This is a genomic window from Stutzerimonas kirkiae (assembly GCF_004327335.1).
Classification (GTDB): Bacteria; Pseudomonadota; Gammaproteobacteria; order Pseudomonadales; family Pseudomonadaceae; genus Stutzerimonas; species Stutzerimonas kirkiae.
In genome coordinates, this window is the sequence record NZ_QJUO01000015.1 from 1 (window position 1) to 99,071 (window position 99,071).

Below are 99,071 nucleotides of genomic sequence, written 5' to 3' on the forward strand. Positions count from 1 at the left end.
GCCTGGTTCGACCGCTTGGGACTGCCCCGGCTCTCATGATCTCAATCTCTCGAACCGCCCGGTGCGGACCCGCATGCCGGGTGGTGTGGCAGGGGCGCAGTCCATGAGGACTGTCCCCTATGCCGATGTCCGGGAAATGGGGGCGGCGAGCCTTCAGAACCTGTTCATGATCTTTTTACGGTAGTTCTTTGCAGGTCGCTTCAGTTTTCTTGACGATACCGATTGCCAGGTTGGGCAGGTTGTTACGGCGTCATGCTGGCCAGCAGGTCCTGGTGGCGGGCGACGGCACCGAAGATGCCGCCCTCGTTCAGGGTGATGTCCACTGTCGCCTGGTGCAGCCAGGGGTCGCCCGCGGCGCAGCAATCCTCGAGCATCAGGCAGTCGTAGCCGCGATCGTTGGCCTCGCGCATGGTCGAGTGGACGCAGACGTCGGTGGTGACGCCGGTCAGTATCAACTGGCGTATGCCCCTGCTGCGCAGTATCTGGTCGAGGTCGGTGGCGTGGAAGGCGCTGTTGCCGGGCTTGTCGAGGAGTATCTCGCCCGCGATGGGAGAGAGCTCGGGGACGATGTCCCAGCCCCGCTCGCCACGGACCAGGAAGCGTCCCAGCGGCCCTTGTGTGCCTATGGGGGTACCGCTCAGTTCGCCACGCCTGCGTTTTATCGGGCTCAGGTCGCTGAGGTCGGGCCGGTGCCCCTCGCGCGTGAAGATGATCGTCAGGCCGGCGTTGCGCAAGGCCTCCAGCAGTCTGGCGGTCGGTTCGATGGCGGCCCTGCCCGCCGTCACGCTATAGCCCATGCTGGCGAAGTAGCCCTCGGGGTCGAGGAAGTCGGCCTGCATATCGATGATGATCAGCGCTGTATCCGTGGCCGACCAGTGCCCCGACAGCGGCCAGCGATAGGGGCGTGAGGCGACCGGGATCATTGCCCGGCCTCCTGCATGTATTGGCTCGGGAAGCGCAGGCCTGTTCGCTGGGTATTGCCGACGATGCTGCCCTGGTAGTCGATGCCAATCGCATCGGGGCTGTCGGCGCCTTCGCCGAGCAGGCCGTGCTTGAAGCTGAATTCGGTGATTCGCGCCAGGCCCTGGCGGAATTCCTGGCTGGCGACGAAGGCGGCGCCTTCCGCTGGCCCATAGAAGTGTGTGGTCTGCAGCTGTTTTTCAAAACCCGGCGCATCCGTGCCGGCCGCCTCGGCCATTTGCGCGACGGCCTCGTCACGCCGCTCGCCCGGAGTGGCGAGGATTTCCATGACTTCATGCCAGGCGCCGGCCAGGGCCTTGGCGACCCCGGGGTTGTCCTTGAGCAGCGTGGTATGCAGTAGCAGGCCATCGCTGATTTCACCGGGAATGTCGGCGGAGCTGAAGGCCAGGTGGCTGTCGGGGTTGCCGTCGAGGATGGCGGCGAGTTGCGGCTGCCAGGTCGCCATGGCCTTGACGCTGCGGTCGGGGAATACCGCGATCATGTCCGCGTCTGAGGTGTTCACCACCTGCAGGTCGCGCTCCGACAGGCCGGCCCGCTCGAGTGCCCGTGCCAGCAGGTAGTGGGAGCCGGAGAACTGTACCAGGTTGACGTTCTGCCCCTTGAGCGAGGCGATGTCCTGGCTGCCCTTGACGATGAGCCCGTCGTTGCCCATGGAGGTGCTGAGCAGCAGCGGAACGCTGGTGTCCACGCCCGCGGCGGCGGGAATGGTAAGGGCATCGAGGAGCATGGCGATGACACCGTCGAACTCGCCCAGCGAGTACTGGTTGATGGCCTCGATATAGTCGTTGACCTGCACCGCCTGGAGGTCGACGCCATAGCGTTCGCCCCATTTCTTCAGGATGCCGGTGTCCTGGGCATAGCCAAGTGGCATGGAGCCGACATACAGGGTCCAGGCGATGCGCACCGGCGGGTAGGGTTTGTCGTTTGCCTGCGCCAGGGTGCTGGCGAACAGGGCGGCGAACAGGCAGGGGATCAGGCGTTTCATGGCGAACCTCGTGCGTTGGAATGCTGGGGCGCGTCACAGATCGGATGCCGGTGGGCCGCATAGGCGCGTGCTTGTCCGCTGAGCGGTTGCGGGCACCGCGTTCACGGCCAAGGCCGCCCTGCAGGGCGGCCCGACATGGGATCGTTGTCACGACCCTGTGGATTCTGTCGGCAGGGCGGAATGGGTGAAATGTCGATGAATGCAGGTATAGCGGGGACTATTTGCAACTGTCGCGGCTGGCGCATGCCTCGCGCAGGTCATCCAGCAGGGCTTGCAGTGGGGGGCGGGGCCGTCGCTTGTTCTGCCGTGTGACAGCCTTGATCTGGGAGGTACGCTGGTAGCGCTCGGGGGCTATGGCGACCAGTTGCCCCTGCTCCACCCAGTGTCGGGCATAGTGCGCGGGGAGGAAGCCGACGTGCCCACCCGCGAGGATGAGCATGGCCGCCGCCTCCACATTGCCGACCCAGGCATTGGCGGTGGCGGTGGCGATATCCAGCGGGACCAGGTCGGACTGTTCGAGGAAATCGCGCACGACCTTGCGGCTTTCATGCAGCGCCGTTTTCTGCCGCTCGCCGCTCAGGCTGGCTGCCGGGTGGCTGCTGGACGCGTAGAGCAGGTCCTGTTCCCGGTACAGCGGCAGGTAGTCCAGCTCTTGCAGTTCATGCAGGAAAATGCCGATGCCCAGGTCCGCCTGCTGGTCCAGCACGGCCTGTTCGATGCGTGCGGGAGCGGTGATATCGAGGAACAGCTCGACCTGGTTGTGTTCGCGCCGGGAGAAGCGCTCCAGGGTGGCGACCAGCGGGCAGCCTGGATCGGTGATCAGGTTGTCGATCATGGCGATGCGGATCGGCCCGCTGAGTTGGTTGCTCAGCGCCCGCGCATCCTGCTCGAAGCGTCGGGTCGCCGCGAACAGCTCCTGGGCCCGGCGATGGATGGAGGCGCCTTCCTCGGTCAGGGTGAAGCCGGAGCGCCCCCGTTCGCAGAGACGGAAGCCGAGGCGCGTTTCCAACTGGGAGATCTGTTTGCTGATGGTCGATGCATCGCGCCCCAGTATGGCCTGGGCATTGCTGATGCCCCGTGCTTCGACGACGGCCAGGAATACCCGCAGCAGGCGCAGGTCCAGGTCGGTGAGGTTCATGTGGGTGGCAGCCGATCCGCGGACGAGGGCCTACCTTACTACATGACGGGTGCCGACGGTTCAGTCGGGCTGGCGCCAGTCACAGAAGCAGCCCACCGCCAGCGAGCGCGTGGCCTGGACATCGCGGCCCTGTAGCAGGGCATTGATGATCGGTTCGATGAAGCTGTTGCCGGCATTGCAGACGGCGCCTTCGCTGTAGGGGCCGAAATAGCCGAGCTGGCCAGCGCTGTTCCAGATGGCCACGGCCGGGCTGGCTGGCAGATCTGCCGAGCCGGGCAGGCCCGGCAGCGGTCGCAGGTCGGCCAGTTGCGGCGGCAGGTTGCCCTGGGTACCCGGTTTTTGCACGATGTAGAAGTCGACGCCCTGGTCCTGGTAATGCGCCAGTAGTTCGGCCAGGTGCTGCTGGTTGCCGACGTTGCACGGGCAGGCCGGGTCCCAGAAATGCACGACGCGGATAGTGCCGGGGCCGGCGATGGCATCGGGCAGCGCCAGGGTTTCGCCGGAAAATACCTCGGCGCGCTGGTCGAAGGGGCGCAGATAGCGTGCCTGGTACCACTGGTAGGCGAGCAGCATGACCACGGCCCAGGCCAGGCAGATCAGGCCGATGACAAGGTATCTGTTGCGTATGCTCATGGATTATCCGCAGACGTGCTGGTGTTCTTCGAAATGGCGGCGGCCCGCCGGGTGCGCCGTGCGCAGAACAGGTCGTCCTGGTTGGCGAGGACGCGCCAGCTTGCCATGGCATGGCTTAAAGCTGAATATCGGGCCGCCCGTATCGGAAAGAAACCCCCCATGCCTGAACGAATCAAGCCCGATTTCCTGCGAGAGAGCCTGCCTGCATTGCAGCAGTCGACCGAATTGACGCCACTGGCGCGCCAGTACCAGGCCTACTACGGGCTGGAGCGGCCGGCGGTGCAGAGCCGCCTGTGGCGTTTCGCCGTTGCGGATTATCAACTGGTCGCCCAGGCCTGGTGGCCGGAACAGCCCTTGGGCACGCTGGTGATCCTGCATGGTTATTACGACCATATGGGGCTTTATCGCCATGTCCTCGACTGGGGCCTGGAGATGGGCTTTGCGGTGCTGGCCTGCGACTTGCCGGGGCACGGCCTTTCCAGCGGCCCCAGGGCCAGCATCAACGAGTTCGAGGAGTACCAGGCGGTGCTGGATGGCTTGTTGGAGCAGGCGGCTCTGCTGGATTTGCCGCAACCCTGGCACCTGCTCGGGCAGAGTACGGGCGGGGCGATCGTGCTGGATCGCCTGCTCAGCCGCCCAGGGCAACCGGTGCCCGGGGAAAGCATCCTGCTGGCGCCGCTGGTCAGGCCGCGTTCCTGGCGCTGGTCGCGCCTGAGCTACGCCATGTTGCGGCACTTCGTGGAAAAGATTCCGCGTACTTTCACCGACAATTCTGGCGACGCGGCCTTCCTCGAGTTCGTGCAACGCAGCGATCCGCTACAGCCGGATATCCTGCCCACGGCCTGGGTCGGTGCGCTGGCCCGCTGGATTCCGCGCATCGAGGCGGCTGCTGCGAGCAGCCACAGCCCGATCATCGTCCAGGGCGAGGCGGACATGACCGTGGACTGGCGGCACAACCTGTCGGTATTGCAGCGCAAGTTCAGTGATCCGCAGGTGTTCAGCCTGCCCGAGGCCCGCCATCATCTGGCCAATGAGGAGGAAGCGTTGCGTCGCCGGTATTTCGCGTTCCTGAGCGAGCGGCTGGGGCGCTAGCAGCACCAACTTGCATATTGGCAACCCAGGCGCGAGGCATTTCCTCGGCAGCCATGGCGCGATCGCCCCGGGCAGGGCAATCGCATGAAATCCCGGCCCATGGCCGTGGAAGCCGGGTAATCGTGTGCTGGCTCGTTGTGACCGGATTGGCAATCAGGTGTGCGTTTCATCGTACGCCGCTGGCGGTGTCCTTGCGCCCGTGGACTCGCGAACCAGGCCAGCCCCGCTACGAAACACCCATGAACCCGTCGCCCATATGAACAAGGGGCACTTTTCGTCGACATCTCTGGCGGCGAAGGTTTCGTAGCGGGCTGGCCAGGCTTGCAGCGAATACCGCAGTGACGATGGAAAGAGCCGTCGGTGCAATGCTGGATCACTTGGAGGGCTTTTAGTTTCGCCTGCTCTTTCCCTCAGGCACCGCCGAGAGTGGCTGTGCGGATGCCAGGTGGAGGGGCGGGGCCTTCGCCGCCAGGGATGGCGGCGAAGAGCTACAGGGAGGTATTCACGCGTGCCCCGTCCCTCCACCTGGCATTCGCACAGGAACGATGACCCCAAGATCGCGCTGTACGATCCTGAAGCCAGACACACTATTGCCAATCCGGGCGCACTGTCTCGCCCCCTAGAAACAGGGCATATACCTGCCTGGGAGCGGAGGTGGGCGTTCATGCGATCGCCCGGGGGCTCGGAGGTGTCGGCCCCGGGTGTTTTGCAGTAGATTGGCCCGTTCGCTTCGTTGCCACGGGCTCTCCATGTCTTCGGTCTTCAATGTCGTATTGCCGGTTTTCGCACTGATTCTGCTTGGTTTCGTCTGCAGCCGGAGCGGCCGGCTCGGGCCGGCCGCCGCTTCGGAGCTGAACCGTTTCGTGGTCTGGCTCGGGTTGCCGGCGCTGTTGTTCAGCATCACCGCCAACACCCGCTGGGAAGAGGTGTGGCAGCCAGGTTTCATCGCCGCGTTCAGCATCGGTTGCCTGGGTGTGTTCGCCTTTACCCTGGCCTACCGCCTGTTGCAGCGCCAACCCCTGGCGGATGCGAGCCTCGATGGCCTGGGGGCGGCCTATGCCAACACCGGGTACGTCGGTTTTCCGCTGTGCCTGCTGATCCTTGGGCAGGATGCGCTGCTGCCGGCATTGGTGGCTTCGCTGGTGGTGGTCTGCGTGTTGTTCGCGATTGCCCTGGCTTGCGTCGAGATCGGCCTGCATAGCGGCGGACGCATACGCGATGTACTGTCGAAGGTCATGGGGTCGCTGCTGCGTAATCCCCTGGTCATCGCGCCCGTGCTGGGCAGTGCCTGGGCTGCCGGCGGCCTGGCATTGCCCACCGGCGTCAACACGTCGCTGGAGCTGCTCGGTGCCGCCGCGGCGCCTTGCGCCCTGGTCTCGCTGGGGCTTTTCCTGGCGCGCCCGCAGCCTTCGGTTCGGGTGACGGGCGTATGGCCGCTGGTGTTTCTGAAACTCATCGGCCAACCTGTGCTGACCTGGTACCTGGCTGCCCGGGTTTTCGTGCTGCCCGATCTCTGGGTGCAGGCGGCGCTGCTGTTGAGCGCCCTGCCGACCGGTACGGGGCCATTCATGCTGGCCGAGCTGCATGGCCGGGAAGCGGCCCGGGTGTCGCGTGTGGTGCTGTTCTCCACGCTGGGCTCGCTGGTTACCCTGTCGCTCTGGTTACTGTTGCTGGGGTTGTAGGAGCGGCGCCGGGTCGAAGACTCGCTCCCACGGCCAGCCTCGCTCATGTATCAGGGTGCGGTTTTCAGTGCCGCGCGCAGGGCTTGCAGGGTGGCCTGGTAGTAGGCCTGTCCGGCCTCTGACTGGGCAAAGTCGACATATTCCTGCAACTCGGCGTCCGACAGTTCGCGATAGACGTACAGCAGTGTGTTGTCGATATCGGCTTCCACCTGTTGCGTCAGGCGTTGTCGCTGGCTTTCCAGCAGCCCTTGTGTCTGGCCGCCGCCCAGAAGGCCCGGCATCATCTGGCTCAAGCTGTCGGCGGCGACGCCCGCCAGCGCCAGGCTGACCTCCGCGGCACCCTGGCTGGCGGGTATCGCCTGGGCCAGATGACGTATCAGCAATTGCCGGTTGCTGCCGGCCTGCATGCGCGGCAGGCCATTGGCGTGCTGGTTCAACTGGTCACGACGGGTCGCCAGCACCTCGGCCTGGACGATCTTGCGGCCAAGCTCCGATTCGAAGAACGCCAGGGCGGGTTGTGCATCGCCCAGGTTCTGGCGCAGCGCAGCCTGCGCCCTGCTGTCCATGGCCGAAGACTCGAAGCGCTGGTTGCTGTTGTTGACCAGTGCCTGGAAGACCGCCGGCGGCAGTGTGTCCTTGTAGCGCTGCTGCACGCTGTTGAGCGTTTCGCTGAAGTGCTGGCGCTGCTCGGGCCAACCGGCCGCCTCATAGAGTGCGGCGTGGGTATCGGCGAGGGAAGACAGGCTGAAGGTCAGCAGGAGGAATGTGAAGAGCGTGCGCATGACGAATCCTGTATGGGGGGTGGGTTATTTTCGTTGTGTGGGTGCTTGCTTGTCGATATGGGCAGGTTAGACTCCGGGACTATTCTCGACCTGCTGCGCGTCGGCCCCGCTGCGTTGAAAACAGGCTCACAGCCAAAGGCTGAACGTGCTCCAGCACGGCCCCGAAGGGGGGAGCGAATCAAATGCTCATTTACTGCTTTTTTGACTCACTGCGTTCGCCCTGCGGGCCAGCCTGCGGCCGTTACTCCACTGATGCCACGTTTCGCCTGTTTTGCCTTGCAGGGCTCTAGCTCGCGAGATCGTGAACAGGTCCTCAGGAGCGACTTTCTTGTCATTCACCCCGATCATCGATGAGCTGGCTAATCGAGGCTTTGCACTGCACAAAGACTTCCTTTCCGAGGATATGACCCATGATCTTGTCCTTGAGTGCCGCCGCCGGGAACGCGAAGGCTCGCTCACGCCGGCCGGCATCGGCCGGGGCGGCGCAGTGGCCGTCAAGGAAGGGATTCGCGGGGATCGGATCGACTGGCTCGAGCCTGGCCAGTCGGCCGCCAGCGACCGTTACCTGGCGATCATGGATGAGTTGCGCCTGGCGTTGAACCAGGTGTTCTTCCTCGGCCTGGAAGAGTTCGAATGCCATTTCGCGCTGTATCCGCCGGGCGCTTTCTACAAGACCCATCTGGACCGCTTTCGCGATGATGACAGCCGTACCGTCACCGCGCTGCTCTACCTGAATCATGACTGGCAGCCGGGGCATGGTGGGGAGATGCGCATGTACCTGGCGCAGGGGGCTCTGGATGTGGCGCCGGTGGCGGGCAGCCTGGTGGTGTTCATGTCCGCCGACATCCCCCATGAAGTGTTGCCGACGGCTACCGAGCGCCTGGCCCTGACCGGCTGGTTCAGGCGGCGCGCCGTCCAGCCGTTCTGATTTTCGCCTGCGCGGATGGCCAGCCGGTAAATGAAAAGACCCGGCGCGAGGCCGGGTCCTTTCATTCCTGTGTCGCGTCCTACATGCCCAGCCAGTTCGGCAGGGCCATGGAAACGAACGGCACGTAGGTGACCAGTATCAGGAACGCCAGCATCACCATTATCCACGGTGCCACTGCGACGATGGTGCGGGTCAGTGGCATGCCGGTGACCGCCGAGGTGACGAACAGGTTGAGCCCGGTCGGTGGCGTGATCAGGCCGATCTCCATGTTCACCACCATGATGATGCCCAGGTGGATCGGGTCGATGCCCAGTTGCATGGCGATCGGGAACAGGATCGGCGCCAGGATCAGGATGATCGCCGACGGCTCCATGAAGGTACCGGCGATCAGCAGCACGATGTTCACCACGATCAGGAACTCGATGGGCGAGAAGCCCTGCTCGACCACCCAGGCGGTGATGGACTGCGGGATCTGCTCGGTGGTCAGGACGTGGGCGAACAGCATGGCGTTGGCGATGATGAACATCAGCACCACGCTCAGCTTGCCGGCCTCGACGAACACCTTCGGGCACTCGCGGATGGTCATGTCCTTGTACACGAAGATCGCCACGAAGGCCGCGTAGACGGCGGCCACGGCGGCGGCTTCGGTGGGGGTGAACATGCCCGAGTAGATACCGCCGAGGATGATCACGATCAGCAGCAGGCCCCAGATCGCCTTGCGCCCGGCGGCCAGCACTTCCTTCATGGAGGCGCGCGGCAGCGATGGCATGTTCTTGATACGGGCGATGATGTAGATGGTCACCATCAGTACCAGGCACAGCAGCAGGCCCGGGACAACGCCAGCCATGAACAGCTTGCCGACCGAGGTCTCGGTGGCAGTGGCATAGACCACCATGACGATCGACGGCGGGATCAGGATGCCCAGGGTACCGGCGTTGCAGACGATACCGGCGGCGAAGTCCTGCTTGTAGCCGGAGCGCACCATGCCGGCGATGACGATCGAGCCGACCGCGGCCACGGTGGCCGGAGAGGAGCCGCACAGCGCGGCGAACAGCGTACAGGCGAGGATCGCGGCGATCGCCAGGCCGCCCTTGATGTGGCCGACGCAGGCGTTGGCGAAGTCGATCAGGCGCCGGGCCACGCCACCGGTGGTCATGAAGGCGCCGGACAACAGGAAGAACGGGATCGCCAGCAGCGTGTAGTGCTCGCTGGTCTCGAACAGCTTGATCGCCAGCGAGCGCACCGAGTCGTTGCTGAAGAACAGGATGGTCATGGCCCCGGACAGACCCAGGGAGATCGCCACCGGGATGCCGATGAACATCAGCACGAACAGGGCGATGAAGAGGAACGCGATGGTCATTGTTTTTGCTCCGCGGCGGTGTCGTGCTCAGCCAGTTTCAGTGCCTCTTCGGCTTCGCTGTGCAGGCCCAGGCCATATTGTTTGCCTTGCAGCACGCGGATGAATATCTGCAGGAAGCGCACGAACATCAGGGCGAAGCCGATGGGCACGATCATCACGATATGCCACTGCTGGATGCCGAAACGGTCCAGGTCCTCGGCGCCGATGCCGGCGGAGAACAGCGTGGCCACCCATTGCTCGCTGGAATAGGCCATCAGCGCGGAATAGCCCAGGCAGACGACCAGGGCGACGATGGCGATGAGGCGTTGTACGTCGCGGCTGAACATGCGTACCAGCAGGTCCACGCCGATGTGTGCACCGATGCGCACACCCCAGGCCAGGCCGACGAAGATCAGCCAGCCGAACATGGCCTTGGTCAGTGCCACGCTCCAGGTCATTTCCTGGGCGAGGTACAGGATGCCGTCGCCGATGGTGAAGAACAGGTCTTCGCCGAACGGCATGGAGTCGCCCAGGGAATAGAAAACGGTATAGAGGTTGTTGAACACCACATAGGAGAAGGTGATCAGCGTCATGCTCGCCAGCAGGAAGGCGACCAGCCATTCCTCCAGGTTGTTCCAGACGCGGGAGATAGCATGCATGGATAATCTCCAGTGAAGCCGGGTTGGGATTTGTACGAAAAGCCGCCAGGTTCGTTCGAACGTAGACGCTTTTCGTACAGATCCGAGGGAAAAGACCCGTTATCCGGGGGTTGATGGAAGCGACGACCAGCCGATGCCATCGAGGACATCGGCTGGTTAGTAGCCGTCAGCCTACTACGTGCTCAGTTGGCCTGGTTGCTCGCTTCGGCAGCCTTGATCAGGTCGGCACCGATTTCCTTCTCGAACTTCTTCCATACCGGGCGCATGGCTTCGCGCCACAGTTCACGCTGCTCGGGAGTCAGGGTGATGATCTCGGTGCTGCCGGCTTCCAGGATGCGCTTCTTGTCGGCCTGGTTCAGTTCCTCGGCCTGACGGTTCACTTCCTCCGAAACCTCGGCGAGGATGGCGGTCAGCTCGGTGCGGATGTCTTCCGGCAGGCCGTTCCAGAACTTGGTGTTGGTGATGACCATGTAGTCCAGCAGGCCATGGTTGGACTCGGTGATGAACTTCTGCACTTCGTGCATCTTCTGGCTGTAGATGTTCGAGTAGGGGTTCTCGGCACCGTTCACCACGCCAGTCTGCAGGCCCTGGTAGACCTCGGCGAAGCTCATCTTGCGCGGCGCGGCGCGCAGCGCCTTGAACTGCTCGTCGAGTACCGCGGAAGCCTGTACGCGGAACTTCAGGCCACGGGCGTCCTTCGGCTCACGCAGGGCCTTGTTGGCGGACAGTTGCTTGAGGCCGTTGTGCCAGTAGCCCAGGCCGGTGATGCCTTTGCTTTCCATGGAGGTCAGCAGCGACTGGCCTTCGGGGCTCTTCTGGAAACGGTCGACGGCCTGGATGTCATCGAACAGGAACGGCAGGTCGAAGATCTGGATACCCTTGGAGTAATGCTCGAACTTGGCCAGCGAGGGGGCGATGAACTGTACGTCGCCCAGCAGCAGCGCTTCCATTTCCTTGCCGTCGCCGAACAGCGAGGAGTTCGGGTAGACCTGAACGTTCACTTTGCCGGCCAGACGCTCTTCGACGAGCTTCTTGAACAGCACGGCACCCTGGCCTTTTGGCGTGTGTTCGGCGACCACGTGGGAGAACTTGATGGTGATCGGCTCGGCCGCCTGGGCAATGCCGGCGATGCTCAGCGATAGGGCGCAAGCGAGCGCCTTGGCAGTCATTTTGAACATTGTCGTGTTCCTCTTGTTGGGTGTGAGGCGCTTTCGAGGCGACTCGGCAGTGAACGGATAGCTGACCCCGATATCGGAATGATGGCCGCCATGCTCCGGTCAGGCTGATCCCTAGAGCAATGCCTATGCCAAATGACGGGGGCTTAGACTTTCGTCGAAGGCGATAGGTAGTGTTTTTGAGTATGGGCTACAAAAACGCCCTGGAACGGTACTTCATGACCTGGCAGAGCCAGGACCGAGCCGATTTTTCGGAGGGCGATGTGGCGGAAATCCGCCAATCAGTCGTTTTCCGGCGGCGAGCTTCCGCCAGTTTCGTTGAAGCTGAGTCCGTGCTTGCGCAGCTTGTCGTGCAGTGTCTTGCGCGGCAGCCCCAGGGATTCGGCGACACTGCGCAGCGAGCCATGGGGTCTGGCCAGTTCGGCGGCGATCAGGCTGCGCTCGAAGGCCTCGACCTGCCTGGCCAGGTTGCCGGCATTCTCTTGTAGCGCCTCGGCAGGTTCCCCTACCGCTTCGTCCAGGCCGAGATCCAGCCCGAGGGCGAAGCGCTCCGCGGTGTTCTGCAGTTCGCGGACGTTGCCCGGCCAGTTGTGCAACAGCAACTGGGCGCGGTGTTCCGGACGCAGCTCGCGGTTCGGCAGGCCGTGGCGCTCCGCCGCCGCCTCGCTGAAATGCTGGAACAGCATGAGGATGTCCTCGCTGCGCTCGCGCAGCGGCGGGATGCGCAGCGGTGCGACGTTCAGCCGGTAATAGAGGTCGGCACGGAAGCGGCCCTGGTCCGCCGCCTGGCGCAGGTCTTCCTTGGTCGCCGCGATCACGCGGATATCCAGCGGGATCAGCAGGTTACCGCCAAGCCGTTCGACCACCCGCTCCTGCAGCATGCGCAGCAGCTTGACCTGCACTTCCAGGGTCATGCTCTCGATCTCGTCGAGGAACAGGGTGCCGCCATTGGCGAACTCGAACTTGCCGATACGGCGCTTCTGCGCCCCGGTGAAAGCCCCCGGTTCATGCCCGAACAGTTCGCTTTCCACCACGGATTCGGCCAGGGCGCCGGCATTGATGGCGACGAAGGGGCCGTTGCGGCGGTTCGACAGGTCGTGCAGCGCACGCGCCACCACTTCCTTGCCGGCGCCGGTCTCGCCGAGGATCAGTACGTCGGCCTGGGTGCCGGCCAGTGCGCCGATCTGTTCGCGCAGGCGCTGCATGCCGCTGGACTGGCCCAGCAGGCGTGCGGACAACTGCTGGCGGTCGGCCAGCGCCATGCGCAGGCTGCGGTTGTCCAGCACCAGTTTGCGCAGGGCCAGGGCACGGCGCACGCTGTCGAGCAGGGCATCGCTGGGGAAGGGTTTTTCCAGGAAGTCGTAGGCGCCGGCGCGCATGGCCTGCACCGCCAACTGGATATCGCCATGGCCGGTGATCAGCAGTACCGGCAGTTCGGCATCGCGCGCCTGCAACTGTTCCAGCAGGCGCATGCCGTCGATGCCGGCCATGCGGATATCGCTGACCACCACGCCCGGCCAGTCCACCGGCAGGCTGCTGTCCAGGCCACGCGCATCGTCCAGGCTGACGACTTTCAGCCCGGCGAGGTCGAGGGTCTGGCCCAGGGCCTTGCGCAGGTGAGGATCATCGTCGATCAACACGACCTGGGTCTGGTTGTCGATCAGGCTGTCGCTCATTGCAGATAATCCTCGGTGGGAAAGGCCGTTGCCGGTTCCGCCGAACGCAGGAACAGGGTCAGTAGCGCGCCGCCTTCGGCGTGGTTGTCGATATTCAGTTCGCCATCCAGGGCGCGCACCAGGGTATCGCAGATCGCCAGGCCGAGGCCGAGGCCCTGGGCGCTGGTCTTGGTGGTGAAGAACGGCTCGCGGGCGCGTGCCAGGGCTTCGGCGCTGAAACCGGGACCGTTGTCGCGCAGGATCAGTCGCACGCCGTTTTCCAGGCGTTCGGCGCTGAGCCAGATGCGCCGTGGCAGTGGGCGCTCGCCAAGGGCGTCGAGGGCGTTGGCCAGCAGGTTGGCGAGAATCTGCCGCAGGCGGGTTTCCCCGGCCTGTACCCAGAGGGTGGCCTCGGGCAGGTCGCGGATCAGTTCGACACCCATCGACTGGCGCCGCTTGGCCAGCAGCGCCAGGGCGTCATCGAGGGCCGGTTGCAGCGCCACCCGTTCCGGTGCGTAGCGGTCGCGGCGGGCGAAGGCGCGCAGGTGGGCGATGATCGACGCCATGCGCGCGGTCAGTTCGCTGATGCGTTGCAGGTTGTCGCGGGCCTCGTCGTTGCGCTGGTGGTCGAGCAGCACGCCGGCGTTGTCGGCGTAGCTGCGAATCGCCGCCAGCGGCTGGTTCAACTCGTGGCTGATGCTGGCGGACATGGTACCCAGCGCCGAGAGCTTGCCGGTCTGCAACAGCTCGTCCTGGGCGCGCACCAGTTCCTGCTGGGTGTGTTCGCGTTCCAGCACTTCCTTTTTCAGGCGGCTGTTGAGGGATTCCAGGTCGCGGGTACGCTCCTGTACCCGCTGTTCCAGTTGCTGGCGCGCCTGGGCGTCGAGGTTCAGGCGTTCGATGAAATGCCGGCGGCGCTGCATCAACAGCCCCAGCCACAGTAGCAGCGCCAGCAGGGTGGCGCCGCCGATGGCGACTGCCGTGCGCACGGGTCTTTCGACCATGGCCAGCGGCGCGAGGATGCGCACGGTCCAGTCGATTTCGCGCAGTTCGTGGCTCTGGATCAACCAGCGGTTGATATCCAGTGTCAGGTCCCGGGGTTCCAGGGTCGGGTAGGGCCGGTTGAAGGCGATCTGCTCGCGCTCGTCGAAGTCCAGTGCGCGGCTGGCGCGGAAGCGCCACTCGGCCTGGGAGGTGAGGATCACCACGCCGAAGTTGTCGGTCACCAGCAGTTGTTCCGGGGTATTGCCCCAGAGGCGTTCGGTGTGATCCAGGTCGACCTTGACCACCAGCACGCCGAGGTTCCGCTCGCCATCGCGGACCGCCGAACCAAAGTAGTAGCCACGCTTGCCGGAAGTGTTGCCAAGGCCGAAGAAACGCCCCAGCTTCCCCTCCATTGCCTCGATGAAATAAGGGCGGAAGGAGAAATTGCGGCCCACGAAACTGTCGTGTTCGGCCCAGTTGGACGAGGCCAGCGCATTGCCTTCGATGTCCATCAGGTAGATGACATCGGCACCGGTTTCCCTGCGCAGTTCGTTCAGCCGGCGGTTGGCCTGGTCCAGGGCGTCCGGGTCGTCGGCCTGGTAAAGCGCGTTCCTGACCACCGGCAGTTCGCCCAGGATGCCGGGCATGACTTCGTAACGGCGCAGGGTGCCGAGCAGGTTGGCGACATAGAGGTCGAGGGTCTGGCGGTTCTGTTCGGTCAGTTCGTTGACGTAATAACGCTCGGCCAGCCGTTGTACGGGCCAGAGCAACGGTGCCAGCAGCAGCGCGAGCAACGCCAGGTTGCGCCAGCGGGGCCGTCGGGGAATGGGGTCGTGCGTTACGGTCATACGAATGTGCCTGTGGGACTGCGCCATTATGCACGTTGGAGGCGCAAGAGCCGAAAAGAGCGCTAATGCGATCCGCTTGGCAACATATGGATCTGCCTTGCTGTCTATAAGACCAAATGCGAGTATTTTGCAGTCCCGGGTGCTGGCGAATGAAATGGAAACGGCTCCGCAGGGCAGGGAACTTTTGCTCCGGCAATTGGTTACGATTGATGTACTTACCAAAATATTGGCGGGAAACGCCGGGATATCATGAAAAAAATCATTAAAGCCTTGCTTGGTATAAGCGTGTCACTGGCGGTGGCACTTACACTCTTCCTCTACTGGCCGCTCTACCAGCGTGGCGCACCTCCGGCGGAAAACGAGCAGCCGGTGGATGTGGTGCTGATTGGCGGCGGCATCATGAGCGTGACCCTGGCGACCTATCTGCAGGAGCTGGAGCCAAGCTGGAATCTCCATCTGTTCGAGCGCCAGGACGGCGTTGCGCAGGAAAGCTCCAACGGCTGGAACAACGCCGGTACCGGGCATTCCGGTTTCGCCGAGCTGAACTACACGCCGGAACTGGCGGATGGCTCGATCGAGACCAAGCGCGCGGTCGGCATCGCCGAGCAGTTCGAGATATCGCGCCAGTTCTGGGCGCATCAGGTCGAGCAAGGCCGCCTGCCCAAGCCGTCCGACTTCATCAACCCGACGCCGCACATGAGCTTCGTCTGGGGCGACGAGAACATCGAGTACCTGCGCAAGCGCCATGCCGCGTTGATCCAGAACCCGCTGTTCTACGGCATGCAGTTCTCCGAGGACGCCGAGCAGATCCGCCAGTGGGCGCCGCTGCTGATGGAAGGGCGCGACCCGGCGCAGAAGGTGGCCGCCACCTTCATGCCGCTGGGCACCGACGTCAACTTCGGCGTCATCACCAGCCAGCTCACCCAGGCGTTGCAGAAGAGCGATAATTTCCACCTGGAACTGAGCCATGAAGTGACTGCGCTGCAACAGAACGAGGACAAGACCTGGAACGTCACCGTCCACGACCTCGGGACCGACAAGGAGCGCACCATCAAGTCGCGCTTCGTCTTCATCGGTGCCGGCGGCGCCTCGCTGAAACTGCTGCAACTGTCCGGCATCCCCGAGTCCCGCGACTATGCGGGTTTCCCGGTCGGCGGCCAGTTCCTCGCCTTCGAGGCATCGGCAATCACCGGGCGCCATGATGTGAAAGCCTACGGCAAGGCCGAGGCCGGTTCGCCGCCGATGTCCGTGCCGCACCTGGATGCGCGCAAGCTGGATGGCAAGCCGGTGGTGCTGTTCGGGCCGTTCGCGCTGCAGAGCACCAAGTTCCTCAAGGATGGCTCCTGGTTCGACCTGTTCTCCTCGGTCACCCACAACAACTTCGCCGGCATGCTGCGTGTTGGCAGCGAGAACCTGGACCTGGTCAAGTACCTGGTCGAGCAGGCCCAGTTGGGTGATGCCGAGCGCCATGCCGAGTTGCTCAAGTATTTCCCCAACGCCAAGCCGGAAGACTGGAAGCTGGTTACCGCCGGGCAGCGTGTCCAGGTGATCAAGCGTGATCCGCAGAAAGGCGCGATCCTGCAGTTCGGCACCGAGATCGTCAGCGACGCGGACGGCACCATCGCCGCCCTGCTGGGCGCCTCGCCCGGTGCTTCCACCTCGCCGCCGATCATGCTCAGCGTGCTGGCCAAGGTCTTCCCGCAGCAGATGGCCGCTGGCTGGGAAACGCGCCTGAAGGAAATCGTCCCGTCCTACGGACGCAACCTCAACGACAGCCCGGCATTGACCAATGAAATCCGCTGGAAGACCAGCCAGGCCCTGCAACTGCCCTACCTGAACGTGCCGGATGCCGGCGGCGAGCAGGCCATACCGACCCCCGCCGCCACCAATGAGCAAGATGCCGAAGGCGATGGCAGCAACAAGGAATTGCAGGCGTTGTAGGAGAGAAGCCGCTGGAGGCTTGAAGCCGGGAGCTGTAAGTAGGCGAGGTGTCTGGGATTGCGATCCTGGGTCATGGCGGGATGCTTGGCCTCCAGCCTCCAGCCTCCAGCCTCCAGCTCACTCAGCCAGCCATTTGCATGACCCCGTAGCGAGTTATACCATTCGTTATAACTCGCTACGGAGGCTGCAATGAAACTCAAGATCAGCGCCATCGGCAATTCTGCCGGCGTCATCCTGCCCAAGGAAATCCTCGCTCGCCTGCGCCTGGAAAAAGGCGACGAGCTGTATGTGCTGGAAACCCCTGACGGCATCAAGCTCACGCCATTCGACCCGACCCTGGCCGAACAGATGGCCGTGGCCGACAAGGTCATGCGCAAGCGCCGTACTCTGCTGCACAAACTGGCACAGTGAGGGCAGGCCATGATCGTCTGGATCGGCAAGCCACTGGCATTGGCCATTCATGAGCGCCAATTGGCCGAGCATGGCGGCGCCAATGGTGTGCGTGATGAAGGGTTGCTGGATTCCGCTCTGGCTCGTCAACAGCAGCTCCATGCCTATGGTGAACCACCGCCTGATCTGGGCGATCTGGCAGCCAATCTGGCTTATGGGGTGGCGCGCAACCATCCATTCGTCGATGGCAACAAGCGTACTGCCGCAGTCGTATGCGAGGTATTCATCGAACTCAACAGTGGCTCGCTGATTGCCGATGACCTTGAGCTTTACTCGCAATACATCGGCCTGGCCGAAGGCTCGATCGACGAGGCCGGCTTCGCCCAGTGGCTGCGCAGCCGCATCGTCATCGCCCCACCGGCTTCCGTGCAGGAGCCGGCGGGGCGCTATGGGTAGAAGCGATGCTGGTCAGCGTGCAGGATGGGTCGAGGAGCATCGCGACGATACCCATCGGCCATCGCTGATGGCCGATGGAGAGCGGCCAATCATCCGGGCAATTCCCCGCTGGCTGAAACCTTGGGCTAGACCGTGTTGAAGGGTCGCGCGTTCAGGGATACTGAGTTCGTGATAGGACATAGGGGCAGCACCGAAACGGCAAGGCCAGGTGTTGCACTCAGTTTTGCGACCGACTGGTTTAATAGCGGTACTTCAGCGAAAACATGAAATTGCGTGGCGCCCCATAGAATCCGTAGTTGCTGCTTACGGAAGAGAAGTATTCCTTGTCGAACAGATTGTTCAGGTTGACTGAGCCGGACAGATTCCCGGTGATTTCATAACGAGCCATCAGATTGACCAGCATATAGCTCCCTTGCCAATACAGATCCTCACCAATTCTGCTCTGCCAGTTCACCCCGCCGCCTACGGTGAGCTTGTCCAGCGCGCCAAGCAAACGATAGGTCGTGAAGGTCTTCAGATTATGCCGCGGCAGGCGTGTGAGGATCCGGTCGTTATCCTTGTCGCTGGTGATGCTATAGGAGTAGCCGCTGGTGAATTGCCAACCTTCGGCGAGTTCGCCGTTGAACTCCAGCTCCACGCCTTTGGTCGTGGCGGAGTCCGCAACGTCGTACAGGAAAGTATCGTTATTCCAGATGGCCAGATTTTCCTGTTCGTTTTTGAACACGGACAGACTGGAAGTAAGGCGCCCATCCTTGAAACTGGCCTTGATGCCGGCTTCGTAGCTGGTACCTTCTTCCGGCTCCAGCGGTGTGCCATTGTTTTCGATGATGTAGTCTTCCTGCGGCTGGAATATCTTGGTGTAACTGGCGTATAGCGACCAAGTGTCATCCAGGGCCTGCACGATGCCCACATAGGGAATGAATATTCCGCTTTCCCGGCTGCGAACGTCGTCAGCGCTCGGGTATTCCATGATTCGCTTCCAGTCGATGACACGGCTCCCCAACAGGAGGTTGGTACTGTCAGTCAGTTGGAGGCGGGAGCTCAGATAGGCACTGTACTGATATTCGTTGCGCACGCTGTTTCCGTAATCGATGAATTCGGGTTTGGGCATGCCGTCAACTTGATAGAAGTTGGGTATGTTCCTGTTGTAGCTGGGGGACAGGCCATATTGAGGGCCCTTGGCCCAAAGGTCGGACAGGGTGACCCCGGTGATCAGTTCATGTTCACGTCCGAAGAGAGAGTACGAACCCGTGGCATAGGCATCCAGGCCGATTTGCTCGGCATTGCTTATCCACAGGGAGGGCCAGAGCGTTGCCCCGGTACCGGTGGCCTGATCTATAGAACCTCTTACATTGGTGACGATTGCATCGTATTCATTCTGGGTATAGTTGAGTTCGACTTTCCCACTCCAGCCTGAGTCGAACTGCTGCTCGAGCGAGACGAAGGCATTGTTCAGCTCCTGATCGTAGTGGAGCCACTTTGGCCATTTATAGTCGGATGCGCTGAAGTCGATCCGCTGCCCGTTACTGAAAAACAGCGGCGTGGCCCGGAACTGCGAGTTGCTGTCTCTCGTCAGATTGCTGAAGCCCAGGGTGAGCAGGCTACTGTCGCTCAGATCGAATTCGCTGATGCCGTACAGAACGAAGTGATCCTGTTCGTAACGATCGACCCAGGCATGCTGGTGCTTGTAGTCGGCAACCAGGCGGCCTCGCACGTTGCCGCTTTCGTTGAGTGGGCCGGAGATGTCCATTCCACTCCCGTAGCGATCCCAACTGCCCGCCTCGGCAGTGAGGCCGCCCTGCGGTTCGTGAGTCGGGCGTTTGCGAATCAGGTTGACCGTTGCCGACGGGGTTCCCAGCCCGCTCATCATGCCCGTCGCGCCACGTACGACCTCGACCCGATCATAGATGGCGGTGCTATGCAGGTCATTGCTCAACAGGGAAGAGGTTGGTACCCCGTCGACCTGGAAATTGTTGATTCTGGAACCACGCGCCATGAAGTCGGGGCTGTCGGCGCCTATGTTGGAGTTCTGGACGATAACGCCTGCGGTAGCGTTCAGCGCATCGATCATGTTGTCGAGCCGCTGATCGTCCATACGCTGCCGGGTCAGCACAGTGACCGACTGCGGCGTTTCCTGCGGCGACAGGTTGAGGCGCGTGGCGCTGCTGGCGGACCAGGTCGTGTAGGAGCCCGTACCTTCGGTAGTGGAGCCGGGTGCCTTGCCAGAAATGGTGACGGATGAAAGCTCCAGCGTGCTGACCGCCTGCACGGCAGGCGACAGGCTGAAGTTGCCGCCACTCCCGGCAACCAGTTGTAATCCACTCCCCGCCAGCAACTGCGCGAAGCCCTGCTCCACGCTGTAACGCCCCTGTAATCCCCCACTGCGCTTGCCGTTGGTCAGCGCCGCATCGAAGGACAGCACCAGCCCCGCTTCATTGGCGAAACGACCGAGTACCGCACCCAGCGGGCCGGCGGGTATCGCGTAGGTCCGGGCGCGCTCTTCGGCGTGCGCCTGGCCAGCGCTACCCGGCAGCGGCGGGACAAGGCCGAGCGGCAGCGTCAGGGTGGCGCCGAGGATGGCCGCGGCCAGGGGGTTTCTGGTATGGGGGGTGCGTTTCATGGTTGGCTCCTGCGAATGCCTGGTTGGCTGTTTTCAGGAGAGGTCGAGCGAGCGCATGGAAATCGACAATCGATAATGGAAAATATTTTCAACTGCGAGCAAGCACCCGTACCCAATAGCGTGTACGGGTCTCGATACGTATCGGCAGCGCCTGGGCGATGGCGGCCAGGGCGCGCTCGGTATCGTCCAGCGGGTAGGCGCCGGACAGGCGCAGGCCGGCAACCTCGTCAGCGCATTCGATGAAACCTGGACGGTAGCGTTGCAGCTCGGCCAGGGTGCGGTCCAGGCGCCAGTCGTCGATCACCAGGCGGCCCTGGCTCCACGCGCTATGGCTCGGGTCGGCGGGGCGTGGCGCGGGCAGGGGGCCGTGAGCGAAGTCGAGACGCATGCCGGCTTCCACTCGGATCTCCTCGGCATTCGCCGCGTTGCGCACGGCGACCGTGTGTTCCAGCACGCTGAGTTCGGTGCGATCGTCGTATTGGCGCACGTTGAAGCGCGTGCCGAGGGCGCGCATCTCGCCATGGGCGCTGCGCACCCTGAACGGGCGCGGGTCGCGGGCGGTTTTTTCCACGAGGATTTCCCCGACGTGCAGGACGATCAGGCGCTGGGCGTCGTCATAGCGGATATCCACCGCGCTGGCGGTGTTCAGGGTCAGCCGGGTGCCGTCCGCGAGGTCCAGGCTGCGGCGTTCGCCGGTGGCGGTGCGCTGGTCCGCGAGCCACATCGGCGCCTGCCGATAGCCACTCCAGGCCAGGCTGGAAACGCCCAGGCCAAGCACCAGCCCCTTGAGCAGCGTGCGCCGCCCCGGCGGTGTCACCCCGTCCGCCAGGGCGCGTCGAGCCAGCGGGGCGGGCAGGCGGCGCAACTCGTCCTGCAACTGCTCGAGGCGCTGCCACGCCCATTGGTGAATCTCCGCTTGCCCGTGCCAGGCCTGCCATCGCTCGCGGGTCCGGGCGCAATCCGGCGCGGCACCGAGGCGTGCGTGCCACTGGGCGGCATCGCGCAGGGCCTGGCGCTGTGCCGCGAGGTTCATGCTTGCGCGTCCAGGGCGAACAGCAGGCATTGCTCGGTGGCCTTGGCCATGTACTTGGTCACCGAACTGACCGATACACCGAGGCGCCGGGCGATCTCGGCATAGCCCAGGCCGTCCAACTGGGCGAGCAGGAAGGCCTGGCGCACCTTGGGGCCGAGGCCGTCGAGCATCGCATCGAATTGCAGCAGAGCTTCGAGCATCAGCAGGCGCTCTTCCGGCGAGCAGGCCCGCAGTTCCGGCTCTCGCGCCACGGCTTCCAGGTAGGTCTGTTCCAGGCTGCGCCGACGCAGATGGTCGACCATCACCCGCTTGGCCACCGTGGCGAGGAAACTGCGCGGTTCGCGCAGGGGCTGGGCCAGGGTTCCGGCGATCAGCCGGACGAAGGTGTCGTGGCTGATGTCGGCCGCCTGTTCGCGGTCGCCCAGGCGCCTGCGCAGCCAGCCCTGCAGCCAGGCATGGTGGTCGCGGTAGAGGGTATCGACGGTTTGCCGCGATGACGGGGGCGGAGTGCTGGACACCCGAATCTCCCAGGCCTGGGCCGGTACGGATAGGAATTGATCGCGATTGTAGGCGGGAGGGAGGGTTTTGCAAACAGCCGCGCCGGCAGGGGGCGGGTGCGGCGTCCTTGCCGATGGCGAGTGCCGGGATCAGTGATTTTCGCCGTGGTGAGTCGTGAGGCAGTTCACGGCACTGGCGGCTTCAGAATCGCGCCTTCCTACCGCTCCACCATGGCATCCGCATAGCCACTGTTGGTGGCGTCTGAAGGAAAATCCCGCCGCCCCATGGTCCGTCCCGGTTTCTCTCACGGACGTTTGGAGGCTTCTCCCCCATGGGTCCGCAGCCAGGTTGAAAAAGCCGGTGATGCCGCCGCTAGCGGAATGCTGGCCTGATGCACCGAACCGTCCTTGCCTTCCACCGTCAGCCACAGCTCATCGTCGGCACGGGTGTTGCGGGGCAGGTTGATTTCCACTTCGCGGTTCCAGTGCGAACCGTCGAAGACGATCCCCGCGCCGCGCCGCGAGCGCGGCTTGCGCAGGCGCAGGTAGGCGTTGCGGATTTCCTGGTCGCAGGCATCGCAGAAACGTACCTGGTAGAGCTTCATGTGGGTACCGAACGCCGCCAGGGTGGGCAGCTTGTCGTCCGCCTCGGCAAAGGTGAAGTCCCACGGGCCGACCTTGCCGCGTACGGCATCGGCGCGTAGCAGAGGCTTTTCCGGTGTACTGGCGATGAGCGCCAGTGTGGCCAGCGGCAGCCCCACCAGGGCCACGCTGGTGGCCAGGCGTATTACGCTGCGCAACCCGCCGCGAGCCGGCGCGGCGGGGCCGGTCGCGACTGGCTTGACCCGGGCATTTGCGCCCTTGCGCGATACCGCCGCTGCCGGGGGCTGCCACGGCCACCACGGAAAATAGAACGCCAGGCCCGCTGCGGCCAGGCTCAGCCAGCCCAGCCAGACCACCAGGCCCATGCTCCAGCGCCAGGGCGGCGCCAGCAGCGCCAGCGCCAGCGCCACGGCCAGCAGTGCCCAGCCGCTCCAGTACAGCAGTGCGGGCCAGGGCGGTGGCAGGCTGCGCCGCAGCAGATGCTTGCAATGGCGCTCCATCGCCAGCGCGAGCGCGGCGAAACCCGCCAGACTGAAGAGGAAAATGCCCAGATGCCAGATCATGCAGTCCCCCCCGGCAGCAACAGCCAGCACGCCCCGTCCAGCAACAGGGTGGGCACCGCCAGCCCGACCCAGGCGCGCGTTGCGCTGCGTACGCTGAACACCCAGAGCACGATCAGGCCATACAGCAGAAAACTCGGCAGGCTGGCCGCCAACACGGCCTGCGCACGCGGCAGCGGCCAGACCAGCGCCAGCAGCAGGGTGATGGCCGAGGTCAGCGCATAGCCGCCGAAAACGGCGGCGAACACACGTGAGGCCACCGACCAGCGATAACGAGTAAGTGTCTTCATGATGCGCTGGCCTCCGACTGCCGCTGCCGCGTCGCGCCGCCGACAGCGGCACCCTGGCCGCCGGGTTGTTCGCTGTACTGCCATTTTCGCTTGAGCTTCAGCGCCAGGCCGGCGAACAGCGCGGCGAAGGCCAGCATGCTCAGGTCCACCCCGGCCAGCGCCCAGTCACCGTGGGGGATACTGACGCCCAGGTGACGGTCGCTGGTCAGCAGATTGAGCGGCGGTATCAGTACACAGGCCGCCGCGGCCATCCACAAACTCTCCACCCAGGCTTTCTTCAACGGGCGCAGCGTGGCATACAGGAATACCCAGCCCCAGGCGATGAACAGGCAATGCACCTCCCACTCGGCGCGCGCCGCCATGTTCAGCGGCAACAGCCGGTTGGCCCAGAAGTACATGACCACGGCGAACGGCAGCCCGGCGATGGTGCCCACATTGAGCACCTCCACCAGGCGCAGGCCGAAGGCATCGAAGCGCGAAGACTCCTCGCCCCGTTTCAGGTGCCGATTGCGCCGCTTCACCGTCCACAGCACCAGCCCGGTGGCGATCATCGCGCAGCCCAGCAGGCCGGAGAGGAAATACAGCCAGCGCAGCCACGCGTCGGCGAACAGGCCCAAGTGCAGGGCGATTAGCACGCTACGGGCCTTCAGCGCGGGCTTCGCGATCTCCTCAATCTCCAGCGCCTCGCCGCTATGGGCATGGTAGCGCAGCACCTGCGGGTCGTAGAAGTCCACCTGCCCGCCGCGCACTCGCCGCACGTCCACCGAGAGCGGCTGGCCCTGCTCGTGCCTCAGGCTGATGCCGGCCACCATGCCCTCTCCCCACAGCCGTTCGCCGTGCGCGACGAGCGCGTCCAGGTTGGTAGTGGGGGCCGTTACCGCCTGGTACAGCTTGTCACTGTCGAACAGTTCGTCGTAGAAGCGGTTGGTCTGGCCCTGATAGACCTGCTGGAATGCCACCGGTAGGTACTGCATGGGGAAGAACACTAGGCCGGTATAGGTGATCATCACGAAGAACGGTAGTGCCATCACGCTGCTGATGTTGTGCGCGTCCAGCCAACTGCGTTGCCCCTTGCCCGGGCGGAATGTGAAGAAATCCTTGAAGATCTTCTTGTGCGTGATTACCCCGGTGAAGATGGCCAGCAGCATCAGCATGGTGCAGATGCCCACCAGCCGGATCGCGGTGGTGTAGTCGAGGTAATGCAGCCGGTAGTGCATCACGTACAGTTGCCAGCCGCCGCCGGTGGCACGCGGCTCCACTTCGGCGCGGAGCGCGCCGCTGTGGGGGGCGAGCTGTTCCCCGCCGCGCAGGCCGAGGCCCCGCCCGCGCTCGGGCAGGTCTTCCCAGTCGATCGACAGGCCGAGCGGCTCGCGCGGTGCCATGCTCTGGTGCGGCAGGGTGATGCGCCATTCCTTGGCATTCGGGGCGACTTGCGCCAGCCGTGCCAGCGAGCGCGCCAGCATGCCATCCCGGTCGATGGCCCCGACCCGTTCCGGCAGCGGCAGTTCCGGTCGCATCCAGCGGTCGATCTCATTGTCGAAGTAACCGGCGGTGCCGGTGACGAAGACGAAGAACAATACCCAGCCGACCACCAGGCCGGACCAGGTGTGCAGCCAGGCCATGCTCTGGCGGAAACCATCCTTCATTGTTCACTCCACGCCCGCACCGCAGCGGGAAAACGAAAACCGGCCGCCCCGGCCCATGCTGCGCCGGCTGGGCGGCGCAGTGCCCAGCCGGACGATTGCATGCCCGGGCACGGATGCGCGCCGCCGCTGGGCACGGTGCCGTTCCGGCGGCGGGGAATGGCGAGGAGAGCGGTCATTGTCGCTCGTGCATGCGGCGGCATCAGAAGTCGATCTGCATCGACAGGCGATAGATACGCGGCACACCCACGGTCGCCGCTCCGGTGGTGTTGTAGACGCCTTCCCAGTAGCGCTTGTCGAAGGCGTTCATCACGTCGGCGCGCCACACGGTGGCGTGGCCTGCCAGCTTCGTCGCGTAGCGCATGCCCAGGTCGACGCGCGTCCAGCTCGGCAGTTCCTGGGTGTTGGCGCTGTCGGCGTACTGGTTGCCGGCATAGGTGCCGCGGCCGGTCAGGGTCAGGCCGGGCAGCCAGGGCAGGTCCCATTCGACGCCCAGGGTTCCGCTCCGGCGTGGCACGCCGATGGCGTCGTTGTCGTCGTATTGGCCGTTCAGGGTTTTCAGCATGATCGGGCGCAGGTACATGGCGCCACCCTGCAGACGCACGTCCTTTGCGACCTTCCCGGCGAATGTCCATTCGATACCGCGGTTGCGCTGCTCGCCATCCTGGCCATACGTGTTGATTGCGCTGTCTTTTATGACGGTGGGTTTCTCGATCTGGAAGACGCTCAAGGTCGTCAGCAGCTCGCCCATGTCCCATTTCACCCCGGCTTCCACCTGCTTGCTCTTGATCGGGCTGAACACTTTGCCGTAGTCGCTGGCCGAAGCATCGGTGACCTGGCCGCCCTCGGACAGCCCCTCGATGTAGTTGGCATAGAGCGAAACGGGAATCGACCAGGGCTTGAGCACTAGCCCTGCGGCGGGGGTCAGGGCCTTCTCGTCATAGTGGCTGGTTTCCGCGCCGGAGGAGTCGAAGCCCTTGGTTTCGACCCGCTGCTGGCGCACGCCCAGGGTCAGCAGGTAGCGGTCCTCGGCGAACGACAGGGTGTCGGCCAGGGCAAGGCTGCTCAACGTCGTCTCGGCGGTCTTGTAGCTATTCGGCTTTGCAGCCAGGACCGGGGTTCCCGGTCTGTAGAGGTTAGACGGCCAGGTGATCAGGCTGGCCACGGCGCCGCTTTCCTGAACGATGAGGTTGGCGCTCGCCACCAGGCTGTGGCCGATGCCGCCCGTGCTGAAACTACCGCGAACGCCGGTTTCGGTCGAGCGAACGTCGAAATAGTTGTTGACGACGAACGAGCGCGCAGTGAAGTCCCCCGAAGCCTGGGCATTGGCGCCGAAGGCGTTGGTCAGGTAACCCGAGCCGTCCTGCTCCTTGATGCCCGCCTTGAGATAGCCCAGCCATTGATCGTTGAAGTCGACCTCGAGCGAACCGATCGCCGCCTTGCTGCGGGAGTTGATGTAGGCGCCCGGCAACGGGTTGATGGTCGGGTCCGGGGCCTTGGGGATGTCCGCGCTGGCGAAGCTGGTCAGCAGCGGCACGCCGCCGCGCTGCTGCTCCTTGATGCTGTAGAAATCCGCCGAGGCGCGCACCCGCTCACCGCGGAAATCCAGTGCCACGGAACCGAGCGTGCGGTTTTCCTCCTGCCCGTCGATGGACAGGTCGCCATGCGCTCTGAGGGCATTGACGCGGATGCCGAATGCATTGTCCTGGCCGAAGCGGCGGCCCACGTCGAGATGCCCGCCCAGATTGGCATCGGACACATAGGAGGTCGTCAGCCGGGTCAGCGGCACATCTTCGGCGCGCTTGGGAACCAGGTTCACCGTGCCGCCTACCGCGCCGCCCAGCGACATGCCGTAGAGCAACGCCCCAGGTCCCTTCAACACCTCGACCCGCTCCATGAATTCCGATGGCGTGCGGTTGTGGGGCACCAGGCCGTACAGGCCATCCCAGGCCAACTCGTGGCTTTGTGTGTAGAAGCCTCGCATGTAGAAATACTCGCCCAGCCCTCCCACCGGCATGGAGCTGTGTACCGCGGGATCGTTGCGGATCACCGACATGACCGAGTAGGCCTGCTGGTCTTCCATGGCCTTGGCCGTGTAGCTGGTGATGTTGAAAGGCGCATCCATCACATCGGTATTGCCCAGCAGGCCGAGCCGCCCGCCGCGCGCCACCTGACCGCCAGCGTAGGCTTCCGGCAGATCGCCGGAACGGGTCGCCCCCACCATCACTGGCGCCATCTCCAGCGCCATCCCGTCCTGCGATACGGGGCGTACGCTGAGTGTGCCGCTATCGCTGACGAACACCACCAGCCCGCTGCAGGGCTTGCTGTGCACTCAGCTCGCCGCGCACCGCCGGCGCCAGCTTGCCCTGCACCAGCGCCGGGTCGAGGGAGATGACCCGGCCGCTCTGGCGGGCGATGGTGTTGAGGGTGTTGGCCAGGCTGCCGGCGGGCAAGTCGAAGGCGACAAGCCGCTGCTGCGTGGCGGGTGCTTCAGCGGCATGGCTGACCGGGCCGAGGATGGCCAGGGAAATGGCGATGGCGAGAGGCCAGGGCTGGTACATGGAGCACTCCTGTTTTGTGTGTTGTCAGGAGATAGGTGGGATGAGAAATGAAAACCGGACACGGATGGGAATGTTTTTCCCGGAAGAGGCCTGGCACGGTCTATCGCCACAAGCCACAAGCCACAAGCCACAAGCCACAAGCCACAAGCCGGAAGTGGAGTTGCCGGGGGCGTCGTTCCTGATGTGCCCTGCGCTAGCTGTGATCTCTCGGTAGATTGTTCATCCGGGGCCGACCAGGGTCAGCCAGGGGCCGTAGCGTTCGATGCTGATCGGCAGGGTTTCCCCCAGGGCGCTGAGGGCGCGGTCGCTGTCGTCCAGCGGGAACACACCCTGAACGCGCAACTGGCGCACCTGCGGGGCGACGCGGATCAGGCCGCTCCGATAGGGGCGCAGGGCGTCGATGACGGCTTCCAGTGGCTCGTCCAGCACGCTCAGGCGGCCCTGCAGCCAGTCGGCACGGTGCTGCTGGTCGTCCAGCGGCTCGATGCTGTCCGCGTGCAACAGGGCGGCCTGGCCCTCCCCCAGCTTCAGCGCGCCGCCTCCGTCCAGGCTGACGCGCACCGCATGTTCCAGCACCACCACGCGGGTGGCCCGTGGTTCCTGGCGGACCAGGAAGCGCGTACCCAGGGCGCGGGCCTCGCCCTGGGCTGTGAGCACCCGCAGCGGGCGGGCCGGGTCGGCGGCGGCCTGGATCACCAGTTCGCCGTGGCGCAGCCGCAGGAGCCGCTGGTTGGCGCTGAAATCCACGTCGACGGCGCTGTCGGCATTGAGGAACAGCCGGCTGCCGTCGTTCAGTGCGACATCACGGCGTTCGCCCGTGCCGCTGTGGTAGTCGGCCAGCAGCGCCTGGCCGGGGCGGCTGCCCGCTGCGAGCCAGAGGCCGCCGCCGAGCAGGCCGAGGCCGGCACAGGCGCGCAGCAAGTCGCGGCGCGAGGTGCCGGGTTGCAGCAGCAGGTCGCGCGCGCTGTCGCTACGGTCGAGACGGCGCAGCGTTTCATAGGGGGCGCCCAGGCGTTGCTGCAGGTGCTGCCAGGCCCTGGCATGGGCGGGGTCGGCCTCCAGCCAGCGCTCGAACGCCGCCTGCTGGCCGGCGTCGGGCTGGCCGGCGCGCAGGCGGACCATCCACGCGATGGCCTGTTCGGCGGCCGTATCCAGGCTCATGGTGCCGGCTCGGCCAGGTAGCACTGGCGCAGGGCCTGGGTCATGTAGCGGCCCACGGTGCGTTCGGAGACACCGAGGCGCCGGGCGATCTCCACATGGCTGAGGCCGTCGAGCTGGCTGTAGAGGAAGGCTTTTTTCACCGCCAGCGGCAGGCCTGCCAGGCTGCGGTCGATGGCGACCAGGGCTTCGAGCAGCAGGCTGGTGTCTTCCGGCGACGGGGCGAACCGCTCCGGCAGGGCGGCCAGTCGCTCGAGATAGGCCAGCTCCAGCCGGCGCCGCCGCTGGCGGTCGAAGATCAGGCGGCGGGCGATGGTGGAGAGGTAGGCGCGCGGCTGCTCGAGGGTGTCGGGGTCGGTGCGCGAAGCCAGGAGCTGGCAGAAGGTTTCCGCTGCCATGTCTTCGGCGTCGGCCCGGTTGTTCAGGCGGCGCTGCACGTGCTGCAACAGCCACCGATGGTGATCGCTGAAGAAGAATCCCAGCTTGCTGGAGGGAGAGTCGGGCACGGAGAATACCGCTCGTTTCGAATCGTTCTCATTCTATAGAGCTTTGCCGCCGTCCAGCAAATGCGCATGGCCGATGAACGAGGGCGGGCCGTCATGGAATCGTCATGCCTGGCTCCTAAGGTCAGCGGCTTGCAGCTTTGGAGCACCGCCATGCACGATCAAGAACCGACCGATCTCGAACGTATCACCTGCCTTTCCCGTCGCGGCTTCATCGGCATGGGTGCCCTGGGCGCCGCCGCCTTCTTTCTCGGCGGGCTGCCGCTGGCTGGCGCCCATGCCGGCCCGGCGCGCGGCAGCCGGCTGCTCGGCTTCGACAATATTGCCGCCTCCACCCTCGATGCCATCAGCCTGCCGCCCGGCTATCGCTCCCGGGTGCTTATCAGTTGGGGTCAGCCGTTGGCCGAGGATGGCCCGGCATTTCGCCATGACGGCGGTAACAGTGCCGCCGAGCAGTTGCAGCAGTTCGGCGACAACAACGATGGCATGAGTTTCTTCCCCTGGCCGGACGATGCGGACCGGGCGCTGATGGCGATCAACAACGAATACGTCAACTACCAGTACCTGCTGGCCCATGGCGGCCTGCCGCAATCGGCGGAGGATGTGCTCAAGGCGCAGTCCGCCGAGGGGGTGACGGTCATCGAGGTGCGGCGCCAGCAGGGTGAGTGGCGTTTCGTATCCGGCTCGCCCTACAACCGGCGCATCCATGGCAACACGCCGATCGGTGTCAGCGGGCCCGCGCGTGGGCACGCGTTGCTGCGGACCGCCGTCGATCCGCAGGGTATCGAGGTGCTGGGCACCTTCCAGAACTGTTCCAGCGGCCAGACGCCCTGGGGCACCTACCTGACCTGCGAAGAGAACTTCACCGACTGTTTCGGCAGCAGCGATCCGCAACAGGTGCTGGATGCCGACCAGAAGTGCTACAGCGTCACCCATGCCAGCGTGAATAACGACTGGCATCGCTTCGACCCGCGCTTCGATATCGCGCGCAACCCGAACGAACTCCACCGGCATGGCTGGATCGTCGAGATCGACCCCTTCGATCCGCAGTCCCGGCCGCTCAAGCGCACCGCCCTGGGCCGCTTCAAACACGAGAACGCGGCGCTCGCCAGCACTCGCGACGGGCGGGTGGTGGTCTATATGGGCGACGACGAGCGAGGCGAGTTCATCTACAAGTTCGTCAGCCGCGACCGCCTGCAACCCGGCGCTGCCCGCGCCAACCGCGATATCCTCGATCACGGCACGCTCTATGTGGCCAGCTTCGATGCTGGCGATGGCGACCGCGACCAGCCCAGGGGGCGCGGGCGCTGGATCGAACTGAGCCATGGGCGCAACGGGCTGACCGAGGCCAATGGCTTCGCCAGCCAGGCCGAGGTGCTGATCCGCGCCCGCCAGGCTGGCCGGCAGGTCGGTGCGACACGCATGGACCGCCCGGAGTGGATCGCGGTCAGTCCGCATGACGGGCAGGTCTACTGCACCCTGACCAACAACAGCAAGCGTGGCGAGGACGGCCAGCCGGTCGCCGGGCCCAACCCGCGCGCCAACAACCTCTACGGGCAGATCCTGCGCTGGCGTGAGGATGGCGACGATGCTGCCGCGCATAGGTTCGACTGGGACCTGTTCATCATCGCTGGCAACCCTGTGGCGCATCCCGATAGCCCGAATGCGGGGTCGCGCCAGATCGATGCCGACAATATGTTCAACAGCCCGGACGGCCTGGGTTTCGACCGCGATGGGCGGCTCTGGGTGCTGACCGACGGCAAGTACAGCAACAGTGGCGACTACGTGGGCATGGGCAACAACCAGATGCTCTGCGCCGACCCGCAGAGCGGCGAGATTCGTCGCTTCATGGTCGGCCCGGTGGGTTGCGAGGTCACCGGCCTGGCCTTCGCCGCGGACTACCGGACGTTGTTCGTCGGCATCCAGCACCCTGGCGAGGAAGGTGGTTCCGGCTTCCCCGACCATGTGCCTGGCGGGCGCCCACGCTCCTCGGTGCTGGCGATCACGCGGACGGACGGTGGTGTGATCGGGGCTTGAGTGGCTGTAGGCGGTACAGGGCAATCGCGCTATGCACGGCAAAGCGCCGAAAAGAGCGCTGGAGGCTTGAGGCTTGCCCACCCACACAAGCCGGCGAAAGGGTAATAGAATAACGGCCTTCTCCTTCGGAGCGCGCTGTCATGCTCAAACCCTACAAAGCCAGGATGCCGTTGGCCTGTACGCCGCACGACCATTCCCATTGCGTCAACGATGCGCTGGCCAATGCCGAAACCCTGTGTTCCCGCCAGGGGGTGCGCCTGACCGCCTTGCGCAAGCGCGTGCTGGAGCTGGTCTGGGATAGCCACAAGCCGCTCGGTGCCTACGATATCCTGGCGGTCCTGAGCGAACAGGACGGGCGCCGCGCGGCGCCGCCGACGGTCTACCGGGCGCTGGATTTCCTGCAGGAGAACGGCCTGGTGCACCGCATCGCCTCGCTCAACGCCTTTATCGGCTGCAGCCACCCGGAACATCCGCACCAGGGGCAGTTCCTGATCTGCCGCCACTGCCATACCGCCATCGAACTGGAGCAGCCGGTGATCGCCGAGACCATCGTCGCGGCGGCCCAGGCGGTAGGGTTCAGCGTCGAGGGGCAGACGGTCGAGGTGGTTGGGCTCTGCACTTCCTGCCAGGGCGCGGCATGAGCGAAATCCTGATCCGCCTCGATGATGTCGGCGTGCGCTTCGGCACCCAGGCGGTCCTCGATGGTGTGCGGTTGCGTGTCGAGCGTGGCGAAATCGTCACCCTGATCGGCCCCAATGGCGCCGGCAAGACCACCCTGGTGCGCAGTGTGCTCGGGCTGCTCAAGCCGGACAGCGGCGAAGTGTGGCGCAAGCCCAGGCTGCGCATCGGCTATATGCCGCAGAAGTTGCACGTGGATGCCACCCTGCCGTTGTCGGTACTGCGCTTTCTGCGCCTGGTGCCGAAGGTGGACCGGGCGCGGGCGTTGGCGGCGCTGGCCGAGGTCGGCGCGGCGCATGTGATCGACAGCCCGTTGCAGCGTGTCTCCGGTGGCGAGCTGCAGCGCGTACTGCTGGCCCGCGCCCTGCTGCGCGAGCCGGAGTTGCTGGTGCTGGACGAACCGGTGCAGGGGGTCGATGTCGCCGGCCAGGCCGAGCTGTACCGGCTGATCGGGCAGTTGCGCGAGCGCTACGGTTGCGGTGTGCTGATGGTTTCCCACGACCTGCACCTGGTGATGAGCTCCACTGACCAGGTGGTCTGCCTGAACCGCCATGTCTGCTGTTCCGGCCACCCCGAGCAGGTCAGCGCCGATCCGGCCTTCATCGAGCTGTTCGGCCAGGATGCACGCAGCCTGGCCATCTATCACCACCACCATGACCATAGCCACGATCTGCAGGGCGGGGTCGTTCCGGGCCTGAGCATCCACGGCCCGGTCAAGCCGCACGTCCATGGAGATGGCTGCAAGCATGCCTGATTTTCTGTTCAACGCGCTGCTCGCCGGGCTCGCCCTGGCGCTGGTGGCCGGGCCGCTCGGCTCCTTCGTGGTATGGCGGCGCATGGCCTATTTCGGCGACACCCTGTCCCATGCCGCGCTGTTCGGCGTCGCCCTCGGATTGATGCTGGACATCAGCCCGACCCTGGCGGTGACGGTCGGCTGCGTACTGCTGGCGGTGCTGCTGGTGACCCTGCAACAGCGCCAGCCGCTGGCGTCTGACACGCTGCTCGGTATCCTCGCCCACAGCACCCTGTCGCTGGGCCTGGTGACCCTGAGCTTCATGCACGAGGTACGTATCGACCTGATGGGTTATCTGTTCGGCGACCTGCTGGCCGTGGGGCCGGTCGACCTGGCGTGGATTCTTGGCGGCAGCGCGCTGGTGCTGCTGATCCTCGTGCTGCTGTGGCGGCCGTTGCTGGCGATCACCGTGCATGAAGAACTGGCACGGGTCGAGGGCTTGCCGGTGGGCGCCATCCGCCTGGCACTGATGCTGCTGATCGCGGTGGTGATCGCGGTGGCGATGAAGATCGTCGGCGTGCTGCTGATCACCTCCTTGTTGATCATTCCGGCGGCGGCGGCCCAGCGTCATGCGCGCACCCCCGAGCAGATGGCGCTGGGCGCCAGCCTGCTGGGGATCGTCGCGGTGTGCACCGGGCTGGCGCTGTCCTGGTACCAGGACACGCCGGCCGGGCCGTCCATCGTGGTCAGTGCGGCGACGCTGTTCCTGCTCAGCTTCGCCGCGCCGCGCCGCAACGCCTGATCAGGCCGGCACCGCCCTGGCCTGCGGCTCGCGGGCCCAGATGCGGTGCTGTGCCAGGGCCTTGGTGAAGGGGGCGAAGACCTTGGCCACGGCGCCATCGTCGCCGCCCAGCAGGCCATCGTCCGCCGGCAGGCCGAGCCGTTCGAGCAACTCGCGGGCATCGCCGAGCACGGCGATCGGCTTGAGGTGCTTGTAGGCTTCCAGCAGGTAATGCTTGGCCACCCCGGATTGCCCCAGCGTCTCGACGCTTTTCGCTCCGCCCGGCACGAACACCGCGTCGAAGGCGATCGACGGCAACCCCTCCAGCGAGGCATCCACCTCCAGGGTCTTGCCGGCGGCGGTTCGCACCGGCGCCGAGGTCGGCCCGAGCACCTTGGCCGTGGCGCCCTTGGCATGCAGCTTTTTCTGGAACGCCGCCACTGCCTTGGCATCGACGCCGTCGGCCACCAGGATCGCCACCTTGCGCGTCCTGATATCGCCCGAGAGCAGGTTGCGCTGGCTCAGCGCCGGCGAAGGCTGCTGCTTGGCGGGTGGCTTTACGGTGCCGCTGTGCGGCGCCGGCAGGCCGAGGTTGGCGGCCACCTGCGCCGCCAGTTCCAGGTCGATATTGGCGAGGATTTCGTTGACCTGGCGTTCACGGATCCACGCACGCTCGACCTTGCCCAGCTCGAAGCTGTAGGCGTCGATCACATGTCGCTGCTCCGGCTGGCTGAGGCTGTGGAAAAACAGCGCCGGCTGGCTGAAGTGGTCGGCGAAGGACGGGCTGCGCTCACGTACCTTGTGTGCGTCGATACGCTCGGGGTAGCTCTCGAAACCGCCGCCGCTGGCCGCCGGCGGGGTTTCCCTGGGCCAGCCGCCGTCGATCGAGTTCGGCTCGTAGGAGGCGCGGCCCTTGTGCACGCTGCCCTGGTGGTGGGCGTCGCGCTGGTTGTTGTGGAACGGGCAGACCGGCCGGTTGATCGGGATCTGGTGGAAGTTCGGTCCGCCCAGGCGGCTGAGCTGGGTGTCGGTATAGGAGAACAGCCGGCCCTGCAGCAGTGGGTCGTCGCTGAAGTCGATGCCGGGTACCACATGCCCCGGGCAGAAAGCCACCTGCTCGGTCTCGGCGAAGAAATTGTCCGGGTTGCGGTCGAGCACCAGCCGGCCCAGCGGCGTCACCGGCACCTGTTCCTCGGGGATCAGCTTGGTCGGGTCGAGCAGGTCGAAGTCGAACTTATGCTCGTCCTCTTCCTCGACGATCTGCACGCCGAACTCCCATTCCGGGTAGTTGCCCTGCTCGATGTTCTCCCACAGGTCGCGGCGATGGAAGTCGGGGTCCTTGCCGGCGAGTTTCTGCGCTTCGTCCCAGACCAGCGAGAACACGCCCTGCCTGGGCTTCCAGTGGAATTTCACGAAGCGCGACTTGCCCTCGGCAGTGACCAGCCGGAAGGTATGCACGCCGAAGCCCTGTATTGCGCGCAGGCTGCGCGGGATGGCGCGGTCGGACATGGCCCAGATCACCGCATGCGCCGACTCGGGGACCAGCGAGACGAAATCCCAGAAGGTATCGTGGGCGCTGGCGCCTGTGGGCACCTCGTTGTGCGGCTCGGGTTTGACCGCATGCACGAAGTCCGGGAACTTGATGGCGTCCTGGATGAAGAACACCGGCACATTGTTGCCGACCAGGTCGAAGTTGCCCTCATCGGTATAGAACTTGATCGCGAAACCACGGATATCGCGCACCGTATCGGCCGAGCCGCGCGGCCCCTGCACCGTGGAGAAACGTATGAAAACCGGCGTCTTCTTGCCCTTGCCGGCGAGGAAACCGGCCTTGCTCAGGGCGCTGTGATCGGCGTAGCTCTCGAAGTAGCCGTGTGCCGCCACGCCACGGGCATGCACGATACGCTCGGGAATGCGCTCGTGGTCGAAGTGGGTGATCTTCTCGCGCATGATGAAATCTTCCAGCAGCGAGGGCCCACGGTTGCCTGCCTTCAGGGTGTTCTGGTTATCGGCGATCTTCACGCCCTGGTTGGTCGTCAGGGCTTGGCCGCTGGCGTCGGAGCGATAGGTCGCCAGGCTGTCCAGCTTGGCGTTGTGGTTGCTGCGATCGAGCGTATCGGTGCCGGCCAGATCGCTCTGGCTGGGTGCGTTCTTCTTGGTCATTTCAGGCCTCACGGGGGCGGGTTCACAGGGCGAGAAGCGACCTCTACGGCAGGTGCTTTCTTCATTCTTCCCATTCAGTGACCCTGGCCTGCGCTTATGGGTTGCAGCCGTACGTCGGCACATCAAGCATTCGGCGAAAACGGTTAGAATGGCCGCCTTGCACCCACAAGGTTCGCCCGTGATCGAATTCCAGCAAGTCCACAAGACCTACCGTGCCGATGGCCGGGAAATACCTGCACTGCATGCCACCGATCTGCGCATCGAAGAGGGCGAAGTGTTCGGCCTGATCGGCCATTCAGGCGCCGGCAAGAGTACTTTGCTGCGCCTGATCAATCGCCTCGAAGAGCCTTCCGGAGGGCGCATCCTGGTCAACGACGAGGATGTAACCGCCCTCGATGCCACTGGCCTGCGGCGTTTTCGCCAGCGGGTCGGCATGATTTTCCAGCACTTCAACCTGCTGTCCTCGAAGACCGTCGCCGACAATATCGCCATGCCGCTGCGCCTGTCCGGCGCCTGGAATCGGGTTTCGCTCGATCGACGGGTCGCCGAGCTACTGGAGCGGGTCGGGTTGCGTGAGCAGGCACACAAGTACCCGGCGCAACTGTCCGGTGGGCAGAAGCAGCGGGTCGGTATCGCCCGCGCCCTGGCCACCGGGCCGGACCTGCTGCTGTGCGACGAGGCGACCAGCGCCCTCGACCCGCAGACCACCGCCCAGGTATTGCGCCTGCTGGCCGAGATCAACCGCGAACTGAAGCTGACCATCGTACTGATCACCCATGAGATGGACGTGATCCGCCGTGTCTGCGACCGGGTGGCGGTGATGGATGGCGGGCGCATCGTCGAGCAGGGCACGGTGGCCGATGTATTCCTGCACCCACGGCACCCGACCACCCAGCGCTTCGTGCTGGAGGACGAGCAGGTCGACGAGCATGAGCAACTGGCGGACTTCGCCCAGGTGCCGGGGCGCATCCTGCGCCTGACCTTCCGTGGCGAGGCCACCTACGCGCCACTGCTGGGCCGCGTGGCCCGCGAGACGGGTGTCGACTACAGCATCCTTGCCGGACGCATCGACCGGATCAAGGACACGCCCTATGGCCAGCTCACCCTGTCGCTGGTGGGCGGCGACCTGATCGCCGCCGTGGCGCGCCTGGAAGCCGCCAATGTTCATATCGAGGTGTTGCGCTGATGGGTGCCTTCTTCATCAATGTCGACTGGTACGAAATCTGGTTGGCGACCCTGGATACCCTGCTGATGCTCGGTGGCTCGCTACTGTTCACCATGCTGCTGGGGCTGCCGCTGGGTGTGCTGCTGTTTCTCTGCGGCCCGCGCCAGTTGTTCGAGAACCGGGCGCTCCATGGCGCGCTGTCGCTGTTGGTCAATGTGCTGCGCTCGCTGCCGTTCATCATCCTGCTGATCGTGATGATCCCGCTGACGGTGCAACTGGTGGGCACTTCCCTGGGGGTGGCTGGCGCCATCCCGCCACTGGTGGCCGGTGCGGCACCGTTCTTCGCACGGCTGGTGGAGACCGCCCTGCGCGAAGTGGATCGCGGCATCATCGAGGCGACCCAGGCGATGGGCGCCAGTACCCGGCAGATTATTTTCAACGCCCTGCTGCCTGAGTCCCGCCCCGGGATCATTGCCGCCGTCACGGTGACGGCCATCACCCTGGTGTCCTACACCGCGATGGCGGGCGTGGTGGGTGCCGGCGGCCTGGGCGACCTGGCGATCCGCTTCGGCTACCAGCGCTTCCAGACCGACGTGATGGTGGTCACGGTGGTCCTGCTGCTGGTGCTGGTGCAGATTCTGCAAACCCTGGGCGACAAGTTGGTGGTACATTTTTCGCGCAAGTGACATACCAAGGGCGAGCGTACGATCGCACCCCGCTCAACCTTCAAGGAATCGAACGATGAAAAAGATCTTTGCGGCCCTCGCCGTAGCCGTTGCATTCAATGCCCAGGCGGCGGAAACCGTGACCGTCGCGGCCACCGCCGTGCCCCATGCGGAAATCCTCGAGTTCATCAAGCCGGCGCTGGCCGAGCAGGGCGTCGACCTGCAGGTGAAAGTCTTCACCGACTACGTGCAGCCCAACGTGCAGGTGTCCGAGAAGCGCCTGGACGCCAACTACTTCCAGCACCAGCCCTACCTGGATGAGTTCAACCGTACGCGCAACACCGGGCTGGTCAGCGTCACCGGCGTGCATGTCGAGCCGTTCGGCGCTTATTCCACCAAGCACAAGAGCCTCGATGCGCTGCCTGACGGTGCCAGCGTTGCGATCCCCAACGATGCCACCAACGGCGGTCGCGCCCTGCTGCTGTTGCAGAAGGCCGGCCTGATCACCCTGAAGCCGGAAGCCGGCATCACCGCCACGCCCCGGGACATCGCGGAAAACCCGAAAGGCCTGAAGATCCGCGAACTGGAAGCCGCCACCCTGCCGCGTGTGGTGAACCAGGTGGACCTGGCGCTGATCAACACCAACTATGCGCTGGAAGCCAAGCTCAATCCGACCGAGGATGCGCTGATCCTCGAAGGCAGCGACTCGCCCTATGTCAACATCCTGGTGGCGCGCCCGGACAACAAGGACTCCGAAGCCCTGCAGAAAGTCGCCAAGGCGCTGCACAGCGATGCGCTGGTGCAGTTCATCGAAGAGAAGTACAAAGGTTCGGTGGTGCCGGTGCAGTAAGCCGCTGCGCGTAGGTCAGGCTCTACGGGCCAGCCTGGGAGCCCGCGTTCATCGCGGGCTTTTGCTATCCGCTGTTCAGGTGGGCCGTCCGCAGGGCTGCGGCTCAACCCACCCTTGCGGTCCATTCGGCGAACACCTGCTCCAGCGAATCGACGGACAGGATCCGCTCGGCCCAGCGCACCTGCTCGGTCTCGCTGGCCGTTACCAGGCGTTGCTCGATCGCCACGGGCAGGGCACCGAACTTGAGTTGCAGCAATTGGCGCAGGATATCGCTGCGGCCTTCTCGTTTGCCCTTTGCTTCAGTTGCCCCCATGACGATCGTCTCGTTGAGCAAGGCGCGCTCACGGACGAAAGCCAGGTAACGGGCCTGTTCGTCGTCGGACAGCGCCTGCAACTGCTGGCGGGCCTTGCGGATGGCGGGGCGTTCGATCTCTTGCATGACACTTTCCTCCTGCCAGTGCTTGAGGTACGCGATCCAGTCTGCCACAGCACCCCCGCTTGGGAATGAAGGCGGTCGGCCTTGGGCAGTTCGAGCAGGTGGAGTTGCAGGCGGCGGTCGCGCAGTTCGAACTGCCAGAAGGCCTGCTCGTCGTCGAACAGGTCGAAGTCCATCAGGTGAATGCCGATCACCGGTTGCAACTGGTTGTAGTCATCCCCCGGCTTTAGCTGGCGGCTCAGGTTGCGTGCCAGGTAATAAACGGTGCGTGATGGCCAGCCCTGGTGATTACGCGCCTGCATCTCGATATTGAACAGTTGCCCGTTCACATCGCGGGCAAGGGTATCGAGGACGATGAATTTGCCGGTCAGATCCTCAGGCAGGATCTGCGGGTTGAGTACCTGCAGCTCGACGATGGGTGGTTCGTCGCTGCGCACGGCATTGATCAGGTCGGCCAGCAGGTCAGGGGCCTCGGCGAACAATCGCTTGAAGACCACATCGAGCTTGGGGTCGAGCAGGGGCAGTCCGGGCATGGTAGACATCCTTGTCGGTGAGGGATGCCGGACTGTATCGATTAGCGTCAGGAAAGACTGTGAAGCAGTCCACGGATCGAGCAAGTCCGCAGGATGGGTCGAGCGAAGCGATAGCCATCGGTTCGCAAGATGATGGGTATCACCTGGCGGTTCAACCCATCCTGCATGCTGTTACCAGTTATAGGTTATGTCGGCGGTCAGGGTCCGGCTTGCACCGTAGTAGCAGTCCAGCGTGCCGCCGCAGTTGGCCACGTATTTCTTGTCGGCGATGTTTTCCAGGTTCAGCTTCACAGCCAATCCCTTGAGCTGCAGTGGGGATTTTTCCAGATCGTAGCGCAACATGGCGTCGTACACGGTGTAGGAGGGAATCTGGAAAGAGCTCGGCTGATAGTCCGAGCCGTAGCTGCTGCGGACGTAACGTACCCCCATGCCGGCGCCCAGACCGGCCAGCGGGGTGGCGTCGAACGTATAGTCGATCCACGTGGAAGCCGTCAGTGGTGCGATCTTGGCCATGTTGCGATCTTCACGACCATCGTTGACGCTACGCCATTTGCTCTGGTTGCGCGACACTGCGGCCAAGGCCCGCAGGTTCTGCGTGACGTTGAGCTTGCCTTCGAGCTCAACGCCGCGGGAGCGTACGGCTCCGCTCTGGGTGCTGAAACCCGGATTGGCCAGATCGTCGGTCAGCATGTTCAGTTGGTCGATCTGATACATCGACAACTGGATGAAACCGTCGATGCCCCTGGGCTCGTACTTGACGCCCACTTCGTATTGCTCACCGGCGGTGGGCTCGAAGGGACTGCCCGCCACATTCGTACCGGTTTGCGGCAGGAACGACTCGGCATAGCTCAGGTAGGGTGTCATACCGTTGCCGAACTGGTATGCCAGGCCCGCCCGGACGGTGAGTTTCTCATCCTCGATGTTGGCGTGGGTGCCGCTCAACGGTACTTTGTTATCGGTCTCGGCGAAGTCATAGCGGCCACCCAGGGTCAGGATCCAGTGGTTCCAGCGCAACTGATCCTGAACGTACAGGCCGGTCTGTCTGATGGTGTTGTCCCAGCGGTAAGGCGAGGTGAAGCTGAACGTGCTGCCATAGACCGGGTTGTACAGGTCGATGGCAGGGCCGCTGCGGTCATACAGGCCGAGGAATTTCGAGTTGAAGTGGTAGTAGTCCACCCCCAGCAGCAGGGTGTGATCCAGTTCACCGGTCTTGAACTTCGCCTGAGCGATGTTATCGATGCCGAAGACCTTGTTGGTCTGTGACCAATCCACCCCAAAACGGGTCTGATAGCTCCTGTCGTTCAGGCCGGTGACGGGATTGGTCGGGAACGAATAGCCGTGCAGTGGCGCGACATAGCGGTCGTCGACGTAGGCATAGCGGGCATTTTGCTTGAGAGTCCAGATGTTGTTGAGCTCATGGACAACCTCATAGCCGACTACGAACTGCTCGCGATCATAAGCGTTCAGGTCCGGCTCTCCGATGTACAGCGAACGGCTGATCCGGCCATTGGTTGTGCTGAAGACCGTGCCATAGGCCGGCAGCCCCTGAGCCTCCGGGGTGTCACGATCCTTCTGATACTGGGCGAACAGAGTGAGGGTGGTGCGGTCGTTGGGTAGCCAGGTCAGGCTCGGCGCCAGCGTCATGCGATTCTGATCGGCATAGTCGATCTGCGAGCCGCTGTCGTTGACCACTCCGGTCAGGCGGTAGAGGAACCGGCCCTGCTCGTCGAGTGGACCGCCGAAGTCGAAGGCACCGTACTTGCGATCCCAACTGCCGCCGCCGATGACGATTTCACGCAGTGGCGTTGCGGTCGGGCGCTTGCTGGCCATGTTGACGATGCCGCCGGGCTGGTTCTGGCCGTACAGTACCGAGGCTGGGCCTTTGAGCACTTCGATACGCTCCAGCAGATATGGATCGATCTGCAGTGCGCCGCCGGTGCTGCCGCCGCCATAAGGCAGGTGTAGGCCGTCGAGGTACAGCGGTGCCGGGGAGAAGCCTCGGGAGGTGGGTTCGTCGAAAATCTTGACGCGATCCGAGAAGCCGCCAAACGTCATGCCGGGAGTGTAACGCAGGGCTTCGGTGACCGATTTGGCGCCGCGCAGCGTGATCTCGTCCCGGGTGATGACGTTGATGGTCTGTGGGATTTCGCTCAAGGCCGCATCTGTCTTGGTTCCCGTGCCGCTACGCCTGGCAACTATCCCATCGACCGGGCCGTAGGCCGACTCGGCATAGTGGGCTGCCCGGCCCGTCACACGGGTCGCATCCAGCTCCACCGGTTCGCTGCCTTGCGCCAGCTTGCGCAGGGTCAGGGTCTTTTCATCGACGAACTGGAAGCCGTATCCACTGCCTTGCAGCAGCCGCTGCAGGGCCTGGCTGGGCGGGTAGTCGCCGTTCAGGGCGTTGCCGTCGAGGCCGGCGACGTCGTCGGAGGTGAACAGGATGCGCAGCCCGGCCTGGTCGGCGAAGCGGGTCAGGGCGCCGTCCAGCGGCTGGGCGGGGATATCGAAGCGCGCCGGCTGTTCCGCCGCCAGGGCGTACAGGGGGCTGGCGCAGCCGAGCAGGGTGGCGAAGGCGATGGCTCGGCGCAATGAACGGGTGGGTTGGTCGTGCATGGTTGGCCCTTTCTGGTGCGGGTTGGCGGTGGCGCGATAAATACGAATACTTCGCGCTTCATGCCTACGACGAAACAGCCTCGCCGACCTTGCCGTGGCGGGTGGAAAATTTTTCCAACGCCGGATCGCCAGGGGTGCGCCAACGATCGAGTGTCGCGGACGGCGGCCTTGCGCCGGGCGCACCAGGGCGATTGGCGCCGCTATTCCTGGTGCATATGGCGCACCCTACTCCTTGGCGACATTTCAGGGCTTCGGGCGGATCAGCGTCAGCAGCGGCAGGCGGGTGATGCGTAGCGGCTGGGTCTGCTCCAGGGTGCGTAGCGCGGCTTGAGGGTCGTCCAGCTCGAACACGCCGCTGATGCGCAGCTCGCGCAATGCGCCGTCGGTGAGGTGGAGCTTGCCGGGCAGGTGGCGTCCCAGTTTGGCCAGCACCTCGCCCAGCGGGCGGCGGTTGAAGATCAGCTTGCCGCGCTGCCAGGCGCTGCTGGCCTGGGCATCCTCCTGGCGCAACGGCCCAGGGGGCTGGCCTGCCTGGTAGGTCACGCCTTGTCCGGCCTCCAGTCGCAATGCCGCCTGCTGGCCGGAGGCCACTTCGACGATCCCTTCGCTCACCACCACGTCGGTTTTCCGGCCTTGCAGGTCCACGTCGAAGCGCGTGCCCACGGCCCGCACGGTGCCGCCCCCTGCATGCACGATAAAGGGCCGGTCGGCGTCCCTGGCCACCTCGAACAGCGCCTCTCCCTTGTAGAGATGGATAGTGCGGCTGCCTGGCGAATAGTCGATGGACACGGCCGAAGCGCTGTTCAGCCAGAGCTGGCTACCGTCCTGCAACTGTAGCTGGCGGCGCTCGCCAACGGCGGTGACGTGGTCGGCCCGTAGCGCTGGCAACGGGTCGAGCAGTGTGCCGCCCACTACCAGGATGGCCAGGGATGCCGCCAGGGCGGCGGCGAGCCGGCGGCGAGGTTTGCGGCGTGGCGCCGGGGGCACGAAGTGCCTGGCCGTTTCGGTTTGTGGAATGTCGTCCCACAGTGCCTGGGCGCTCCGGGCCGCTGCCCGGTGGGCATCGCTGCGCTGGCTCCAGTGTTCGAAAGCCTGCCGGTCGGCCACCGAGGCACGACCTGAATGCAGATGCACCAGTCGCTCGATGGCCTGTTCCTCGAGCTGCGCCAGGTCTTGCGTGGAATGCTCGCTCACTGGCTGTCCCTCTGGCGCCGCCAGGCACGGCAATGGCGCATGGCCTGGACGATATATTTACCCACCATGCTCTCGGAGACGCCCAGGCGGGCGGCGATCTGGGCATGGGTCAGCCCTTCCAGCCGATTGAGCAGCAGCGCCAGGCGGGCATTGGCGGGCAACTGGTCGAGCGCCGCATCCAACTGAGCCAGGCTCTGGCCTGCGGCCAGGGTGTCTTCGGGGCCCGAGCCCGGATCATGGATATCCGCCGCTTCCAACTCCTCGGCATGCAGGCTGGCCAGGCGCCGTACCCGGCGCAGGTGGTCGATGGCCAGGTTGCCGGCAACGCGGAAGACAAAGGCGCGCGGCTCGTCGATCGGCAGGCCGGGCTGCAGCCTGGCCAGGCGCAGGTAGGCATCCTGGGCGACATCCGCCGCACACTCCACATCGCCCAGGCGGCGGGCGAGGAAGCGCAGGAGATCATCGTAATGCTCCTGGAAGCTTGCCAGCAGATCGGCTGAGTCGCTACGGGACATGATCCTGCCTTGTCGTGCCTGCCCGCTCGGGCGATAGGCGCGCAAGACTACATCAATCGAGAAGCGTTATCAGCAGGAGCGGTTACAGGTGTGGTGATCGCGTTATGCACGGTAAAGCGCTGAAAAGAGCGCTGGAAGGCTGGACGAAAGCGCGTGGAAACCGGTGTTTTTCGTCCAGCTTTCCAGCCTCCAGCGCTTTTAATCGAAGGCTTTGTGCCGCTATCTAAAGCTCATATTCCACATCGTCCCGGTCGCTGAGCACCGACAGGTCCAGCGGGCGTATGCTGCCCATCCACATCGGGTAGTCGCGGTGGTCGCGCAGGTCGTTGCCGGTGATCGGGTGGACCAGGATGGTCAGGCCCTGGCGGTTGAGCATCAGCCAGGGGATCACCTGGGCGAACAGTTCGGCGCGCAAGGCCAGTTGGCAGCTCCAGTCGGGGTGCGGCCCGACCGGCTGCTGATGGACGCGGCCCATGCGCAGCGGGAACCGACGCGCCGCTTCCTCGCACAGGCTGCGTGCCTGCTCGAGGCTGTCGGCATCGAAGTAGACATGGGCATGGTAGCCCCGCACACGCACGCTCATGTTCATCCCTCCATCAGTTGCCGGCGCAGCTCGGCCAGTACCGGCGCGCTATCCGGGCGCACGCCGCGCCAGAGCAGGAAGGCCTCGGCGGCCTGGCCGACCAGCATGCCCAGGCCGTCCAGGGTCTTGGCCGCGCCCTGTCCGGCGGCCCAGCGGTTGAACGGTGTCGCTGCCTTGCCGTACATCATGTCGTAGCAGACGCTGTGCCCGGGCCGGATTACCTCGTTGGCGATGGCCGGCAGCTCGCCGCCGAGGCTGGCCGAGGTGCCGTTGATGATCAGCTCGAACGGCGCTCGCAGCTCATCGAAACCGCTGGCCGACACCTCGCCCAGCGCGGCGAAGGCCTCGGCCAGTTGCTCGGCCCTGGCTCGGGTGCGGTTGGCGATCACCAGCCGTGCCGGGCGCTGCGCCAGCAAGGGCTCCAGCACGCCGCGCACCGCGCCGCCGGCGCCGAGCAGCAGGATGCTGCGGCCCTCGATGGCGACCCGGTTATCCAGCAGGTCGGCGACCAGTCCGGCGCCATCGGTGTTGTCGCCGAGCAGGCTGCCGTCGTCGAGTTGCTTCAGGGTGTTCACCGCGCCGGCACGGCGGGCGCGTTCGCTCAACTGGTCGGCCAGGCGATAGGCCTGCTCCTTGAACGGCACCGTGACGTTGGCGCCCCGGCCCTGGCGGAAGAAATCGCGGGCGAAGCCTTCGAAGTCGTCCAGCGGCGCCAGCAGCGCCTCGTAGCTGAGCGCCTGGCCGGTCTGCTCGGCGAACAAACGGTGGATCTGCGGGGACTTGCTGTGGCCGATGGGGTTGCCGAAGACGCCGTAACGATCCATCACCGGTTCGCCTCGCCGAGCCAGTCGCGCTCCTGCAGGAAGTACTCGGTCAGCCGCGCCTCGGGCGTGCCCGGCTGCGCCTTCCAGTCGTAGCCCCAGCGCACGACGGGCGGCAGCGACATCAGGATGGACTCGGTGCGCCCGCCCGATTGCAGGCCGAACAGCGTGCCACGGTCGTAGACCAGGTTGTATTCCACGTAGCGCCCACGGCGGAACGCCTGGAACTCGCGCTGCGCCTCGCTGAACGGCGTGCCCTTGCGCCGCTGGACGATCGGCAGGTAGGCGGCCAGGTAGGCGTCGCCGATGGCGCGCAGGAAGGCGAAGCTGGTGTCGAAGTCCCACTGGTTGAGGTCGTCGAAGAACAGCCCGCCGACCCCGCGCGGCTCGTTGCGGTGCCTGAGGTGGAAGTAGCGGTCGCACCATTCCTTGAAGCGCGGATAGACCTCGGCGCCGAAGGGCGCACAGGCATCGCGGGCGACCTGGTGCCAGTGCACGCAGTCTTCCTCGACGCCGTAGTAGGGGGTCAGGTCGAAGCCACCGCCGAACCACCAGGCCGGCTCCTCGCCTTCCTTCTCGGCGCTGAAGAAGCGCACGTTGGCGTGGGAGGTGGGTACGTGCGGGTTCTCCGGGTGGATCACCAGCGACACGCCGAGCGCCTGGAAGCCGCGCCCGGCCAGTTCTGGCCGGTGGGCGCTGGCCGAAGGCGGCAGGCCGGTACCGAACACATGGGAGAAGTTCACCCCGCCTTTCTCGATCAGCGCGCCGTTCTCGATCACCCGGGTCCGCCCGCCGCCACCGCCCGGGCGCTGCCAGGCATCCTCGATGAAGCGCGCGTGGCCATCCTCGGCTTCCAGGGCGGCACAGATGCGGTCCTGCAGGTCGAGCAGGTAGGTCTTGATGGATTCGATACGGTCGTTCACTCAGGTCACCTTGGTCGGCAGGCGGGTGCGATTTTCAGGCGGCAAGCATAACATCCGGGTTCGTTTCGCCGGCCTGGCCGGGCCAAGAGCCGACAAAAGCGCTGGAAGCTGGACGAAAAGCTGTTCGTGTTTTCCCCATAACCAAGGCAGCTACGTTCAGCTGTCCAGCCAGCGCTTTTGTCGGCTCTTGGGGTAATAGGCTAGCGATGGGTATCTTGGCTATGCTCCTCGGCCCATCCTGCGGGAACATTCTTGATAAGGAGTCGATATGGCAACGCGTATCCAGTTCAGCCGGCATGGCGGTCCCGAGGTGCTCGAACAGGTCGATGTGGAGCCGCTGGCGCCCGCGCCGGGGGAGGTGCTGGTGCGCAACCATGCGGTCGGCCTCAATTTCATCGACACCTATTTCCGTGACGGCCTGTATACGCCGCCCAGCCTGCCGTCGGGTCTGGGGACAGAAGGTGCCGGGGTGATCGAGGCGATCGGTGAGGGTGTCAGCGGCTGGCAACCCGGCGACCGTGTCGCTTATGCCACCGGCCCGCTGGGCGCCTATGCCGAGTACCATAACCTGCCGGCGCGGCATTTGGTCCGGCTACCCGAGGCTATCGGTTTCGAACAGGCGGCGGCGGTGCTGCTCAAGGGCCTCACCGTGCAATACCTGTTGCGCCAGACCCATCGGCTGGAGGCCGGCCAGACCGTACTCTTCCATGCCGCCGCCGGTGGCGTCGGCTCTATCGCCTGCCAGTGGGCGAGGGCGCTCGGGGCTCGGTTGATTGGTGTGGTCGGTTCGGCGGAAAAGGCCGAGCGAGCGCAGGCGCTGGGTGCCTGGGCGACCATCGACAGCAGCCGCGAGGACGTGGTGCAACGCGTGCTGGAGCTGACCGAAGGGCGCAAATGCCCGGTGGTCTACGACTCGGTGGGCAAGAACACCTGGGAAACCTCGCTGGATTGCGTGGCGCCGCGCGGGCTGCTGGTCAGCTTCGGCAATGCCTCGGGGGCGGTCACCGGTGTCAACCTCGGCATCCTGGCGCAGAAGGGCTCGCTGTTCGTCACCCGACCGACCCTGGCCAGCTACGCCGACAGCCCCGCGCGCCTGCAAGGAATGGCTGACGAACTGTTCGAGCTGATCGCCAGCGGCGCCATCGAAGTCGAGATCGGCCAGCGTTTCGCCCTGGCCGAGGCCGCCGAGGCCCAGCGCCGCCTGGCGGCACGGCAGACCACCAGCTCGACGGTGTTGTTGCCGTAGCCCCAGCAGGCGCGGCCCTGGTCAAGGCCAGGGCCCTCCATGCCAAAGGCTTCGATAAACGCGCTGGAGCCTGGACGAAAAGCCGTTCGTATCCTGCACGAAACCAGGACTTCTACGTCCACCTGTCCAGCCTTCAGCGTTTTTGTCGGCCCCTTGAATGCAGAGCGCATAAGGCTGTTGCACTTTCCGGCTGTTTGGGGGACTTTTATCAGGCAATTAACTAATAGAGGGATTTTTTATGTCTAATAGTCATATCTATAGAAAAATCGAGATCGTCGGTTCTTCACCCAACAGTGTCGATGAGGCGATCCAGAACGCTATTACCGAAGCCAGCCGTACCCAGCAGAACCTCGACTGGTTCGAGGTCGGGGAAATCCGCGGTCATATCGAGAATGGCCAGGTCGCGCATTTCCAGGTCACCGTGAAGATCGGCTTTCGCCTGAGCGATGCTTGAGTTCACGGCGACGGCAAATCCCGGACTGCCTGGCGGCAGTCCCTCTCCCCGACCCTCTCCCGCGAGGGGCTACTGTATGCACGCCTCTTCGCCCCTCGGGATCAGCGCTCCTGGCATCCGCACAGCCACTTTCGGCGGCGCCTGTGGGATTCAAGAGCCAGGTCTTTCCACCTCTCCATTCCGAAGTGTTCTCAACCCATCCTACGAATTCACTCAGGATTTGAACGAACACTGGCTTCGACAGCATGAGCAATGAAGGAGCCTGGCCTTTCCACGTGTTTATGCGACTGGGTGGGAAATTCCGCTGCCGGCTGGGTCAAGCCTATGGCCCGGGTGTGGCGCACTACGGCTCCCTTCTCCCCTTGCGGACTACGGTATGCACACCTCTTCGTGCTTACCGCCGCAGCCCGGCGATGATCTCGAAGGCGCGGTGGCGGTCGGTGGTTTCATAGAAGTCGCAGGTGAAGATCAACTCGTCGGCGCCGGTCTGCTCCAGCAGTATCTCCAGGCGCGCACGGATCTTCTCCGGGCCGCCGATCAATGCCATGCCGAGGAAGCCACCCACCGCATCCTGCTCATGGGGCAGCCACAGGCCCTGCATGCTTTTCACCGGCGGGCGCAGCAGCAGGCTCTGCCCGCGTACCAGCGCGAGGATGCGCTGGTACGCGGAGGTGGCCAGGTATTCGGCGCGTTCGTCGCTGTCGGCGGCCAGCAGCGGTACGCCAAGCATCACGTAGGGCTTGTCCAGCACGGCGGAAGGCTGGAAGTTCTCCCGGTACAGGCGGATCGCGTCATGCATGAAGCGTGGCGCGAAGTGCGAGGCGAAGGCATAGGGCAGGCCCTTGGCCGCCGCCAGTTGCGCGCTGAACAGGCTTGAACCCAGCAGCCAGATCGGCACCTGGCTGCCGACGCCGGGCATGGCGATCACCTGTTGCTGTGCCTGGCGCGGCCCGAGCAGCGCCTGCAGTTCCTCGACATCCGCCGGAAAATCATCGGCGCTGCCCAGACGGTCGCGGCGCAGGGCGCGGGCGGTGAACTGGTCGGTGCCCGGCGCGCGCCCCAGGCCCAGGTCGATGCGTCCCGGATACAGCGCCTCCAGGGTGCCGAACTGCTCGGCGATCACCAGCGGCGCATGGTTGGGCAGCATGATGCCGCCCGAACCGAGGCGGATACGCTCGGTGCCAGCGGCCAGGTAGCCGATCAGCACGGCGGTGGCCGAGCTGGCGATGCCGTCCATATTGTGGTGTTCCGCCACCCACAGGCGTTCGAAGCCGAGCGCCTCGACGTGCCGCGCCAGGGCCAGGGCATTGTGCAGGGCCTGGCGCGCATTGCCGTCATCGCGTACCGGCGCCAGTTCCAGCGCCGAAAAGCGGACCTGTTCGAGACTGCTCATGCTCTCCTCCTCGGAAGATTTTGCGGGTGCGCCGTGCGCAGCGCTTTCTCCTGCGGGTGCGTATGGCCTAGATGCAGCGGGTGGCCTCGGCTCTTGCCAGCGTCTTGCCTTGTTCGTCACGCAGCCAGCCCTGTGGCTGGAAGCCGAGCGAGCGGGCTTCGAACACATAGCGCTGGCCCGCCTGGAATGCGTCGTAGCGTACCAGCAGTGTGCAGCGCAGGTGCTGGCTGTCGCCGAACAGGCCCGTGCCGCCGCCGCTGATTTCGAAATCGTAGCGGGCTTCCAGGCGGTGGGCGCCGGGCGTGACCTGGAAATAACGGCCATCGGCCGTGCGCACGCCGTCCAGCCGGTCGGCCATGAAGATATCCGAGACCTGGCCGCGCAACTCGACCCAGGCCATGGCGGGATCGGCCTCGGGCAGCGGGCTGGCACAAGCGCTCAGCAGCAGGCAGGCGAGCAAGGCACGCAACATGGTTTACCCTCGCAGGGCGTTTTCCGTCGGACCGACACAATGCCATATTTGCTGCCATATCCGTCCATTACCCTGGCACGCCCCCCAGGGCGAGCGCGCTATGCCGTTAGCGCTTCGATAAAGGCGCGGGAACGCTGGAGGCGGAACGAAAGAACCTGGCCTTCCGCGTTTTTCGTTCGGTTTTCCTGCCTCCAGCGCTCTTTTCGACGCGTTACCGCGTATAGCGCAATCCTCCTGGCGCCGATCCTGCTGGCCGGCTGCTCCAGCTATTACGGCCAGCTCGCCACGGGGCAGCTCGAGCTGCTGCGCCAGCGCCAGCCGGTCGCCGCGCTGGTGGACGACCCGGGTACCGCCCCGGCGTTGCGCGAACGCCTGGCCAATGCGCAAGAGGCACGCCGCTTCGCCAGCGAGCGGCTGGCACTGCCGGACAACGGCAGCTACCGCCAGTACGCCGACCTCGGTCGGCCCTATGTGGTGTGGAACCTGTTCGCCACCCCGGAGTTCTCGGTGGAGCCGCTGACGCGCTGCTTTCCGATCGCCGGTTGCGTCGCCTACCAGGGCTACTACCGCCAGGGTGCGGCGCGTGGCCAGGCCGCGGTCCTGCGGCGACAGGGCTTCGATACCCATGTGGCCGGGGTCGAGGCCTATTCGACCCTGGGCTGGTTCGACGACCCGCTGCTCAACACCATGCTGCGGCGCAACGACGAGCAACTGGCCGGGCTGATCTTCCACGAGTTGGCGCACCAGCGCCTGTACGTCCGTGACGACACCACCTTCAACGAATCCTATGCCAGCTTCGTCGAGCGCCAGGGGCTGCGCGAATGGCGGCGGCAACAAGGGCTGCCGGAGCATGGCCAGCCCGCACGCGAGGCCTACCGCGAGGTGGTCGAGCTGCTGCTGGACAGCCGCGAACGCCTGCGTGCGCTCTATGCGCAGCCCCATGACGAAGCCGTCATGCGCCGCTTGAAACAGGCCGAATTCGACCGCCTGCGCACCGCCTATCGGCTGTTGCGCGAGCGGCCGGGGCAGCCGCCGCTGCCGGGATTCGAGCGCTGGTTCCAGCAGCCGCTGAACAATGCCACGCTGCTGCCCTTCGGTCTTTATGATCGCTGGGTGGCGGCGTTCTCCCGACTGTTCGAGCAGTCGCAGGGTGATTGGCAGGAATTTCACCAACGGGTTGAATCCCTGGCGGCAATGCCACTCGAACAAAGGAACGGGCGGCTACAGGAACTGCTCGATAGCGACCTGCAAGGAGAAATACCATGAAACGCTGGACATTCGGCCTGCTGCTCAGCCTGGCCACTACTTGTGTTTTCGCGGCGCCCAAGCCCTGCGAGGAACTCAAAGAGGAAATCGAAGCGAAGATCCAGGCCAACGGCGTACCCAGCTACACCCTGGAAATCGTCGACAACGATGAAGTCGGCGACCAGGGCATGGTGGTCGGCAGTTGCGACGGCGGTACGCGCAAGATCATCTACCAGCGCAACGATTGAAGGCTGTAACGGCCAATGCTATGGGCGCATTCTGTTTGCCGAGCGGTTGGACGATATCCTCTCCGGTACGGGAGAGCCGCATGGGCAATATGGAAGGGAGTCGCTGTGGGCTACACGCAGCAATCGGCGGATGGATCGGCGATCCTCTCGATGACTGTACTTCACTGAAACCATGAGGTTTCGTGGAGCCCATAGAACCCCAGTTGCTACTGACGGAAGTGAAGCCGGAACAGCCTGTTCCGGCTGATGGGGGAATATTTCCGGGCCTTCTTTCTCCACCGGGCAGGTGCCCGAGCCACGCTACTGCGGCGAATACCTTCGCTGTATCGGCGGGGTTATGGTCCCCTGCTGGGGTCATCGCTGTAATTGTCTGTACCGATCGGTATAGTCTACCTTGTCATCGGATATCCGGGAGTATCGTGCCCGGGCGTTACTCCAACGCTCGGAGGTCTGGCCGCGGCCGCTTCCGGAGGTTATGCCCCTGGCGCTTTCCCGGCTTTCTCTCCGCTTCTACAGGAGACTTCAATGAGATTTCCACCGAGTTGTTTCCCTTCGCGCTCCACGTCCACTGTACGGTTGTATTCCCCTGCCGTGTCCCATGGCGGACGGCTGTTGGCCGGCCTGCTGGTGGCGCTGGCGGCAGTTACTGCCACGGCCCCGGTCAGCGCACAATCCCCTGGCCCGACGGCCAGCCCGCAGGCCCTGACGCTGGCTCGCGCCGATATCGCCCAGGCCGGAGCACAGCGTGCGATTGCCGCGGCACTGGCGGAGGCCGAGAAGAATGGCTGGGTCATCGCCGTGGCCGTGGTTGATTCGGGCGGGGAACTGGTGGCTTTCCACAAGGCCGATGGCGCCATCGGCATCAGCCCTTCAGTGGCGATTGGCAAGGCCCGTACAGCGGCGTTGCTACGCCAGCCTTCGAAGAACTTCGAGGATTACATCAATGATGGACGCCCCAGTTTCCTGTCGACACCGGGGACGACACCTCTGGAGGGTGGAATTCCCATCATCGTCGATGGGCAGGTTGTGGGTGCTGTCGGTGTGAGTGGCGCACATGGTCCCAACGATTCACAAGTGGCTCAGGCTGGTGTGGGTGCCGTGCGCTGACATGGGGTGAAACGTCAGGCCGCCTTGCCGGTAATGGTCACCCGACAGCGGCCGCGGTGCCGAATACTGCCCCGCAGGCGGCGTTGCGGCATGGCGAGGGTCCGCTCGGTATCGTCCAGCGGGGTAGGCCCGGTAATGCGCAACTTCGCGATGGCGGAATCGTAGCGCCGACGGGTCGTGATACTCGGGCGAGGTGCTCTTCGATGACCGCGCCCTTTGGTGCGCGCGGCAGTGCTATGGCCCGCTGCGATATTTCTGCCGAAGCTGGCTGGGATGGAATGCGATAACCTTGTCCAGCCCTTCGACAATGACAAGAGCCGGGCTTCCATGACCACTCCCCTGAAAACCTCGCAATGCCTGTCGCTGACGGCGCTGGCCATGCTCGCATTCGCCGGCAACTCCCTGTTGTGCCGGGCCGCCCTGGACACCACCTCGATAGATGCCGCGACTTTCACCCTGGTACGCTTGCTGGCCGGGGCGCTGATGCTCGAAGCCATTCTGCGGCTGGGCCGCAAGGCACGGCCCGCAGGGGCTGGCGACTGGCGCTCGGCGCTGGCGCTGTTCGCCTATGCCGCGGGGTTTTCCTGGGCCTATATCGGGCTTGCCACCGCGACCGGGGCCCTGTTGCTGTTCGGCGCGGTACAACTGAGCATGGTCGGCTGGGCGATATGGCGCGGGGAGCGGCTGCGGGCCTGGCAGTGGGGCGGCTTCGCGCTGGCTGTCGCCGGGCTGGTGATCATGCTGCTGCCGGGCATCGAGGCGCCATCCTGGCAGGATGCTTCCCTGATGCTGCTGGCGGGCGTGGCCTGGGCGGTCTATTCGGTCCGTGGCCGTTCTCAGCCGGCACCGTTGGTGGCCACGACGCGCAATTTCTGGCGCGCCGGACTGCTGGCTGCGCTGATGTGCCTGCCTTTCGTATCCCGCCTGACACTGGACACGACCGGGCTGGTCTACGCGGTGCTGGCGGGCGCATTGGCATCCGGCGTGGGCTATACGATCTGGTATGGCGTCATGCAGCAACTGAGCACGGCCAGCGCGGCCAGCGTGCAATTGAGCGTGCCGGTCATCAGTGCACTGGGGGCGGTGGGGTTGCTGGATGAGGCGCTGACCGCGCGTCTGCTGCTGAGCTCGCTGGCGATCCTGGGGGGTGTGGCGCTGGTGATCCTGGCCGGGCGCCACAGCATTCCGGTCATAAGGTGAGGGGCTGGCAGTTCAGTTTCCGTTCAGCATCGCTACCTATCCTGGCTTCATGTTCTCTCATGCAATGGAGCCCCCTATGAAAAACACCGCATTTGCCCTGCTGCTGGCCCCGCTTCTTTCCCTGAATGCACTGGCCGCTGGCTACACCGGGCCGGGTAGCCAGTTGATCGATACGGTTGGCGCCGCGCTCGAAGCCGGTGACGAAAGCGCCGTGGTCCTGCAGGGGCGTATCGTCAAACGCGTCAAGGATGAGAAATACGATTTCACCGATGCCACCGGCACTATCCGTGTCGAGATCGACGATGAAGACTGGCCGGCAGTCGCTATCAATGAAAATACCGTTGTCAGGCTGAGCGGCGAGGTCGACCGGGACCTGTTCGGGCGGGAGATCGATGTCGATCGTATCGAGGTGATCAATCGGTAAGTTCCCGGGGCATGCGCTCAACGCCATGTCTTCCAGGGTTGTTCACTACAAATAGCGGATGATTGCCGGCCCCCGGGCGAGTGCCTTGCTTCCGGCGGAAGTTGATGCTGCGTCCGCTTCAAGCCCCTTCTCACAAAGGCCGGGTTCGTTTGCTCCTGCGAACGGACCCGGCCTTTGCTTTTGCCTGCCTCGCGCTTTGCCTTCCCGGTCTCTGGAGATCGGGCGCCAGGCCTCACTACCAAAGGATAGTGGTCGTGCGCGTCTTAAGTTGCATAGCTCTGCATCCAAGGCAGTCTGGTCATGAATTGAAAGTCTGTGTATGACTATAAATATCTTTGTCGTTCACATTGAAAACAATTGATGATAAATCGTTCGGCATGCAAAATGCCGCGCCCCCGCCTTCCCATGCCTGTCCAGGCGGCCTGGCCGCTCCGCGAGCCGGGGCTGGGACGTGGGTGAACGAAACAGCCGATCCACGCAGGAGAACAAGAAACATGCACATCGGTGTACCTCTTGAAAGCCATGCCGGTGAGACCAGGGTTGCCGCAACCCCGGAAACCGTCAAAAAGCTGATTGCCCAGGGGCATCAGGTCACCGTGCAGCAAGGTGCGGGTGTCGCAGCCAGCGTTCCCGACCGGGACTACGAGGCCGCTGGCGCTCGTATCACGGGTGCCGCCGAAGCCTTTGCCGCCGAACTGGTGCTGAAAGTGCTGGCGCCGAGTGCGGAAGAACTGGTGCACATGAGCCCCGGCAGCGTGCTGGTCGGCATGCTCGATCCCTTCGACGACGCCAACCTGGCGCGCATGACTGAGCGGGGTGTCAGCGCCTTCGCACTGGAGGCGGCACCGCGTACCTCGCGGGCACAGAGCCTGGACGTGCTCTCGTCCCAGGCCAATATCGCCGGCTACAAGGCGGTGATGCTGGCTGCCGACCACTATCCGCGTTTCATGCCGATGCTGATGACCGCCGCCGGTACGGTGAAGGCGGCGCGTGTGCTGGTGCTCGGCGCCGGGGTTGCCGGCCTGCAGGCGATTGCCACGGCGCGCCGCCTGGGCGCGGTGATCGAGGCGTCCGATGTGCGGCCGGCGGTGAAGGAGCAGATCGAATCACTGGGGGCGAAGTTCGTCGAGGTGCCGTTCGAGACCGACGAGGAGCGCGAATGCGCCGAGGGCGTCGGTGGCTATGCCCGGCCGATGCCGGCCTCCTGGATGGCGCGCCAGGCCAGTGCCGTGCACGAGCGGGCGAAGCAGGCCGATATCGTCATCACCACGGCGCTGATCCCGGGGCGCCAGGCGCCGACGCTGCTGGGCGAAGATACGGTGGCGCAGATGAAGTCCGGCTCGGTGATCGTCGACCTGGCCGCCGCGAAGGGTGGCAACTGTCCGCTCACCGAACTGGACCGGGTGGTGGTGCGCTACGGCGTGACGCTGGTCGGCCACGGCAACCTGCCGGCGCTGGTGGCGGCGGACGCCTCGGCGCTGTATGCGCGCAACCTGCTGGACTTCCTGAAGCTGGTCATCGACGAGGATGGCCAGCTCCATATCGATCTCGAAGACGACATCGTCGCGGCCTGCCTGATGTGCCGCGACGGTCGGGTCGTGCGCAAGAACGCCTGAGGAGCACAAGACATGGACCTGATTTCGGACGGTATCTACAACCTGATCATCTTCGTGCTGGCGATCTACGTCGGCTACCACGTGGTCTGGAACGTCACGCCGGCGCTGCATACGCCACTGATGGCGGTGACCAACGCGATTTCCGCGATCGTCATCGTCGGCGCCATGCTGGCCGCCGCGCTGACCGTCACCCCGCTGGGCAAGGCCATGGGCACCCTGGCCGTGGCGCTGGCGGCGGTGAACGTGTTCGGTGGTTTCCTGGTGACCCGGCGCATGCTGGAGATGTTCAAGAAGAAGGCCGCGAAGGCCCCGGCGGAGAAGCAATGACATGAGCATGAACCTGATCACCCTGCTCTACCTGAGTGCCTCGGTGTGCTTCATCCAGGCCCTCAAGGGGCTTTCGCACCCGACCACGTCGCGCCGTGGCAACGCCTTCGGCATGCTCGGCATGGGCATCGCCGTACTGACCACCGTCGGGCTCATCTTCATGCTCGGAGCGGAGCTGGCGACGAGCGGCATCGCCTATGTCGTCGTCGCCCTGCTGGTCGGCGGCAGCCTCGGCACGCTGATGGCGCGTCGGGTGGAAATGACCAGGATGCCCGAGCTGGTCGCCTTCATGCACAGCATGATCGGCCTGGCGGCGGTCTTCATCGCGGTTGCCGCGGTGCTCGAGCCACAGTCGCTGGGCATCGTCGCCAGTGCCGGCGCGCCGATTCCAGCCGGCAACCGCCTGGAGCTGTTCCTCGGCGCGGCCATCGGCGCGATCACCTTCTCCGGTTCGGTGATCGCCTTCGGCAAGCTGGCGGGCGGCTCTTTTTTCGGACGGAAGTTCCGCCTGTTCCAGGGCGCGCCGGTACAGTTCGCCGGCCAGCATGTGTTCAACCTGCTGGTCGGGCTGGCGATCGTCGCCCTGGGGCTGGCCTATACCCTGAGCGGCGATGTCACGGCCTTCGCCGTGCTGGTGCTGCTGGCGTTCATCATCGGTGTGCTGATCATCATCCCCATCGGCGGCGCCGACATGCCGGTGGTGGTGTCGATGCTCAACAGCTATTCCGGCTGGGCGGCGGCGGGGATCGGCTTCTCGCTGAACAACTCGATGCTGATCGTCGCCGGCTCGCTGGTCGGCTCCAGCGGCGCGATTCTCTCCTACATCATGTGCAAGGCGATGAACCGCTCGTTCTTCAACGTCATCCTGGGTGGCTTCGGTGGCGCGGCGGATACCGGGCCGGCGCTGGCGGGCCAGGAGCAGCGCCCGGTCCGGTCCGGCTCGTCGGACGATGCGGCCTTCCTGCTGGGCAATGCCGACAGTGTGATCATCGTGCCCGGCTACGGCCTGGCGGTGGCGCGCGCCCAGCATGCGCTGATGGAACTGGCGGAGAAGCTGGGCCAGCGTGGCATCAGCGTGAAATACGCCATCCACCCGGTGGCCGGGCGTATGCCGGGGCATATGAACGTGCTGCTGGCCGAGGCCGAGGTGCCCTACGAGCAGGTGTTCGAGATGGACGAGATCAATGCCGAGTTCGGCCAGGCCGACGTGGTGCTGGTGCTCGGCGCCAACGACGTGGTCAATCCGGCGGCGAAGAACGACCCCACCTCGGCGATCGCCGGCATGCCGATCCTCGAGGCGTACAAGGCCAGGACCATCATCGTCAACAAGCGCTCCATGGCCAGCGGCTATGCCGGCCTGGACAACGAACTGTTCTACATGGACAAGACCATGATGGTGTTCGGCGACGCCAAGAAAGTGCTGGAAGACATGGTCAAGGCGGTCGACTGATCGCCCTCGCCCATCCTTGCCGCCGCATCCGCACGGGTGCGGCGGTATGTTTCCGCGTCTTTCGGTGCGCTTCCCGCGCTTCACAGCCCGTGCTACCGAGCTTATTCTTCGGACTTCGCTACCGGCCGCTTCGGCCGGTCATCGCTCTGGAGTCCAGACATGCGTAATGCCCTGCTTGTTTCCCTGTGCACTTCCACCCTGCTGATGGCGGGCAGTGCCCATGCGGCGAGTGTCACCGCCAGCACCGACCTGGTCCTGGGCGGCCTGACCAACAGCGTCGAAGGCACCTCCGACCTGACCTCATCCATCGGTGACAGCAAGATCGTGCGCGCGGCCCGCGAGGATGCCGCTCACTACGTCGGCAGTGACGGCGCGTTGCGTGGTTCGCACCTGGAAGCCGCCTTGCGGCACATTCGTGGGCAGATGCCTGGCCTGCAGGCCAGCGACCTGCAACTGGCGCAAGCGATCCTGGCACTGTGACGAGGATTCGGCAGCCGGCGCAGGCGGGTTGCCGTTATCCGGATCGACGCATCATGCGATTTTCCCCTGTTCCGCTCGCCGCCTGTCTTCTGGCCTGTGCGCCAGCGTACGGCCTGGATACCCTGAGCGCCGGCCTGGTGCGTGGCAGCTATGTCACCAGTAAATTGACGACTACACCGTTCGAGGCCAAGCAAGTCGTTGCCGCGCGCGACGATGCCGCCCGTTTCATCGCCAGTGATGGCGCTGTACGCAGCGCTTACCTGCAGGCGGCGTTCGAGCATTTGCGCCAGAGCATTGCCGACCTGCCGGATGATGACCTGGAACTGGCCGCCGCCATTCTCGTCCAATAATCCCTTTCGCCCAGAGATGCCCCCGATGAACAAGCTCCTGATCGCCAGCCTGACGGCGGGCCTGCTGTCCGTGACCCTGAGCAGCCATGCGCAGACCCTGGTGGCCACCAGCAATATCCTGGTGCGGGCACTGGATCGCAGCCTGGACTTCACATCGGACACCACCACCTCGATTCGCGACATGAAAGTGCTGCTCGAAGCACGTGACGAGGCTGCCGGCTTCGTCGCCAGCGAAGGCGGGATTCGTGGCGTACGCCTGGAGGCGGCCTTCGACAGCCTGTGCCGCCAGTCCTCCGAAGCCCGCGCCGCCAGTGACCTGGAACTGGCCGAAGCCATCCTCGCGCTGTGAAGTGGCGCTGCGTCGGGTTACTGGCGCTGCTGGCCTGCTGTTCGCCGCTCAAGGCCGAACTGCGGCTCGTCCTGCATGAGGAAGGGCTCTCCGCCAGCCAGCGCGAAGCCTCCCGGGAGCTGCTGGACGAAGCCCTGGCGGCACTGCCGCCCATGCTGCGGTCCCGGCTGGGGCGGGAGCTGCGCGTCGAGTGGCGCGATGACATGGCGGAGCAAACCTACGGCCATGCCAGTCTGGCGCGGATCGCCCTGAATCGCCGCCTGCTGCCGGCGCTGGTCGATGGCTCGGCCAGGGACCAGTACACCGGGCGCAGCCATGTGACCTTGCGCCAGGAACTGCTGGCCACCGTGTTGCACGAGGTCGCCCACCGCTATGACCGTGCCCGGCTCTGGTCCGACGCGCAACGCAGCCAGTTCGGCCACTGCCGGCGGTTGGCCGAGAATCTTGGGGTCGTCGGCCTGCCTGCCGCCTGCCGGGGCCAGACGGCGCGGCGTTTCACCCTGAGCGACGATCCGCGCCTGCTCGACCTGGCGGGCTGGCCGCAGCGGGTCGGCAGCCGTGGCCAGCGCGAGCGGCACAACGCCCAGTCGGTGCGCAGCCCGGACCCTTACGAAGCCAGCAACCCCCGGGAGTTCGTCGCGGTCAACCTCGAATACTTCCTGCTCGACCCCAGCTATGCCTGCCGCCGGCCATCGCTGTTCCGCTATTTCAGCGAGCACTTCGACTGGCAGCCACCTGCCCGGCAGGACTGTACCAGCGGCTATCCGATCCTCAACGCCGGGCGCGATTTCGGCCGGACGCCGTTGCTGGAGCTGGACCCGGAGCGGGTGTTCGAGGTGGACTACCTGTTCGCCGAGGCCAACCAGCAGTGGATGAGCCGTTGGGGCCACAGCATGTTGCGTTTGGTGATCTGCGCACCGGGGCGTGCGCGTGGCGAGGATTGCCGGCTCGACCTGGAACACCACCTGGTGCTGTCCTTCCGTGCCTTCGTCGGCGATGTGCAGATTTCCAGCTGGGACGGGCTGACCGGCGTCTACCCGTCGCGGCTGTTCGTGCTGCCGCTCGGCCAGGTGATCGACGAGTACACCAAGGTGGAACTGCGCGGCCTGGCCTCGGTGCCGCTGAAGCTGTCGCGCGGGCAGATCGACGGTTTGCTGGAGCGTAGCGCCGAGGTGCACTGGGGCTACGATGGCGACTATTACTTCCTCTCCAACAACTGCGCGGTGGAAACCCTCAAGCTGCTGCGCAGCGGCACTGCCGAGCCGGACCTGCAAGCGTTGGACAGCATCCTGCCCAGTGGCTTGCTGCGACTGCTGATCGGCCGCGGGCTGGCCGATGCCAGCGTGCTCGACGACCCTGCCGAGGCGCTGCGCCTGGGCTATCGCTTCGACTCCTACCGCGAGCGTTACCAGGCCATGTTCGAGATTCTCCGGCAACGCCTGGGGCTACCCCAGGCGACGGTGGAGGATTGGCTGGCGCTGCCGGCGCACGAGCGCCGTGGTTGGTTCGCCGAGGCCGACCTGCGCAGCCATGCCGCCCTGCTGCTGGTGGAGCAGGCGGCCCAGCGCCGGCAATTGTTGATGGCCCAGGAGGAATTGAAGAAACGCTACCTCGGCGGGCGAGCAGGCGGCGACCAGGCCCTGGACAAGGCCGACCGCGCGTTGCAGGAAATCCTCGCCAGCAGTGGCTACCTGAGCCGCCCGGCGGAACTGCTCGACGGTCCGGGCTATGGCCTGCCACAGGCCGGGGAATGGCAGCGCCTGCAACGCGAAAGCGAACAGCGCCAGGCGCGCCTGAACCAGCTCAGCGAACAACTGGACCAGGAGGTCCAGCACCTGCTGGGCGAGGAGCGCCGCCTGGAGTTGCAGGCCATCGACGAGAACCTGCAGCGGATCACCGAACGGTTGAGGGCGCTGCACAAGGCCAGTGGCGGCCTGCAACTCTGAGAATCTGTTCACGATCTGCTGCGCATCGGCCCTGCTGCTTGAGAACAGGCGCTGAGAACCATGTCTTTGCCAGGACGAATAGCGGGGAAGCGCGGCTACAGGCTACAGGCGGCCGGCCATACGAGGATTTCCCCCTCTCTCCTCACGCGGGCTGCCGCCAGGCAGTCCTGGCGGAGTGCCGTCGCAGCAGCGCCCTGATGGGCGCGACCCCTCTTCCCCAGCCCTTCTCCCGCAAGCCGCACAAACATGTTGGAAGGCATGGCACTGAAAACCTGATGCTCTGCGGGGTATGCCGTGCGCGCCTGGATATTTGAGTCGGGGCGCATGGCGCGCCCAACGGGCCAGGATTCGTATGGAGTTCAGCCGCGGGTACTTTCCTGCGGGCAAAAAAAACCTCGAACTTCATTGGGGGAGGGGAAAGTTCGAGGTTCAAATCCGGACCGCTAGGTCCAGAGATCTGCCAACACTTAACACAACAAGGAGCATCGAAGGGCTTTCACACCCTTCGCAAGCTCTGACCAGGCCTCTTTGGGGATAGTTCAACCCGCTTCGAAAAAAATTCGATATCTCAGTGCGCCTCGTCCCAGTTGTCGCCGACGCCGCTTTCCACCAGCAGCGGCACCGCCAGTTCGGCGGCCTGCTGCATCAGTGGGGCCAGTTCGGCGCGCACCTGCTCGACGATGCTCTCATGCACCTCCAGCACCAGTTCGTCGTGGACCTGCAGGATGATCCGCGCATCCAGGCCGCTGTCCTGCAGCCAGGTGTCCACAGTGACCATGGCGCGCTTGATGATGTCCGCCGCGCTGCCCTGCATCGGCGCGTTGATCGCCGTGCGTTCGGCGGCCTTGCGCATCACGGCGTTCTTCGAGTGGATTTCCGGCAGGTACAGGCGCCGCCCGAATAGCGTCTCGACATAGCCCTGTTCGGCGGCCTGGGCGCGGGTGCGCTCCATATAGTCGAGCACGCCGGGGTAGCGGGTGAAGTAGCGGTCGATATAGGCCTGGGCCTCCGGCCGGCCGACGCCGATCTGCTTGGCCAGGCCGAAGGCGCTCATGCCGTAGATCAGGCCGAAGTTGATCGCCTTGGCGCTGCGGCGCTGGTCGCTGGAGACTTCTCCGAGGGGCACGCCGAAGACCTCGGCGGCGGTCGCGCGGTGCACGTCCAGGCCATCGCGGAAGGCGCTCAGCAAGCCTTCGTCGCGGGCCAGGTGGGCCATGATGCGCAGTTCGATCTGCGAGTAGTCCGCCGCCAGCAGCTTGTAGCCCTTTTGCGCGACGAAGGCCTGGCGGATGCGCCGCCCCTCGGGGGTGCGGATCGGGATGTTCTGCAGGTTCGGGTCGCTGGAGGACAGCCGCCCGGTGGCGGTCACCGCCTGGTGGTAACTGGTGTGGATGCGCCCGGTGCGCGGGTTGATCTGCTGCGGCAGCTTGTCGGTGTAGGTGCTCTTGAGCTTGCTCAGCGAGCGGTACTGCATGATCACCTTGGGCAACGGGTAGTCGCGCTCGGCCAGTTCGGCCAGCACGTCCTCGGCGGTGGAGGCCTGGCCCTTGGCGGTCTTCTTCAGCACCGGCAGGCCGAGCTTTTCGTAGAGGATGGCGCCGAGCTGCTTGGGCGAGCCGAGGTTGAATTCCTCGCCGGCCAGCTCGAAGGCCTCGCGCTCCAGCCCGACCATCTTCTCGCCCAGTTCGATGCTCTGCTGGCCGAGCAGGTTCGCGTCGACCAGCGCGCCATTGCGCTCGATGCGCGCCAGCACCGGCACCAGCGGCATCTCGATCCGCTCGAGGACCTCGAGCAGGGCCGGGGTGGCGGCCAGCCGCTGGTGCAGGTTGTGGTGCAGGCGCAGGGTGATGTCGGCATCCTCGGCGGCGTAGGGGCCGGCCTGCTCGATGGCGATCTGGTCGAAGGTCAGTTGCTTGGCGCCCTTGCCGGCGATGTCCTCGAAACGGATGGTGCTCTGGCCGAGGTACTTGAGGGCCAGGCTGTCCATGTCGTGGCGGGTGGCGGTGGCGTCCAGCACGTAGGATTCGAGCATGGTGTCCCAGGCCAGGCCGCGCAGTTCGATGCCGTAGTGCATCAGCACGTTCATGTCGTACTTGCCGTGCTGGCAGATCTTGGCCTTGCCCGGGTCTTCCAGCAGCGGCTTGAGTGCCGCCAGCACCGTGTCGCGGTCGAGCTGGGCGGGCACGCCCATGTAGGTGTGCGCCAGCGGCACATAGGCTGCCGCGCCTTCCTCGACGGCGAAGGACAGCCCGACCAGCTCGGCCTTCTGCGCGTCGACGCTGGTGGTCTCGGTGTCGAAGGCGAAGAGCGGCGCGGCTTCGAGGCGGGCCAGCCAGGTGTCGAAGTCTTGCTGCTCCAGCACGGTGTCGTAGCGTGCCTCGGCCTGGGGCGTTGCCGGCTCGTCGGCGTCGTTGGCGCTGGCGGCGTTCTCGGCCTGGCGCGCCTCGCGCAGCAGGTCGTCGAGCCAGTTCTTGAATTCCAGCTCGCGGTAGAGGGCGATCAGCGCCTCGTGCTGCGGCTCGGCGGGGTAGAGGTCTTCCGCCTGCACATCCAGCGGCACGTCGAGCTTGATGGTCGCCAGTTCATAGGAGAGGAAGGCGGCGTCGCGGTGTTCCTCGAGCTTGGCGGCCAGGCTCTTGGCGCCGCGGATCGACAGCGTGGCGACCTGGTCGAGGTTGTCGTACAGCCCCTTGAGGCCGCCGGGAATACCGGTGAGCAGGCCGCCGGCGGTCTTTTCGCCGACCCCCGGCACGCCGGGGATGTTGTCCACCTTGTCGCCCATCAGCGCGAGGAAGTCGATGATCATCTCGGGGCCGACGCCGAACTTGTTCTTCACCCCCTCGATGTCGTAGACGCTGCCGGTCATGGTGTTGACCAGGGTGACGTGCGGGCAGACCAGTTGCGCCATGTCCTTGTCGCCGGTGGAGATCACCACGTCGCGCTGGCGCCCGGCGCTCTGGCGCGCCAGGGTGCCGATCACGTCGTCCGCCTCGACCCCTTCGATGCACAGCAACGGCAGGCCGAGGGCGCGCACGCAGGCGTGCAGCGGCTCGATCTGGCTGCGCAGGTCGTCCGGCATCGACGGGCGGTTGGCCTTGTAGTCGGCATAGAGTTCGTCGCGGAAGGTGCCGCCCTTGGCGTCGAATACCACGGCGAAGGGGCTGTCCGGGTATTGCCGGCGCAGCGACAGCAGCATGTTCAGCACGCCCTTGACCGCGCCGGTGGGCTTGCCGGTTGAAGTGGTCAGCGGCGGCAGGGCGTGGAAGGCACGGTACAGATAGGAGGAACCGTCCACCAGGACGAGGGGCGCTTGGCTCATGAGCGGAATCAACCTTTTCGGCGGTACCGGCGCTAGAATGCCGGGACCATTGACGATAAAGGGACAAGGTTATCATGCGCGCAATCAAACACCTGATGCTGGCCAGTCTGCTGGCGTGCGTGCCGCTTGCCGGTTTTGCCGAGGAGCCGGTCGGTGGCGACCCCGATGTGACCATCCGCCAGGAGGGTGACCGTACGGTGGAAGAGTACCGCGTCAACGGCTTCCTCTATGCGGTGAAGATCACGCCGAAGCACGGCAAGCCCTACTTCCTGGTGCGGGCCGATGGCAACGATGGCAACTTCGTGCGGGCCGACCAGCCGGACATGCTGATTCCCTCCTGGAAAATCTTCAGCTGGTAGGTAGCCATGTCAGTGTTCACGCAACCGGCTCGCGGCGAGCTGGAGGATTTCCTGCGCGACTACCCGCTGGGACGGTTGCGGGATGTGCAACCCATCGAGGGCGGCACCGAGAACAGCAACTTCTTCGTCAGCCTGGAGCGTGGCGAGTTCGTCCTGACCCTGGTCGAGCGGGGTGGGCAGGGCGACCTGCCCTTCGTCGTCGAGCTGTTGGATGTGCTGCATACCGCCGGCCTGACGGTCCCCTATGTGCTGCGCGACACCAGCGGCGAGGCGCGGCGCCATCTGGCCGGTCGACCGGCGCTGCTGCAGCCGCGGCTGGACGGGCGGCATGTCGAGACGGCCAACCCGCACCACTGCCTGGAAGTCGGCCGCTGGCTGGCGCGCATGCACCTGGCGACCCGTGGGCCGTCGATCGAGCATCCGAGTGACCGGGGCCTGGACTGGATGCTGGCGCAAGGCGGCCAGCAGGCCGAGCGCCTGCCGGAGGGGCCGCGCCGCTTGCTGGAGGCTGTCCTGGATGAGATAGGCGTGTTGCGATTGCGCATCGGCGCGTTGCCCCAGTCCAACCTGCATGCCGACCTGTTCCGCGACAACGTGTTGTTCGACGGCCCTCACCTGTCCGGGGTGATCGACTTCTACAATGCCTGCTCCGGCCCCATGCTCTACGACCTGGCGATCGCCGTGAACGACTGGTGCTCGCAGGTCGACGGCGGGCTGGACGAGGCGCGCGGCCAGGCGCTGCTGGGTGCCTATGCGGCGCTGCGCCCGTTCACGCCGGCCGAGGCCGAACTCTGGCCGGCAATGTTGCGCATCGCCTGCGTGCGTTTCTGGCTGTCGCGGCTGATCGCTGCGCAGGCTTTCGAAGGGCAGGGTGTTCTGGTCAAGGACCCGGCGGAATTCCATCTGTACCTGTCGCGCCGGCAACGGGGCGAACTGCCGCTGCCATTCGCGCTGTAGCGCCAACGGCATTGCTCTGCCGGGCCTTATTCGCGCCAAGGCCGCTCCTGCCGCTGGCGAAATGGCCTGGCGCTGCCCATGGCGCACCCGGCAATGGCTTCCTGCTTCCAACTGCCCCTGCGAACTCGCGACAGTGCTGAATAGATATTAAGGGAATATATAAGTAATTTTTTATTCGTTTTAAATCTTTGTCGTTTCTTGCACAGTGTCCACGTGTTCTACGGGGTGGTGCTATGGACGACAGGGAGCATTCAGCGCGGCAACTGGTCGGTTTCTGGTTCGAGCAGAACAAGGGCTGGCTGCATGCGCGGCTATGCCGGCGGCTGGGCTGTAGCCAGAATGCCGATGACATCGTGTCCGAGACGTTCGTGCGCGTGCTGTCTCTCCCCGACCCCGCCGCGATCCGTGAGCCGCGTGCGCTGCTGACCACCATCGCACAGCGCCTGATGCAGGAAAGCTGGCGCCGCCGTGACCTGGAACGCGCCTATCTGCAACTGTTCCAGCATGTGCCGGAACCGGTGCAGCCTTCCCCGGAAGCGCGTGAGCTGTTGATCGAAACCCTGCTGCAGATCGATAGGCTGCTCGATGGCCTGCCGGGGCAGGGCCGTGCGGCCTTTATCCACAGCCAGCTCGGCGGGATGACTTATTCACAGGTGGCCGCCGAGCTGGGGATTTCCGTCAGCCGCGTGCAGCAGTACATGACCGAAGCCTTCAGGCTCTGCTACGGCGCCCTGGAGGAGTCATGAGCGAACGTCCCCTGCAGTCGATCATCGACGAAGCCGCGCACTGGATGATGCGTTTGCAGTCCGGCGAGATACAGGCTGAAGAACTGCGGGCGTTCGAGCGCTGGCAGGCTGGCGATCCGCGCCATGCCCAGGTGTTCCAGCGCATGGCCGGTCGCCTGGATGTCGTGCGCCAGCCGGCCCTGGCGCAGTTGTCCGAGCGCCAGGTGATCCAGGCGCTGAACAGCCCCTCGAGCCGCCGGCGCTTTATCCAGGGCAGCCTGGCGGTGGTCGGCGCGGTAGGGGTTTCCGCACTGGGCGTGCGCCTGGCCGCTAGCGGCTTCGCCTGGCCGGGCGAGCTCTACACCGGAGTTGGCGAGCGCCGCACGCTGCGACTGGAGGACGGCAGCCGGCTGACGCTGGATGCGCGCAGCCGCGTCACCCCGCAACCGCGAGGCCTGCGCCTGCAACAGGGCAGCCTGCTGCTGGAGGCCAGCGCCGGCGACACCCCCTTCCTGTTGCAAAGCCGCGCCGGGCGCGCCGAGGCGCAGCCGGGCCGGCTGCTGCTGAGCGCTCGCGAGAACGGCCCGGTGCGCCTCACGGCGCTGGATGGCCGGGTGCGACTGGCCGGCGGGCAGTGGCTGCTGCCGGGGCAGACGGCGCGTTTCGCCGCCGATGGTTCCTTCGTCGTGGCGGCGGCCAGCGGCAGTGAAAGCGCCTGGCTGGATGGCCGTCTGGAAGTCGACGACCGCCCGCTCGGCGAGGTGATCGACAGCCTGCGCGCCTACCGCCACGGCGTGCTGCGCGTTTCGCCGGAGGCGGCGGCCTTGCGCACCAGCGGGCTTTACCCATTGGACGACAGCGAACGTGCGCTGCAATTGCTGGCGCGCACCCTGCCCATCCGCATCCGTCGCTACAGCGGCTTGTGGATAAGCATCGAACGGGCCTGAGCCTCGGAGGCATAAGCTAATGACCAAGCGTTCCAAGGATTTTCTGCAGTTTTTTCCGACTGGTCGCTCATTGCAGAAAACCACGGATGAGACTTCTGCCATGCACACTCGCGTCGACACCCTGTTCAAACCTTCCTGCCTGGCCCTGGCGATCCTGCTGGGTGGCGCCGTGCTGGCGCCGGTAGCCAGCGTCGCCGCGCCGGCGCAGCAGCAGACCCAGGCCTTCCATGTCGCGGCTGGCTCCCTCGGCCAGGTGCTGCTGGGCGTTTCACGCCAGAGCGGGCAACTGATTTCCTTCGACCCGGCGCTGGTGCAGGGGCGCCAGGCGCCGGCGGTGCAGGGCGAACTGAGCGTCGACCAGGCCCTCGAGCGGGCGCTGCGCGGCAGCGGCCTGGGCTTCAGCCGTAGCGCCGACGGCATCGTCGTCAGTGCCAGCGCCGCACTGGCCGGCAGCGTAGCGGCTGGCACCGGGGCGCTGAGCCAGCCGCTGGCGCCGCGCCTGGACAACGTGATTGTCACCGGCACCCGTTCGCAGGAGCGCACCGCCGCCTCGTCGTTGTCGCCGATCGACATCATCAGCGGCGACAGCCTGCGCAGCACCGGTTCCGAGGAACTGGGGGCGGTGCTGGCGCGCCTGGTGCCGTCGATCAACTTCCCGCGCCCGAGCCTGGTGGACGGCGCCGAGCTGGCGCGCCCGGCGCAACTGCGCGGGCTGTCGCCGGACCAGGTGCTGGTGCTGGTCAATGGCAAGCGCCGCCACACCGGGGCGTTCGTCAACCTGGGCGGCGCCATTGGCCGTGGCTCGGCACCGGCGGACCTCAACGCCATCCCGCTGTCGGCGGTCGAGCGCATCGAGGTGCTGCGCGATGGCGCCTCGGCGCGCTATGGCTCGGACGCCATCGCCGGGGTGATCAACGTCATCCTGAAGCAGGATGCCCAGGGCGGTTCGGTCAGCGCCAAGTACGGCGAGTACAAGGATGGCGATGGCGCGCAACGGCAGGTCAGCGCCAATGGCGGCTTCGAGCTGGGCGAGAACGGCTTCCTCAACCTCACTCTGGAAGGCGGCAACAACGACTACACCAACCGTGCCGGCGTCGACCTGCGCCCCGCCAGCATAGGCTCCACCACCTATGGTCAGCAGGTGTTCCGCCAGGGCGAGCCGGAAACCGAGGAGCGCAAGCTGTTCCTCAATGGCGAATACAGCCTGGGCGATGCCGCGCAGCTCTATGCCTTCGGTGGCTACAGCAAGCGCAAGGGGGAGACGGCGGCGTTCTACCGGGCCAGCAACAACAGCGGCAATATCCCGGCATTGCTGCCCAACGGCTACCTGCCGCTGATCCTCGGCGAACTGGAGGACCGCTCCCTGGCGCTGGGCGTGCGCGGCGAGCTGGCGGGCGACTGGCGCTACGACCTGTCGCTCAACTATGGCCGCAACGAATACGAATTGAGCACCAGGACCATCAACCGCCAGTATTACGACGACTTCGGCAGCACGCCCTTCTCCTTCCACAACGGCACCCTGAGCAACGAGCAGAAGCAGGTCAACCTGGACCTGGCGCGCGACTTCGAGCTGGCCTGGCTGCCCTATCCGCTGACGGTGGCCTTCGGCGCCGAGTACCTGCACCAGAACTACGAACTGGAAGCTGGCGACCCGGCTTCCTATTACCGCAATGGCAGCCAGGGGCTGGCCGGTTTCCGCGATGCCGACGCCGGCGACTGGAGTCGCCACAACGTCGCCCAGTACCTGGACCTGGAAACCAACCTGACCGACAAGCTCGGCGTGTCGGCCGCCCTGCGCCATGAGGACTACAGCGATTTCGGCTCGAATGTCAGCGGTTCGTTGTCCGGGCGCTATGACTTCACCCCGCGCGTGGCCTTGCGCGGCAGCGTCTCGACCGGCTTCCGGGCGCCGTCGCTGGCCCAGCAGCACTTCACCCTGACCTCGTCGCAACTGATCGGCAGCACCCTCGAAGAGGCGGGTACCTTCCCTGCCGATTCGCAGGTTGCCCGCCTGCTGGGGGCGGAAGAGTTGAAGGCGGAGAAGTCGCGTAACTACAGCCTCGGCCTGGTGCTCAACCCGCTGGACAACCTGCAGGTCACCGCCGATGTCTACCGTATCGATATCCGCGACCGCATCACCCTGTCGTCCAACCTCAGCCTCAACCCGGCGGCCATCGCCTACCTGCAGGCCAATGGCGTGGGCAATATCAACTACACCACCGCCCGCTACTTCAACAACGCCGTGGACACCCGCACCAAGGGCCTTGACCTGGTCGCCAGCTACCGCCAGCAGTTCGCCAACGATGTGCGCTGGAACACTACCCTCGGCTACAACTACAACAGCACCAGGGTCACCGACGTAAAGGCCAACCCGGCGGTCCTCGACAGCCTTGGGCTGGACCTGTTGCGGGTGGACCGTCGCGAGCGCCTGGGGCTGCTCGGCGATACCACGCCGAAACACAAGCTGACCTTCGGCAACGACTTCAAGCTGGGCGACTGGACGCTGCGCAGCAACCTGGTGCGCTACGGCAAGTTCACCAGCTACCAGAACAACGCCGCCAACGACCAGACCTTCGATGCCGCCTGGCTCCTCGACCTGGCGCTGGACTACGCGCTCGGCAACTGGCTGTTCACCGTCGGCGGCGACAACGTCACCGACGAGCGTCCGGAGCGCCTGCTGGCGGCCAACTCGTCCGGCGGCAACCTGAAGTACAGCACCTTCTCCCCCTACGGCTACAGCGGCGCCTTCTATTACGGCAAGGTCAGCTATAGCTGGTGATTCATCTGAACAGGCAGTGACAGGACCATGAACCAGGCCATCTCCCCCTTCGACTATCCGACTCCAGTGCCCAGCCCCCGGCTCAGCGCCGAGCAGATGCGGGTGTCGATGGAGGCGATGCGCCGGCAGTGCGGCGACCGGCCATTCTGGCTGTTCGCCTACGGTTCGCTGATCTGGCGCCCCGAGTGCCCGTCGCTGGAGGTGCGCCGCGCCCGCCTGCACGGCTACCACCGTGGCCTCTACCTGTGGTCGCACAGCCATCGCGGCACGCCGGAGCAGCCGGGGCTGGTGTTCGGCCTGGACCGTGGCGGCTCCTGCAACGGTTTCGCCTACCGGCTGGCGGAGGATGGCCTGGACTGCCACCTGCGGGCCTTGTGGCAGCGGGAAATGCCGGATGCGTCCTACCAGCCGAAATGGTTAAACTGCCGGCTCGACGATGGCAGCCGGGTCAATGCCCTGGCCTTCGTGCTGCGGCGGCAGACGCCGAGCTTCGCCGGCAACCTGCCCGACCCGGTGTTGCGCCAGGTGCTGGCCAATGCCCGTGGGCACTTCGGTACGACGCGGGATTATGTCGAGCAGACAGCGAGCGCCCTGCGCCGCCATGCGATGCCCGACCGCCGCCTGGAGGCGACCCTGGCCCGCTGCTGCTCCTGATGAGAGCGAAAATGATGATCGCAAGACGCTCGGGGCTTGTACGCCAGCCAGCGCAGGGCCTTCCCCATACGGCTCCTTCGCGTGCGAGGGCCAGGGAATGCACACATGTGCTCTTCTCCCTCTCCCCTCGCGGGAGAGGGCCGGGGCGAGGGGGGCTGCCGCCAGGCAGCCTGGTGGGTTGACGGGTACAGCGGCGCCCTGGCGGGCGCTACCCCTCTTCCCCAGCCCTTCTCCCACAAGGGGAGAAGGGAGCCGTATCCGCCTGCACCGTCGTCTTCCGGTGGCGATAGCCGTTCATGCGAAGGCGCTTGCCAGGGCCTGGCGTCTATCGCTGGGGCTGGGCATGAGCCTGGGCCTGGCCGCCTGCGGCGGTTCGCTGGGCACGCCGGACAATGTGCTGGTGATCGCCTGGAATATCGACTCGATCAACACCTTCGACCCGGCGCGCAGCAGCGATATCGTCTCCAACGAGGTGATATCCAACCTCTGCGACACCCTGGTGATACCCGACCCCGCCGATGCCACGCGGCTGGTCCCGGGGCTGGCCGAGCGCTGGCAGCAGTCCGCCGACCGCCGCCGCCTGACCTTCCACCTGCGCCCCGACCTGCGTTTCGCCGATGGCCGCGTGGCCACTGCCGAAGACCTGGCCTGGTCGATCCGCCGCAACCTGCAGTTGAACATGGCCGGCGCCAATGCGCTGCGCGAATACGGCTTCCGCCTGGAAGACGCCGAGCAGCGTATCCGCGCCGTCGACGCGCACACCCTGGAACTGGAGCTGGACCGCCCCTATCCGCAGTCGGTGATCATGCAGGCGATCGGCGCCCACCGCCTCTCCAGCCTGCTGGATCGCCAGACGCTGCTGGCCAACCAGCAGGACGGCGACCTCGGCAACCGCTGGCTGGGGCGCAACAGCGCCTGTGTCGGCCCTTACCGCCTGCGTGAATGGAATGCCGGCGAAGTGGCGGTACTGGAGCGCAACCCCGGGCACTGGCGCGAAACGCGGCTGGAGCGGGTGATCCTGCGCCATGTCGCCGAATCGGCGACCCAGCGCCTGCTGCTGGAGCGCGGCGATGTGGACGTGGCGCGCAACCTCAATGCCGAGGACCTGGGCGCGCTGGAAGGCAGCTCGGATGTACGCATCGAAGCGGTGGAGCGGCCGCAGATCTACTTCCTGGATATCAACAACGACCATCCGATCCTCGGCAACGCCAAGGTGCGCCTGGCGCTGCGCTACCTGTTCGACTACCAGGCGCTGGCCGATTCGGTGATGCGCTACAACGGCGTGCCGCGCGCCAGCTTCGTGCCGCTCGGCTCCTTCGGCGCGCTGGACGCCGCGCAGGGCCAGCCGTTCCGCCTGGATATCGACAAAGCCCGGCAACTGCTGGCCGAGGCCGGCCATGCCGAGGGTTTCGAGCTGAAGCTGCTGTACGGCACGCCGCTGTATTCGGCGCCGATCGCCCAGCACCTGCAGCACAACGCCGCGCAGGTGGGGATCAAGCTGAGCCTGGAGCGCATGACCAACGGCCAGTTGTTCACCCGCATCTTCGCCAACCAGTTCGAGCTGAGCCTGCACAGCCTCGACAGCAATATCCCGGATGCCCACGGCATGGCCTCGCGGCTGGTGTTCAACCCCGACCCGACGCCGCGCAAGGCCACCGGCGCAATGCCGACGGTGTTCGCCAGCTATTACTCCTCCGCCGCCAACCGCGAGGTCGAGGCGGCGCTGCTGGAACCGGACGAGGCGAAACGCATCGAACGCTACCAGCGCCTGCAGCGCCAGCAGATGCAGGAGGGGCCGTTCGCCTACCTGTTCCAGCTCAACCAGGTGGCGGCCCTGCACCAGCGCCTGCGGGACTGGCGCTGGAACGGTTCGCGCACCTACTACGCCGAAGTCGGCAAAACCCCTCGGGACAGCGGAGGCGGCCAATGAGCGTACACCGCCAGTTGCGCAGCCTGGCCAGCGGCCTGCTGTCCATCGCCATCACGCTGCTCGGCCTGGCGGCGCTGACCTTCTGCATCGGCCGCCTGCTGCCGATCGACCCGGTGCTGGCGGTGCTCGGCGAAAGCGCCTCGGCGGAGGCCTACGCCGCGCTGCACAGCCAGCTCGGCCTCGACCGTTCGCTGCCGGTGCAGTTCGGCCACTACCTGCTGGACCTGCTGCGGCTGGACTTCGGCAACTCGCTGGTGTCCGGCCAGCCGGTGCTGAGCGATATAGCCCGGGTGTTCCCGGCCACCCTGGAACTGGCCACAGTGGCGATGCTGATCGGCACCGGCCTGGGCATTCCCCTCGGCGTGCTGGCGGCGGCCAGGCGCAACGGCCCGCTCGACCACGGCGTGCGCATCGTCGGCCTGCTGTGCTACTCGGCGCCGGGCTTCTGGCTCGGGCTGATGGCGCTGGCGCTGTTCTATGCCGCCCTCGGCTGGGTCGGCGGGCCGGGCCGGCTGGATTTCGCCTACCAGTGGAACTACCAGAACGTCACCGGCTTCGTGCTGCTGGACGCGCTGTGGCAGGGCGAATGGCAGGTCTGGCGCAACGCCTGGGCGCACCTGGTGCTGCCGGCGTCGATCCTCGGCCTGGGCGCCTTCGCCTATATCAGCCGCATGACCCGCAGCTTCATGCTGGAGCAGTTGCAGCAGGAATACATCGTCACCGCGCGGGTCAAGGGGCTGTCCTGGACGCGCACCCTGTGGCTGCACGCCTTCCCCAATATCGCCGTGCAGGTGATCACGGTGGTGGCGCTGTCCTATGCCTTCCTGCTGGAAGGCGCGGTACTGATCGAGACGGTATTCGCCTGGCCCGGCTTCGGTCGCTACATGACCAATGCGCTGATGGCCGGCGATATGAACGCGGTGGTGGGCTGTACGCTGCTGGTGGGGGTGATCTTCGTCGCGCTCAACCAGGTGTGCGACTGGCTGTACCGACTGCTGGACCCGCGCTCGCGGGCACATTGAGAAAAGCGCATGGCATCCGAGTCGATCGCACAATCCATCTGGCAGGCGCGCCGCCGCCAGGCCGCCCTGGGGCTGCGGCGCTTCGCCGGCAACCGTTCGGCGCTGGCCGGCTCGCTGATCCTGCTGGCGCTGCTGCTGGTGGCGTTGCTGGCGCCCTGGCTGGCGCCGGGCGACTACAACGCCCAGGACCTCGGGCGTACCCTGCTGGCGCCTTCGGCACAGTACTGGCTGGGCACCGACGAGCTGGGGCGGGATATCCTCGCGCGGCTGATCCACGGCACCCGCCTGACGCTCTATATCGCCGTGCTCTGCGCGCTGATCGTGGCACCGGTCGGCCTGCTGGTCGGGGTCGCCGCCGGCTATTTCGGCGGCTGGACCGACCGTGTGCTGATGCGCGTGGTGGACGTGTTCCTGGCCTTCCCCGGGCTGATCCTGGCGCTGGCGTTTTCCGCCGCGCTGGGGCCGGGCATCGAGAACGCGGTGCTGGCCATTTCCCTCGCCGCCTGGCCGCCCATCGCCCGCCTGGCGCGGGCGGAAACCCTGAGCATCCGCAATGCCGACTACATTTCCGCGGCGCGCCTGCTCGGCGCCTCGCACTTGCGGCTGATCGTCCGCCACATCATGCCGCTGTGCCTGCCGTCGGTGGTGGTGCGGGTGACGCTGAACATGGCGGCGATCGTCCTTGCCGCCGCCGGCCTGGGCTTTCTCGGCCTCGGCGCGCAGCCACCGAGCCCTGAATGGGGGGCGATGCTCGCCAGTGGCCGCGAATACGGCCTGACCGCCTGGTGGGTGGCCGCCGCACCGGGCTGCGCGATCCTGCTCGCCAGCCTGGCCTTCAACCTGTTCGGCGACGGCCTGCGCGACGCCCTGGACCCACGCCATGACTGAGCTGCTCGACGTACAGGAACTGCATATCCATTTCAGCGGCGCCCGTGGCATCAGCCATGCGGTGCGCGGCGTCAGCTTCCAACTGGCGCGCGGCGAGAAGCTCGGCATCGTCGGCGAGTCCGGCTCGGGCAAGTCGCAGACCGCCCGCGCCCTGCTGAAGATCACCGCCCGGGGCGGCACGGTCAGCGCGCGCCGGCTGGATTTCGCCGGCACCGACCTGCTGGCCGCCAGCGAACGGCAGATGCAGCAGATTCGCGGGCGGCGTATCTCGATGATCCTGCAGGACCCGAAGTTCTCCCTCAACCCGCTGATGCGCGTCGGCGAGCAGATCGCCGAGACCTGGCGCCTGCATCACCCGCGGGCCAGGGGCGAGGCGCGCCAGCGCAGCCTGGCGATGCTGGAGGCGGTGCATATCCGCGACCCCGAGCGGGTCTACCGGCTGTACCCGCATGAAGTCTCCGGCGGCATGGGACAGCGCATCATGATCGCCATGATGCTGATCACCGAGCCGGAGCTGATCATCGCCGACGAGCCGACCTCGGCGCTGGATGTCACCGTGCGCCGGCAGATCCTCGGTATCCTCGACGAACTGCTGCAACGCCAGGGCTCCAGCCTGCTGCTGATCAGCCACGACCTGGACCTGGTGGCCGGCTTCTGCGACCGCATCCTGGTGATGTACGCCGGGCGCGTGGTCGAGCAATTGCCGGCCAGCCAGTTGCAGCAGGCGCGCCACCCCTATACCCGCGCCCTGCTGGCCAGCCGCCCGAGCCTGGAGTACCCGCAGGAGCTGCTGCCGGTGCCGCAGCGCACGCCGGAGTGGCTGTTGCCGCTGGAGGAGCAGCCATGAGTGCGTTGCTGGAAGTGGAGAAGCTGGCGATCGCCTATGGCGGCCACGCGGTGGTCAAGGGCGTTTCCTTCCAGATCGAGCGGGGCGCCGCCTATGGGCTGATCGGCGAGTCCGGTTGCGGCAAGTCGAGCATCCTGCGCGGCCTGGCCGGTTTGCACGGCTACAGTGGCAGCGCGCGACTGGATGGCCAGCCGCTGGGCGAGTTGCGCGGCAAGACGCTGGCGCGGCGGGTGCAGATGGTGTTCCAGGACCCCTACGCCTCGCTGCACCCGCGCAAGACCGTGGAGCAGGTGCTGGGCGAACCGCTGCTCATCCATCGCATTGGCGACGTGCAACGGCGGGTGCTGGCGATCCTCGACGAGGTGGGCCTGGGTGCGGCGTTCCGCTTCCGCTACCCCCATGAGCTGTCCGGCGGCCAGCGCCAGCGCGTGGCCATCGCACGTGCCCTGATTCTGCAGCCGGAACTGCTGCTGCTCGACGAGCCGACCTCGGCGCTGGACGTCTCGGTGCAGGCCGAAGTGCTCAACCTGCTGAAACGCCTGCTGCGCGAACGCAACCTCGGCTACCTGCTGGTCAGCCACGACCTGGCGGTGGTCGCCCACCTCTGCGGGCACCTGGGGCTGATGCACCAGGGCCGCATCATTGAGGCACTTAGCGCCGCCCAGGTCCGCGCCGGCATCGCCGAGCAGCCCTATACCCGCGAGTTCTTCGCCGCCAGCCGTTGAGGCGGATTACAGCGAGAAATGCCCGATGGTTTCGTCGTAGAAGCGCTCGAGGCGCTCCGTCAGCGGCGCGGTCAGGGCAATCTGCCGTACGCGCTTGTCGTGTTCGGCTTCCGACTCCGTCAGCAACCCCTGGTCGATCAGGTGCTGCACATATTTGACGGCGGTGCGCCGGCTGATGCCGGGCATGAAGCTGTAGAGATCCGTCTTGTTCAGGGGATGCCCGCGGCGCAGCCACATATGCGTGAGCAGGTCGCTGTAGCTCAGGTCGTTCAGGCCTATGTCGCTGAACAGGGCGATCCAGCTTTCGTCCATCGCGATCAGAGCCTGTGCGACGGTTTGGCGATTGCGCTGAGTGGTGCTGATCATGGTTCCGTCATCTTCCGTTGCGCCGGCTTGAATATAGTGCAAGTTTGCATATTTATGCACCGTATGGAGGCGTGACAGATAGCCTCATGTTGGTTTGCAATATTCACTTACATGCAAAATTGCATGAAAAATAACACCTTAGTGCCAGGCTGGGAATACTGGCACATGGGTTGCTATTGCTCTCTCGTCGGCTCATGGCGAGCCTGGAGAGAGCGATGCAGTTTAAGTTATTCAAAACCCTGTGGGGGAGTTCCGGTTCATTGCCGCAATCGGTACGCGAGGCGCTGGAAGCCGGTTTCGATGGTATCGAAGGGCCGGCGCCGAGCGATCCCGTGCTGCGCGATGAGATGGCGATGGCCCTGGAGGCAGACGGCCTTGGCTACATTGCCGAGGTATGCACCGGTGGCAGCTATGTGCCCGAGCGCCGGGCCACGCCCGCCGAGCACCTGGCCGACCTGGAGCGGAAAATAGTCGAAGCCGCGCCATTGCGGCCACTGCTGCTGAATGTCATGGCGGGCTGCGATGGCTGGCCGCTGGAGACGCAGTATGGGTTCTTTGCCGATGCCCAGGAAATCGGCGCCCGGTATGGCGTGACGCTGAGCTTCGAGACCCACCGCAGCCGCTCGATGTTCAACCCCTGGGCCACCGAGGCGATCGTGCGGCGCCTGCCGTCGCTGCGCCTGACGGCGGATATCAGCCACTGGATAGTCGTCACCGAGCGCCTGCTGGATGCCGAGCCGGACTGGCAACTGCTGCTGGAGCTTGCCGGGAATGTCCATCACCTGCATGGCCGCGTGGGTTATCCGCAGGGCCCGCAGGTGCCCCATCCCGCCGCCCCGGAATACGCCGACTGCCTGGCCTTCCACCAGCGCTTCTGGGAAGAGGCCTGGCGTTCGCAGCTCCAGCGTGGCTACGCGATCAGCAGCATGACCCCGGAATTCGGTCCGGACCGCTATCTGCACACCCTGCCATTCACCGACCAGCCGGTGGCGGACCTCTGGCAGGTCAACCGCTGGATGGGCGCGTGCGAACGCGAGCACTTCCAACGCTTCAGCAAAGAATCCACCGACCCGTACCTGCCGAGGGACTATCCATGAAGATCATCCGTAGCATGAGCAAACACCTGGCCGTCGCCATCCTGGGGGTGCTGGCGTGTTCCGCACAGGCCGCCGAGCCGTTCCGCCTGGCCTGGTCGCTGTACCCGGCCTATATGCCGTGGGACTACGCCAGCCGCTCCGGGATCGTCGATAAATGGGCGAAGAAGTACGGTATCGAAATCGAGGTGGTGCAGGTCAACGACTACGTCGAGGCCATCAACCAGTACAGCGCGGGCGGTTTCGACGCCTGCATGATGGCGACCATGGATGCCCTGACCATTCCGGCGGCGGCCGGGGTGGATTCGACGGTGCTGTCGGTGGTGGACTATTCCAACGGCAACGACGTCATCATCCTCAAGGACGGTGAATCCCTGCAGGACCTGAAGGGCAAGAAGATCAACCTGATCGAGTATTCGATCTCCCATTACTTCCTGGCCCGGGCACTGCAGACGGTTGGCATGAGCGAGCGCGACGTGACGCTGGTCAACACCTCCGATGCCGACATGCTGGCGCTGTACGCGCAGCCTTCGATAGAGGCCATGGTGACCTGGAACCCGATGGCCAGCGCGATCCTGGAGCGCGACGACGCCCGCAATGTGTTCGACTCGAGGAAGATGCCCGGCGAGCTGACCGACAGCATCATCGTCAATACCCGTACCCTCGAAGAGCACCCGGCCCTGGGCAAGGCGCTGATCGGCGCCTGGTTCGAGACACTGGCCATCATGCAGCGCGATGACGAGCAGGGGCGCCTGGCCCGCGAGGCCATGGGGCAGGCGGCGGGAACCGACCTGGAGGGTTATGAGCGGCAACTGCAGGCCACCCATCTGTACGACCAGCCAGCCGGTGTCGTCGACCTGATGGCGGGCGCCGAACTGCAGGACTCGATGGCCAGCATCGCGCGCTTTTCCTTCGACAAGGGCCTGCTTGGCAACGGCGCCGCTTCGGCCGAGGCGATAGGCATCGCCTACCCGGGAGGAAAGGTCTGGGGTGACAGGGGAAACGTGAAGCTGCGCTTCGATGACCGTTACACGGGCATGGCCGCCAATGGCGAGCTTTGAAGGCCCGCCGGTTGCCAACACAGGTGCCGTCGGCGCCTTCCCATCTGGAATCGATTGCGAAGAATGACCATGAACGATCAGAAATCCTTCAATGAAATCCCCACGCTGGATGTCGCGCCGCTGATCGCCGGCCCGCAGGACCCGGCGTATTCGGACTGCGTCCGGACACTGGCCGACGCCGCTCATCATGTGGGCTTCGCGCAACTGATCGGGCACGGCCTGGAGGGCAGGCAGGCGAGGCTGCTGGACGCGACCAGGCGGTTCTTCGCGCTGCCCGAGGCGGAAAAGATGCAGGTCTATATCGGCAACTCCGACAATCACCGGGGCTATGTGCCATTCGGCGAGGAAATCATGGCGTCCGGCATCCCGGACACCAAGGAAGCCTTCGACCTGTCCCTCGACCTGCCGCCGGAGCATCCCGCGGTCAAGGCCGGCACGCCGTTGCTCGGCCCCAATCAATGGCCACGGCTCGAAGGCTTCCGGGAGTCCGTGATGGACTACTACGATGCGGTCTTCGCGCTGGGCAAGGTGATCTTCCGCGCCTTCGCCGTGGGCCTGGGGCAGGACCCGGAGTTGTTCCTGCGCTATGTCAGCACGCCGCCGTCCCAGTTGCGCCTGCTGCACTACCCCAACAACGAGGATGCGGTCGACCGACCGGGGATCGGCGAGCATACCGATTACGAATGCTTCACCCTGCTGAAGCCGACTGCGCCCGGACTGGAGGTGTTCAATACGGATGGCGAATGGATTTCCGTACCCTACGACCCCGATGCACTGGTGCTGAACATCGGCGACCTGCTGGAGCTGTGGACCAATGGCTACTATGTCGCCACCAGCCACAGGGTGCGCAAGGTCAGGCAGGAGCGCTATGCATTCCCGCTGTTCTTCACCGTGGACTACCACACGGAGGTCGCGCCCCTGGAGGCCTTCAAGGACGCCGCGGGTAGCGATAACGCCAGGGCGGTGGTTTCCGGCGAGCACCTCAGGGCGCAGACGATGCAGAGCTTCCGCTATATGCTTGAACGCCTCCAGCGCGGCGAGGCGAGCCTGCCAACGGATGCCCTGCCTTACTATTCACTGGGGCGGGAGGCCGAGACCCTAGAACCCCAGCGTAGCCGATAGCTGTATCTGGCGCGGATCGCCCACGGCGACGTAATACTGGTTGACCGCCGAAGGATAGTACTGGCGGTCGAACAGGTTCTTCACATTGAGCTGCAGGCCCAGGTCATGTGCGCCGATGCGGGTATCGTAGGCGATAAAGGCATCGGCCACGGTGTAGGACGGCAGTTCGAAGGAGTCGGCGGCGTCGCCGGCGCGCTTGCCGACGTAGCGGGCGCCACTGCCCAGGCGCAGGCCGTCGCCACCGAGCACTGGGCCGGCATCGTAGACCAGCGACAGCGAGGCGACGTTCTTCGCTACGTTCTGCACAGGGTTGCCCTTGTACTGCGGGTCCTTGCTCACTTGCGCATCCAGCCAGGCGTAGCTGCCGATCAGGCTCCAGCGTTCGCCGAGCTGACCGCTGATATCCAGCTCCAGGCCGCGGGAGTCGACCTTGCCGGCGGCGCGGCGGAAGGTGTCGCCATTGCTGTCGGTGTCGGTGACCATCACGTTGCGTTTCTCGATATCGAACAGCGCCAGGGTGGCAGTGAAACGCTCCGCCATGGCCAGCTTGCCGCCGATCTCCCAGGATTTGCCTTCCTCCGGCGCGATGGAGGCGTCGACCACACTTATCCCGGCCAGGGGCGCGATGCTGGAGTTGGGCTTGAACGACTCGGAATAGCTGGCGTACAGCGAGGCCTGTTCGCTGATTTTGTAGACCACGCCCGCGCGCGGCACCCAGGTCTGGCCATTGAGGTTGGTGTTGACATCGAATGGCCGGCCACGCCCGGCGTACTGGTCATAGATCATGTAGCGGCCGCCGGCGACCAGGATCCATCGTTCGTTCAGGTGCCAGGAGTCCTGCAGGAAGATCGAATCGGTGCGCAGCAGGTCGGTCTGGTCGCTGGCCCCAGGGTCGGCTACCGACGAGGGCTGTGCGGTGCCATAGAGCGGGTCGTTGTAGTCGAGCAGATTGTTGCCGCCACGGATCAGGTCGGCGCGGTAGATCTTGCGCTTCTCGCTGTCGATACCGAGCACCAGTTCGTGGCGGAAACCACCGAACTCCACGTCGCCAAGCAGGCTGGCGGTGGCGAAGCTGTCGCTACTGATGGCGCCATGGGTACCGTCGATACGGCGGGTCACGCGGCCTGTATCGGTGTTCACGGCGGTTACGCGAGCCTGGTTGTCGTCATAGGTTTCGCGACTCCAGCCGTAGGCGAAGTTCGCCTTCCAGGCATCGTCGAGCTGGTGCTCGACGGCGAAGCGCCAGAGGTCGGAGCGGCCTTCGGTGATGTTGAGGGTATCGTCCAGGCGGCGGGTATAGGGGATGTCCAATGGCTTCATGGTCGTGGGATTCAGCGCCGTGCCACGGTCGAAGGGGGTTTCGAACTCCCGGTGCTCATAGGACAGGCTGGCCGTGGTGCGCTCGCCGTACCAGGCCAGTGAGGGCGCCACCAGGGTCTGGCGGTACTGGCCGAATTCGCGCCAGTACTCGTTGTCGTCGTGGTCGAGGATCAGCCGGTAGGCCAGGCCGCTGTCGGCCAGGGCACCGGTGCTGTCCAGCGTGCCGCCTGCGCCCTGCTTGCCGTGGGCATAGGCGGAGGTGCGCACGGTGATTTCGTTGCGCTGCTGCAACTGTGGCTTCTTGCTCACCACGTTGACCACGCCACCCGGATCCTGGATGCCATAGAGCAGCGACGCCGGCCCCTTGAGCACTTCCACACGCTCGGCGCTGGCGCCCAGGTTGCGCCCAAGTACCGAGGGCAGGCCGTCGCGCATGATCGAGCCATCGCGGTTGTCACCGAAGCCACGTTTCAACACCGCGTCCTGGGTGCTGCCGAGGGTATTGGCCTGGGTGATGCCGCTGACATTGTTCAGCGCATCGTCGAGGTTGCGCGGCTGCTGGTCGCGCAGCACCTGCTCGGGGACCACGTTGATCGTCTGCGGGACTTCCAGGGCGCTGGCGCTGCCACGGGTGATCGCGGCGTTGGCCGGAGGCTGGTAGGCGTTGCGGCGGCTGGACTCGATGTAGGTGGAGTTCAGCTCCAGGCTGTTCGCGGCGGCCAGCACGTAGCTGCCATCGGCCTGGCGCTGCGCACTGAGGCCGTGCCCGCGCAGTAGCGCTTCCAGGCCGGCGTCGGCGGCGTAATCGCCGCTCAGGCCGGGACCGCTGCGGCCATCGGTCAGCGCGGCGTTGCCGACCAGCACGATGCCGGCCTGTTCGGCGAACTGCGCCAGTTGCGCGGTCAGCGTGCCGGCGGCGATGGCATAGTGGCGCTGGTTGTCCGCGAAGCCACCCGGGCTGTGCAACAGCCCGCCACAGGCCAGGGTGATCGCCAGCGCCAATGGGCGCAGGGGAAGGGAAGTTCGGGTGCTCATGCTCGGTCTCCGTGGGGAAGCACTGTGGTTTTCCTCTACACCGAACGAGCGCCGCGAAAGGGGAACCACAGGAGCAGCCGCAAGCTGCAAGCCATAAGTTGGAAGCGATGCCCCGAGTGGGATTGTCGGAACCAGTTGACGATTTTCCCGCGTGAATTGACTCGGTTAGCGTGACGATGCCGAGTATCGGCTTCGGGCAGGGCGCGCCGCGCACCTGGGCGGAGAAGCCGGTGCGCATGGCGCACCCTGCGGCGGTCTTGGCCCGTGAACCGGTTCTCAGGCCGCTTCGATACTGACCCACCAGGGCATGACGCGGCGGATACGCACCGGCAGCGCCAGTGGCAGCATGTCCAGGGCGCGCTCGGTGTCCGCCAGGGGAAAGCTGCCGACCACCCGCAGCGCGGCGACTTCCGGGCTGCAGCCCAGGTAGCCATGGCGGTGGCGGCCCAGTTCCTCGACGAAGCGCTGCAGCGATACGCCTTCGGCCACGTAGACGCCCTTGCTCCAGGAGCGCCGGGCGGCTTCCACTGGCAGAGGCGGGCCGAGCGGGCCGCTGGCGGAGAAGGTCAACTGGCGGCCCTGTTCGAGCCGCGCCCTGGCGCCCGCACCGTTCAGGATATCGACCGTGCCGCTGAATACGCTGACACAGAGCCCGCCTGCCTGATGGCACAGGCCAAAGGTGGCGCCTTCGCCCGCGACCTCGCCATGGCGGGTCGTCACCCGCAGCGGGCCACGCGGATCACGGCTCGCTTCCAGCAGCAGTTCGCCGGTGCGCAGGTGCAGCAGGCGCTGCCGTGGTCCGTAGTCGATATCGAGGGCGGACAGGGTGTTCAGCCAGGCCCGGCTGCCGTCGGCCAGGGCCAGTTCGCGGCGTTCGCCGGTGCCGGTGGCGTAGTCGGTGGTCAACGCGGCCAGATGGTCGGCCAATGGTGTGTCACGCAATGTGCGCCAGCCGGCCAGGCCGGCGACCGCCAATACTCCGAGCGAGAGCAATGCGCGGCGTCTGCCGATAGACGCCATATCCGGTGCCCGCAGGGCGTCGTAGGCCGGTTTGCGGTGGCTTTCCTCGCGGAACGGCTCGAAGCGCTCTCCGACCTTTTCCACCACACTCCAGGCCTTGCGGTGTGCCGGGTCCTGCTCCAGCCAGCGGCGCCAGGCGGCGCGCTGCGATTCGTCGACTGTCTCGTCGCAGAGCAGCGCATACCAGTCGGCGGCCTGTTTCAGGTGCCGGTAATGGGTGTCGGTCACCGTCAGGACTCCGTCGCACTGTATAGCCCGGCTTCCAGCAGCGCGCATTGCAGCATGACGCGGGCCATGTACTTCTTCACCATGCGCTCGGAGATGTCCAGCCGTGCGGCGATCTCGCGATAGCCGTAGCCGTGGATCTGCGCCAGCAGGAAGACCGTGCGCGCCTTCTCCGGCAGGCTGCGCAGCATGGTGTCGATCTCGCACAGCGCCTCGGCCAGTATCGCCTGGCGTTCGGCCGAGGCGGCGAAGGATTCGGGTTGTGCCGCCAGGGTCTCCAGCCAGGCCCGTTCGATGTTGCGGCGGCGCCAGCGGTCGATGGACAGGCCCCGCGCCACCGTGCACAGGAAGGCCCGCGCATCGCTATCGCTGGCGAAGCGGCGCGGCTTGAGCAGCAGGCGCAGGAAACTGTCGTGGGAGATATCGTCGGCTTCCTGCGAACAGCCGAGCCGTCTGGCCAGCCAGGCTTTCAACCACGGGTGATGGTTCGCGTACAGCGTCTCTATCGGCTGCGGGTCGTTGAGTGACATGCGGGCTCGTGATGGGAAGGCGACGATGGTCGATAATGGAGATAGAGAATATTTCTCATTACCTTCCCGGGCAATAGGTAGTTCGTAGCGGCTGCAAGAACCTGCTCACGACCTCACGAGCCAAGGCCGCCGCCGGGTGTGCATGGCTCACCCGACGGCGATATTTCATCGCCGAGACGCGTTATCGCAGGCAGCTTTCCAGTGCGCCGGCCAGGCTTTCCAGCAACTGCTCATAGCCATTGGTGGAAACCGGGATAGCGGCGCCAAGGGCGTCCAGTTCGGCCAGCTTCACCGGCAGGCCGGCGCTCAGGGTCTGTGCCAGGCGGGGCTGCAACGGTGGTTCGCTGAATACGCAACTCGGGCCGGCCTGTTTCAACCGTTCGCGCATCTGCGCTACATGCCGGGCCCCCGGTTGCACGTCGGCGCTGATGCTGAACACCCCGGCATGCGCCAGTCCGTAGGCACTCTCGAAATAGCCGTAGGTGTCGTGGAAGACGAAGTATGGCTTGCCGGCCAGGGAAGCGAGCCGTCCGCGCAGGTCCCGCTCGAGGCTGTCCAGGCGGGCGGAGAAGGCTTTGGCGTTATCCCTGTAGCGCTGTGCGTGGTCCGGGTCGAGGCTGGCGAGGTCGCTGGCGATACGCTGGGCGATGACGCGGGCATTGGCCGGTTGCAGCCACAGATGGGCATCGAGCGAGCCGGGACGGTGATCATGGTCGTGGTCATGGTCCTGCTTGACGTCGTCATCGTGAGGGTGATCATCATTGTGCTCATGCTCATGCTCATGCTCATGCTCATGCTCATGCTCATGCTCATGCTCATCGCCGTAATGGCGCAGGGACAGGCCCGGCAGGCTCTGCACGGCCAGGCTCGTGCCGCTACGGCCCTCCAGGGGTTTGCCGAGGAAGTTCTCCAGGTCCGGCCCGATCCAGTACAGCAGGTCGGCCTCGCGCAGGCGGCGGATATCGGAAGGGCGCAGGGCATAGTGGTGCGGCGAGGCGCCGGGCGGCAGCAGGACGTCCGGTTTGCCGGTATCGCCCTGGACGGCGGCGGCAATCAGTTGCAGGGGCTTGATACTGGTCAGTAGCTGGACTTCGGCACGCACCTGGGTGGCGGCGGCCAGCAGGCATAGCAGGATGATCGAGGAACGCACGATAGGTCTTCCTGAATGGAGAAAGTGCTACAGAATAACGTATAGATAGGAATGTCGCTCGATACCTTGTGGAAATCAGAGTGATCGCGCCTCCTGTTGCAGCGCGCCGAAAACAGCCGAAAAGAGTGCTGGAGGCTGTGCGGAAGCGCGTGGCGGCGAAGGTTTGCGTCCAGTTTCCAGCCTCCAGCGCTCTTTTCGGCTCTGCGCAGTGCATAGCGCAAGTCTCCGAACGTATAGACTCGCGGAGTCGCCCGTTCATTTCGAATCGGTAATCCATCTGCCGAGTCTTTGCCCTGTGCGGGCTGTCTGAACGGTCGTGGGGCAAATTCCAGCGAGGACAGCAGCTTGAGCGAACGAGACAGCCAGGTTCCATGCAATGACAGCGACCCGCTGGTCGCTGCCGTCGCCAACTGTTCCAGGGAGCCGATCCATATACCTGGCAGCATCCAGCCGCATGGTTTCCTGCTGGTGCTCGACAGCCCGTCCCTGGCGATACTCCAGGCCAGCGAGAATGTCGTCGACTGGCTGGGTGCGCCTGCTGATTGTCTTGCCGGGGCGCGGCTGGTCGATCTGTGCGAGGCCGGTGCCGTGGTGGAGCGGGCATTGTCCTTGCTCGGGCCCGCAGAGCCGGCGCCACGGCACCTTGCCGATCTGCGCCTGGCGAGGCCGGATGATGGCCGTGAGCGCGATATCGCGGTTACCGCCCATGTCACGGCGGGGCTGGTGATCGTCGAATTCGAAGAGGTCGACGGCGATGCCGCGGCCAATGGCGATTTTTACCCGTTGCTCGCTACCTTCATCGGTCGCTTGCAGGATGCCGCGGACACCGAGCAGCTATGCCGCCTGGCCATCGGGGAAATCAAGCGCCTGAGCGGTTTCGGCCGGGTCAAGGCCTATGCCTTCGATGCCGATGGCAATGGCCAGGTGCTGGCCGAGCTGGCCGACCCCGGTTACTCCAGCTATCTCGGCCTGCACTTTCCCGCGTCGGATATTCCCCAACAGGCCCGGGCGCTCTATTGCGTCAACCGTATCCGGCTGATCGTCGATGCCGACTACCGGCCGTCGCCGCTGGTCCCGGCCTTGAACCCGAAAACCGCGCAGCCACTGGACCTGAGCCAGGCCGCCCTGCGCAGCGTATCGCCGGTGCATCTGCAATACATGCGCAATATGCGTACGCAGGCGTCCATGTCGATCTCCATCGTGGTCGGCGGCAGGCTATGGGGGTTGATCTCCTGCCACCATGTACAACCTCTCATCGTCGCGCCGCAGACGCGTGCCGTCTGCGAATTGCTGGGCCGCCTGCTGTCGTTGCAGATCGAGAGCCGTGAGTCGCGCGCCAGCGCCGAGCATATGCTGGCGTTGCGCCACTATGTATTCCAGTTGCTGTCGTCCATGTCCGACCACGACAGCGTGCAGCATGGGTTGCGCGAGCAAGCGCAGACCCTGCTGGATTTCATGGCCGCCGATGGTGCCGCGGTCATCGACGCCAGCGATTGCCAACTGTTCGGGCATACGCCAGCAGCGCCACAGGTCGAGGCGCTGGCGTACTGGCTGGCCGGGCGCCACGCCACGGAGCCGTTCCATAGCGATAATCTCGCGCGGGATATACCCGAGTTGCCGGAACTGGCCGATTCGGTGGCCGGGCTGCTGGCGGTTTCCATTTCACAAATCCATCCGCACTACCTGATCTGGTTCAAGAACGAATGCATCCGCACGGTGAACTGGGCCGGCAAGCCGGAAAAGTCCGTTGACGCGCATGGCAGCCTCGACCCGCGGCACAGTTTCGAGTGCTGGCAGGAAGTCCGCCGTGGCTACAGCACACCCTGGCACCCCCGTGAGCTGCAGGCCGTGCTCGAGTTGCGCAATGCGATACTCGGCATCGTGCTGCGCAAGGCCGAGGCAATGGCGCAGTTGGCCGGTGACCTGAGCAAAAGCAACAAGGAGCTGGAAGCCTTTTCCTATAGTGTTTCCCACGATCTGCGCGCGCCGTTGCGGCATATCGCCGGCTACGCCGAATTGCTGGAGGAGTTCGAGGGGGAGCGCCTGAGTGAGCGCGGCCGGCGTTTCATCGACAATATCGCCGATGCCGCCCGGTTCGCTGGTAGCCTGGTGGACAGTCTGCTGAGCTTCTCGCAGATGGGCAGGGCCGCGCTGCACCCGGTCACGGTGGATATGCAAGGCCTGCTGGGGGCCGTCCTGCATGAGATGCAACCGGAGATCGAGGGGCGAGCGATCACCTGGAACATTGGCGAGCTGCCGGTCGTGCATGCCGATGCTGTGTATCTGCACCAGGTATTGCGCAATCTGCTTTCCAATGCGCTCAAATACAGCCGTGGACGGAACCCCGCCGTCATCGAGATCGGTGCCGAGCAGTCGTCCGGTTGCACGCAGGTATTCGTCAGGGATAATGGCGTCGGTTTCGATATGCAGTATGTCGACAAGCTGTTCAACGTCTTCCAGCGTTTGCACCGTATGGAAGATTTCGAGGGTACGGGCATCGGCCTGGCCAATGTCCGTCGTATCATCGAGCGCCATGACGGTCGCGTCTGGGCAAAGGCGGCGCCGGACGAAGGTGCTACCTTCTATTTCACACTGCCGGACCCAAGGCAGGAAATCTGAGTCGGAACCGAATACATATGCTCAAGCCCATTCTTCTGGTCGAGGACAACCCACGGGACCTGGAGCTGACCCTGGTTGCGCTGGAACGCAGCCAACTGGCCCACGATGTCATCGTGCTGCGTGATGGCGTCGAGGCGCTCGACTACCTGTTGCGCAGGGGCGAATACGCGTTGCGCGCGGAAGGGAACCCCGCCGTGCTGCTGCTGGACCTCAAGCTGCCGAGGATCGATGGCCTGGAAGTGTTGCGGCAGGTTCGCGAGTGCGCCGGCCTGCGCAGCATTCCGGTGGTCATGCTGACTTCGTCCAGGGAGGAGGTCGACCTGCAGTGCGCCTATGAACTGGGGGTGAACGCCTACGTGGTCAAGCCGGTCGAGTTCAAGGCCTTCGTTGCGGCGATCGCCGATCTCGGCGTTTTCTGGGCCGTTCTCAATGAACCGCCTCCCGGCTCGTTACGCCTGCAGCGCAGGGCGCTGGAAGCGGAGGGCATGGGCCGGTGAAGGCGATGTCGCTGTTGTTTTCCAGGGCAGCTCAACCATGCCTCTGAAATCCTTCACCCTGCTGCTGGTCGAGGATAGCCGCCATGATGCCGAGCTGGCCCTGCTGATGTTCGAGCGCCATGGCCTGGACGTGCGGGCTACGCTGGTCCACGACCACCGTGGCGCGGAGCGCGAGCTGCAGCAGGGCAGCTTCGACCTGATTGTCTGCGATTACCTGTTGCCCGGCTCTTCCGGTGCGCAGGCGCTGGAAGTGGCCCAGCGGCTGGCGCCGAAAACCCCGCTGATTTTCCTGTCCGGCGTGTTGGGCGAACAGCATGCGGTGGAAATGGTGCGGCGCGGCGCTGTCGACTATGTGCTCAAGCAGAATCTCGACTTCCTGCCCAAGGCCGTGACCCGGGCGTTGGCCGAGCAGCATGAGCGACGCCAGCGGCAGCGGGCCGAGGCGGCATTGCAGCAAGTCGAGTTGCGCGCGCAACTGGCGATCGATGCGGCCCGCCTGGGCATGTGGGACTACCTGCCGCAGAGCGGTCGGCTGCTCTGGGACGAGCGTTGCAAGGCACTGTACGAGCTGGCCCCGGAGGACACTGTCGACCTCGATTATTTCCTGCGGCGCTGCCTGCCCGAGGACCTGCCGGAGTTGCGGCGCAAGCTCGACCTGGCGCTGAGCGACGAAGGCTACGAGTATCACGTCGAGCACCGCGTGCGCCTCAAGGATGGTGGGTTGCGCTGGTTGTCCAGCCGTGGCCGGTCGTTTTTCGAGGCCGGCGAATGCGTGCGCTTCACTGGCGTATTGCAGGACATCACCCGGGAAAAGCTGGCCTCCGAAGCCCTGCAGAGACTCAATGACCGGCTGGGGGAACGGGTCGAGCAGCGCACCCGCGAGCGCGACAGGACCTGGGATCTGTCGCGCGACCTGTTGTGCGTGATGCGTATGGATACCTGCCCGATCAATCTCAATCCCGCGTGGACAAGCACACTCGGCTATGCGCCGGAGCAACTGTTCCAGCGTCCCCTGCTCGAACTGATTCACCCGGATGACCAGGCCGCCACGGATCGTGAGATCGTGAGACTGTCCCGCGGCCAGATCAGCCAGCGTTTCGTCAACCGCATGCGCGATGCCGCAGGGGGTTACCACTGGTTGTCCTGGACCGTGGTGCCGGATGCCGGCCTGCTGTATGGCGTGGCGCGCGACATCACCAGCGAGCGGGCGGTGATGGAGGAGCTGGCGGCCACCAACCGGCGCTTGCTGGAACAGATCGAGGAACGCCAACGGGTCGAGGCCACCCTGCAGCAGATGCAGCGCCTGGAAGCCGTTGGGCAGCTCACGGCGGGGGTCGCCCATGATTTCAACAATCTGCTCACGGTGGTCCTGACCAGCGCCAGTTTTCTCGCCCGGGATCTGCAGCGCGGAGCGCTGGAGAAAAGCCAGGCACGCCTGCAGAACATCCGCGAAGCAGGGGAACGGGGGGCCAAGCTCACCACCCAGTTGCTGGCCTTCTCCCGGCGGCAAAGGCTGGTGCCCGAAGCGGTCAACCTCAACGACACCCTGGCGGAGATGCTGGCCCTGCTGCAGAGCACGCTGGGCGGCAGTATCCTGATCGAGACCTGTGTGGCGCCCGATCTCTGGCTGGCGCTGATCGACCCGACCCAGACCGAGCTGATCATCCTCAACCTGGCGATCAATGCCCGCGATGCCATGGCGGTCGGTGGCCGCCTGCGCCTGGTGACGGCCAACGAAAGGGTCGACAGCCCTGCCCTGCGCGCCGAGGAGCCGGAGCCTGGCGATTATGTGGTGCTTTCGGTGGAGGACTCCGGCAGTGGCATGAGCGACGAAGTGCGCTCCCGGGCCTTCGAACCCTTTTTCACCACCAAGGAGGTCGGTCGTGGCTCGGGGCTGGGGCTGGCCCAGGTATTCGGTTTCGCCAAGCAGTCCGGTGGTGGCGTACGGATTTCCACCGAGTTGGGGCGCGGCACCACGGTGAAGGTCTATCTGCCGCGTATGAGCGGAAATGTGCCGGTCCAGGCCAGGGTGGCGCCGAGTACGCCACAGGTGCATGAAGAGAATGAGGGTAGCCGCACCATTCTGTTGGTGGATGATGACGCCAGGGTTCGGGAAGTCACGGCTGCCATGCTGGGCAATCTGGGTTACCGGGTGCGGGAGGCGGCAAGCGCTTCGGCGGCCCTGGCCTGTATCGATGCGCAGGTCGATCTGCTGCTGGCGGATTTCGCCATGCCGGGCATGAGTGGCGCCGAACTGGCCGAGGTCGTGCGGCAACGCTACCCATCGCTGCCGATCGTTTTCATCAGCGGTTACGCCGAACTTGGCGCGCTGAAGGCCGAAGGTACGATCATCGTGCAGAAGCCTTTCCGCGATGATGAAATGGCGAGCAAGTTGCGCCAGGCGCTGGGCCTCTCCGGGCCGGTTCGGGCGCCCGTGACGTAGCCGTCGCCACGCAGCGGACAGGCTTCATGGGCGCGGGCTTGCCTGCGAAGTTTTCTTGCCCGGCGGCGCCCTATTCGTGGGCAGGCTCGCTCTATGGGGTTTCGGTGCGGGCCGCCGCCAGGCACTGGTCCAGCGCTTCCCGCCATTCCGGCAGGCGGATATTCCAGGTCCGTTGTAGCAGCGAGCAGTCCAGGCGCGAGTCCTGCGGGCGCTTGGCGGGGGTCGGGTAGTCCTTCGAGGGGATCGGCGTCAGGCGCGCGCGCAGCTTGCCCTCGGCCTGCAACCGCTCGGCGATCGCCTGGGCGAAGCCGTACCAGGAGGTTTCCCCGCTCGAGGTCAGGTGGAACAGGCCGAATGGCGCCGCCCGGCCATGGCGCCAGGCATCCACCCAGTGGGCGGTGGTGTCGGCGATGGTGCCGGCCCAGGTCGGTGCGCCGATCTGGTCGTTCACCACCGACAGGCTGTCGCGTTCCTGCAGCAGGCGCTGCATGGTCAGCAGGAAGTTCTTGCCGTGCCGCGCATAGACCCAACTGGTGCGCAGGATCAGGTGCTGGCCACCGACCGCCTGGATCGCCCGCTCGCCGGCCAGCTTGCTGGCGCCGTAGACTCCCAGGGGGTTGGTGCTGTCCTGCTCGTTATAAGGGCTTTGCTTGCGTCCGTCGAAGACATAGTCGGTCGAATAGTGGATCAGCGGCACGCCCAGCCGCGCCGCTTCCTCGGCGAGCACCCGCGGTCCCTCGGCATTGACGGCGAAGGCCAGTTCGCGCTGCTGCTCGGCGGCGTCCACGGCGGTATGGGCGGCGGCGTTGACGATCAGGTCGGGCTTCAGGGCCGCCACCTGCTGGCGAATGCTCTGCGGGTTGCCCAGGTCCAGCGCCTGCTGGCCCAGCGCATGGATGTCGCCCGCTGGCGCCAGCGCCCGTTGCAGCTCCCGCGAAACCTGGCCGCTGCGACCGGTGATAAGGATCTTCATGGGAACAGCTCGGCCTCGCCCAGTGGCAAGCCGACCTGGTCCTTGGCCGACAACTGCGGCTGGCCCTGCAACGGCCAGTCGATGCCCAGTCGCGGGTCGTTCCAGAGCAGGCAGCGTTCATGCTCGGGGGCGTAGTAGTCGGTGGTCTTGTAGAGGAACTCGGCGCTTTCGCTGAGGACCAGGAAGCCATGCGCGAAACCTTCCGGAACCCACATCTGGCGCTGGTTGGCCGCGCTCAGGTGGGCGCCGGCCCAACGACCGAAGGTGGCAGAGCCGCGGCGCAGATCGACCGCGACATCGAACACTTCGCCGGCGACGACCCGTACCAGTTTCCCCTGGGGCTGGCGGATCTGGTAGTGCAGACCGCGCAATACGCCACGGGCGGACTTCGAGTGGTTGTCCTGGACGAAGCTGCGGCGCAGCCCGGTGGTGTTCTCGAAGGCGGCGGCGTTGTAGCTTTCGTAGAAGAAGCCGCGCTCGTCGCCAAAGACCCTGGGTTCCAGGATAAGGACCTCGGGGATTGCGCTTGCCACGACCTTCATTGTTTTTCTCCCGCCAGCTTGAACAGGTATTGCCCATAGCCGGTCTTGCCCAGCGCCTTGGCATGGTCCAACAGTTGTGCGTGGTCGATCCAGCCGTTCTGGTAGGCGATTTCCTCCAGGCAGGCCACTTTCAGGCCCTGGCGGTGTTCGATGGTCTGCACGTACTGCGAGGCTTCCAGCAGGCTGTCGTGGGTGCCGGTGTCGAGCCAGGCGAAGCCGCGGCCGAAGCGCTCGACATGCAGGTCGCCGCGCGCGAGGTAGGCATTATTGACATCGGTGATCTCCAGTTCGCCGCGTGGCGAGGGCTCGATCGACTTGGCGATCCCGATCACGTCGTTGTCGTAGAAATACAGGCCGGTCACCGCGTAGCTGGACTTCGGCTGCGCGGGTTTTTCCTCGATGGAGCGGGCCTTGCCGGCTTCGTCGAAGTCCACCACGCCGAAGCGTTCCGGGTCCTTGACCCAGTAGCCGAACACGGTCGCGCCTTTCCCGTTGGCGGCGGCCCGCTGCAGCTTTTCGGTGAAATGCTGGCCGTGGAAGATGTTGTCGCCGAGGATCAGGCACACCGAGTCGTCGCCGATGAACGTCTCGCCGATCAGGAAGGCCTGGGCCAGGCCATCCGGCGAGGGCTGCTCGGCATAGCTGAAGCGAACGCCGAACTGGCTGCCGTCGCCCAGCAGGTTGCGGTATTGCGGCAGGTCATGGGGCGTGGAGATCACCAGGATGTCGCGAATGCCGGCGAGCATCAGCACCGAGATCGGGTAGTAGGCCATCGGCTTGTCGTAGATCGGCAGCAATTGCTTGGATACGCCAAGGGTGATGGGATGCAAACGGGTACCGGAGCCACCGGCCAGCAGGATGCCTTTCATCGATCCGTCTCCAGTGCGCCGAGGCGCTCGCGTCGGTAGCTGCCGTCCTGCACGTGGCGGCACCAGTCGAGGTTGTCCAGGTACCACTGCACGGTCTTGCGCAGGCCGCTGTGGAAGGTTTCGCGGGGCGTCCAGCCCAGTTCGCGCTCGATCTTGCCGGCGTCGATGGCGTAGCGCTGGTCATGGCCGGGGCGGTCCTTGACGAAGGTAATCAGCGCTTCATAACGCTCGATACCGGCCGGTTTGCCTGGCGCCAGCTCTTCGAGCAGGGCGCAGATGGCGCGTACCACGTCGATGTTCTTCTGCTCATTGTGCCCGCCGATGTTGTAGGTCTCGCCCACTTGGCCGTGTGTCACTACTTCCAGCAGCGCCCGCGCATGGTCCTCGACGAACAGCCAGTCGCGGATCTGCGAGCCGTCGCCATAGACCGGCAGCGGCTTGCCTTCCAGCGCGTTGAGGATGACCAGCGGGATCAGCTTTTCCGGGAAGTGGTAGGGGCCGTAGTTGTTCGAGCAGTTGGTCACCAGGGTCGGCAGGCCATAGGTGCGCTGCCAGGCGCGTACCAGGTGGTCGGAGGCCGCCTTGCTCGCCGAGTAGGGCGAGCTGGGCGCGTAGGGCGTGGTTTCCAGGAACAGCTCGTCCACACCGTGCAGGTCGCCGTACACCTCGTCGGTGGAAATATGGTGGAAGCGGAAGGCCTCGCGCCGCTCTGCCGGCAGGCCGCTCCAGTAGGCGCGGGTGGCCTCCAGCAACTGGTAGGTGCCGACGATATTGGTCTCGATGAACGCGGCCGGGCCGTCGATGGAGCGGTCGACGTGGGATTCGGCGGCCAGGTGCATGATGGCGTCGGGCTGGAACTCCGCCAGGGCGCGGCCGACCGCCTGGCGGTCGGCGATGTCGGCCTGCAGGAAGCGGTAACGTGGGTCGTTATCGATGCCGGCCAGGGATTCGAGGTTGCCGGCGTAGGTCAGTTTGTCCAGGTTGAGGACTTCGTGCCGGGTATCGCCGATCAGGTGGCGAATCAGCGCCGAGCCGATGAAGCCGGCGCCGCCGGTGACGAGTATGCGCATGGATATCAGGTTCCTTTGGGTGGCGGAAGGATAACGGCAAAGCGCCGAAAAGAGCGCTGGAGGCTGGACGAAAGAGCGTGGCAACCGGTGTTTTTCGTCCGGCTTTCCAGCCTCCAGCGCTTTTATCGAAGCCGCTTTGCGGTGAATAACGGTATAGCGCAATGGCCCTGAAGGATAGGGTTTGGCTATTGGTGTGGTGCGCCGCGCGCACCTAATCGGGGGGCGCACCCTATGGCGACCCTGGCACGTGCGGCGGTCATGGTTTTTCGGTCAGTCGGGCTTGCTGGTAGAGCCAGTCGCGCAACTGCCCGGACAGTTCGTCACTGGCCTGGCCGAAGCTGGCGACGACCGCCTCCACTTGCGTGCCGTCGCTGGGCTGGCGGACTTCGAAGCGCCGGCTGGCGAGGATACGTTGGCTGCTGGCCTGTACCAGGTGGCTATCCAGGCGGATGCGTACCTGCGGCAGGCCATCGATATATTCGCTCTGGAAGGCGCGCAGGTCGCTGACCAGCTCCAGGTCGGCGTGCAGGCCGGCATCCTCGTGGCTGACTGACGGGAAGCGGCTGTCCTGTTGGAGGTTTTCCACCAGTCGGTCACGCAACAGCGTCGGTACGGCGTCCGCCCAGCGTGCGCCCCGGTAGCTGCTGATCTGGTTGCCCTCCGGCACGACGGCGATACGCGCGCTGGAGAACAGCCGGTTGGCCTCCGGGGTAACGATGCGCAGGGCCTGCGATAGCGCCGGTTGCCCGGCCGGGGCCGGCCCGAGTGTGCTGGCCGGCAACAGGTGCAGGCGGATCGGCTCCGCCTCCGGCAGGACCGAACAGGCCGAGAGCAGGGCGGTTGCCAGGATCAGGCCGGGAAGCATGGCTTTCATGGGGTGAACTCCTGAATCTGTTCGCGTCCGAGCAGGAAGGCGCCCGGGTTGTCTTCCAGGCGCTGGGTAACCCGGCGCAGGGCGCCGAGGGTGGTGCGCAGCTCGTTGATGGCTGGCCCCAGGCCGTTGAAGCCCTGCATGCCATTGCCCAGGGCGTCCTGGTTTTCCGCCAGCAGCGCATCGAGGCGTGCGGTGACCCGCCCCAGGGCCTGCAGCGACTGCCCGGCGTTTTCCAGCAGGCCACGACCCTGCTGGTCGAGCAGACCATTGGTATTGCGCGCCAGCAGGGTGATCTCTTCCAGCGCCGTGCCGGTCTGCTGGCCCAACTGGTTGAACTGTTGCAGTGCTTCGGCGATATCGCCGCGCTGCTCGGAGAGCACGCTGGTGGCTTGCTCCAGGTGTGCCAGGGTCTGGCTGATATTGCGCGTGTTCTCCTTCGAGAACAGTTGGTTGGCGTTGCCCAGCAGGCCGTTGATGTTGGTCAGCAGGTCTTGGCCATTCTCCAGCAATGCGCTCAGCGGCGACGGATCGGCGATGATCACCGGCGGATCGTTGCGTTCGCCCCTGAGCAGGGGGCTGCCGGGGCTGCCGCCATGCAACTGGATGACCATGCTGCCGGTGATGTTGGCCAGCGCCAGGCGCGCGCGGGTGTCCTGCTTGACCGGCGTATCGCCGTAGAGGCGGACGCGCGCGCGCACCTTGTTCGGATCGTCCGGCTCCAGCCACAGCCGTTCCACGTCGCCGACCTTGATGCCGCTGTACTCCACCGGGCTGCCACTGGACAGACCACTGACATCGCGGCTGAAGCTGACTTCGTAGTACTGGTATTCGCGGTCCATGCTGGACTTGCCCAGCCACAGGGCGAACAGCAGCGCACAGCCCACCGCGATCACGGTGAACAGACCTATCAGTACATGATGGGCTCGGGTTTCCATCTCATTTCTCCTGCACAGCGGCGGCCTGTTGCGCCGCGCGGCCACGGGGGCCGTGGAAGTAATCGCGAATCCAGGGGTCGTCGGTCGCCTCCACCACCTCGAGGCGATCGGCCACCAGCACGCGCTTCTGCGACAGCACGGCGACCCGGTCGCAGATGGTATAGAGGGTATCCAGGTCGTGGGTCACCAGGAACACGGCGAAACCCAGCGCATCGCGCAGGGTCAGGATCAACTGGTCGAATGCGGCGGCGCCGATCGGGTCCAGCCCGGCGGTCGGCTCGTCGAGGAACAGCACCTCGGGGTCCAGCGCCAGCGCCCGGGCCAGCGCGGCGCGCTTGACCATGCCGCCGGACAGTTCGTCCGGGTACTTGCTGGCAGCGTTCGCCGGCAGCCCGGCCAGGGCCAGCTTCTGCCGCGCCAGATGCTCGGCGTCGGCGCGCTTGAGGCCGATGTGCTCGATCAACGGCAGCGCGACGTTTTCCTGCAGGTTAAGCGAGGTGAACAGGGCACCACGCTGGAACAGCACGCCGAAACGCCGCTCGACCTGCGAGCGCTGGCGGTCGTTCAGGTTGCCGAGGTCCTGGCCGAACACCCGTATCTGCCCGGCATTGGGACGGCGCAGGCCGACGATGCTGCGCAGCAGCACCGACTTGCCGGTGCCGGAACCGCCGACCACGCCGAGGATTTCCCCATGGCGGATATCCAGGTCGAGGTTGTCGTGCACGGTCTGCCGGCCGAAGCGGTTGACCAGCCCGCGCACCTGGATCAGCGGTTCGTCGCTCGTCACCAGTCCATCTCCATGAAGAACAGCGCGGCGATGGCATCCAGCAGGATCACCATGAAGATCGACTGCACCACGCTGGAGGTGGTGTGTTCGCCGACCGACTGGGCGCTGCCGGAGACCTTGAAGCCTTCCAGGCAACCGATCACCGCGATCAGGAAGGCGAATACCGGCGCCTTGCCGATGCCGACCAGGAAGTGGCTGACGGTGATGTCGCGCTGCAGGATGCCGAGGAACATCGCCGGTGAGATATCCAGTGCCAGGGCGCACACCGCCAGGCCGCCGAGGATGCCGCTGAGCATGCCGATGAAGGTCAGGATCGGCAGCGTGATCAGCATCGCCAGTACCCGCGGTAGCACCAGCAGCTCGATCGGGCTGAGGCCCAGGGTGCGGATGGCGTCGATTTCCTCGTTGGCCTTCATCGAGCCGATCTGCGCGGTGAAGGCGCTGGCGGTGCGACCGGCCAGCAGGATGGCGGCGAGCAGCACGCCGAATTCGCGCAGGAAGGAAAAAGCCACCAGGTTGACGGTATAGACGCTGGCGCCGAACTCCTGCAGCACCGTGGCGCCGAGGAAGGCCACCACCGCGCCGACCAGGAAGGTCAGCAGCGCGACGATGGGGATGGCGTCCAGCCCGGTCTGCTCGATATGCGCCACCAGCGAGGTGATGCGCCAGCGCCGGGGGCGCGGCAGGTTGGCCAGCAGCGTCTGCAGGGTCAGCCCCATGAAACCGAGCAGGTCGCGCTGCTGCCGCCAGATGGTTTCCATGGTCTGGCCGATATGTGCCAGCACTTCGGTGAGGGCGAACGGGCGCGGCGGCTCTGTCTCTTCCGGGGCCTGCATGGCGTTCGCCAGGGTGCGCAACAGTGCGGCGCGAGCCTGTGGCAGGTCGCCTGCCCAAGTGTTCAGGGTGGCGATGCGCTGCTGGCCGAGCAACTCCACCAGCAGGCCGGCACCGGCGGTATCCAGTTCGCCGAGGGCATCCAGGTCGATTCGCCAGTCTTCGCCGATCTGCGCGTGCTGGCGCGCCACCGCCTGCTTGAGCGCCGGGTAGTGCGCCAGCGTCCAGTCGCCAGCGATACGCAGCGTGGCGGGCTGCGTATCGGTCTGCGTGTGCAGGCTTCCTGGGGTCGGTTGCATCGCTATCCTGTGTTCCTGCCGGGTCGTATTAGGAATACCGCTCGTCGGCGGCACAGGAGGGAAATCCTAGCAGGTTGGCTGGACGGGATCGCAGTTTAAATGATCTCTTTCGGTATGCGTATTTTCAGTTAATACACAACTTATTACATTTCCCTGTCACTTGGCTTCTGTAACATACGCGCCACCGCAGAAGTGCATTGCCGTGCTCCTGATCCGGTCGTTCAATGCGCTGAGTAACAAGAAGAATTTCCAGACGCAAGAACTTCCTTACCGGCCCCTCGGAACGAGATGGGCCAGAACGAGAAGATACCCGCAGAGGATTCTTGTGAAACAGACTGCCATCCGTTTTTCCACTCGAGCTACGCTCTACGCCAGTTATATCACCCTGCTCGTACTGCTCCTGATTGTCGCGGGGATGTCCCTCTATGCGCTTTCCAAGGCGGACAAGGCCTTCTCCGGCTACGTCCAGGGGCCTGGAAAGCGTGCGATGCTCGCCAGCCAGTTGGATGCGGCGGTGAAGGACCGGGCCGTGGCCCTGCGCAACCTGGTCCTGATCGCCGATGTCCAGGCCCGTGCGGGCCAGCAGTCGGTGATCGATGCGGCCGATCGTATGGTCATTGCAAGGCTCGATCAATGGCGCCAGTCCATCCACGACGATACGGATGTGGGTGGCGGGGCGAGGGAGCTGTTCGCCAGTGTGGAAAGCATAGAGAAGCGCTACGCGCCGGTCGCCCGGAAGATCGCCGAGCATGTGCTGGCGGGGGAGGACGACACGGCCATTCGCATGATCGCCGAGCAATGCACGCCCCTGCTGCAGGAACTGACAGTCGCCATCGATGGTTACCAGAAGTTTATCGCCCAGCAGGCCGCCGAGCGCATCGAAGTCAATACGGCGGATTATCGTGCCCAGCGCAATCTGCTGGTGCTGGTCATCGCCATATCCGTCCTGTTTGCCGTCGTCCTGGGGCAATCGATTACCCGTCGTCTGCTGAGGGCCCTTGGCGCCGAGCCGGATGACCTGAACCGTATCGCCAGGCAGGTGGCCGATGGCGATCTGCGCCACTCGGACTCCGGCAACGTCCGGGCCGACAGCGTACTCGGCTCCTTGCGCAACATGCAGCGCAACCTTCGGGAAATGGCGTTGCGCATCAGCGCTTCATCCCAGTCCGTGGCCACATCCAGCCAGGCCTTGAGCGGGCAGACACAGCAGAGTCTGGATGGCGTCGCCAACTCTCTGCTCGAGATCGAGCAGATCGTCACCGCCATCCACGAAATGGCCGCCACGGTCCAGGACGTGGCGCGCAGCGCCGAAACGGCGGCGGCCGCCGCCGATGAAGCGGACCACGAGGCTCGGCAAAGCCAGGACAAGACCGTCCACGCGGTTTCGCTGATCGATGGGCTGGCCAGGGACATCGATCACTCGGCGGATGCCATGCAGCGCCTGAAGGCTGAAAGCAGCAATATCGGCACGGTGCTCGACGTGATCAAGTCGGTGGCCGACCAGACCAACCTGCTGGCGCTCAATGCGGCCATCGAGGCGGCTCGCGCCGGAGAGGCCGGGCGCGGTTTCGCGGTGGTCGCCGACGAAGTGCGTAACCTGGCTCGTCGTACCCGTGACGCTACCTCGGAAATCGAGGGCCTGATAATCAGCCTGCAACGTATCGCCGATGAAAGCGCCCAGTCCATGCAGAATTGCCAGGCCTCCAGCGAGCAGGCGGTATCGAGCAGTTCGCAGGTCGGTGACGCCGTCCTGCGGATCGTCGACATGATCGAGCGGATCAATGGCATGAATCAGCAGATCGCCGCGGCGGCGGAGCAGCAGAGCGCCGTTGCCGAGCAGATCAGCCAGAACATTATTGCGGTGCGCGACAATGCCTCCCAGGCTGGCGATGCCATGCGCCACTGCTATCAGGAAAGCGATGGGCTGGCCAGGACCAGCGAAGCCTTGAAGGAAGATATCGCCAGGTTCCAGCTCTGACAGGCGGACAATGGCCGTAGATACCGTCTTGGCCCTCACCGAGCAAGTGCCAATTCGGGGTTAAAGGGCACACCGGATTTCAGCACGCCATAAACGATGCACAGGAGCTTGCGCATCGCCGCGCAGATGATCTGTTTACCGGT

The 99,071-nt window shown here is 65.2% G+C and carries 90 protein-coding genes and 3 pseudogenes; 46 read left to right on the forward strand and 47 right to left on the reverse strand.

Translation table 11 applies throughout. From position 1 onward, the window contains the following. Positions 1-184: hypothetical protein (locus DNJ95_RS19340; RefSeq protein WP_207388755.1), on the forward strand; the 184-nt coding region annotated here is incomplete at its 5' end. A 58-nt stretch (positions 185-242) separates the two neighbouring features. Here DNJ95_RS19340 and DNJ95_RS09870 read toward each other — a convergent pair. The 4 genes from DNJ95_RS09870 to DNJ95_RS09885 form a co-directional block, all read right to left on the reverse strand. Next, on the reverse strand, positions 243-923 hold the full coding sequence (locus DNJ95_RS09870) for a cysteine hydrolase family protein (protein ID WP_131184559.1): 681 nt from the start codon (positions 921-923) through the stop codon (positions 243-245). Further along, complete coding sequence (locus DNJ95_RS09875; RefSeq protein WP_131184560.1) at positions 920-1,966, reverse strand: putative urea ABC transporter substrate-binding protein; 1,047 nt, start codon at positions 1,964-1,966, stop codon at positions 920-922. Before DNJ95_RS09875 ends, DNJ95_RS09870 begins: the two co-directional genes overlap by 4 nt. Positions 1,967-2,183: 217 nt before the next feature. Further along, complete coding sequence (locus tag DNJ95_RS09880) at positions 2,184-3,104, reverse strand: LysR family transcriptional regulator (RefSeq protein WP_131184561.1); 921 nt, start codon at positions 3,102-3,104, stop codon at positions 2,184-2,186. 60 nt (positions 3,105-3,164) lie between these two features. Beyond that, positions 3,165-3,737: a DUF6436 domain-containing protein gene (locus DNJ95_RS09885; protein WP_131184562.1), complete on the reverse strand. Its 573-nt coding sequence runs from the start codon at positions 3,735-3,737 to the stop codon at positions 3,165-3,167. A 159-nt stretch (positions 3,738-3,896) separates the two neighbouring features. On the opposite strand from DNJ95_RS09885, the gene bipL reads away from it, so the two are divergent. Together bipL and DNJ95_RS09895 are read left to right on the forward strand one after the other, a co-directional pair. Continuing rightward, positions 3,897-4,829, forward strand: a complete 933-nt coding sequence (bipL, locus tag DNJ95_RS09890) for a phospholipase BipL (protein ID WP_131184563.1) — start codon at positions 3,897-3,899, stop codon at positions 4,827-4,829. A gap of 749 nt (positions 4,830-5,578) precedes the next feature. Beyond that, on the forward strand, positions 5,579-6,511 hold the full coding sequence (locus DNJ95_RS09895; protein WP_131184564.1) for an AEC family transporter: 933 nt from the start codon (positions 5,579-5,581) through the stop codon (positions 6,509-6,511). Between the two features lie 50 nt (positions 6,512-6,561). Here the strand turns inward: DNJ95_RS09895 and DNJ95_RS09900 are convergent, their stop codons facing one another. Then, positions 6,562-7,293, reverse strand: coding sequence for a DUF2059 domain-containing protein (locus DNJ95_RS09900; protein WP_131184565.1), 732 nt, complete (start codon positions 7,291-7,293; stop codon positions 6,562-6,564). Positions 7,294-7,621: 328 nt separating this feature from the next. On the opposite strand from DNJ95_RS09900, the gene DNJ95_RS09905 reads away from it, so the two are divergent. Further along, positions 7,622-8,221: a 2OG-Fe(II) oxygenase gene (locus tag DNJ95_RS09905; RefSeq protein ID WP_131184566.1), complete on the forward strand. Its 600-nt coding sequence runs from the start codon at positions 7,622-7,624 to the stop codon at positions 8,219-8,221. 79 nt (positions 8,222-8,300) lie between these two features. Here the strand turns inward: DNJ95_RS09905 and dctM are convergent, their stop codons facing one another. The 5 genes from dctM to DNJ95_RS09930 all read right to left on the reverse strand — a co-directional run bounded on the left by dctM (position 8,301) and on the right by DNJ95_RS09930 (position 14,881). After that, positions 8,301-9,581, reverse strand: a complete 1,281-nt coding sequence (dctM, locus tag DNJ95_RS09910; protein ID WP_131184567.1) for a C4-dicarboxylate TRAP transporter large permease protein DctM — start codon at positions 9,579-9,581, stop codon at positions 8,301-8,303. Next, positions 9,578-10,219 (reverse strand): TRAP transporter small permease, encoded by a 642-nt coding sequence (locus DNJ95_RS09915; protein ID WP_131184568.1) that lies wholly within the window; start codon positions 10,217-10,219, stop codon positions 9,578-9,580. Before DNJ95_RS09915 ends, dctM begins: the two co-directional genes overlap by 4 nt. Before the next feature lie 182 nt (positions 10,220-10,401). Next, positions 10,402-11,397, reverse strand: coding sequence for a C4-dicarboxylate TRAP substrate-binding protein DctP (gene dctP, locus DNJ95_RS09920; RefSeq protein WP_131184569.1), 996 nt, complete (start codon positions 11,395-11,397; stop codon positions 10,402-10,404). 278 nt (positions 11,398-11,675) lie between these two features. Next, entirely contained in the window at positions 11,676-13,070 is a 1,395-nt protein-coding gene (locus DNJ95_RS09925; RefSeq protein ID WP_131184570.1) for a sigma-54-dependent transcriptional regulator, read from the reverse strand. Next, positions 13,067-14,881, reverse strand: coding sequence for a sensor histidine kinase (locus DNJ95_RS09930; RefSeq protein ID WP_131184571.1), 1,815 nt, complete (start codon positions 14,879-14,881; stop codon positions 13,067-13,069). Before DNJ95_RS09930 ends, DNJ95_RS09925 begins: the two co-directional genes overlap by 4 nt. 246 nt (positions 14,882-15,127) lie before the next feature. On the opposite strand from DNJ95_RS09930, the gene mqo reads away from it, so the two are divergent. The 3 genes from mqo to DNJ95_RS09945 all read left to right on the forward strand — a co-directional run bounded on the left by mqo (position 15,128) and on the right by DNJ95_RS09945 (position 17,668). After that, on the forward strand, positions 15,128-16,822 hold the full coding sequence (gene mqo / locus DNJ95_RS09935) for a malate dehydrogenase (quinone) (protein WP_242671947.1): 1,695 nt from the start codon (positions 15,128-15,130) through the stop codon (positions 16,820-16,822). A 189-nt stretch (positions 16,823-17,011) separates the two neighbouring features. Next, entirely contained in the window at positions 17,012-17,233 is a 222-nt protein-coding gene (locus tag DNJ95_RS09940; RefSeq protein ID WP_131184573.1) for an AbrB/MazE/SpoVT family DNA-binding domain-containing protein, read from the forward strand. Positions 17,234-17,242: 9 nt separating this feature from the next. Further along, on the forward strand, positions 17,243-17,668 hold the full coding sequence (locus tag DNJ95_RS09945) for a type II toxin-antitoxin system death-on-curing family toxin (protein ID WP_131184574.1): 426 nt from the start codon (positions 17,243-17,245) through the stop codon (positions 17,666-17,668). Between the two features lie 63 nt (positions 17,669-17,731). On the opposite strand, the pseudogene DNJ95_RS09950 reads toward DNJ95_RS09945, so the two are convergent. The 11 genes and pseudogenes from DNJ95_RS09950 to DNJ95_RS10000 form a co-directional block, all read right to left on the reverse strand. After that, positions 17,732-17,848: pseudogene (locus DNJ95_RS09950) on the reverse strand (helix-turn-helix domain-containing protein); the annotation flags it as partial. Positions 17,849-17,906: 58 nt separating this feature from the next. Beyond that, on the reverse strand, positions 17,907-20,288 hold the full coding sequence (locus DNJ95_RS09955) for a TonB-dependent siderophore receptor (protein ID WP_131184575.1): 2,382 nt from the start codon (positions 20,286-20,288) through the stop codon (positions 17,907-17,909). An 88-nt stretch (positions 20,289-20,376) separates the two neighbouring features. Then, a complete protein-coding gene (locus DNJ95_RS09960) occupies positions 20,377-21,321 on the reverse strand; it encodes a FecR domain-containing protein (protein WP_131184576.1) in 945 nt (314 codons plus the stop codon). Continuing rightward, on the reverse strand, positions 21,318-21,839 hold the full coding sequence (locus DNJ95_RS09965) for a sigma-70 family RNA polymerase sigma factor (RefSeq protein WP_242671943.1): 522 nt from the start codon (positions 21,837-21,839) through the stop codon (positions 21,318-21,320). Before DNJ95_RS09965 ends, DNJ95_RS09960 begins: the two co-directional genes overlap by 4 nt. 284 nt (positions 21,840-22,123) lie before the next feature. After that, positions 22,124-22,984, reverse strand: coding sequence for a DUF3325 domain-containing protein (locus tag DNJ95_RS09970; protein ID WP_131184578.1), 861 nt, complete (start codon positions 22,982-22,984; stop codon positions 22,124-22,126). Beyond that, positions 22,981-23,271, reverse strand: coding sequence for a DUF3649 domain-containing protein (locus tag DNJ95_RS09975; RefSeq protein ID WP_131184579.1), 291 nt, complete (start codon positions 23,269-23,271; stop codon positions 22,981-22,983). Before DNJ95_RS09975 ends, DNJ95_RS09970 begins: the two co-directional genes overlap by 4 nt. Then, a complete protein-coding gene (locus tag DNJ95_RS09980; protein WP_131184580.1) occupies positions 23,268-24,917 on the reverse strand; it encodes a PepSY-associated TM helix domain-containing protein in 1,650 nt (549 codons plus the stop codon). The genes DNJ95_RS09975 and DNJ95_RS09980 overlap by 4 nt, the downstream gene beginning before the upstream one ends. Positions 24,918-25,116: 199 nt before the next feature. Then, on the reverse strand, positions 25,117-27,246 hold the full coding sequence (locus tag DNJ95_RS09985; protein ID WP_242671942.1) for a TonB-dependent receptor: 2,130 nt from the start codon (positions 27,244-27,246) through the stop codon (positions 25,117-25,119). Further along, positions 27,200-27,475, reverse strand: coding sequence for an STN domain-containing protein (locus tag DNJ95_RS09990; protein ID WP_131184581.1), 276 nt, complete (start codon positions 27,473-27,475; stop codon positions 27,200-27,202). The genes DNJ95_RS09985 and DNJ95_RS09990 overlap by 47 nt, the downstream gene beginning before the upstream one ends. 219 nt (positions 27,476-27,694) lie before the next feature. Next, positions 27,695-28,636, reverse strand: coding sequence for a FecR domain-containing protein (locus DNJ95_RS09995; protein WP_131184582.1), 942 nt, complete (start codon positions 28,634-28,636; stop codon positions 27,695-27,697). Next, complete coding sequence (locus tag DNJ95_RS10000) at positions 28,633-29,139, reverse strand: sigma-70 family RNA polymerase sigma factor (RefSeq protein WP_131184583.1); 507 nt, start codon at positions 29,137-29,139, stop codon at positions 28,633-28,635. Before DNJ95_RS10000 ends, DNJ95_RS09995 begins: the two co-directional genes overlap by 4 nt. 150 nt (positions 29,140-29,289) lie before the next feature. Here DNJ95_RS10000 and DNJ95_RS10005 point away from each other — a divergent pair, with 150 nt between their 5' ends. The 4 genes from DNJ95_RS10005 (at position 29,290) to znuB (ending at position 33,386) form a co-directional block, all read left to right on the forward strand. Continuing rightward, on the forward strand, positions 29,290-31,173 hold the full coding sequence (locus DNJ95_RS10005; RefSeq protein WP_131184584.1) for a PhoX family protein: 1,884 nt from the start codon (positions 29,290-29,292) through the stop codon (positions 31,171-31,173). A gap of 140 nt (positions 31,174-31,313) precedes the next feature. After that, complete coding sequence (gene zur, locus DNJ95_RS10010; protein WP_131184585.1) at positions 31,314-31,814, forward strand: zinc uptake transcriptional repressor Zur; 501 nt, start codon at positions 31,314-31,316, stop codon at positions 31,812-31,814. Beyond that, positions 31,811-32,605: a zinc ABC transporter ATP-binding protein ZnuC gene (gene znuC / locus DNJ95_RS10015; RefSeq protein ID WP_131184586.1), complete on the forward strand. Its 795-nt coding sequence runs from the start codon at positions 31,811-31,813 to the stop codon at positions 32,603-32,605. Before zur ends, znuC begins: the two co-directional genes overlap by 4 nt. Beyond that, complete coding sequence (gene znuB, locus DNJ95_RS10020; RefSeq protein WP_131184587.1) at positions 32,598-33,386, forward strand: zinc ABC transporter permease subunit ZnuB; 789 nt, start codon at positions 32,598-32,600, stop codon at positions 33,384-33,386. Before znuC ends, znuB begins: the two co-directional genes overlap by 8 nt. Here the strand turns inward: znuB and katE are convergent, their stop codons facing one another. Then, on the reverse strand, positions 33,387-35,528 hold the full coding sequence (katE, locus tag DNJ95_RS10025) for a catalase HPII (protein WP_131184588.1): 2,142 nt from the start codon (positions 35,526-35,528) through the stop codon (positions 33,387-33,389). It abuts the gene before it with no gap. A gap of 178 nt (positions 35,529-35,706) precedes the next feature. On the opposite strand from katE, the gene DNJ95_RS10030 reads away from it, so the two are divergent. From DNJ95_RS10030 to DNJ95_RS10040, 3 genes are read left to right on the forward strand one after another with little or no spacing between them, the layout of a single operon-like run. Further along, on the forward strand, positions 35,707-36,714 hold the full coding sequence (locus DNJ95_RS10030; RefSeq protein WP_131184589.1) for a methionine ABC transporter ATP-binding protein: 1,008 nt from the start codon (positions 35,707-35,709) through the stop codon (positions 36,712-36,714). Continuing rightward, positions 36,714-37,379, forward strand: coding sequence for a methionine ABC transporter permease (locus DNJ95_RS10035; protein ID WP_131184590.1), 666 nt, complete (start codon positions 36,714-36,716; stop codon positions 37,377-37,379). Before DNJ95_RS10030 ends, DNJ95_RS10035 begins: the two co-directional genes overlap by 1 nt. A 55-nt stretch (positions 37,380-37,434) precedes the next feature. After that, a complete protein-coding gene (locus DNJ95_RS10040; protein WP_131184591.1) occupies positions 37,435-38,208 on the forward strand; it encodes a MetQ/NlpA family ABC transporter substrate-binding protein in 774 nt (257 codons plus the stop codon). A gap of 103 nt (positions 38,209-38,311) precedes the next feature. Here the strand turns inward: DNJ95_RS10040 and DNJ95_RS19490 are convergent, their stop codons facing one another. From DNJ95_RS19490 to hemF, 8 genes and pseudogenes are all read right to left on the reverse strand, one after another. Next, complete coding sequence (locus DNJ95_RS19490) at positions 38,312-38,647, reverse strand: hypothetical protein (RefSeq protein ID WP_242671941.1); 336 nt, start codon at positions 38,645-38,647, stop codon at positions 38,312-38,314. A gap of 119 nt (positions 38,648-38,766) precedes the next feature. Further along, a pseudogene (locus DNJ95_RS19790) lies at positions 38,767-39,186 on the reverse strand (Rpn family recombination-promoting nuclease/putative transposase); the annotation flags it as partial. A gap of 162 nt (positions 39,187-39,348) precedes the next feature. Further along, positions 39,349-41,790, reverse strand: coding sequence for a TonB-dependent siderophore receptor (locus DNJ95_RS10050; protein WP_131184592.1), 2,442 nt, complete (start codon positions 41,788-41,790; stop codon positions 39,349-39,351). A gap of 243 nt (positions 41,791-42,033) precedes the next feature. Further along, positions 42,034-42,984 carry a FecR family protein gene (locus DNJ95_RS10055; RefSeq protein ID WP_131184593.1) on the reverse strand — a complete coding sequence of 317 codons (951 nt, stop codon included), beginning with the start codon at positions 42,982-42,984 and terminating at the stop codon, positions 42,034-42,036. Then, positions 42,981-43,499 carry a sigma-70 family RNA polymerase sigma factor gene (locus DNJ95_RS10060; protein ID WP_131184594.1) on the reverse strand — a complete coding sequence of 173 codons (519 nt, stop codon included), beginning with the start codon at positions 43,497-43,499 and terminating at the stop codon, positions 42,981-42,983. Before DNJ95_RS10060 ends, DNJ95_RS10055 begins: the two co-directional genes overlap by 4 nt. 223 nt (positions 43,500-43,722) lie before the next feature. Continuing rightward, positions 43,723-44,088: a DOPA 4,5-dioxygenase family protein gene (locus DNJ95_RS10065; RefSeq protein ID WP_131184595.1), complete on the reverse strand. Its 366-nt coding sequence runs from the start codon at positions 44,086-44,088 to the stop codon at positions 43,723-43,725. Further along, positions 44,085-44,906 carry a shikimate dehydrogenase gene (gene aroE, locus DNJ95_RS10070; protein WP_131184596.1) on the reverse strand — a complete coding sequence of 274 codons (822 nt, stop codon included), beginning with the start codon at positions 44,904-44,906 and terminating at the stop codon, positions 44,085-44,087. Before aroE ends, DNJ95_RS10065 begins: the two co-directional genes overlap by 4 nt. Then, the gene (hemF, locus tag DNJ95_RS10075; RefSeq protein ID WP_131184597.1) at positions 44,906-45,826 is read right to left on the reverse strand and encodes an oxygen-dependent coproporphyrinogen oxidase; all 921 of its coding nucleotides are present in this window, start codon (positions 45,824-45,826) and stop codon (positions 44,906-44,908) included. The genes aroE and hemF overlap by 1 nt, the downstream gene beginning before the upstream one ends. Before the next feature lie 268 nt (positions 45,827-46,094). Between hemF and DNJ95_RS10080 the strand changes: the two genes are divergently transcribed. Together DNJ95_RS10080 and DNJ95_RS10085 are read left to right on the forward strand one after the other, a co-directional pair. Further along, positions 46,095-47,072, forward strand: a complete 978-nt coding sequence (locus tag DNJ95_RS10080) for an NADPH:quinone reductase (RefSeq protein ID WP_131184598.1) — start codon at positions 46,095-46,097, stop codon at positions 47,070-47,072. A 238-nt stretch (positions 47,073-47,310) separates the two neighbouring features. Next, positions 47,311-47,526, forward strand: coding sequence for a dodecin (locus tag DNJ95_RS10085; protein ID WP_131184599.1), 216 nt, complete (start codon positions 47,311-47,313; stop codon positions 47,524-47,526). Positions 47,527-47,920: 394 nt separating this feature from the next. Here DNJ95_RS10085 and DNJ95_RS10090 read toward each other — a convergent pair whose 3' ends face one another. Together DNJ95_RS10090 and DNJ95_RS10095 are read right to left on the reverse strand one after the other, a co-directional pair. Beyond that, entirely contained in the window at positions 47,921-48,919 is a 999-nt protein-coding gene (locus tag DNJ95_RS10090; protein ID WP_131184600.1) for an LLM class flavin-dependent oxidoreductase, read from the reverse strand. Positions 48,920-48,986: 67 nt separating this feature from the next. Then, complete coding sequence (locus DNJ95_RS10095) at positions 48,987-49,391, reverse strand: PA0061/PA0062 family lipoprotein (RefSeq protein ID WP_131184601.1); 405 nt, start codon at positions 49,389-49,391, stop codon at positions 48,987-48,989. Between the two features lie 228 nt (positions 49,392-49,619). Here DNJ95_RS10095 and DNJ95_RS10100 point away from each other — a divergent pair, with 228 nt between their 5' ends. From DNJ95_RS10100 to DNJ95_RS10155, 12 genes are all read left to right on the forward strand, one after another. Further along, the gene (locus DNJ95_RS10100) at positions 49,620-50,657 is read left to right on the forward strand and encodes an aminopeptidase (RefSeq protein WP_242671946.1); all 1,038 of its coding nucleotides are present in this window, start codon (positions 49,620-49,622) and stop codon (positions 50,655-50,657) included. After that, a complete protein-coding gene (locus DNJ95_RS10105; protein ID WP_131184603.1) occupies positions 50,654-50,884 on the forward strand; it encodes a DUF1161 domain-containing protein in 231 nt (76 codons plus the stop codon). The genes DNJ95_RS10100 and DNJ95_RS10105 overlap by 4 nt, the downstream gene beginning before the upstream one ends. A gap of 525 nt (positions 50,885-51,409) precedes the next feature. Continuing rightward, positions 51,410-51,991 carry a GlcG/HbpS family heme-binding protein gene (locus DNJ95_RS10110; RefSeq protein ID WP_131184604.1) on the forward strand — a complete coding sequence of 194 codons (582 nt, stop codon included), beginning with the start codon at positions 51,410-51,412 and terminating at the stop codon, positions 51,989-51,991. 327 nt (positions 51,992-52,318) lie between these two features. Beyond that, complete coding sequence (locus tag DNJ95_RS10115) at positions 52,319-53,191, forward strand: DMT family transporter (protein WP_131184605.1); 873 nt, start codon at positions 52,319-52,321, stop codon at positions 53,189-53,191. A gap of 76 nt (positions 53,192-53,267) precedes the next feature. After that, entirely contained in the window at positions 53,268-53,615 is a 348-nt protein-coding gene (locus tag DNJ95_RS10120) for a YgiW/YdeI family stress tolerance OB fold protein (RefSeq protein ID WP_131184606.1), read from the forward strand. 494 nt (positions 53,616-54,109) lie between these two features. After that, complete coding sequence (locus DNJ95_RS10125) at positions 54,110-55,231, forward strand: Re/Si-specific NAD(P)(+) transhydrogenase subunit alpha (RefSeq protein ID WP_131184607.1); 1,122 nt, start codon at positions 54,110-54,112, stop codon at positions 55,229-55,231. A gap of 12 nt (positions 55,232-55,243) precedes the next feature. Next, positions 55,244-55,558 carry an NAD(P) transhydrogenase subunit alpha part 2 gene (locus DNJ95_RS10130; RefSeq protein ID WP_131184608.1) on the forward strand — a complete coding sequence of 105 codons (315 nt, stop codon included), beginning with the start codon at positions 55,244-55,246 and terminating at the stop codon, positions 55,556-55,558. 1 nt (position 55,559) lies between these two features. Beyond that, positions 55,560-57,008 carry an NAD(P)(+) transhydrogenase (Re/Si-specific) subunit beta gene (locus DNJ95_RS10135; RefSeq protein WP_131184609.1) on the forward strand — a complete coding sequence of 483 codons (1,449 nt, stop codon included), beginning with the start codon at positions 55,560-55,562 and terminating at the stop codon, positions 57,006-57,008. Positions 57,009-57,167: 159 nt separating this feature from the next. Further along, positions 57,168-57,488 carry a DUF2388 domain-containing protein gene (locus tag DNJ95_RS10140; protein WP_131184610.1) on the forward strand — a complete coding sequence of 107 codons (321 nt, stop codon included), beginning with the start codon at positions 57,168-57,170 and terminating at the stop codon, positions 57,486-57,488. Between the two features lie 53 nt (positions 57,489-57,541). Beyond that, positions 57,542-57,838, forward strand: coding sequence for a DUF2388 domain-containing protein (locus tag DNJ95_RS10145; RefSeq protein ID WP_131184611.1), 297 nt, complete (start codon positions 57,542-57,544; stop codon positions 57,836-57,838). A gap of 25 nt (positions 57,839-57,863) precedes the next feature. Next, positions 57,864-58,187 carry a DUF2388 domain-containing protein gene (locus tag DNJ95_RS10150; RefSeq protein WP_131184612.1) on the forward strand — a complete coding sequence of 108 codons (324 nt, stop codon included), beginning with the start codon at positions 57,864-57,866 and terminating at the stop codon, positions 58,185-58,187. Then, positions 58,184-60,133 (forward strand): DUF7844 domain-containing protein, encoded by a 1,950-nt coding sequence (locus tag DNJ95_RS10155; RefSeq protein WP_131184613.1) that lies wholly within the window; start codon positions 58,184-58,186, stop codon positions 60,131-60,133. Before DNJ95_RS10150 ends, DNJ95_RS10155 begins: the two co-directional genes overlap by 4 nt. Before the next feature lie 568 nt (positions 60,134-60,701). Here DNJ95_RS10155 and polA read toward each other — a convergent pair. After that, entirely contained in the window at positions 60,702-63,452 is a 2,751-nt protein-coding gene (polA, locus tag DNJ95_RS10160) for a DNA polymerase I (protein WP_131184614.1), read from the reverse strand. Positions 63,453-63,526: 74 nt separating this feature from the next. On the opposite strand from polA, the gene DNJ95_RS10165 reads away from it, so the two are divergent. From DNJ95_RS10165 to DNJ95_RS10215, 11 genes are all read left to right on the forward strand, one after another. Then, positions 63,527-63,811 carry a DUF2782 domain-containing protein gene (locus DNJ95_RS10165; protein ID WP_131184615.1) on the forward strand — a complete coding sequence of 95 codons (285 nt, stop codon included), beginning with the start codon at positions 63,527-63,529 and terminating at the stop codon, positions 63,809-63,811. Positions 63,812-63,817: 6 nt separating this feature from the next. Beyond that, the gene (locus DNJ95_RS10170; RefSeq protein ID WP_131184616.1) at positions 63,818-64,768 is read left to right on the forward strand and encodes a homoserine kinase; all 951 of its coding nucleotides are present in this window, start codon (positions 63,818-63,820) and stop codon (positions 64,766-64,768) included. A gap of 233 nt (positions 64,769-65,001) precedes the next feature. Then, a complete protein-coding gene (locus tag DNJ95_RS10175) occupies positions 65,002-65,514 on the forward strand; it encodes a sigma-70 family RNA polymerase sigma factor (RefSeq protein ID WP_131184617.1) in 513 nt (170 codons plus the stop codon). After that, positions 65,511-66,440 carry a FecR family protein gene (locus DNJ95_RS10180; protein WP_131184618.1) on the forward strand — a complete coding sequence of 310 codons (930 nt, stop codon included), beginning with the start codon at positions 65,511-65,513 and terminating at the stop codon, positions 66,438-66,440. Before DNJ95_RS10175 ends, DNJ95_RS10180 begins: the two co-directional genes overlap by 4 nt. A 100-nt stretch (positions 66,441-66,540) precedes the next feature. Further along, a complete protein-coding gene (locus DNJ95_RS10185; protein WP_420824385.1) occupies positions 66,541-69,219 on the forward strand; it encodes a TonB-dependent receptor domain-containing protein in 2,679 nt (892 codons plus the stop codon). 27 nt (positions 69,220-69,246) lie between these two features. Next, on the forward strand, positions 69,247-69,873 hold the full coding sequence (locus tag DNJ95_RS10190) for a gamma-glutamylcyclotransferase (RefSeq protein WP_131184620.1): 627 nt from the start codon (positions 69,247-69,249) through the stop codon (positions 69,871-69,873). 343 nt (positions 69,874-70,216) lie between these two features. Continuing rightward, positions 70,217-71,803: an ABC transporter substrate-binding protein gene (locus DNJ95_RS10195; RefSeq protein WP_165491604.1), complete on the forward strand. Its 1,587-nt coding sequence runs from the start codon at positions 70,217-70,219 to the stop codon at positions 71,801-71,803. Further along, positions 71,800-72,825 (forward strand): ABC transporter permease, encoded by a 1,026-nt coding sequence (locus DNJ95_RS10200; RefSeq protein WP_131184622.1) that lies wholly within the window; start codon positions 71,800-71,802, stop codon positions 72,823-72,825. Before DNJ95_RS10195 ends, DNJ95_RS10200 begins: the two co-directional genes overlap by 4 nt. 9 nt (positions 72,826-72,834) lie before the next feature. Beyond that, positions 72,835-73,713, forward strand: coding sequence for an ABC transporter permease (locus DNJ95_RS10205; RefSeq protein ID WP_131184623.1), 879 nt, complete (start codon positions 72,835-72,837; stop codon positions 73,711-73,713). Further along, on the forward strand, positions 73,706-74,560 hold the full coding sequence (locus DNJ95_RS10210; RefSeq protein ID WP_131184624.1) for an ABC transporter ATP-binding protein: 855 nt from the start codon (positions 73,706-73,708) through the stop codon (positions 74,558-74,560). The genes DNJ95_RS10205 and DNJ95_RS10210 overlap by 8 nt, the downstream gene beginning before the upstream one ends. Continuing rightward, the gene (locus DNJ95_RS10215) at positions 74,557-75,285 is read left to right on the forward strand and encodes an ABC transporter ATP-binding protein (RefSeq protein WP_131184625.1); all 729 of its coding nucleotides are present in this window, start codon (positions 74,557-74,559) and stop codon (positions 75,283-75,285) included. Before DNJ95_RS10210 ends, DNJ95_RS10215 begins: the two co-directional genes overlap by 4 nt. A 6-nt stretch (positions 75,286-75,291) precedes the next feature. On the opposite strand, the gene DNJ95_RS10220 is transcribed toward DNJ95_RS10215, so the two are convergent. Beyond that, positions 75,292-75,651 (reverse strand): MarR family transcriptional regulator, encoded by a 360-nt coding sequence (locus DNJ95_RS10220; RefSeq protein ID WP_131184626.1) that lies wholly within the window; start codon positions 75,649-75,651, stop codon positions 75,292-75,294. A gap of 215 nt (positions 75,652-75,866) precedes the next feature. On the opposite strand from DNJ95_RS10220, the gene DNJ95_RS10225 reads away from it, so the two are divergent. The 3 genes from DNJ95_RS10225 to DNJ95_RS10235 all read left to right on the forward strand — a co-directional run bounded on the left by DNJ95_RS10225 (position 75,867) and on the right by DNJ95_RS10235 (position 78,928). Further along, positions 75,867-76,748, forward strand: coding sequence for a sugar phosphate isomerase/epimerase family protein (locus tag DNJ95_RS10225; RefSeq protein ID WP_131184627.1), 882 nt, complete (start codon positions 75,867-75,869; stop codon positions 76,746-76,748). Continuing rightward, positions 76,745-77,806, forward strand: coding sequence for a putative urea ABC transporter substrate-binding protein (locus DNJ95_RS10230; protein ID WP_207388753.1), 1,062 nt, complete (start codon positions 76,745-76,747; stop codon positions 77,804-77,806). The genes DNJ95_RS10225 and DNJ95_RS10230 overlap by 4 nt, the downstream gene beginning before the upstream one ends. 69 nt (positions 77,807-77,875) lie before the next feature. Continuing rightward, the gene (locus DNJ95_RS10235; protein WP_242671938.1) at positions 77,876-78,928 is read left to right on the forward strand and encodes an isopenicillin N synthase family dioxygenase; all 1,053 of its coding nucleotides are present in this window, start codon (positions 77,876-77,878) and stop codon (positions 78,926-78,928) included. Here the strand turns inward: DNJ95_RS10235 and DNJ95_RS10240 are convergent. The 4 genes from DNJ95_RS10240 to znuA all read right to left on the reverse strand — a co-directional run bounded on the left by DNJ95_RS10240 (position 78,905) and on the right by znuA (position 84,208). Continuing rightward, positions 78,905-81,283, reverse strand: a complete 2,379-nt coding sequence (locus tag DNJ95_RS10240) for a TonB-dependent siderophore receptor (protein WP_131184629.1) — start codon at positions 81,281-81,283, stop codon at positions 78,905-78,907. The two genes, DNJ95_RS10235 and DNJ95_RS10240, sit on opposite strands and share 24 nt — an antisense overlap. A 276-nt stretch (positions 81,284-81,559) precedes the next feature. Continuing rightward, positions 81,560-82,531: a FecR domain-containing protein gene (locus DNJ95_RS10245; protein ID WP_165491603.1), complete on the reverse strand. Its 972-nt coding sequence runs from the start codon at positions 82,529-82,531 to the stop codon at positions 81,560-81,562. A gap of 2 nt (positions 82,532-82,533) precedes the next feature. Next, positions 82,534-83,058 carry a sigma-70 family RNA polymerase sigma factor gene (locus tag DNJ95_RS10250; RefSeq protein WP_131184631.1) on the reverse strand — a complete coding sequence of 175 codons (525 nt, stop codon included), beginning with the start codon at positions 83,056-83,058 and terminating at the stop codon, positions 82,534-82,536. Between the two features lie 181 nt (positions 83,059-83,239). Continuing rightward, positions 83,240-84,208: a zinc ABC transporter substrate-binding protein ZnuA gene (gene znuA / locus DNJ95_RS10255; protein WP_242671937.1), complete on the reverse strand. Its 969-nt coding sequence runs from the start codon at positions 84,206-84,208 to the stop codon at positions 83,240-83,242. A 345-nt stretch (positions 84,209-84,553) separates the two neighbouring features. Between znuA and DNJ95_RS10260 the strand changes: the two genes are divergently transcribed. From DNJ95_RS10260 to DNJ95_RS10270, 3 genes are read left to right on the forward strand one after another with little or no spacing between them, the layout of a single operon-like run. Beyond that, positions 84,554-86,827 carry an ATP-binding protein gene (locus tag DNJ95_RS10260; protein ID WP_131184632.1) on the forward strand — a complete coding sequence of 758 codons (2,274 nt, stop codon included), beginning with the start codon at positions 84,554-84,556 and terminating at the stop codon, positions 86,825-86,827. A 17-nt stretch (positions 86,828-86,844) separates the two neighbouring features. Continuing rightward, complete coding sequence (locus tag DNJ95_RS10265) at positions 86,845-87,324, forward strand: response regulator (RefSeq protein WP_131184633.1); 480 nt, start codon at positions 86,845-86,847, stop codon at positions 87,322-87,324. Between the two features lie 37 nt (positions 87,325-87,361). Beyond that, positions 87,362-89,767: a response regulator gene (locus DNJ95_RS10270; protein WP_131184634.1), complete on the forward strand. Its 2,406-nt coding sequence runs from the start codon at positions 87,362-87,364 to the stop codon at positions 89,765-89,767. Between the two features lie 91 nt (positions 89,768-89,858). Here DNJ95_RS10270 and rfbD read toward each other — a convergent pair whose 3' ends face one another. The 8 genes from rfbD to DNJ95_RS10310 form a co-directional block, all read right to left on the reverse strand. Then, the gene (gene rfbD, locus DNJ95_RS10275) at positions 89,859-90,740 is read right to left on the reverse strand and encodes a dTDP-4-dehydrorhamnose reductase (protein WP_131184635.1); all 882 of its coding nucleotides are present in this window, start codon (positions 90,738-90,740) and stop codon (positions 89,859-89,861) included. Next, positions 90,737-91,282, reverse strand: a complete 546-nt coding sequence (rfbC, locus tag DNJ95_RS10280) for a dTDP-4-dehydrorhamnose 3,5-epimerase (RefSeq protein WP_131184636.1) — start codon at positions 91,280-91,282, stop codon at positions 90,737-90,739. Before rfbC ends, rfbD begins: the two co-directional genes overlap by 4 nt. Then, positions 91,279-92,151, reverse strand: coding sequence for a glucose-1-phosphate thymidylyltransferase RfbA (gene rfbA, locus DNJ95_RS10285; protein ID WP_131184637.1), 873 nt, complete (start codon positions 92,149-92,151; stop codon positions 91,279-91,281). Before rfbA ends, rfbC begins: the two co-directional genes overlap by 4 nt. Next, positions 92,148-93,221, reverse strand: a complete 1,074-nt coding sequence (rfbB, locus tag DNJ95_RS10290; RefSeq protein WP_131184638.1) for a dTDP-glucose 4,6-dehydratase — start codon at positions 93,219-93,221, stop codon at positions 92,148-92,150. Before rfbB ends, rfbA begins: the two co-directional genes overlap by 4 nt. Before the next feature lie 256 nt (positions 93,222-93,477). Continuing rightward, the gene (locus tag DNJ95_RS10295; protein ID WP_131184639.1) at positions 93,478-94,095 is read right to left on the reverse strand and encodes an ABC-type transport auxiliary lipoprotein family protein; all 618 of its coding nucleotides are present in this window, start codon (positions 94,093-94,095) and stop codon (positions 93,478-93,480) included. After that, a complete protein-coding gene (locus tag DNJ95_RS10300) occupies positions 94,092-95,030 on the reverse strand; it encodes an MlaD family protein (RefSeq protein ID WP_131184640.1) in 939 nt (312 codons plus the stop codon). The genes DNJ95_RS10295 and DNJ95_RS10300 overlap by 4 nt, the downstream gene beginning before the upstream one ends. Before the next feature lies 1 nt (position 95,031). Next, a complete protein-coding gene (locus tag DNJ95_RS10305; RefSeq protein ID WP_131184641.1) occupies positions 95,032-95,817 on the reverse strand; it encodes an ABC transporter ATP-binding protein in 786 nt (261 codons plus the stop codon). Further along, positions 95,814-96,950 carry an ABC transporter permease gene (locus tag DNJ95_RS10310; protein WP_131184642.1) on the reverse strand — a complete coding sequence of 379 codons (1,137 nt, stop codon included), beginning with the start codon at positions 96,948-96,950 and terminating at the stop codon, positions 95,814-95,816. Before DNJ95_RS10310 ends, DNJ95_RS10305 begins: the two co-directional genes overlap by 4 nt. Positions 96,951-97,275: 325 nt before the next feature. Between DNJ95_RS10310 and DNJ95_RS10315 the strand changes: the two genes are divergently transcribed. Beyond that, positions 97,276-98,928 carry a methyl-accepting chemotaxis protein gene (locus DNJ95_RS10315; protein ID WP_131184643.1) on the forward strand — a complete coding sequence of 551 codons (1,653 nt, stop codon included), beginning with the start codon at positions 97,276-97,278 and terminating at the stop codon, positions 98,926-98,928. A gap of 35 nt (positions 98,929-98,963) precedes the next feature. Here the strand turns inward: DNJ95_RS10315 and DNJ95_RS19795 are convergent. Further along, positions 98,964-99,071 (reverse strand): annotated as a pseudogene (locus tag DNJ95_RS19795) (IS110 family transposase); the annotation flags it as partial.

Coding starts and splice junctions, on each gene's coding strand:
- aroE (WP_131184596.1), bottom strand. CDS start 44,906: ATGGATCGTTACGGCGTCTTCGGCAACCCCATCGGCCACAGCAAGTCC.
- DNJ95_RS10145 (WP_131184611.1), top strand. CDS start 57,542: ATGCGATTTTCCCCTGTTCCGCTCGCCGCCTGTCTTCTGGCCTGTGCG.
- DNJ95_RS10270 (WP_131184634.1), top strand. CDS start 87,362: ATGCCTCTGAAATCCTTCACCCTGCTGCTGGTCGAGGATAGCCGCCAT.
- katE (WP_131184588.1), bottom strand. CDS start 35,528: ATGACCAAGAAGAACGCACCCAGCCAGAGCGATCTGGCCGGCACCGAT.
- DNJ95_RS10265 (WP_131184633.1), top strand. CDS start 86,845: ATGCTCAAGCCCATTCTTCTGGTCGAGGACAACCCACGGGACCTGGAG.
- DNJ95_RS10095 (WP_131184601.1), bottom strand. CDS start 49,391: ATGTTGCGTGCCTTGCTCGCCTGCCTGCTGCTGAGCGCTTGTGCCAGC.
- DNJ95_RS10185 (WP_420824385.1), top strand. CDS start 66,541: ATGCACACTCGCGTCGACACCCTGTTCAAACCTTCCTGCCTGGCCCTG.
- zur (WP_131184585.1), top strand. CDS start 31,314: ATGCTCAAACCCTACAAAGCCAGGATGCCGTTGGCCTGTACGCCGCAC.
- DNJ95_RS10130 (WP_131184608.1), top strand. CDS start 55,244: ATGGACCTGATTTCGGACGGTATCTACAACCTGATCATCTTCGTGCTG.
- DNJ95_RS09945 (WP_131184574.1), top strand. CDS start 17,243: ATGATCGTCTGGATCGGCAAGCCACTGGCATTGGCCATTCATGAGCGC.
- DNJ95_RS10180 (WP_131184618.1), top strand. CDS start 65,511: ATGAGCGAACGTCCCCTGCAGTCGATCATCGACGAAGCCGCGCACTGG.
- DNJ95_RS10150 (WP_131184612.1), top strand. CDS start 57,864: ATGAACAAGCTCCTGATCGCCAGCCTGACGGCGGGCCTGCTGTCCGTG.
- DNJ95_RS10175 (WP_131184617.1), top strand. CDS start 65,002: ATGGACGACAGGGAGCATTCAGCGCGGCAACTGGTCGGTTTCTGGTTC.
- DNJ95_RS10230 (WP_207388753.1), top strand. CDS start 76,745: ATGAAGATCATCCGTAGCATGAGCAAACACCTGGCCGTCGCCATCCTG.
- DNJ95_RS09885 (WP_131184562.1), bottom strand. CDS start 3,737: ATGAGCATACGCAACAGATACCTTGTCATCGGCCTGATCTGCCTGGCC.
- DNJ95_RS09915 (WP_131184568.1), bottom strand. CDS start 10,219: ATGCATGCTATCTCCCGCGTCTGGAACAACCTGGAGGAATGGCTGGTC.
- DNJ95_RS09940 (WP_131184573.1), top strand. CDS start 17,012: ATGAAACTCAAGATCAGCGCCATCGGCAATTCTGCCGGCGTCATCCTG.
- DNJ95_RS10040 (WP_131184591.1), top strand. CDS start 37,435: ATGAAAAAGATCTTTGCGGCCCTCGCCGTAGCCGTTGCATTCAATGCC.
- DNJ95_RS10125 (WP_131184607.1), top strand. CDS start 54,110: ATGCACATCGGTGTACCTCTTGAAAGCCATGCCGGTGAGACCAGGGTT.
- DNJ95_RS09995 (WP_131184582.1), bottom strand. CDS start 28,636: ATGAGCCTGGATACGGCCGCCGAACAGGCCATCGCGTGGATGGTCCGC.
- DNJ95_RS09870 (WP_131184559.1), bottom strand. CDS start 923: ATGATCCCGGTCGCCTCACGCCCCTATCGCTGGCCGCTGTCGGGGCAC.
- DNJ95_RS10170 (WP_131184616.1), top strand. CDS start 63,818: ATGTCAGTGTTCACGCAACCGGCTCGCGGCGAGCTGGAGGATTTCCTG.
- dctM (WP_131184567.1), bottom strand. CDS start 9,581: ATGACCATCGCGTTCCTCTTCATCGCCCTGTTCGTGCTGATGTTCATC.
- DNJ95_RS10220 (WP_131184626.1), bottom strand. CDS start 75,651: ATGATCAGCACCACTCAGCGCAATCGCCAAACCGTCGCACAGGCTCTG.
- DNJ95_RS10240 (WP_131184629.1), bottom strand. CDS start 81,283: ATGAGCACCCGAACTTCCCTTCCCCTGCGCCCATTGGCGCTGGCGATC.
- DNJ95_RS09980 (WP_131184580.1), bottom strand. CDS start 24,917: ATGAAGGATGGTTTCCGCCAGAGCATGGCCTGGCTGCACACCTGGTCC.
- DNJ95_RS10065 (WP_131184595.1), bottom strand. CDS start 44,088: ATGAACATGAGCGTGCGTGTGCGGGGCTACCATGCCCATGTCTACTTC.
- rfbA (WP_131184637.1), bottom strand. CDS start 92,151: ATGAAAGGCATCCTGCTGGCCGGTGGCTCCGGTACCCGTTTGCATCCC.
- DNJ95_RS09970 (WP_131184578.1), bottom strand. CDS start 22,984: ATGATCTGGCATCTGGGCATTTTCCTCTTCAGTCTGGCGGGTTTCGCC.
- DNJ95_RS10105 (WP_131184603.1), top strand. CDS start 50,654: ATGAAACGCTGGACATTCGGCCTGCTGCTCAGCCTGGCCACTACTTGT.
- DNJ95_RS10120 (WP_131184606.1), top strand. CDS start 53,268: ATGAAAAACACCGCATTTGCCCTGCTGCTGGCCCCGCTTCTTTCCCTG.
- DNJ95_RS10210 (WP_131184624.1), top strand. CDS start 73,706: ATGACTGAGCTGCTCGACGTACAGGAACTGCATATCCATTTCAGCGGC.
- DNJ95_RS10050 (WP_131184592.1), bottom strand. CDS start 41,790: ATGCACGACCAACCCACCCGTTCATTGCGCCGAGCCATCGCCTTCGCC.
- DNJ95_RS09895 (WP_131184564.1), top strand. CDS start 5,579: ATGTCTTCGGTCTTCAATGTCGTATTGCCGGTTTTCGCACTGATTCTG.
- znuC (WP_131184586.1), top strand. CDS start 31,811: ATGAGCGAAATCCTGATCCGCCTCGATGATGTCGGCGTGCGCTTCGGC.
- DNJ95_RS10115 (WP_131184605.1), top strand. CDS start 52,319: ATGACCACTCCCCTGAAAACCTCGCAATGCCTGTCGCTGACGGCGCTG.
- DNJ95_RS10200 (WP_131184622.1), top strand. CDS start 71,800: ATGAGCGTACACCGCCAGTTGCGCAGCCTGGCCAGCGGCCTGCTGTCC.
- znuB (WP_131184587.1), top strand. CDS start 32,598: ATGCCTGATTTTCTGTTCAACGCGCTGCTCGCCGGGCTCGCCCTGGCG.
- DNJ95_RS10195 (WP_165491604.1), top strand. CDS start 70,217: ATGAGCCTGGGCCTGGCCGCCTGCGGCGGTTCGCTGGGCACGCCGGAC.
- DNJ95_RS09925 (WP_131184570.1), bottom strand. CDS start 13,070: ATGAGCGACAGCCTGATCGACAACCAGACCCAGGTCGTGTTGATCGAC.
- DNJ95_RS10085 (WP_131184599.1), top strand. CDS start 47,311: ATGTCTAATAGTCATATCTATAGAAAAATCGAGATCGTCGGTTCTTCA.
- DNJ95_RS10205 (WP_131184623.1), top strand. CDS start 72,835: ATGGCATCCGAGTCGATCGCACAATCCATCTGGCAGGCGCGCCGCCGC.
- DNJ95_RS10140 (WP_131184610.1), top strand. CDS start 57,168: ATGCGTAATGCCCTGCTTGTTTCCCTGTGCACTTCCACCCTGCTGATG.
- polA (WP_131184614.1), bottom strand. CDS start 63,452: ATGAGCCAAGCGCCCCTCGTCCTGGTGGACGGTTCCTCCTATCTGTAC.
- DNJ95_RS09930 (WP_131184571.1), bottom strand. CDS start 14,881: ATGACCGTAACGCACGACCCCATTCCCCGACGGCCCCGCTGGCGCAAC.
- DNJ95_RS09960 (WP_131184576.1), bottom strand. CDS start 21,321: ATGAACCTCGCGGCACAGCGCCAGGCCCTGCGCGATGCCGCCCAGTGG.
- DNJ95_RS10310 (WP_131184642.1), bottom strand. CDS start 96,950: ATGCAACCGACCCCAGGAAGCCTGCACACGCAGACCGATACGCAGCCC.
- DNJ95_RS09990 (WP_131184581.1), bottom strand. CDS start 27,475: ATGTACCAGCCCTGGCCTCTCGCCATCGCCATTTCCCTGGCCATCCTC.
- DNJ95_RS10295 (WP_131184639.1), bottom strand. CDS start 94,095: ATGAAAGCCATGCTTCCCGGCCTGATCCTGGCAACCGCCCTGCTCTCG.
- DNJ95_RS10110 (WP_131184604.1), top strand. CDS start 51,410: ATGAGATTTCCACCGAGTTGTTTCCCTTCGCGCTCCACGTCCACTGTA.
- DNJ95_RS10235 (WP_242671938.1), top strand. CDS start 77,876: ATGAACGATCAGAAATCCTTCAATGAAATCCCCACGCTGGATGTCGCG.
- DNJ95_RS10190 (WP_131184620.1), top strand. CDS start 69,247: ATGAACCAGGCCATCTCCCCCTTCGACTATCCGACTCCAGTGCCCAGC.
- DNJ95_RS19490 (WP_242671941.1), bottom strand. CDS start 38,647: ATGCAAGAGATCGAACGCCCCGCCATCCGCAAGGCCCGCCAGCAGTTG.
- DNJ95_RS10225 (WP_131184627.1), top strand. CDS start 75,867: ATGCAGTTTAAGTTATTCAAAACCCTGTGGGGGAGTTCCGGTTCATTG.
- DNJ95_RS10090 (WP_131184600.1), bottom strand. CDS start 48,919: ATGAGCAGTCTCGAACAGGTCCGCTTTTCGGCGCTGGAACTGGCGCCG.
- dctP (WP_131184569.1), bottom strand. CDS start 11,397: ATGTTCAAAATGACTGCCAAGGCGCTCGCTTGCGCCCTATCGCTGAGC.
- DNJ95_RS10080 (WP_131184598.1), top strand. CDS start 46,095: ATGGCAACGCGTATCCAGTTCAGCCGGCATGGCGGTCCCGAGGTGCTC.
- DNJ95_RS10300 (WP_131184640.1), bottom strand. CDS start 95,030: ATGGAAACCCGAGCCCATCATGTACTGATAGGTCTGTTCACCGTGATC.
- DNJ95_RS10035 (WP_131184590.1), top strand. CDS start 36,714: ATGGGTGCCTTCTTCATCAATGTCGACTGGTACGAAATCTGGTTGGCG.
- DNJ95_RS09875 (WP_131184560.1), bottom strand. CDS start 1,966: ATGAAACGCCTGATCCCCTGCCTGTTCGCCGCCCTGTTCGCCAGCACC.
- rfbD (WP_131184635.1), bottom strand. CDS start 90,740: ATGAAGATCCTTATCACCGGTCGCAGCGGCCAGGTTTCGCGGGAGCTG.
- rfbB (WP_131184638.1), bottom strand. CDS start 93,221: ATGCGCATACTCGTCACCGGCGGCGCCGGCTTCATCGGCTCGGCGCTG.
- DNJ95_RS10250 (WP_131184631.1), bottom strand. CDS start 83,058: ATGTCACTCAACGACCCGCAGCCGATAGAGACGCTGTACGCGAACCAT.
- DNJ95_RS09900 (WP_131184565.1), bottom strand. CDS start 7,293: ATGCGCACGCTCTTCACATTCCTCCTGCTGACCTTCAGCCTGTCTTCC.
- DNJ95_RS10135 (WP_131184609.1), top strand. CDS start 55,560: ATGAGCATGAACCTGATCACCCTGCTCTACCTGAGTGCCTCGGTGTGC.
- DNJ95_RS10060 (WP_131184594.1), bottom strand. CDS start 43,499: ATGTCCCGTAGCGACTCAGCCGATCTGCTGGCAAGCTTCCAGGAGCAT.
- DNJ95_RS09880 (WP_131184561.1), bottom strand. CDS start 3,104: ATGAACCTCACCGACCTGGACCTGCGCCTGCTGCGGGTATTCCTGGCC.
- DNJ95_RS09955 (WP_131184575.1), bottom strand. CDS start 20,288: ATGAAACGCACCCCCCATACCAGAAACCCCCTGGCCGCGGCCATCCTC.
- DNJ95_RS10165 (WP_131184615.1), top strand. CDS start 63,527: ATGCGCGCAATCAAACACCTGATGCTGGCCAGTCTGCTGGCGTGCGTG.
- rfbC (WP_131184636.1), bottom strand. CDS start 91,282: ATGAAGGTCGTGGCAAGCGCAATCCCCGAGGTCCTTATCCTGGAACCC.
- DNJ95_RS10005 (WP_131184584.1), top strand. CDS start 29,290: ATGCACGATCAAGAACCGACCGATCTCGAACGTATCACCTGCCTTTCC.
- DNJ95_RS09975 (WP_131184579.1), bottom strand. CDS start 23,271: ATGAAGACACTTACTCGTTATCGCTGGTCGGTGGCCTCACGTGTGTTC.
- DNJ95_RS10215 (WP_131184625.1), top strand. CDS start 74,557: ATGAGTGCGTTGCTGGAAGTGGAGAAGCTGGCGATCGCCTATGGCGGC.
- bipL (WP_131184563.1), top strand. CDS start 3,897: ATGCCTGAACGAATCAAGCCCGATTTCCTGCGAGAGAGCCTGCCTGCA.